General features: G+C 43.5%; 81 protein-coding genes, 3 tRNA genes and 1 riboswitch (2 of these 85 running past the window's edge). Of the genes, 32 read left to right on the top strand and 52 right to left on the bottom strand.

Features of this window, described 5'->3' with window-relative positions; genetic code table 11:
- The 6 genes from P3L47_RS09555 to P3L47_RS09530 all read right to left on the bottom strand — a co-directional run.
- On the bottom strand, positions 1–1,591 hold the 5' portion of the coding sequence (locus tag P3L47_RS09555) for a fimbrial protein (RefSeq protein ID WP_277783462.1). The gene continues 1,562 nt to the left of window position 1, outside the view; only the first 1,591 of its 3,153 coding nucleotides appear in the window; it begins with the start codon at positions 1,589–1,591; its stop codon lies off the left edge, out of view.
- Between the two features lie 36 nt (positions 1,592–1,627).
- Entirely contained in the window at positions 1,628–3,256 is a 1,629-nt protein-coding gene (locus P3L47_RS09550; protein ID WP_277783461.1) for a fimbrillin family protein, read from the bottom strand.
- A gap of 71 nt (positions 3,257–3,327) precedes the next feature.
- A complete protein-coding gene (locus P3L47_RS09545; RefSeq protein WP_122362785.1) occupies positions 3,328–4,449 on the bottom strand; it encodes a hypothetical protein in 1,122 nt (373 codons plus the stop codon).
- Positions 4,450–4,465: 16 nt separating this feature from the next.
- Complete coding sequence (locus P3L47_RS09540) at positions 4,466–5,482, bottom strand: FimB/Mfa2 family fimbrial subunit (protein ID WP_277783460.1); 1,017 nt, start codon at positions 5,480–5,482, stop codon at positions 4,466–4,468.
- A gap of 107 nt (positions 5,483–5,589) precedes the next feature.
- Positions 5,590–7,245 (bottom strand): Mfa1 family fimbria major subunit, encoded by a 1,656-nt coding sequence (locus P3L47_RS09535; RefSeq protein ID WP_277783459.1) that lies wholly within the window; start codon positions 7,243–7,245, stop codon positions 5,590–5,592.
- A gap of 113 nt (positions 7,246–7,358) precedes the next feature.
- Positions 7,359–7,925 carry a DUF3575 domain-containing protein gene (locus P3L47_RS09530; RefSeq protein WP_277783458.1) on the bottom strand — a complete coding sequence of 189 codons (567 nt, stop codon included), beginning with the start codon at positions 7,923–7,925 and terminating at the stop codon, positions 7,359–7,361.
- A gap of 633 nt (positions 7,926–8,558) precedes the next feature.
- Here P3L47_RS09530 and argS point away from each other — a divergent pair.
- Positions 8,559–10,352 (top strand): arginine--tRNA ligase, encoded by a 1,794-nt coding sequence (gene argS / locus P3L47_RS09525; protein WP_122362781.1) that lies wholly within the window; start codon positions 8,559–8,561, stop codon positions 10,350–10,352.
- 75 nt (positions 10,353–10,427) lie between these two features.
- Here the strand turns inward: argS and topA are convergent, their stop codons facing one another.
- Complete coding sequence (gene topA, locus P3L47_RS09520; RefSeq protein WP_122362780.1) at positions 10,428–12,776, bottom strand: type I DNA topoisomerase; 2,349 nt, start codon at positions 12,774–12,776, stop codon at positions 10,428–10,430.
- A 157-nt stretch (positions 12,777–12,933) separates the two neighbouring features.
- Between topA and P3L47_RS09515 the strand changes: the two genes are divergently transcribed.
- On the top strand, positions 12,934–13,197 hold the full coding sequence (locus tag P3L47_RS09515) for a tetratricopeptide repeat protein (RefSeq protein ID WP_277783457.1): 264 nt from the start codon (positions 12,934–12,936) through the stop codon (positions 13,195–13,197).
- A 147-nt stretch (positions 13,198–13,344) separates the two neighbouring features.
- Here P3L47_RS09515 and P3L47_RS09510 read toward each other — a convergent pair whose 3' ends face one another.
- From P3L47_RS09510 to P3L47_RS09470, 9 genes are all read right to left on the bottom strand, one after another.
- A complete protein-coding gene (locus P3L47_RS09510; RefSeq protein WP_277783456.1) occupies positions 13,345–14,385 on the bottom strand; it encodes an alpha-L-fucosidase in 1,041 nt (346 codons plus the stop codon).
- Positions 14,386–14,480: 95 nt separating this feature from the next.
- On the bottom strand, positions 14,481–15,083 hold the full coding sequence (locus P3L47_RS09505) for a porin family protein (protein ID WP_277783455.1): 603 nt from the start codon (positions 15,081–15,083) through the stop codon (positions 14,481–14,483).
- Positions 15,084–15,339: 256 nt separating this feature from the next.
- Entirely contained in the window at positions 15,340–16,152 is an 813-nt protein-coding gene (gene nagB / locus P3L47_RS09500; protein WP_075556006.1) for a glucosamine-6-phosphate deaminase, read from the bottom strand.
- A gap of 128 nt (positions 16,153–16,280) precedes the next feature.
- Positions 16,281–17,477 carry an FprA family A-type flavoprotein gene (locus P3L47_RS09495; RefSeq protein WP_277783454.1) on the bottom strand — a complete coding sequence of 399 codons (1,197 nt, stop codon included), beginning with the start codon at positions 17,475–17,477 and terminating at the stop codon, positions 16,281–16,283.
- 4 nt (positions 17,478–17,481) lie between these two features.
- Positions 17,482–18,330, bottom strand: coding sequence for a prolipoprotein diacylglyceryl transferase (lgt, locus tag P3L47_RS09490; protein WP_122362775.1), 849 nt, complete (start codon positions 18,328–18,330; stop codon positions 17,482–17,484).
- Between the two features lie 10 nt (positions 18,331–18,340).
- On the bottom strand, positions 18,341–19,237 hold the full coding sequence (locus P3L47_RS09485; protein WP_075556003.1) for a diaminopimelate dehydrogenase: 897 nt from the start codon (positions 19,235–19,237) through the stop codon (positions 18,341–18,343).
- A gap of 364 nt (positions 19,238–19,601) precedes the next feature.
- Positions 19,602–23,078 carry a DUF6383 domain-containing protein gene (locus P3L47_RS09480; protein WP_277783453.1) on the bottom strand — a complete coding sequence of 1,159 codons (3,477 nt, stop codon included), beginning with the start codon at positions 23,076–23,078 and terminating at the stop codon, positions 19,602–19,604.
- A 508-nt stretch (positions 23,079–23,586) separates the two neighbouring features.
- Complete coding sequence (locus P3L47_RS09475; protein WP_277783452.1) at positions 23,587–24,510, bottom strand: Rpn family recombination-promoting nuclease/putative transposase; 924 nt, start codon at positions 24,508–24,510, stop codon at positions 23,587–23,589.
- 209 nt (positions 24,511–24,719) lie between these two features.
- The gene (locus P3L47_RS09470) at positions 24,720–25,712 is read right to left on the bottom strand and encodes a sugar phosphate isomerase/epimerase family protein (RefSeq protein WP_122362772.1); all 993 of its coding nucleotides are present in this window, start codon (positions 25,710–25,712) and stop codon (positions 24,720–24,722) included.
- Positions 25,713–25,865: 153 nt separating this feature from the next.
- Here P3L47_RS09470 and P3L47_RS09465 point away from each other — a divergent pair, with 153 nt between their 5' ends.
- From P3L47_RS09465 to P3L47_RS09425, 9 genes are all read left to right on the top strand, one after another.
- Complete coding sequence (locus tag P3L47_RS09465) at positions 25,866–26,828, top strand: FimB/Mfa2 family fimbrial subunit (RefSeq protein ID WP_277783451.1); 963 nt, start codon at positions 25,866–25,868, stop codon at positions 26,826–26,828.
- A gap of 138 nt (positions 26,829–26,966) precedes the next feature.
- Positions 26,967–27,269 (top strand): helix-turn-helix domain-containing protein, encoded by a 303-nt coding sequence (locus P3L47_RS09460; protein WP_277783450.1) that lies wholly within the window; start codon positions 26,967–26,969, stop codon positions 27,267–27,269.
- Positions 27,270–27,277: 8 nt separating this feature from the next.
- Positions 27,278–27,694 (top strand): hypothetical protein, encoded by a 417-nt coding sequence (locus P3L47_RS09455; protein WP_277783449.1) that lies wholly within the window; start codon positions 27,278–27,280, stop codon positions 27,692–27,694.
- Between the two features lie 198 nt (positions 27,695–27,892).
- Positions 27,893–28,474: a DUF3575 domain-containing protein gene (locus tag P3L47_RS09450; RefSeq protein WP_277783448.1), complete on the top strand. Its 582-nt coding sequence runs from the start codon at positions 27,893–27,895 to the stop codon at positions 28,472–28,474.
- Between the two features lie 150 nt (positions 28,475–28,624).
- Entirely contained in the window at positions 28,625–29,848 is a 1,224-nt protein-coding gene (locus P3L47_RS09445) for a hypothetical protein (protein ID WP_277783447.1), read from the top strand.
- A gap of 36 nt (positions 29,849–29,884) precedes the next feature.
- Positions 29,885–30,763 carry a FimB/Mfa2 family fimbrial subunit gene (locus P3L47_RS09440; RefSeq protein ID WP_277783446.1) on the top strand — a complete coding sequence of 293 codons (879 nt, stop codon included), beginning with the start codon at positions 29,885–29,887 and terminating at the stop codon, positions 30,761–30,763.
- 12 nt (positions 30,764–30,775) lie between these two features.
- The gene (locus tag P3L47_RS09435; protein WP_277783445.1) at positions 30,776–32,245 is read left to right on the top strand and encodes a DUF4906 domain-containing protein; all 1,470 of its coding nucleotides are present in this window, start codon (positions 30,776–30,778) and stop codon (positions 32,243–32,245) included.
- Positions 32,246–32,260: 15 nt separating this feature from the next.
- Entirely contained in the window at positions 32,261–34,246 is a 1,986-nt protein-coding gene (fimD, locus tag P3L47_RS09430; protein WP_277783444.1) for a fimbrial tip adhesin FimD, read from the top strand.
- Between the two features lie 15 nt (positions 34,247–34,261).
- Complete coding sequence (locus P3L47_RS09425; RefSeq protein ID WP_277783443.1) at positions 34,262–36,406, top strand: hypothetical protein; 2,145 nt, start codon at positions 34,262–34,264, stop codon at positions 36,404–36,406.
- A 95-nt stretch (positions 36,407–36,501) separates the two neighbouring features.
- Here P3L47_RS09425 and P3L47_RS09420 read toward each other — a convergent pair.
- Both P3L47_RS09420 and recO read right to left on the bottom strand, forming a co-directional pair.
- Positions 36,502–36,573 (bottom strand) — tRNA-Arg (locus P3L47_RS09420).
- 71 nt (positions 36,574–36,644) lie between these two features.
- The gene (gene recO / locus P3L47_RS09415) at positions 36,645–37,370 is read right to left on the bottom strand and encodes a DNA repair protein RecO (RefSeq protein WP_122362765.1); all 726 of its coding nucleotides are present in this window, start codon (positions 37,368–37,370) and stop codon (positions 36,645–36,647) included.
- A gap of 89 nt (positions 37,371–37,459) precedes the next feature.
- Between recO and P3L47_RS09410 the strand changes: the two genes are divergently transcribed.
- The 8 genes from P3L47_RS09410 to P3L47_RS09375 all read left to right on the top strand — a co-directional run bounded on the left by P3L47_RS09410 (position 37,460) and on the right by P3L47_RS09375 (position 43,887).
- Positions 37,460–37,849 (top strand): DUF2721 domain-containing protein, encoded by a 390-nt coding sequence (locus P3L47_RS09410; RefSeq protein ID WP_122362764.1) that lies wholly within the window; start codon positions 37,460–37,462, stop codon positions 37,847–37,849.
- Between the two features lie 132 nt (positions 37,850–37,981).
- Positions 37,982–38,053: transfer RNA gene (locus tag P3L47_RS09405), tRNA-Glu, on the top strand.
- A 42-nt stretch (positions 38,054–38,095) separates the two neighbouring features.
- A complete protein-coding gene (gene rpsT, locus P3L47_RS09400) occupies positions 38,096–38,350 on the top strand; it encodes a 30S ribosomal protein S20 (RefSeq protein WP_122362763.1) in 255 nt (84 codons plus the stop codon).
- A gap of 9 nt (positions 38,351–38,359) precedes the next feature.
- Positions 38,360–38,431 (top strand) — tRNA-Glu (locus P3L47_RS09395).
- Positions 38,432–38,603: 172 nt separating this feature from the next.
- Positions 38,604–40,559, top strand: coding sequence for a DNA topoisomerase (ATP-hydrolyzing) subunit B (gene gyrB / locus P3L47_RS09390; RefSeq protein WP_122362762.1), 1,956 nt, complete (start codon positions 38,604–38,606; stop codon positions 40,557–40,559).
- 101 nt (positions 40,560–40,660) lie between these two features.
- Entirely contained in the window at positions 40,661–42,433 is a 1,773-nt protein-coding gene (locus P3L47_RS09385) for a gamma-glutamyl-gamma-aminobutyrate hydrolase family protein (RefSeq protein WP_277783442.1), read from the top strand.
- A gap of 21 nt (positions 42,434–42,454) precedes the next feature.
- On the top strand, positions 42,455–43,453 hold the full coding sequence (locus P3L47_RS09380) for a M20 family metallopeptidase (protein WP_427910554.1): 999 nt from the start codon (positions 42,455–42,457) through the stop codon (positions 43,451–43,453).
- An 8-nt stretch (positions 43,454–43,461) separates the two neighbouring features.
- Entirely contained in the window at positions 43,462–43,887 is a 426-nt protein-coding gene (locus P3L47_RS09375; RefSeq protein ID WP_122362760.1) for a SufE family protein, read from the top strand.
- Between the two features lie 651 nt (positions 43,888–44,538).
- Here the strand turns inward: P3L47_RS09375 and P3L47_RS09370 are convergent.
- The 21 genes from P3L47_RS09370 to P3L47_RS09270 form a co-directional block, all read right to left on the bottom strand.
- Entirely contained in the window at positions 44,539–46,428 is a 1,890-nt protein-coding gene (locus P3L47_RS09370; RefSeq protein WP_277783441.1) for a RagB/SusD family nutrient uptake outer membrane protein, read from the bottom strand.
- A 19-nt stretch (positions 46,429–46,447) separates the two neighbouring features.
- The gene (locus P3L47_RS09365; RefSeq protein ID WP_277783440.1) at positions 46,448–49,747 is read right to left on the bottom strand and encodes a SusC/RagA family TonB-linked outer membrane protein; all 3,300 of its coding nucleotides are present in this window, start codon (positions 49,745–49,747) and stop codon (positions 46,448–46,450) included.
- 536 nt (positions 49,748–50,283) lie between these two features.
- Positions 50,284–50,883 (bottom strand): ribonuclease HII, encoded by a 600-nt coding sequence (locus tag P3L47_RS09360; RefSeq protein ID WP_277783439.1) that lies wholly within the window; start codon positions 50,881–50,883, stop codon positions 50,284–50,286.
- A 24-nt stretch (positions 50,884–50,907) separates the two neighbouring features.
- Positions 50,908–51,309, bottom strand: a complete 402-nt coding sequence (locus P3L47_RS09355) for a VanZ family protein (RefSeq protein WP_122362756.1) — start codon at positions 51,307–51,309, stop codon at positions 50,908–50,910.
- Positions 51,310–51,319: 10 nt separating this feature from the next.
- Positions 51,320–52,534 (bottom strand): aminotransferase class V-fold PLP-dependent enzyme, encoded by a 1,215-nt coding sequence (locus tag P3L47_RS09350; RefSeq protein ID WP_122362755.1) that lies wholly within the window; start codon positions 52,532–52,534, stop codon positions 51,320–51,322.
- Positions 52,535–52,680: 146 nt separating this feature from the next.
- On the bottom strand, positions 52,681–53,016 hold the full coding sequence (locus P3L47_RS09345) for a DUF5684 domain-containing protein (protein WP_277783438.1): 336 nt from the start codon (positions 53,014–53,016) through the stop codon (positions 52,681–52,683).
- 87 nt (positions 53,017–53,103) lie between these two features.
- The gene (locus P3L47_RS09340; RefSeq protein ID WP_277783437.1) at positions 53,104–53,892 is read right to left on the bottom strand and encodes a glycoside hydrolase family 16 protein; all 789 of its coding nucleotides are present in this window, start codon (positions 53,890–53,892) and stop codon (positions 53,104–53,106) included.
- A gap of 26 nt (positions 53,893–53,918) precedes the next feature.
- Complete coding sequence (locus tag P3L47_RS09335; RefSeq protein ID WP_277783436.1) at positions 53,919–55,520, bottom strand: YfcC family protein; 1,602 nt, start codon at positions 55,518–55,520, stop codon at positions 53,919–53,921.
- A gap of 13 nt (positions 55,521–55,533) precedes the next feature.
- A complete protein-coding gene (locus P3L47_RS09330; protein WP_277783435.1) occupies positions 55,534–56,409 on the bottom strand; it encodes a cyanophycinase in 876 nt (291 codons plus the stop codon).
- A 7-nt stretch (positions 56,410–56,416) separates the two neighbouring features.
- Positions 56,417–56,551 (bottom strand): hypothetical protein, encoded by a 135-nt coding sequence (locus tag P3L47_RS09325; RefSeq protein ID WP_277783434.1) that lies wholly within the window; start codon positions 56,549–56,551, stop codon positions 56,417–56,419.
- A 6-nt stretch (positions 56,552–56,557) separates the two neighbouring features.
- Complete coding sequence (locus P3L47_RS09320) at positions 56,558–57,661, bottom strand: M20/M25/M40 family metallo-hydrolase (RefSeq protein WP_277783433.1); 1,104 nt, start codon at positions 57,659–57,661, stop codon at positions 56,558–56,560.
- Positions 57,654–59,324, bottom strand: a complete 1,671-nt coding sequence (locus P3L47_RS09315) for a choice-of-anchor J domain-containing protein (RefSeq protein WP_277783432.1) — start codon at positions 59,322–59,324, stop codon at positions 57,654–57,656. Before P3L47_RS09315 ends, P3L47_RS09320 begins: the two co-directional genes overlap by 8 nt.
- An 11-nt stretch (positions 59,325–59,335) precedes the next feature.
- Positions 59,336–60,400 carry a choice-of-anchor J domain-containing protein gene (locus P3L47_RS09310; RefSeq protein WP_277783431.1) on the bottom strand — a complete coding sequence of 355 codons (1,065 nt, stop codon included), beginning with the start codon at positions 60,398–60,400 and terminating at the stop codon, positions 59,336–59,338.
- Positions 60,401–60,417: 17 nt separating this feature from the next.
- Positions 60,418–61,851: a RagB/SusD family nutrient uptake outer membrane protein gene (locus tag P3L47_RS09305; RefSeq protein WP_122362748.1), complete on the bottom strand. Its 1,434-nt coding sequence runs from the start codon at positions 61,849–61,851 to the stop codon at positions 60,418–60,420.
- A gap of 20 nt (positions 61,852–61,871) precedes the next feature.
- Positions 61,872–64,943: a SusC/RagA family TonB-linked outer membrane protein gene (locus tag P3L47_RS09300; protein ID WP_277783430.1), complete on the bottom strand. Its 3,072-nt coding sequence runs from the start codon at positions 64,941–64,943 to the stop codon at positions 61,872–61,874.
- A 237-nt stretch (positions 64,944–65,180) separates the two neighbouring features.
- Positions 65,181–67,847, bottom strand: coding sequence for a glycoside hydrolase family 2 protein (locus tag P3L47_RS09295; protein ID WP_277783429.1), 2,667 nt, complete (start codon positions 67,845–67,847; stop codon positions 65,181–65,183).
- 185 nt (positions 67,848–68,032) lie between these two features.
- Complete coding sequence (locus P3L47_RS09290; protein WP_277783428.1) at positions 68,033–70,084, bottom strand: glycoside hydrolase family 20 zincin-like fold domain-containing protein; 2,052 nt, start codon at positions 70,082–70,084, stop codon at positions 68,033–68,035.
- Positions 70,085–70,092: 8 nt separating this feature from the next.
- On the bottom strand, positions 70,093–72,546 hold the full coding sequence (locus P3L47_RS09285) for a glycoside hydrolase family 2 TIM barrel-domain containing protein (RefSeq protein ID WP_277783427.1): 2,454 nt from the start codon (positions 72,544–72,546) through the stop codon (positions 70,093–70,095).
- Positions 72,547–72,667: 121 nt separating this feature from the next.
- Entirely contained in the window at positions 72,668–74,218 is a 1,551-nt protein-coding gene (locus tag P3L47_RS09280) for a RagB/SusD family nutrient uptake outer membrane protein (protein ID WP_277783426.1), read from the bottom strand.
- A gap of 12 nt (positions 74,219–74,230) precedes the next feature.
- Positions 74,231–77,518, bottom strand: a complete 3,288-nt coding sequence (locus tag P3L47_RS09275; protein ID WP_277783425.1) for a TonB-dependent receptor — start codon at positions 77,516–77,518, stop codon at positions 74,231–74,233.
- A gap of 224 nt (positions 77,519–77,742) precedes the next feature.
- The gene (locus P3L47_RS09270; RefSeq protein ID WP_277783424.1) at positions 77,743–78,687 is read right to left on the bottom strand and encodes a FecR family protein; all 945 of its coding nucleotides are present in this window, start codon (positions 78,685–78,687) and stop codon (positions 77,743–77,745) included.
- Positions 78,688–79,109: 422 nt separating this feature from the next.
- Between P3L47_RS09270 and P3L47_RS09265 the strand changes: the two genes are divergently transcribed.
- From P3L47_RS09265 to P3L47_RS09220, 10 genes are all read left to right on the top strand, one after another.
- The gene (locus P3L47_RS09265; protein ID WP_277783423.1) at positions 79,110–79,778 is read left to right on the top strand and encodes a FecR family protein; all 669 of its coding nucleotides are present in this window, start codon (positions 79,110–79,112) and stop codon (positions 79,776–79,778) included.
- A gap of 207 nt (positions 79,779–79,985) precedes the next feature.
- Complete coding sequence (locus P3L47_RS09260) at positions 79,986–83,369, top strand: TonB-dependent receptor (RefSeq protein WP_277783422.1); 3,384 nt, start codon at positions 79,986–79,988, stop codon at positions 83,367–83,369.
- Positions 83,370–83,405: 36 nt separating this feature from the next.
- Positions 83,406–85,034 (top strand): RagB/SusD family nutrient uptake outer membrane protein, encoded by a 1,629-nt coding sequence (locus P3L47_RS09255; protein ID WP_277783421.1) that lies wholly within the window; start codon positions 83,406–83,408, stop codon positions 85,032–85,034.
- An 83-nt stretch (positions 85,035–85,117) separates the two neighbouring features.
- A complete protein-coding gene (locus P3L47_RS09250) occupies positions 85,118–86,482 on the top strand; it encodes an alpha-L-fucosidase (RefSeq protein WP_277783420.1) in 1,365 nt (454 codons plus the stop codon).
- Between the two features lie 222 nt (positions 86,483–86,704).
- Positions 86,705–87,289, top strand: coding sequence for an RNA polymerase sigma factor (locus tag P3L47_RS09245; RefSeq protein ID WP_122362737.1), 585 nt, complete (start codon positions 86,705–86,707; stop codon positions 87,287–87,289).
- Between the two features lie 93 nt (positions 87,290–87,382).
- The gene (locus P3L47_RS09240) at positions 87,383–88,597 is read left to right on the top strand and encodes a FecR family protein (RefSeq protein WP_277783419.1); all 1,215 of its coding nucleotides are present in this window, start codon (positions 87,383–87,385) and stop codon (positions 88,595–88,597) included.
- Between the two features lie 112 nt (positions 88,598–88,709).
- Entirely contained in the window at positions 88,710–92,009 is a 3,300-nt protein-coding gene (locus tag P3L47_RS09235) for a TonB-dependent receptor (protein ID WP_122362735.1), read from the top strand.
- 22 nt (positions 92,010–92,031) lie between these two features.
- Positions 92,032–93,618, top strand: a complete 1,587-nt coding sequence (locus P3L47_RS09230; protein WP_277783418.1) for a RagB/SusD family nutrient uptake outer membrane protein — start codon at positions 92,032–92,034, stop codon at positions 93,616–93,618.
- 153 nt (positions 93,619–93,771) lie between these two features.
- Positions 93,772–97,086, top strand: a complete 3,315-nt coding sequence (locus P3L47_RS09225; protein ID WP_277783417.1) for a DUF5107 domain-containing protein — start codon at positions 93,772–93,774, stop codon at positions 97,084–97,086.
- A 681-nt stretch (positions 97,087–97,767) separates the two neighbouring features.
- Positions 97,768–98,334: an RNA polymerase sigma-70 factor gene (locus tag P3L47_RS09220; RefSeq protein ID WP_122362914.1), complete on the top strand. Its 567-nt coding sequence runs from the start codon at positions 97,768–97,770 to the stop codon at positions 98,332–98,334.
- 3 nt (positions 98,335–98,337) lie between these two features.
- Here the strand turns inward: P3L47_RS09220 and P3L47_RS09215 are convergent, their stop codons facing one another.
- The 9 genes from P3L47_RS09215 to rimP form a co-directional block, all read right to left on the bottom strand.
- The gene (locus P3L47_RS09215) at positions 98,338–98,790 is read right to left on the bottom strand and encodes a GNAT family N-acetyltransferase (protein ID WP_277783416.1); all 453 of its coding nucleotides are present in this window, start codon (positions 98,788–98,790) and stop codon (positions 98,338–98,340) included.
- A gap of 1 nt (position 98,791) precedes the next feature.
- Entirely contained in the window at positions 98,792–99,172 is a 381-nt protein-coding gene (locus tag P3L47_RS09210) for a VOC family protein (RefSeq protein ID WP_277783415.1), read from the bottom strand.
- 95 nt (positions 99,173–99,267) lie between these two features.
- Positions 99,268–100,620 (bottom strand): Fe-S cluster assembly protein SufD, encoded by a 1,353-nt coding sequence (sufD, locus tag P3L47_RS09205; protein WP_277783414.1) that lies wholly within the window; start codon positions 100,618–100,620, stop codon positions 99,268–99,270.
- Positions 100,613–101,368, bottom strand: a complete 756-nt coding sequence (gene sufC / locus P3L47_RS09200) for a Fe-S cluster assembly ATPase SufC (RefSeq protein ID WP_122362729.1) — start codon at positions 101,366–101,368, stop codon at positions 100,613–100,615. The genes sufD and sufC overlap by 8 nt, the downstream gene beginning before the upstream one ends.
- A 24-nt stretch (positions 101,369–101,392) precedes the next feature.
- Positions 101,393–102,838 carry a Fe-S cluster assembly protein SufB gene (gene sufB / locus P3L47_RS09195; protein WP_277783413.1) on the bottom strand — a complete coding sequence of 482 codons (1,446 nt, stop codon included), beginning with the start codon at positions 102,836–102,838 and terminating at the stop codon, positions 101,393–101,395.
- A 96-nt stretch (positions 102,839–102,934) separates the two neighbouring features.
- Positions 102,935–103,426 (bottom strand): CvpA family protein, encoded by a 492-nt coding sequence (locus P3L47_RS09190; RefSeq protein WP_122362727.1) that lies wholly within the window; start codon positions 103,424–103,426, stop codon positions 102,935–102,937.
- Positions 103,427–103,428: 2 nt separating this feature from the next.
- Positions 103,429–106,473, bottom strand: coding sequence for a translation initiation factor IF-2 (gene infB, locus P3L47_RS09185; RefSeq protein WP_277783412.1), 3,045 nt, complete (start codon positions 106,471–106,473; stop codon positions 103,429–103,431).
- A 21-nt stretch (positions 106,474–106,494) separates the two neighbouring features.
- Positions 106,495–107,772 (bottom strand): transcription termination factor NusA, encoded by a 1,278-nt coding sequence (gene nusA, locus P3L47_RS09180; protein ID WP_122362725.1) that lies wholly within the window; start codon positions 107,770–107,772, stop codon positions 106,495–106,497.
- Positions 107,773–107,781: 9 nt separating this feature from the next.
- Positions 107,782–108,249: a ribosome assembly cofactor RimP gene (gene rimP, locus P3L47_RS09175; RefSeq protein WP_199715723.1), complete on the bottom strand. Its 468-nt coding sequence runs from the start codon at positions 108,247–108,249 to the stop codon at positions 107,782–107,784.
- Positions 108,250–108,404: 155 nt separating this feature from the next.
- A riboswitch (TPP riboswitch) is annotated at positions 108,405–108,520 on the top strand.
- Positions 108,521–108,583: 63 nt separating this feature from the next.
- Between rimP and P3L47_RS09170 the strand changes: the two genes are divergently transcribed.
- The 3 genes from P3L47_RS09170 to P3L47_RS09160 are packed head-to-tail and all read left to right on the top strand — an operon-like array spanning position 108,584 to position 112,008.
- On the top strand, positions 108,584–110,782 hold the full coding sequence (locus P3L47_RS09170; RefSeq protein ID WP_277783411.1) for a TonB-dependent receptor: 2,199 nt from the start codon (positions 108,584–108,586) through the stop codon (positions 110,780–110,782).
- Between the two features lie 4 nt (positions 110,783–110,786).
- Positions 110,787–111,386, top strand: a complete 600-nt coding sequence (pnuC, locus tag P3L47_RS09165; RefSeq protein WP_277783410.1) for a nicotinamide riboside transporter PnuC — start codon at positions 110,787–110,789, stop codon at positions 111,384–111,386.
- A complete protein-coding gene (locus P3L47_RS09160; protein ID WP_277783409.1) occupies positions 111,370–112,008 on the top strand; it encodes a thiamine diphosphokinase in 639 nt (212 codons plus the stop codon). The genes pnuC and P3L47_RS09160 overlap by 17 nt, the downstream gene beginning before the upstream one ends.
- 132 nt (positions 112,009–112,140) lie before the next feature.
- Here P3L47_RS09160 and P3L47_RS09155 read toward each other — a convergent pair whose 3' ends face one another.
- From P3L47_RS09155 to P3L47_RS09140, 4 genes are all read right to left on the bottom strand, one after another.
- Positions 112,141–112,485, bottom strand: coding sequence for a hypothetical protein (locus P3L47_RS09155; protein ID WP_122362913.1), 345 nt, complete (start codon positions 112,483–112,485; stop codon positions 112,141–112,143).
- An 81-nt stretch (positions 112,486–112,566) separates the two neighbouring features.
- Positions 112,567–114,063: a DUF3868 domain-containing protein gene (locus P3L47_RS09150; RefSeq protein WP_277783408.1), complete on the bottom strand. Its 1,497-nt coding sequence runs from the start codon at positions 114,061–114,063 to the stop codon at positions 112,567–112,569.
- Between the two features lie 8 nt (positions 114,064–114,071).
- Positions 114,072–114,626, bottom strand: coding sequence for a DUF3575 domain-containing protein (locus P3L47_RS09145; protein WP_122362912.1), 555 nt, complete (start codon positions 114,624–114,626; stop codon positions 114,072–114,074).
- 373 nt (positions 114,627–114,999) lie between these two features.
- Positions 115,000–115,343: the 3' portion of an HU family DNA-binding protein gene (locus tag P3L47_RS09140; RefSeq protein ID WP_277783407.1), read on the bottom strand. 103 nt of this gene lie beyond the right edge of the window; the window shows 344 of its 447 coding nt (coding positions 104–447); the start codon falls outside the window, past its right edge; the stop codon is at positions 115,000–115,002.

Below are 115,343 nucleotides of genomic sequence, written 5' to 3'. Positions count from 1 at the left end.
TCACACCGGCAGAAGTCCACATTGCATAGACTGTCTGCGCAACAAGGTCACCATGCGTATTATCCATCGGGAAGAACAAACCATTTGTCAGCTCATTCCCGTAAGCATCGACAAATTTGATCATCCCCGGCTCCTCGACATATTGTTCTATGGATATTGAATGTGTCAAACGGCCAGCCGTTATCGTAAGAGTTGCGCGACGTGTCTGCCCTACATCGTTCCAGTAATAAGGAAAATTCAGAAAAATTGCGCCATCTGTATTTGCACTTCCGGTTACAGCGGTACCATTCGAGAAGTTCAGCCATCCTCCTGAATCCGTAATAACAGCTTTCCACCCTCCAGGACTATCGGTAAACACATCGATCTTATAAGACACATTTTCGTATTGCCATACTCTTATTGCCGATTCGCTTACTCCAAGCATATATTGGCCGTTGTATACGATATCTGAAATTTTATCACGGTTATAGGCGATTAACCGAACATTCAGATTGGTCATCGTTCGATACGACTCAATGGCTTCTTCCATGGTCAGGTAGCCAATACCGGAAGCTTCCTTTATATTGATAGTATATTTGTAATTTCGTTTTAACGGCATATAGTCAGCAGTTCCTGACTTCAGGAAATCGACCCGATAATAATAAGACGTGTTATCACCTGTCATTTTACCTTTTACAATCAGACAGGTTGCATCCTTACGGCTTACCGCACCATCATTAGGGCTACCATCCGAATTGCTGGCTGCATCTGCAGCAGCAATAGCTTCATAAGTATAAATTTCCCCCAGATAGCTTGCCGCTCCATCGACTGAATAACTATAAGGTGATCCAGTTCTATCACTGTTACCCGGAATCATCGGATCATCCGGTTCCGGATCGCTTAACAATCCTGTTCCAGAATCCCAGGCAGAAGCAATATATCCAACTGTATTATAATTAGCCAGATAAACATTCTCCACTGTAAAATTCGAAGCCTCGTTATTAATATCGATCCGGGCGAGCATACGTACCAGATTGATATTGATTATAGGATCCATCTCGGGATAAATCTTCGAAACTTCTTTTTCTGCGTACATAGGTATCGGTGTATACCCCGAAGAGGTGGAACCATTAGCCGGCCATGCCACCGTCGAAGAGTGCGTCAGCTTCGGCATTATTTCAGCCTTTGTCTTCCCTATATCTGAGTCCTGAATAATCGAAGAAAGCGACTGGTTTGCTACCATCACAACACGAGCCTTTCCGCTGGTACGGGGTAGTTCCGCTGAAAAAGTCACCGTAGAAGGATTTTTACTCAAATCCTGTGTAACATTTGTCGCCACTACCCGCGCCAAAAGAACCTCCGGACTTTGCGCAGCATCGAATACAAGAATATCAACAGTCTTCACTTCGTCTTCCTTGTTGTTTGTCCCCTCCATCGTACGTGTAGATACAGACGGAATACTGACATCAGGAACCGTTAAAGTAAAGCTAACCGCATTTCCGATTGGACGTGGTCCGACACTATACTCATCCGAACAACCCACAAAGCCGATCATCACCAGCAATATAAGTGATAAGATGTTGAATCCGGGTGTTGAATGTATATATTTCATTATTCTGTTTCCTTTCTTAAAAAATATTCTTTACAATTAAAGTGCAGGCACTACAATCGTCAAAGGCGGATTATTGCCGTTTGTATTCTTCAGGGTGAGGGTAGCCGTTTTACCGGTTGGAGCATTGGCTTTGTAATAATAATAAAGTGCATCGCCATTTCCCCCGTTCGCTCCAATAATCGTCTCCGTATTCAGAAGTATATCATCCGGATCAGATACACCAGTCACCTCCCAGGTCCACGCACCAAGATCACCAGCACTCGAATCACCTGCGTATCCCGAAGCAAAAACGAGCTTATAGCGGGGTACTACACCTGAAACCCCGGAATTATCCAGAATTCTTGAAGCTGTCATCCAGTCAGCAAGCCCTTTGTATTGTTTGATTCTCATTTGGTGTATCAAATTACCTGCCTTGATATTGAACAAAGTATTCCGGCTATTTTCTGCGCCGCTATAACTCCCCACATTAATCTCAAGCTTATAAGTATGCACACCTGACGAGACAGTCCCATCAGACCTGTAAACCGTAGCCCAATCGAGTGAAAGATATTGCTCATAATTTCCGGGCGCACTAATACTGCTTAGATACGCACCTGCAGGATAGCCCGTTTCCGGGTCCGTATCCAGTTTATAATTCGTTTCAACATCTACAAATACTTGTGCACCATTACCCGCCAGTTCAATCGATTTATATTCGACATTCAGATAATACTGCTTATCAAAGATCACATTCACCGGATTCGTATCCCACGGTAAAGGTTGAGCTGTTATCTCGAATATCTTATCGGATAGGGTTATATTATAGTTTATATATTCACCCGATTTCCACGTATGTGCACTGGCAGCAACAACTTCCCGGAGATTAAATTCGTTAGTCCCCCAATTGGTTGTTATAACGATTTTGGCAGTCGAAGAGAAACTGTTCGTCGGTAACATGAGAAACGTATCCCCGATCTGAGCTACAGTACCCGTCACCGTATTACCGGAAGTAATCGTAGAAGTAACAGTACCTGTTGTAACATTACTCCAGGAAAATGCCGGTTTAGCAGGAGAAGAAAACGTAGGAATTTCTGTGACAACAAGCTTCCCGCTTTTCCCTATATCCTGAAACTCTATTTTATTTATAGTCACGACATCCGGAGCCGGGGCCACTTTCTTGAATGTAAAAGAGACCTTCGTCAGGGTATGGTAGAAATGTATACTTACCGGGCTTTTCCAGGCCAACGATCCTGATACAGCAGTCAGCACATCCACATGATTGGCTGCATCAGTATTTGCCGTATAATCCAAACTTAACTGCCCGGCTGTAAAACTCGCGGTAGGCGTATAGCTACCATCGCAAGGATACCACGAAAAGAACTTCAGCCGATCCGTTGCTTCATCAGGCCAGTACCGGATCGGTGATAATGAAGCTGTATAATCATCGTTCACTTTCGCTTTGGTATCTTCAAAGTAAATCTGTTCACTCGATGATGCGGGTATTCTCGAAGCATAAATACCAAAATTCAGTCCCAGCAGGTCTGCATCCGAATCAATAGCCGTACCTTTGGTGACACTGGTACCCTCCGTCACGATCGAACGCACGACTATCTGTTCCGTATCCATACCACCGCCTATCATCTTCTCACAAGAAGAGAGGGCAGCCGTAAGAATGACAGCTGTCACTGTATATTTTAGCTTATTTATATAAATCCCAAATTTCATCATCCATTATTTGCGTATGCCCGCCGAAGGGATCACAGCTTTATATCTAAATCGATGTCTTGTCTTGTACCCCAGTCTTCAACGGTGACCTGATATATGTCAATCTCAAAGACTTCCCCTACATAGGCCGTTATTACATATACATTATTTCTCCGGATTTCAGTAAAAGACACAGCTTCTACATCCTCCGAAGTTCTTTTGGTGACTGTTTCTATCGGTCTTTTATCCATACCGACAGACAAAGTCGCTTTTTTAAAGTTAGCCATACTGATAGCCAACCTGTCAGTATAGTTTGAACGGAAGATACGTTCGGCTGTATAGAACGAACAGAGTAACTGTTGGTTCTTTGCACCGGTAGCAGAAGAATACTGCCAGGTTGTATCTTTTGTTGCAGTCCATGTCTGATTGACTAAAACACCATCAGCCACACTGCCCATAACCTTGCCGTAATTCTTCGATGCAGTGGCGTTACCACGCGTACCGTTGGCTTCGTTCCCCATCACAAAATAGCTGTTATAGGAAAGGTTATACAAGGTAACGCTACTGGCCTCCGTGTCAGCAGTTTGTTTAAAGTATCCGATCTCATGCTCAGAATCTTTCCGGACTCCCAGATAGACATCTACCCTCGCTACGGCACGTTCGACCACAATCTTCACTGTTTCTGTATAGCCGTTAGCAACCGCTACATCCCGGATTACTCCAACCATAGGCATACCGGTAGTAGCAACTACCTCCTGACCACTGCTGTTCAGAATCCGGGCAATATCATACGTTACATTCTCCAAGGTAGTCATGTCGTCAATGAGATCGAGTTGTCCCGTCAACTCTGTCGGCTCATTGATGATCACCACCACAACCTTATCATCGTTGGGGGTGACCTCTACCTCATTTACTTTTATATCTGTCGCTGTTTCCGGCGACAGAACTTCCGAATAAATATTTTTATCCAGTTTCACTGTAGCCAACGACGCATCGTCAAATATGATAAACCGAATGGTTTTTATTAACTCCTGCCTGTCTTTATCCGTATCATCAACCAAATTGACCTGAAGAGATGCCCGGGTAGCCAAAGGAGTAATAATCTCTTTTTCACCACACGAGACCAAAGTCACGGCAAGTACAAAGAAAACTATATGTAATAGTCTATATATCATTTCATTTTATTTCACATTATTCAATCTCTATATCATGAAGCCAATATATCCAGTCGGCAACCTGAAGACCGATCGACAGAAATGCATTTCCGCTTCCAGGATCTTTTTCAGTCACGCAGAAAATAAGGTTCCACTCCCCTTCACGGTCCAGATATTCCTGGAAAGGCAGGGCTGTACCGTCATGCCTGTTGATAGGCTTGGTATACAACAATAGAGTCAGTAAATTATAGCTCCATACTTCGTTTAGCGTTTTCGTATCGCGTACAACAATCTTATAATCGAGTCCTTCCCTATTCAATAACCGAAGGGTATTCAGGTGGGCAGATACAAGAATGTCACTAGTCTCTCCTTTATTGAGATAGTAAGGTGAATAAGTTACCGGATGGGTTACATCCAACGGTTCGTTCTCCCATGAATAGGTACCGCTTTCCGGTGTAACAATTTCAAAAGTATACGGAGGAATTTCAGTAGCTGGAGCCGCTCCGTTCAAACTAACCAGCATCATATTAAACCGATTGGTAATGCGCATCAGGTTCACCTGATACACTTTATGGTCGGCGTTTTCCGGGGAATAGTCTATTTCCAGGGCTTCACCTAAGTAAAGATGAGGAAATTCGAAGTTCACCTCGTCCGACCTGCGTTCCAGGGCGAACATAAATTGTTGAAGTGTTGTAACTCCCGGAACCACATCTTGTCCGAGATAATCGGAAACACGAAAATTATCGGACAACCCTCCGATAGTAAGCACCTTGTACTTCCCGTATGCAAGATCGTCTGCCAACGGCATTCTGTTTCCATCGACTAATCCGGCTGCTTCGGTACGTTTGGTGAATAATAGTTTATCATTGCTATCGAACACGAATACGTCTACCGATTTCACCTGTGGACTAAACGAGTCCGCATATTCCATATTATGATCGAATACAAATTTCAACCACAGTTCGCAACGGGGCATATCCTCAAAGATCGAGGTACACGAAGCCGGCATAAGGAATATAATAAGAATGAATAACTGTTTGATATTTCCGAACATATTTTTTGTTTATTCTTTTAGCTATGACAACCCGAAGGTTGACTACTTAAAAAATGGAAAGAACCGAGCAGGCAGTCCCCTACCCGGTTACTTTATTTGAGAGTATATTAAATTTCAAAATCTGTTTCCCAAAAAACCCATGGGCCAACTTGTATTTCGAAATCCAAATAAGCGCTATCCTGGTCGATATCTTCTCCTGGATCAGGATCATCAGGTCCATCACCCGGATACCATGGAGTACCTTTACCTCTGACTTTAGTCAAATTCAAGTTATACCAGTTATTACGTACTACGCCATACTTACCGAAAGCCATATTCGGAAGATCTGTCGTATTATCATGACGGATTTCATAAATATAATAATTAAGTCCATTTTGATACCACCAAAGACAATCCTTCAATTTAGTAAGTTCACCGCCATTTGCGATCTTATCGGTATTGAGGTGAGATGCTTCAAGATCTGCTATAGTTGTAATTTCGTTGTTTTTAGCTTTCACTATCTCCAAGAACTTGTCTGATGCGGCAATAAATAACTTTTCCGAAGGTGTAGCTGCATCCGCCTTTAAAACAGCTGCAGCATAAGCCTGCTTCAATGACGTCAGGTTATAGTTAACACCATCAAAATAGAACCAATGTTCCCCTGCAGTAAACGTATTAGTAGGAGTATATGTACCTTTAATAACCACACGTGTTGCCGCACCGAATTTTTGCATTTCCGCTGCCATTGTATTTTCTATACAATAGTCAATACCCGAATTTCCCTTCCAAAGTCCATCAGCCGGAACAGATTTAGTATCATCTGCTTTGTTCAAAATAATTCCGGTTGTATGATCTGGTGAGGAATAGTTCGGATCTTCAGTGTAAAAATTATTCGCATAAAAATCATCCGTATGAACAGCTGTTATATGACTTTTTACTGCATAAGGGAAATATTTACTATTACGATAGTCAAGCAACCAACCGCCAAAAGAAAATGTAGCCCCTTTATCTACGGGTTCTACAGTAGGATTAGTAGACTTCACGACCATCTTTGCAGCCAAACGTTCAATCTTCAGAACTGCTTTATCTTTACTTGCAGCTTGCTTGGCAGCATCATCGCTGGTAAATTCTTTATCTGGATCGCTAACTGTAGTTACAACCTTCTTCAATTTAGCGCTTACGTCAAGCAATCCATCAGCGGGCCACTCAGAACCGACTTGAGTTTCATCATAAGTACCCACATTAATCATCGTAAAGCTAGTTCCAATACCGCCAGCATCAACATCCCCCATGATTTCTTTAACAAGAATGTCGGGAGTTTGGGTATCTGCATCAAAAGGAACATCAATAACTGCATTGAAAGCATCATATGTCATACCGTCCGACAAACCATTTACCAATCTATCCTCAAATTTAGCTCCAGGATTAGCTACAACAAGTAAATATGTTGTTGCAGGGTTTACTTTAAGCGCTCCACCCGATGTACTACCTGTTATTTTGACAAAAAACTTATCAGCAGTAGAGTGCTTTATCAAAGCCTTTCCACTGTTAAATGTAAGTACATAGAATTCGTCGATCACGCTTTCTTTTGGATCTCCATCGTCTTCATCCGAAGTCCCGGCTGCAGCACGTGACCTTAGATCAGGATATGTCACACTTAACGACATATAAGCCGTTCCCGAAGGATCCGTACCTGGATCAGGCCCTTCGCCTTCAACGTTGTCTGAACAACTTGCCATTGTGGCTATAGCCAGTAATACGGCAAAAATAGATTTGATTCTCATTCTGAATAAATTTAAATTATACTTGTTAGATAAATTCTGATAATAACTATGATAATAAAGAAGTTTAGCATCAACTATATTCGGAATATCTCTTATATTGCGTAATTGAAAAGTCATTTAAAAAAGTAAACAACCGAAAGTGCAAGTTTCGTCACACCGAAATAATCTCTGTCTTTTTGAATTTTGTCGCCACATGTTGTACATGGATATTTATCCTGGTTCAGATGAGCCCAACCGACCCCTACCACCGCTTCCATGCTCCAACGGTTACTCAACAACCATTGATAACCATACGAAAGTCCGGCTCCGTAAAGGGTTCCCTGATAACGGCTCTTTTCCATATTGTCACTCAGGAATTTTATTCCACCTACATTGTAATCTCCGTAGTGTCCGTGAATTCCCAGAAAATGTCCCACGAATTTCTCACAAGTCCAATACCGTAATTCAGGTTGTACCAGCCAATGACGCAGACGCATAGCGTCACTATCATCTCCAAACTTCCAAGGATTATAGTTTGCGGAAACGTCCAACGTCCATTTTTTGCTCAAGCCCAATTCAACTCCCAGATTCATGGAAGTAGTCAAATCATAGAGCAAGTTAGACTTTACAGCCACTTTTTGGCTGAATGCACTTGTCACCGTAAATACCAGGAAAATGAAAAGTAAAAAAACAGTCCTCATACAATTCCTGTTAATGAGCCATTTTTTAAACTTCGTATCTCCATGTCTGACGTATTAAGCCCAGTTGTTACTATTAAAATATAAACCATCCGATTCTCAATTAAATAATTCATAATATTTACTGTCCTTGTAATTTTCATAACCTCTTGTAATCCCAAATGAAGTTATGTTATAATCCTAGTGCTGTCAGGCTCATACTCTACGAAATCAACCGAATCTAAATTTATATCCCATCATTTACAACCAAATCCGAATTTGGCGTAACTTAAAGTTTATAATTTATCCCAAAAACACTCCTTTTATAATATACAAAGATCGCTAAAGTCAAATAAATCATCACGCTATAACCGTTTCTGATATCATGCACACACCACACGGCAAACTACCCATTTCACAACACTATTTCCGCTATTTTGCATTTTTCGCAACTTTTCCTCTGTTTCCACCTTTTATACATACTAACCAAACATAAAAAAGAAATTTGTCTATAAAAACCACAAATGAGCCCCTACAAAAAAGAATATGGTAAAGACCACGCTAACTGTTAATTCAAAATACCTATACGCAGGTTTTTAGAAAATAATCATGTACCTTTGCGTCCAAAATAAAATCAGAATATATAGAAGTAAGAATATGGTTATTGAACAGCAGATCACCGGTGCGATCATTGCCGGAATAAAAGAACTGTACGGTACCGACATCACGGAAGCCCAGATACAGTTACAGAAGACAAAAAAAGAGTTTAAAGGACATCTTACCCTGGTTGTATTCCCCTTCCTTCGTGCATCGAAGAAGTCACCGGAACAGACCGCTCAGGAAATCGGCGAGTATTTGCTGAAAAACGAACCGGCTGTATCTGAGTTCAACGTGATCAAAGGTTTTCTGAACTTGACAGTTGCCGGTCCTTGCTGGATCGACCTGCTGAATACGGTCCATGCACAGCCCTCCTACGGGATCATTCCTGTGACGGAACAGTCTCCTCTGGTGATGATCGAATATTCTTCGCCTAACACGAACAAGCCCCTTCACCTGGGACATGTACGCAACAACCTCCTTGGCTACAGCTTGTCGGAGATCATGAAAGCGAACGGAAACAAAGTCGTTAAAACGAACATCGTAAATGACCGCGGTATCCACATCTGTAAATCCATGCTAGCCTGGCAGAAATGGGGTGACGGCGTTACTCCTGAGTCTTCCGGCAAAAAAGGCGACCACCTGATCGGTGATTTCTACGTATTATTCGATAAACATTATAAACAGGAGCTGAAAGAGCTGGAGACCAAAGGTCTGACCAAAGAAGAAGCAGAAGCTCAATCCACCCTGATGGCAGAAGCCCGCGAGATGCTTCGCAAATGGGAAGCAGGCGACGCTGAAGTCCGCGCTTTATGGGAAAAGATGAACAGCTGGGTATACGCCGGTTTTGATGAAACTTATAAAATGATGGGCGTAGACTTCGACAAGATCTATTACGAATCACAAACCTACCTGGAAGGTAAAGGCAAAGTAATGGAAGGCCTCGAAAAAGGTATCTTCTACCGCCGTGAAGACGGTTCTGTTTGGGCAGACCTGACCAAAGACGGACTGGATGAAAAACTGTTGCTCCGTGCTGACGGTACTTCCGTATATATGACACAGGATATCGGTACAGCCAAACTGCGCTTCGACGACTATCCTATCAACAAAATGATCTATGTAGTAGGAAACGAACAGAACTATCATTTCCAGGTACTGTCTATCCTTCTCGATAAGCTGGGCTTCGAATTTGGAAAAGGGCTGGTACATTTCTCTTACGGAATGGTAGAACTTCCGGAAGGTAAAATGAAGAGCCGCGAAGGCACCGTTGTCGATGCAGACGACCTGATGGAAGAGATGATCGGCACGGCACACGAAATATCACAAGAACTGGGTAAACTGGACGAAATGACTCCTGAAGAGGCTGCCAATATTTCCCGTATCGTAGGACTGGGCTCCCTGAAATATTTCATCCTGAAAGTCGATCCGCGTAAGAATATGACCTTCAATCCGAAAGAATCTATCGACTTCAACGGTAATACCGGCCCGTTTATTCAGTACACATATGCCCGAATCCGTTCCGTTTTGCGAAAGGCTGCCGAGCAGGGAATTGTGCTTCCCGAACAAGTGCCCGCCAATACACTTATCTCGGAGAAAGAGGAAGGTCTGATCCAAATGATCGCAGACTACGCTGTAACGGTGAAAGAAGCAGGCAAGGAATACAGCCCCGCTTACATTGCGAACTACGTCTACGACCTGGTAAAAGAATACAACCAGTTCTATCACGACTTCTCCATCCTGCGCGAAGAGAATGCGGAAATCAAACAGTTCCGCCTCGTATTATCAGCCAACGTAGCCAAGATAGTCAAATCGGGCATGTCATTGCTGGGCATCGAAGTTCCGGAAAGAATGTAATTCCCCTATACATTATAATACAAAAAAACTCCTGCTGAATGATCAACAGGAGTTTTTTTATGAGCTATTCTCTGATTATGCTTTCTTCTTTGTAGTACGCTTTTTAGGAGCAGCGGGCTTCTCTGCCGCTTCAGTTATAATCTTCATACATTCTTCAAAAGTCAACTTTTCCGGATTCGTAACCGTCTTCGGTATCCGGTAATTTGCTTTCTTATAGGTAATATAAGGACCATATCGACCATTCAGAATCTCCAGTTCAGGATCTTCCTCAAACTTCTTCAGGAAGCGCTGTTCGTCTTTCTTACGCTTTTCATCGATCAGCGCAATCGCCTCCTCTGCCGTAATAGACAGCGGATTCATATCTTTCGGGATTGAAACGAACTTTCCGTCATGGCGGATAAACGGTCCGAAGCGACCTACAGCCGCAACCATTTCCTTGCCTTCATATTCACCGATCGTACGGGGCAGATCAAATAACTTCAGGGCTTCTTCAAGCGTGATCGTTTCGATGGACTGTCCTTTCATCAACGTAGCGAACTGAGGTTTAGGAGCCTCCTTGTCATCCGGATGGGCTTGGCCAATCTGTACGACCGGACCGTAGCGGCCTATCTTTACGAATACGGGATTTCCGCTTTTCGGATCAATACCCAACTGACGTTCACCTACCTTATGTTCAGTCTTCAACGCAGCCGTTTCCTCTACGATCGGATGGAACAGCTTATAGAACTTATCGATTGCCGCCGTCCAGACCATTTCTCCTTCAGCAACGGCATCGAACTCTTTTTCCACACTGGCTGTAAAATTATAATCCAATACGTCCGGAAAATAAGTCATCAAAAAGTCATTTACCACCGTTCCTATGTCGGTCGGCATCAACTTATTACGGTCGGCCCCTACAATTTCTTTCTTATCGGCTTCCTTGATCTTGTCCTTTGCCAGTGTAATGACACAGTAAGAACGTTCCACGCCTTCTTTATCTCCTTTCACGACATATTCACGATTCTGAATAGTCTGAATAGTAGGAGCATAGGTAGAAGGACGACCGATTCCCAGTTCTTCCAGACGACGAACGAGGCTGGCTTCCGTATAACGCGGCGGACGCTGCGTAAAACGTTCCGTGGCTACGATATCATTCAGCGACAGTACTTCATGCAGCTGTACCGGCGGTAACAAGCCGTTTTCCTGCTCTTTCTCATTCTCGTCATCGAAGCTCTCGCGGTATACCTGAAGGAAACCGTCGAATGTGATCACTTCACCTACGGCTACGAATTTCTCTTTCTTATTATTGATGCAGACGGAGATCGTCGTACGTTCCAGTTCGGCATCGGCCATCTGCGACGCGATCGTCCGTTTACGGATCAGTTCATATAATTTCTTTTCCTGCGCCGATCCGCTGATCTCCGTATTACTGATATAGGTAGGACGGATGGCTTCGTGCGCTTCCTGTGCACCCTTGCTCTTTGTGTGATACTGGCGGAATTTATAATATTTTTCACCGTATGTCTCCAGGATAGCCTCTTTGGAGGTTCCTAAAGCCAGGTCACTCAAGTTCACTGAGTCGGTACGCATATACGTGATCAACCCCGATTCGTACAGACGCTGTGCGATCATCATGGTCTGCGATACGGAATACCCCAGCTTACGTGCAGCTTCCTGCTGTAAAGTGGAAGTAGTGAAAGGAGGTGCAGGTGATTTCTTTACCGGTTTCTTCGTGATCTCATCGATGCTGAAAGAGGCTGCTTTGCATGATTCCAAAAACTCCATGACCTCTTTCTTATCCTTCAGACGCTTGTTCAGTTCAGCTTTCAGGATCGTTGTTCCGTCGGGAAGCGTAAAATTGGCAATGATGCGGAAAGCGGCTTCCGATACGAACTCATTGATCTCACGCTCACGTTCCACAATCAGACGGACAGCCACAGACTGTACACGCCCGGCAGACAAAGCCGGCTTCACTTTCCGCCACAGGATGGGAGAAAGTTCGAAACCTACGATACGGTCCAATACACGACGTGCCTGCTGTGCATTCACCAAATTGATATTGATATCACGCGGTGTTTCGATAGCATGCAAAATTGCATTCTTGGTAATTTCATGGAAAACAATACGTTTCGTATTTTCCGGCTTCAATCCCAAAACTTCGTACAGATGCCAGGATATAGCTTCTCCTTCGCGGTCCTCATCGGATGCGAGCCATACCTGTTCGGCTGTCTTAGCTTCGGATTTCAATTCGGATACCAGCTTCTTCTTATCGGCCGGAATCACGTACTGCGGAGCATAATCGTGCTCGACATCAATACTAAAATCTTTTGTCTTCAAATCGCGGATGTGCCCGTAACTCGACATAACCTTAAAATCTTTCCCGAGGAACTTTTCGATGGTTTTTGCCTTGGCGGGTGACTCCACTATTACCAGATTCTTTTGCATAATCACTTTTCACTTTTTAGAAATCGAGTGCAAACTTACATAAATAATTAACGTAACCGTACATCAGTAACAAAAAAACAGTTTTTTAAACCGTGATTATTATGTATGTAACCACTTCAGAATTATCTTTGTCCACAAAATATCACATTATTTCGACATGGAAACAATCAGACAACTTATCAACGATAATAAAACAGATGAAGCCTTGCGTTTGTTGGATGAATACATTAAAAAAAACGAGACAGACGATGAAGCGTACTACCTGCGGGGAAATGCATACCGTAAAATCGGAGACATCCGCCAGGCACTGAACAACTACCTGACTGCTATGGAACTAAATCCCGACAGTCCGGCACAAACGGCTTACAATGCCCAAATCAAAATATTAGATTTCTATAATAAAGATATGTACAATCATTAACAATTTTGCCCAAATATAGGAGTTCTTTTCATGAAAGTCGTTACTACATCTACTCAGGACCCTCATTTTACTCTGTTTTACACCCGGATGTGAACGATGCGAAGACCCGGGTGTAAAGGATGCCGAGACCCGGGTCTCAAGAAATTATCAGTGAATCTTTTCCCTCAGCTCTTTCAATACCTGGATATCTTTTGCCCGTATTTTACCGCTTCGATCAGGCGGACAATTCAGGATCAGGATATTATCATTCTTTGTACACTGACAGTACAGTTTTGCCAACTCATCAACCGGTTTATACTTTTTGTCGGTCGTATTATAAAACCAACGTTCGCTGATACAGATGGTAGATTCCCAAGGCATATAATATTCTTTACCGTCGTGAGTAAAAACTTTCGGATCATTATCGGCGGGCAGATACGGATCTCCCAAACGGAAATCACTCGGGAAATAACGGATCGGATAACCTTCTTTCTGATTTTCCGGCAATACAGGATGTGCATCCGGATTTTCCGGCAAACCGATTGTCCAGTTTATACCGATCTGACAATCCGGCTGTCTCGATTTGATCGTCTGGTAAATATCTTTCACCGGCCAACGATAATTTTCTTTCTCCCAGCCACCGTCAAACCAAAACTCCACAATATTCGTATAGGGTTCTACAATATCGATCAACTCATTCAACTGACGAAGCATATATTCATTATAGGCAGCATCTTTGGAGGGATCTTTCACATCTGTATTCACCTTGCGGTCCCATAAAGAATAGTACAGTCCCAGACCGATATCATATTTCTTACAGGATTTCGCTATCGCTTCAATTACATTAGTGGGATTGCCCGAACTCGCTACATCATATTCTGTATATTTACTGTCCCAAAGGCAGAAACCCTCATGATGCTTTGCAGTAAGAATAACGTATTTCATTCCGGCATCTTTTGCCGCTTTAATCCATTGGTCCGTATCGACAGCCGTCGGTCGATAAGAGGAAGCGGGTTTAGAACCGTCTGTCCACTCCTGGTCCTGAAACGTATTCAGTCCGAAATGGATAAACATTCCATACTTACGGGCTATTTGCTTTTGCTGTGCCGGGCTAGGTTGATTGGAAGGGACCGGCAATATCTGTTCCTGCCCACGCACAAAAGGCATAGCCAGGAACAGAAATAAGAATTTAATTAGTATCTTTTTCATGGTAATAGAAATTTATACCACAAAAATATCGTTCTTTCTCTATCGGATATAGTCAGAATTCGTTCTATAGTTTGCAGAATCCGATATTATAACAATCAGAAGCGCCAACCTATATTAAACTGGAGAACGCCGTTACGGCATTTTTCATCGATCTGACCGACACCAGGAAGAGCTGAAAATTTTTCATTATCAATTGCATTTGTCAAACCTATATTATAATTCAAAGAAAACATCAACCCCATAGGTGATTGATATCCAGCACCTAATACGATTGCAAAATCAACAGATTTAAATAAATCACTACCTTCGCTTGTAGATACAGACGTTCCTGACTGAGATACTTTCATTTTTGAAGAGACTTTAAATCCTAACTGTGGTCCAGCAAATAGATTAAAACCTTCATACACATAACCCTTCAATAAAACAGGTATGTTCAAATAATCATTCTTAATCTTCATACTCATACCACTTTCTTTATCTTTTGTCCCTTGCATTGAATAAAAAAGTCCAGGTTCAATAGCAAAATTACTGGTAAGCATCACTTCTCCAGCCACTCCTATATTTAATCCAGGTTTCATACTTCCATCTGTATTTGTCATATTGGCAAAATTCAAACCGATCTTCGGTATAAAATGGAATTCCTGCGCACTCACCTTAAAGGTAACGAAAAGCAACAATAATAAAGCGATCTTTTTCATACAATAAATTTTTAGATATTAAACACATATATTCAAGACAAATAAAAACATCCATTGTCACACTTAAATAATACCGGCCAAATATAAGTATTATATCAATCCTATACAACCTTGATCCATCTATTAAAGCAGAGCAAATGAATACAGTATAAACGCATTCGAATTAAAACTATTGCAGAAAAGATACAAATTAACGCATACAAAAAAAGCCATACCTTTTTGGGGTATAGCTTTTTCTTTTCATTTTATGTTGATATTACTTCAACAAGCTGCAAGGACAAAGATTATCTTTTTCGATATCTTTGAAGTAGTTGTATGTACCGACTTTGATTTCAGCGCAAGCCGCTTCGTCAGCTACGATAATACCTTTCGGGTGCATCTGCAAAGCAGTGATTGTCCACATCTGGTTGATAGAACCTTCAACAGCCTGCTGCAAAGCGCGAGCCTTGTTATGGCCGTTTACCATGATCAATACTTCTTTAGCATCCAGTACAGTACCTACACCAACCGTTACAGAAGTCTTCGGAACCTTGTTTACATCGTTATCGAAGAAACGAGAGTTAGCGATGATCGTGTCGGTAGTCAGAGACTTTACACGAGTACGTGAAGACAAAGAAGAACCCGGTTCGTTGAATGCGATATGACCGTCAGGACCGATACCACCCAGGAACAGGTCTACACCACCTACCGCTTTCATCTTAGCTTCGTAAGCAGCACATTCGGCTTCCAGGTCAGGAGCGTTACCGTTCAGGATATTTACATTCTCCGGCTTGATGTCTACATGGCTGAAGAAGTTGTTCCACATGAACGAATGATAACTTTCCGGATGATCTTTCGGCAATCCTACATATTCATCCATGTTGAAAGTGATGATATTCTGGAAGGAGATAACACCCTGCTTGTTCAATTCGATCAAGTTCTTGTACATACCCAGAGGAGACGATCCGGTAGGCAATCCCAAAACAAAAGGTTTTTCAGCTGTCGGATTAGCTTTCTTAATCTTTGCAGCTACATAATTAGCAGCCCATTTCGAGAGTTGCTCGTAATCTGGTTCAATAATTAGTCTCATAACGTTTGTGTTTTTTCAGTTGACAGTTGACAGTTGACAAGTGACAGATATAGTCACCCTCTTCCGCAAACCGGAACTGATTAGGTTATTAATAGTTTTTTTAGATCTGCTCTTTTAACTGTCAACTGTCACTTGTCAACTGTCAACTCTTTCGCCATCGCTTCACCCAAAGCCCAGCATTCTTCATACTTATCGACTTTCAGGCCCTGTTTTTGTTCAACAGGCGTACCAACGGTTTCCCATTTCATCTTTTCACCGAAAGCTGTCAGGCGTTTTACCGCAGCACCTGCCCAGGTAAATGAACCGAAGTAACCATACAGGCGGTTTTTCACCTCACGCATTTCGATCTTGCTCAGAATAGCTTCCACTTCCGGGAACAAACTGTTCGAATAAGTCGGACTGCCGATGATGATACCTTTATATTTAAATACATCTTTCAATATATAGGATGCAGGACTCTTGCTGACATTATGCAACACAATGTTCTTCACGCCATGTGCCGACAACGATGATGCGATCGCTTCCGCCATCTGTTCCGTATTGCCGTACATACTTCCATAGATAACGACAACACCGTCTTCTCCTTCATACCGGCTCAAACGATCATATATTTCAATCGCCTTCTTTGCATATTTACGCCATACAGGGCCATGAGTCGAACAGATCGTTTCGATACCCAATACAGAAAGTTTCTGTAAAGCACGCTGCACCGGATTTCCATATTTACCGACAATATTGGAATAATAACGGATCATTTCTTCCCAATAATGATCTACATTCATTTCTTCATCGATCACACCGCCATCCAGCGTTCCGTATGTACCGAAAGCATCAGCTGAGAATAACAGTTTATCTGTCGAATCGTAAGTCACCATCACTTCCGGCCAGTGCACCATCGGAGCCATGTAGAAAGAAAGCTGATGACGACCGATATTCAGCGTATCCCCTTCTTTTACTTCGTGAAGCCCGGTCGTAATCCCATGATATCCGTCCAACATACCGAATGTCTGCTTGTTTCCGATGATCTTCACATCCGGATATTGCTGGCGCAGCAGACGAATACTTCCGGCATGATCGGGTTCCATATGGTTCACGACCAGATAGTCGAGCGTACGTCCGTCCAGTGCATCCGCTATTTTTTTCAAAAAGATATCAGAGTAGCAAACATCCACCGTATCCACCAATACAGTCTTTTCGTCTACAATCAAATATGAATTGTAAGAAACACCATACGGAAGCGGCCACATATTTTCGAAGAGGGCCTTCTGACGGTCGTTAACTCCTACATAATAAACCTTATCTGCTATTTCTTTTAACTTATACATTTCTTTAATTTCGTCTTTTTAATTCTTCGTAATTGTTCGGCTTTCTCGTCAGTGCTCTCCAAACGAACCAGCAACCGGCCAAAACAAACGGAATACTGAGCCACTGCCCCATATTCAGCATCATATTATCTTCAAATGCCTCCTGGTTGTTCTTCAAAAATTCGATGAAGATACGCGATCCGAACACAATGATCATGAAGACTCCGAAAATAAGTCCTTCGCGTTTCCAGGCTTGCTTTTTGAAATACATCCACATACATATCCCGAAAGTAGCCAGATAAAACAGCGCCTCATATAGCTGTGTCGGATGGCTGGGTACCGTAAAGATCGGCTCCGCCCCCATTTTCCAGGCATGTAAGTTCTCGATAAAACGGAATCCCCACGGCAAATCGGTCGGGTGTCCGTATATTTCATGATTCATAAGGTTACCCAGGCGGATCATAGCCGCAACCAGTCCCGTCGGAACCACCAGTTTGTCGAATGTCCACAGCATACTTTTATGTGAGACACGTCTGGAATAGAAGTAAATGGCAATCACAATACCTAGCGTACCTCCATGACTTGCCAGTCCTCCTTCCCAAACCTTGAATATCTCTATCGGATTAGCCAGATAATATCCGGGATCATAAAACAGGCAGTGTCCTAAACGGGCGCCGACCACAGTTCCTACCATGGTATAAATAAGCAGGGAGTCGATCCATGCAGGAGGAAGTTTCTCATTTTTCCACATTCGGCTCACGATGGTATAACCAATCCAAAAGCCGATAGCAAAAGCAAGTCCGTACCAGCGTATTTCGCGTGAACCTATGGAAAAGATGGCGGGGTCAGCCGTCCAGGTAATAAAGTCGAGCATATTTTTTGTCTTAAACTAGTCGTCTGATCAAGTCTTCTCTTTCACCGCAGATCATATCGATCACCGGCAGTTCGATCATAGTGTAAGCACCCGGCTGCTGTTTGAAACTTGCACGGGCAACAGCTACCAGGATCTGGGCCGTAAGAGCCGGGTTATTGATCTTCATATCGAATTCAACCAACTGGTTCTGCGTCTTGCCCGATACACCTTTGCGAACCAGGTTCACACCGTGTCCCATATCCAACAGGTTGTCTACACATTCCACCTGCATTACGTGTGTTTCATCATGTGCAAAATAATCGTCAGCTTTGATAGCAGCAGCCACCTGCTTGAAATCGTAACCGTCTTTCACTTCGATATAAACCATACGGCGATGAACGCCTGTACCCATCGGGATCGTCATCGACAAAGCAGCTTTTACACCTTCGATCGCTTTTACGGCAACCGTATGTCCCATACTCATACCCGGGCCGAAGTTTGTATAAGTAATTCCTTTCGGAACCATTGCTTCCAATAAAGCGCGAACAACAGAGTCGCTACCCGGATCCCATCCGGCAGAAATAACGGCAACCGTATTATGTGCTTTGGCTACAGCATCCAACGAACGGCGCAGGTCTACGATACCTCCGTGGATATCAAAGCTATCTACCGTATTGATGCCTAATGAAAGAATTTCTTTTGCGTATGTCTCTACGCTACGGGTAGGAGTTGCAAGAACAGCAACGTCTACTTTATCTAACTTAGTGATACTGTCAGTCACAGTATAAGCTTTCAGTTCGTCCGGTACGTCATTCGGATTACGACGTACAACACCTGCTACTTCAAAATCGGGAGCAGCTTCCAGGGCCTCTAACACATACTTTCCAATGTTGCCATATCCAACGATGGCGGCTCTAATTTTCTTCATACTTTAGTTTTTACTTTTCAACCAACCGCAAAGTTAATTATTTATGGCGAAAATCTCGTGGAAGCATATAAAGAATTTAAACAATAAAAACCACTCTTAATAGTTATTTCTCCACATTACAACGAAAAGCATGAGCGACAAAAATACCCCAAACTAAACGAAACCCTGGAAGAACGAATCCTCCAGGGTTTGTTTTTACCTGCCGTCACCCTTCACAGGGGTCAGAACAGAAGAACTTTATTTCATTACTTTAGTATTAATACTGATCGCTTGTTCGCCCTCGCGGGGTAATTACCATGGGGCGGTTCACGAACCGCCCCTACAATACGCGGTCAATTTAAATTTATTGATTATAAATAGTTACTTATTTTACAATTGCTTTAACAGCGGCTTCACCTTCTACGGCTACTACAACGATACCTGCAGGAGCAGAGATTGTAGCATTGTCAGAAGAAATAACCGTGTTAGCCACTGTCTGACCAAGTACGTTAGTAATTACTACGTTCTTGCCGGCTGCACCCTTCACTGTCACGTTACCGTTGCCTGCTATTACTGATACTTCAGTTGCAGTGATTTCGTCGTTAGCTGTCGGATTGCGGTCTACTCTTTCAGAGATTACAAATTCGTCACCGTTTTCGAAACCTTCAGTTACAACTACTGTACCGTTGATCCATCTCAGGTAACCTTCGTTAGAGATAATCTCTGTATTCTCTGCTCTATCTTCATAGAATTCTTCTGCTTCTTCAGCTGTATCAAAACCACCTTCGAATGCCTTCCACTGAGTCTGGATCTTGAATGTCTTCTTGTCAGCATCAGTGTAACGGAATGCGAACTTAGCTACATTGAAGTCCGGAGTATCCATATCGATCTTGATCGTATCACCGTCTTCTTTTACGATGTTCAGCACATTGTCAGCCAATGTGTGGAAACCTGTTACGAATGCCAACTTAGTTTCAAATTCACCGGCTTCGTTTTCGTTGATATACCAATTGTTGTGGATATTATCGTACAGGTTAGCTGTGTCTACCAGGTTGATCAGGAAGTCGCCATACACTGTATCGATATCACCTTTCTTCTTATCGTGACCCGGAACGCCGCAATCTTCAATATGGTAACCGTAAGAATGTCTTACAGCCAACAGATACTGGTAGCAAGTGTTAGGTTCTTCTTCTGTACCACGATAAACATAAGCTGTGTCAACAAACAGAGCCGGGTTGATGTTCTTGAACTGATTTACGTTGTCGATATTCAGGAAACTCATTGTATCGCCTTCAGCTACAACAGACTTAGCATCGAATTTTTCATACAATACCTGAGATGCATTTTCCTTACGAGCCAAAGTGATTGTATCGCCCCACATGCCTTCACTTACCAGGTGGTATTCAGGAGATTCAGCCTTTTCTACAACCATCAGAGAGTTTTCATCTTCTGCATAAATAGACATCTGACGCAAAGCACCTTTCGTTTCGCTGTTGGCAACTTTTACTTTAACATAACCCAGATAATCCTTATCTTTAGAAGACAAATCAGAACCTTCATTTTGATTTATAATTTCAACGAAGTTGTAAGCATTACCGTCGGCTTTCATCTTCAGAGCGAAGCGAGCTGCATCATTCGGTTTGTCTTTATTATCGTCGGCACAAACATAATAATTAGCATTCTTTGTATTGTCGAATTCTACAAATTCGTGGTTGTCTACCTTCTGGAATGTGTACGGAAGGATAGCCAAACGGCTGTCTGTTGTACCATCGGCTGTTACACCGTCAGCTTTCAGTTTCAGCAAAGAAGTTGTTACGAATACTGTATCGACTACTTCTTTGTCTTTACCATCCACTTTTACAGTTCTTGTTGCAAAACGCAGATTCCACTTATCTCCTTCACCTTCAACAGCGGTTACACCGATTTGGTGGCTGCTTTTATGGTTCTCTTTGAAGTAGGCGTTGTGGTTACCATCGATTGCGTGGTATTGACCCAGCAAGAAATTGTTGTTTCTTACTTCACTTTCGCTATACTGTTTGAAACCGTCAAATTCTGTTACCTTGTCGGCTGCAGCCAGTTTAACGATATCGGAACCAATAATAATTTGAGCAACTTCCGGATCAGATACGGTCATTGTATATGTACCGTCTTCATTGTCGCGGAACTGAACGCCTTCAATCGTTTCGCTTGTTTCACGGTTCTGCAATGTTACAGTCTGGGTTGCAGGATTGTAAGCTATAACACCCCACTGAGCTTCAGGAGCATAAGCGTATACTTCGCTTGCAGGGATATAGTCTGCTACAGATACAATTTCAGTTCTACCAAGTGCTACAGTAACTTCAGCTTCACCACGTTTTGTAGCCAAAACGCCACCGATCTTATAACGTTCATTAGTTGCAGTTACATTTTTCTTGCCTGCGAAAGAGATTCTCCAGAACTTGCCTGCCAAATCCTTCACAGGAACGATATTGTCGGCTTCCAGGGTGATATATGGCAATTTTTCGTCTCCTACCAGACCGCTAGTTGTTGTCAAGCAGATGGTTTCGCCTAAAGATTGGATAAACAAGTCGCCATAAGCTGAGCCACCAGTAGCAACTTTGTAAACAGAAATCTTTGTAATCTTTTTAGCATTTTCACCTACTACATAAGAGAACTCGAAATAAGAGTTATATTTCTTACCAGCTTTATCTGCATCCTTCACTGCGACGAATTTTGCACCTCGCTTATTAGCACCAACATTACCAGTACCCCATGTATCTTCTTCGTCGAGCACGATATAATTGCCTGCTTCATTCATCAAACGGAATCTGGCAGTCTTAGAAGTTCCTTCTAATTTATCACCATTTGCATCTACAGCAGTCAACTTGCCGGCAAATACATCTGTACCATCGATAACGCTAGTATCATCCTTACCTTTCTTGATAGTTACGTTGAAACCATCGTACAGGATTGCATTCAACTCTTCACCTGTTTTAGCGACAGTTACTGATTGGTAAAGGCCAAAGAGGTCTTTAGCATTGTTACCACTAGCAGCTTTCAAAGCAGCAGAATTGAAGCTAACTCCATTCGCAGAAGTAGCCTCTACATCATAGTCAAAAGACTTACCAGCCTTATTTGTAAAGGTATAAGTAGTTTTGTTTGCTGCAGTTCTTACCGATACTTTCCACAGATAATCTTCATAAGCCTCTGCATCTTGTGTTGCAATAGGTACATTTACAAACTGAGGACCTTTTGCTGCATCATACTTAAGAATTGCAGATGCTGTAGTAGCTTTCTCATCACCTGTACCTACAAAGTAGTAATCGCTACCTATTGATTTGATTAGGGAACTTTCATCTAATTTACTAGGAGCGGTGAGAGAAGTAAATGTTAATGCAGGATGTGTAGCTGATGCAACAGCTATTTTGTCCTCTGAATCAATAACAGACAAATAAAAATCTTTTGCTGCATTCTCACTGTAAGTCTTAGCCAATTTGGCCTTCTTTTCTACAGCATCATAATAAAAAGCATAAGCATCCTCTTTCTTATCTTTCAGATCTAAGTACCAAGCAGAGCCTGCACCTAAATATTTACCTTCAGCATTCTTCAAATAGAAAGCGTCATCAACGCCATCAATTGAAGCTGTTTCCAATGTCCATTCATTGCCAAATTCTGTTAATGCAGCTTCATCATCGTGATCGATTGTCATATCTGCAGACAATAAACCTGTTACTTTACCATCTGAAGTACTCACAGAAACACCGATAACGTAAGACTTCCCGACAACCGGACCATCCGTTGGCACAATCAGTTCCGCATTCGCTGTCATCCAAGCCCCGGCCAGCAGAAGACTGGCCACAAGTGTAGAAAACTTTTTGTTCATAATCTTAAAATTAATTGTTTATAAAATAGAGTGAATAAAATCCAACAACTAATTTTACGAAGGGGAAACAACCCCCGCGAATGATTATGAACGGGCATAAAAAAACGCGGGCATGTTGTCTATTATCAAACTAAAGGTATCGGCAAAGACCCATCCAGTAATAATAGAACAACAGCCCGCGCTTATACGATATAATATAATACACCCATATAAAATGGGAAGCACATACATATACGTAGTCCGCGCAAGCATTCTATGTCCATTATTCCACTGGATTAAAAAATTTTGCCGATTTTTTAGTTTGGAATAATCTCCGTAAAACGCTTACAATATGTAATTGAAACCGCATATCGCGAGCCGCTGCTCGCTACGGAATCTGTTGCAAAGGTAAAGAGGTTTTCCGAATCAACAAGGGAAAAGCCTTATATTTTTCCGAAATACGTGCTTTACAAAACGAAATAACACGATTTATGCAACATACTCCCCGGTTTCGGAGATAAAAGAGGAATTACAGTTTGTCGATTTCCTCCACGGACAGACCGGTGCATTGGGCGATTATCTCAATATCGATCCCCTGCTTTTTTAAGTTGATGGCAATAAGGCGTTGTCCTTCCGCCAATCCCTCAGCCTTGCCTTTCTCCAGACCTTTCTCCAAACCTTCCTCCATGCCTTTCTCCATGCCTTTTTGCAGACCTTTTTCCAGTCCCCTCTTCATACCTTTCTCCTCCGCTTCCTCCGCGGCATACTCCAGCGTGGCACGCCAGTCGCGATAATTCTTCAGGTTTTCATCGTAAATGGCTCGCTCGCGTGGAGTCAGTGCGGCCAGGTTCGCCACATTCAGCAAACGCTTGAAGGCTTCATTCTCCTCCTTAAACGGAGACATATCAAATATATTCATATTTTTTAATATATACATTGAACTCTCAAGAGGACTCTTACACTCCTCCTTGCTTAAATTAAACCGGTCGAACGACAGATAAATCTGTTTCAATTTGACCTCACCAAAAGCTTTACCTGTTGCTTCGTTCGCCATAATGACGTCCGTGCGCCAATGCGTAGATTCAGGTAAACTGAAGTTTAACAGGTAGATACCATATACCGGACGTAAATCATACTTCCAGTCATCACCTGTTTCTCCTTGTCGGGAAACGGTACGACAAAGATAATAGAATCCGCGGTTAAAGAAATAACGTTGCGGGCAGTTTTGCATTTCCACAATAAATTTTGCTCCGTCCACATCTTCGCAGAGGAAGTCGAAAATCACCGTGCGTTGTTCTATTACTTCGGGTTGAATTTCTTTATCGATATAGGTCAGGTCTTTCACCTGACGCTCGCCCTCCAAGACGGCATTGATAAAGTCGATGGCTACTTGCTTCACTCCGAAAACGGTTTTGAAGCCCTTGTCTAACATGATGTTCACGTACTTTTCCATATGTCAATGGTTTACTGGTTAATTACCTACTAGCAGGTAACGATACAAATATAGGCAATATCTTATATATTACAAGGTTTGGACTGACTTTTTTATCCTTTTGAGAGGTGTACAAAAGCGTTCTCCAAAAGTGTTTCACCCAGGAGAAACACTTGTTTCTTCGAGGTGAAACAGTTGTTCCATTAGGGTGAAACACTTTTGGGCACCTTTTATCTCTTCTCAAAGAAAGCATCGAACGCATGGCCCGAAGGCTGGAAATCGACTTGCTTAACGAATGCACAGGATTCGCGCGCACCATGTTCACGATCCATTGCACTGTCTTCCCACTCGACCGACAATGGTCCCTGGTAATTGATATCGTTGAGGGCACGGATTATTTCTTCAAAGCAAATCCGACCGCGTCCCATACTGCGGAAGTTCCAGTAGCGACGGGAATCGCCGAACGTAGAATGACCGCCGAACACACCAATTTGCTTCGGGGTATCGCTCCAGTAAACATCTTTCATATGTACGTGGAAGATACGGTCGGAGAACTGATAAATAAAATCGACATAATCAACGCCTTGATAGCCCATGTGACTCGGATCATAGTTGAAGCCGAAGGCTGGGTGATTTCCTAGTGCATCGAGTGCTTTACGGGCAGAATAAGTATCGAAAGCGATCTCCGTCGGATGTACTTCCAAGCCGTAACGGATTCCCAATTTCTGATACTCGTCCATGATCGGGATGAAACGACGAGCAAAATCGGCATAGCCGTCTTCAATCATCTGATCCGTCACAGGTGGGAAGGAGTAAAGCCATTGCCAAATAGGACTACCCGTAAATCCGGCAACAACATCGATACCTAACGCCTTAGCTGCATGAGCTGTCTGTACCATATATTCAGCAGCACGCTGACGAACACCTTCCGGATCACCGTCTCCCCAAATACACTCGGGCAGAACCGCTTTATGCCGCTGGTCGATAGTATCGCAGACAGCCTGGCTGATCAGGTGGATCGATATACAATAAAGCTTCAGATCATATTTGGCCAACAATTCTTTTATGCCGTCATAATAAGCCTGATCCGTACGGCGTACATCCAGATGGTTGGGTAATCCCAGTTCCAATCCGTCATATCCGAACGCTTTCGCTTTTTCACAAACTGTTTCAAGGGGTAAATCTCCCCACTGAAGGGTACATAAAGTTACAGGACGTGCCATTCTTTTTTAATTTTAAGGTTATTACATTGAGTCTGTTTTCCACAAATCTAAAAAAGTTCTGCTCATAACCAGTAAGTTCTCGCCTTAATATTTTTTAAATTCCAAAATAAGTATTTCCTTTGTGTAGATTTTATCATTAATAACTCCTTTGCTATGAAAAAGAAAGAATTATGCGCAGTAGCCTGCCTGTTTTGGCTGGTAGCTTGTAATGATCCGGCTTCGGATCAGATTGAAATTGTAAAGAATTTATTTCCCGTACAATTTAGTGTTCAACTTCAAAAAGAGGTACTCCCGTTCTCTCCTACCCGCAGTATGCCGCCTAACACAGTGCCCGAACCGACGATTCCGGATGAAAATGATCCGGATAAAGACCATTCGGACAAAGAACTGGAAGATTTCTGTTCCACTATCGAATATTTGGTGTACGATAATAACGATTTGACAGAACCGGTAAAACACCATATATATAATGTAGAGATCGAAAGTGATTTCAGCATTGTATACGACACGTTACCTGCGGGTAATTATCAGGTTTGCTTTTTAGCATACCAAGCGGGTAAAACTTCGTTCACTGATAATACATTTTCGTTCGATAAATTATCCGACACCTTCTATAGTACAAAAAGATTCGAGGTGAAAGAAGGAGAAGAAACAAATATGGATGTTGCGCTGGAACGGATTGTCAGCAGGATAGAGTTTCGGGCTATCGATCCGGTACCGGACAATATCAAGCAATTCGACATTTCAGTAAAAGATTACCCGACCCAACTAAATATACTGACAAAAGAAGGACTCCCTTCCTCCAAAGAACAGAACTTCACATATAACTTTGATACAAAGGATAAAGGAGAAACCGGGAAAACCCATTCTTTCTATACATTCGTAGCTCCCGGCGACAAAAAGATATCCGTCACTCTTACCTCAACCGACATAGGCGGACAGGTTATGCGTAGGCGGATAGTAAGCGATATTCTCCCTATCGCTAATAAAGTAATCCGCTATACCGGCATTTTATACACTCCTCCCAAACCTGATGAATCAGAAAACACCTTCAATCTGATCATCGATAATAATGGGGAATGGAGCGAACCGGAAGAAAAAGAACTTCCGAAATAATCTTATATTTAATTGCGCAACCAAAAAGTTGCACAATTATACAACTTTAATTATCTTTGCCTATGTTACGTAAAAAACGACCTACGGAGGATACTTCGAAAGGTTTATTGCGACTCTGTCTCCTAAAGAAAGCTTACTATGCAGACAAACGATCATAAAATCAGAGATTACAGTGCTGTACTTAGTGCCCAATATGGAGCACCGGGAAGTCCTGAACGGGCTAAATTTGATGAAGAAGCATATGCTTTTTATACAAGCCAAATCATACTTGATGCACGAAAAAAAGCGCAAATCACGCAGAAAGAACTTGCTAAGCGTATTGGAGCAAACAAATCCTATATTTCAAAAATCGAAAAAGGAGTTACTATTCCAAGTGTTGCAACATTTTACCGGATAATGAACGCTTTAGGATTGACTATAGAACTTACTCCAACAATATAATGGTTATTATGAAAAAGAAAAGCATACTCAGTCTTATTTTACTACTCACTGTCCTCTGCGGATTCAATAGTTGCCAGGATAAACCGTTCGATCCTATTGACGATGATCCTGAATATCTGCTGTGCAATGCTACAGGGTGGTATGATGAATACATCGATTCCAATGGTTATCCCTGCACACAACACATTACATTCTATTCCAACGGTAACGGCAAAGAAACCATCGTACGCTATTTCAGTGATTTTCCGGGAGACTTTGAAGAACTTCATAACTCTTTCTACTGGGAATGGGATGACGATTACTACGGATCCATTTATATGGAATACCCGAATGGTGATTATCTTTTTTTCGACCAGTTAGTTATAAGCCCATACGAATTATCCGGCTTGCTGGATGGTGAAAAAGTCGTTTTTGAACCCTTTTAACCTTAAATAGTATCATCAAAAGTAAATGTTATGTCAAAATTTCTTATTCTACATACTTTCTAAAACTTATCTGAATCAGAGTTGTTTCATTCATAAAGAGAGCAAGAGTTTCACAGGGTAATAATCAAGACGCAAAACGTCTATTATAGTGGGGAATATACCTCTTGGATGTTTAACAATTTGTGAGTAAAAAGTACGATGAGAAGAGAAATATTGATAATATGCATTATTTATGCATTTGTCAGTGGCATAACAGCACAAGTAAAAGAGAATAGAGACCATTTACCGGCTTATGCAATCAAAACAAATGCATTATATTGGGCGACTACAACTCCTAACCTGGGGTTTGAAATAGGACTATCCGATAAATTTACTCTTGACCTGTCCGGAAATTACAATCCATGGACATTTTCTGACAGTAAGAAACTCAAGCACTGGTTGGTTCAACCTGAGGTTCGCTACTGGACCTGCGAACGATTCAACGGACACTTTTTCGGACTCCATGCACATTATGCCGAATACAACGTTGGCGGCATCAAAATGCTGGGTCTGAAAGATCGTCGCTATCAGGGTAACCTATATGGTGCAGGAGTTTCATACGGGTATCATTGGATACTGAATAAGCGCCTTAGCATAGAGGCAACGATCGGAGTCGGTTATGCTTATCTGGATTACGACAAATATCCCTGTGGCAAATGTGGTAGTAAAATAAAAGACGACCACAGGAATTATTTCGGTCCGACCAAAGCCGGTCTAAGCCTCATCTATATCCTCAAATAAACAAAAGGAAGTATTAAATTTAAGAAACATTTTGTATATATTCTCATATGTACAGCAACTCTTATGCCTTATCAGCGCATAAGACACCACTAATGAAGACAGGGGGGAAAGACTTCCACACAGAGTATTAATCATTAATTTCAGAGAGTTATGAGAATCAGAAATTTATTTACAGCATTATTTGCTGTAGCCACTTTATTTGCATGTAATAATGATGACGAAGCCCCGGTTCCTAATGCGGGCAAAGGTCCTAAATCCATCTCCGTATCATTGGCAGGCATGTCGGGTATCAAGACAAAAGCGGCAGAAGCCGGGAATTTCCTGACCAAAGACACCATAAATGTCGGTAGCGTACTTATCAACCTGACAGATGCCAGCGGCAGTGTCGTTGTATCAAAAACAGTCAATAAAGATGCTGCAGCCGATTCCGACTGGGGCAAACTGACTGCCACAGGAGAAGGGTCCGGTTTAAAATTCATCAATGTGCCTCAAACCGTATCCAAAGTATATGTATATGGTAATCCAGGCAGTGCAGTAACGGATAACCAGATAACGACGACACTTGACCAACAACAAGGATCAGGCGTATTATATTTCGGCGTAGATGAAGACCTGACACCGATCGTCGCCGAACCGGTTGAACCGGACCCGACTTCCGGACAGACTTATACGGCGAATGTGACCATCAAACCGATCCTTGCCCGTATACAAATAAACCGAATTTATTTTACGGATACGAAAGAGTTCACATTCACACGTGTCGTTGGAGGAAAAAAAGAAACAGCAACAGTCACTTGGGAAGACTTTACTGCGGACCTGAAAGGTATTTACCTGAATAAATTCTTCAATACTTATCACGATTCGACAAATGTGGAAGACCTGTACAGCAATGCTTCAGCCGTGAACAATATCCTGGAAGGCAAATGGTTGTTCAATCAGCCTACCGCCAATGATGCCGCATCGTATGCCAGCTACAACAACTATTCAGGAGGAACTTATCAAACGATGAATATGGTTCCACCAGCAGGAAAGAGCTATGCGTTCAACTTCTTCCCGGGATCAGAGATACCGACAATACACCTCGACCTGGCAAATATCAATGTTGTAGGCATGCAGTCCGACAATACGACAGCATTCAACCCGTCGCTGGCCAACAAGGCACGCTTTGCCAACATCGTGAAGTATTTCAAAGAACCGAATGTTGAGATGACGGCTGCCGACTTCAAACCGGGTACGATCTATAACATGGATGTCGAACTGATCCCGATGCTCGATAATGACCTGGAAAATATCCAGTTTAACGTCTTAGTTCACGTAACGATCGCTCCCTGGGCAGAAGAAACGATTACTCCGGGATTCGATCTAGATCAGTAATTTCCAATTTCAACATAATTTCAACATACAGAACAAATGAAACGTATTATATATTTCAGCATCATATTATGGGTTGCCCTGATGACCGGTTGTATAAAAGAAGATCTAGCTAGTTGCGACACGAACCTGGTCTTCAGATACTTCGGAGACGGGACAAAGGAAATATTCCCTGAAAAAATAGAGAAAGTGGATCTGTATGTATATGGCGAAAACGGAGCACTAGTACAATCGATCGGACTGGATCAGAGTGATTTAAGACGCGAACAGGGAACTCCCCTCAATCTTCCGGCAGGCAAATACCGGATCATCTGTTGGGGAAATTCCCGGAACGACACCCGAATCGACCAGGTTTCAACTTTAAAAAACGCTTTGGTTGCAGCCCCTCACTATTTTACAAAAGAATTGATCACCACTAATGACAGCCTGTACATTGGAAGCAGGGACATTGAAATATTTCAGGATAACTCAAGTGAAGATACCGTTTATTTTAGTAGCTCGCATATAAAAATGTACATTGAACTGACTGGACTGGAAGAAGAAGCTCTGGCAGATGGCATATCCCCGATCGATATCGAGATCGGCAACCTGAGCCCGACAGTCGACTTTGCGAAAACATTCTCTTCGGAGAATGTTTCGTACAGGCCGGTTGCCCGTAAAGAGGATAACTCATCCAGTTTTAACACAAAGTTCAATGTTCTGCGATTCAACGACGAAAATGGTATCTATATCAATCTGATTAGAAAAGAGACTAACAAAACAATATACACATTGAAGTTAAAGGATTTCATGCAAGATAACCGGATCACGGTCAACGGGATCAACGAAGTGATGGTAGGAATCCGCTTCCGCTTCAATGGCACCTCGGTCACAGTCAAACCCTGGGACGAAGAGGTGATAATACCGGGCCTCGGATAAGCCCATAAGCATATGAAAATCAAGAATAAATATATAGCGGCAATAAGTCTTTTCATTGTCGTCCTGCTGGTGGCATCCTGTAGTGAAGACCAGGATACGGATCCAACCGCGGCGAAAATGGATGCCCGACTAAACATAACCATCTCCACCCGCGCTACGGCAGACAACCTGACAAAAGGAGGTGACGGTAAATTTTCGAGCCTGGCACTCTACGTATTCAATAAAGCGGATGGTAGTTGCGAATATGCTGAGTTGATTCCGGTCATAACACCACAATATACGGACGAACTGCTCCGGTCTGTCCAGGTTTCCCCGCAAACAAAAATAATTTATGCAATAGGAAATTATAACGATCCGGATAAGATCTTTTTCAATTCGTCAGATGCTAAAGTCACTTTAGAAGACCAGGGAAAGCCTACTTTGCAATATCTGGAGGGGTTGACCATTTCAAATCAGGACGGCTTCAGTGATACCAATATCTTGATGGTCGGCAAACAGGAAACACCGATAGAAGATTTCCTGACGGAGGTAACCGTACCGATGCAACGGTTGGTTTCACGCCTGGACATTTATATGTTCAAAAATACGAAGTATAAGGATAGTGAAGTAGTCGTGAACTCAATCGAGCTGGTGAACCAGGTTACTAATACACGCAGTAAATATCAGAACACGGTCATGGTTTCACCTGTTGAAAAAAGAGATGAAAGACAAGCGTTCAGTACCGCAAATTCACTGATACGCGTTCCTGAAGACCTTTCCGTGATTACCCCGGATAATGCGATGGTCTCTTTTTACAGCTATCAGAATATTGCCGGTCCGTCGGCTCCCGATTCGCAGGTCACACCTTATCTGAGAATCTCGGTAACGATAGACGGACAGCCTTACAAATATAAAGCCTATATAACCGACAACGGGCAGACGGATAGCAAATACAGTCTGAAGCGGAACACGGTATATACAGTTATGGGCATCATCGACCATCCGGATAATATCCTGGAACTTAAAACGATCACACTCCCCTGGACCAAATCCGTATCGGAGATCGGTCATGTGGTAAAGGAGGGAGATTATGAGCTCACAGCTAACAATACCGATGCCACTAACGGCATCGTACAATATCCGTATGTGCAAAACGGCGAACCGCAAAACAAGACATCTTATGTCAGTTACAACTTTCGCCTGACAGGTCCGGCCGGGGCCATCTGGACAGCGACATTAACAAACGGACTTGAATTTACCTTCGGGAAAGTAGGCTCGACCGCGGATAAACTGGCTATTTCAAAAGGTATTGCAGGAGATAATACTTACGAAATAAAGGTCGGAGCAACAAAACCCTGGGGAGGTACCCAGAGGATAGTCCGATTGTATATCACCGTCGGAGGAGAAAAACTGAAGATCAATCCGGTACAGAGCAACGGATCACGGAACTTTCCGGGTGACAATGACACAGATATTCTGATCACACAAACAGAATATAAATAAAAGGAGAAAAGGGTTATGAAACGAAATAAGAATTATATCATACTGTGCTTATCGATGTTTGCTTTGTTACTCTCGTCCTGCAGTCAGGAAGAGATGGAAGGTAAGCCTTACACGGATTCCGGCAAAATAGCGATCCGGCTATCGCTGTCGCATCCCGGCATAACAAGAGCGGGTACGGAAACAGGCGAAGATGACCTGAATGAAAACCTGGTAAAGACACTGGACGTTTTCATCTACGGGGAAGAAGAGAATGCCTGCTCTTTCTATCAACATATCGACTTGGCTTCCGGAACAGCGGTAAGCGGGGAATACCTCGTCACCTTGAGTGCTATGCAGGAGCAGTTCAACCGGAATAAAGCATACGAAACATATGTTGTGGCAAATTATTCACAAAACATTCCGGCCAACGGCTTTACACGTACCGAATTGCAGGCACAGGCCGTTTCATCCCTGGATCCCGATAAAAAACAGGATAGTTTTATGATGGACGGAACTTCCGCTCAGATACTGAATGACGGTGTGATAGTGAACAAGGAAATCAGTGTACCCTTAAAAAGGGCCGCTGCTAAAATACGGGTATCGACAGCTTATACAAATGGTTTTACAGCTTCCTCAGCCGGAACTATCAGCAAGAAACTATATAAGTATGCAACCAACGCTTCCGTAGTGGAAAGTGGTGGACCTGTCGTTCCTGAACTACAGAACATGGCTGGTTTTACAGACATCTCCAATGGAATGGGATCGGACAAAATCATTGTCTATTCCTATCCGAACGACTGGAGCCTTGATCAGCTGAATGAAACCTACCTGATCGTGAATATTCCGGCAACCGGTCCCGATGGAAAAGAGCACACACAGAACTATTATAAAGTACCTGTGAATTTTCGTCTCCCGTCCGACGACACGGCAAACCCGTCCGAAGAACAGGAAGCCGAGCGTAATGCCCTATACAAACTGGAACGTAACCGTCTATATGACATCACAATCCTGGTTGACCAGCCGGGAGCAGAAACCCCGGAATCGGCCAAAGAAATCAAAGCCAACTATACGATCAAAGACTGGACTACCAAAGAAGTTTTAGTTTCAGTAGAAGGATTCAACTTCATATACGTAGAACAGACAACCATATCGTTGCCGAACCGGACCAGTTTTACAACGACATTCCAGTCTTCTACCCCGGATGTTGAAATAACCGACATCACCGTTAACGGAACAAGTATAACAAACGGGACTAACGGAGTGGATATTACCTGTTCACAAGGAGTTAAGTCAGGAAACATTGTTGTAAACAGTACGCTTCCGGAAAACTTTGTGGCTAAAGAGATTGTATTCACGGTAAAGAACGGAGTTAGTCTGACAGAACAAGTCACAGTTACACAATATCCGGCTGTATACCTTAGCTCCGATATCTCAGCAGAGACACCGGGCGGCAGCCAGGGACAGAATAACAAGAAGATGTATGTGATCGGTTCTTTTGTCGCCGACTTCTCATCGTTGCCCGATCCTGATGAATTTAATGAAGATTTCGGCAGCGGCTATACGCATTATGCAGCCAATCCCGCACTGGGACGATCGTATGCCGAATACATTAGAAACAATGCAGTCCTGGGTTATCCCCTGAGAGATGCCGGCAATGAAACCATCGACACCGAAGAGAACAACCGGCGTATCTCTCCCCGCGTGATGCTGGCTTCGCAGTTTGGCGTGACGACATCGGACAGTTATCTGAATTCCAGAAACAAATGTTCGACCTATGTTGAAAGGGATGAAACGACCGGTGAAACTTATTCGGACTGGCGTATGCCGACACTGGCTGAAGTATATCTGATCGATGTACTCCAAAACATCAAGGCCGCCGAAGTAAAAAAAATCCTGGAAGGGAGCTGGTATTGGAGTGCCAGAGCCAGTGCGACCGTACAATTCATGGATCCCCGTGTCGGAGGCGGCAACGGTTTCAACCCGTTACGTTCTTCTGTACGTTGTGTGAGAGATGTCAAATAATAAAAGATGGAAGTTATGAAAAATGTTATCATATATTTAATCGCTTCATTCACTTTATTCGCCTGTCAGGACGAATATGAAGTGGAGAAGCCCGGTATTCCCGGCAAGGCAACCCTGAAGGTTTCCGTGAATATCCCGGAATACAGGATTGCCACACGTGCCGCCTCCTTCGAAAATAATCTTTCGGATGTCTGGTTGCTGACCTTCGACATGAACGGGTTATTTATCGAACGCGTTCATGCAACCGGGCTCGACAGCCAGGAAACAGACGGCGTCGGTAACGGTTCTTTCAAAGCGGAAGTATCCGAAGAAACCAGGATCATCCATGTGGTAGCCAATTACGACAACTGGTCATCATTCGATGATAAAGCGTTCGTCGAAAAAGATGAAAAGGAGCTTATGCCTGCCTTATACGGCAGCAAGATGGTTTTCTGGGGAAGAAGCGAAGTTTCTTCTTTAGATTCCCCTCTGAGCGTAACCCTGTTCCGTAACCAAGCGAAAGTGACGGTTCAGAACGAAACAGATAATTTTACGGTCACCGGCTACGCACTGGCTAATATTGTTGCCACAGGTACTGTTGCTCCTTTCAACCCGGATATGATATCGAATCCGTTCACTATTCAGGATGATATAACAACCCTGCCTTTGGGAACCCCGTCCAGGACAGCCCAAAGCGAAGCCGACTGTAATTTGGAAGATAAATACATGTTCGAAAATCCGAACTATTACGAAGATCAGTCTTTCCTTATTATTAAAGGACATCTGAAAGACGGACCGGAGTTATATTATAAAATACAGTTCCTCGACAACAACAAGAGACCGTATACGATTGTCAGGAATTTCCAGTACAAAGTGATCATCAAGTCCTTCAACGAGAAGGCAAGTGGCAGTACCTCTTTTGAAGATGCCAAACAAGCGGAAGTATCCAACAATATCTACGCCGACATCTTCAAAGATTCGCCGTCCATCTCTGACAGCGATAACAACCGGCTTACCGTCAGCCGCCTGAACTTCCTGTTCACCCAGGGAGGGACATTGAATGTAACTGCCCATTATACAGAAAACGAAGTTCCGAACGACGGAGAGATCAGTGTATCCGTTCAGGAAGACAGAGGAAACATCATCAGCGGCTTGTCATATGACGGGAGCGGGAATATAACGGCACGTATTGCCCGGGTATATGCCGGACAGAATGATGCAACCCTCTCAGTCAAAGCCGGCAAGCTTTCCCGCACGATCACAGTCACTTCGAGTACGCTGTATAGTTTCAGTCCGACAAGTTTCACACCGGAGTTGTATACCAATAAAGATCAGGATATCACCTTGTCTTTCCGGATACCGGATGGAGTACCCAATTACCTGTATCCGCTGAAGTGCGAGATCACAACAGAATATCTGTATCCGACCGATCCGAACAAGAACCTGCAGATCGACTTTGTAAACGGAGTATATAAATATGTGTACTGGGCAGAAGACCCGGGAGTAAAAACACTGAACTTCAGGACAAGCCTGGACAACAGCAACGAGACAGTCACCATCGAGAACGCCTATTTCAAGACGGCAGAGATCAACCTGGTATCGCGTCAGTTTGAAAATGTATCTGTCAACAACGACAACATCGTCGTTTACGGGGAAGGAAATCCGGCAACACTCAAGTTTACTATTCCTCAGTATGCAGATTATCCACCGGAATATCCGCTCACCGTCTTCGTTGCCACGACAAAGTTGACGACATCGCAAGCCGGATGGACAGCCGTAAACGGAGGATACAGTTACACCTACAACGAAGCACCCACCGGAGAACAAAGCGTAGAGTTCACTTCTACAGAGAACGACAGCGGCGAACAAATAACGGTTAGCGCACAGGGATTCAGTAATGCGACGATCAACGTAGATAACCAGTTGAACAGGAATACGGCTACATCAGGAGAGATTCGTGTTATTTCAGGCGGGAGAACATATACCATACCGGGTTATACGATCTCATCGTCCGACAGGAGCATACTCGATTCATTCAGGGCCAATAATGCCAGCAACTACAACATTTCCGTCAAAGCCGGCTGTAAATTATCAGACACAGTTTCGCTGACAACGAGCTCCTATACAGGCACATTCACCGTCAGGGAATTATTGTCCGGACAACGACTGAATCTCCAATAAGAAATGGGAATATTATCAAGGGGTATTTCCGGTTAAGCAGAAGGACCGTATCTGAAGCAAAAGCTTAGGTACAGTCCTTCAATATTTTAACCCGGTAGTCTCGCCGGGAATCGAACCCGGATCTAAAGTTTAGGAAACTTCTATTCTATCCATTGAACTACAAGACCGACTTTTGTATAAGGTGCGGCAAAAGTATAATCTTTTCCTCAAACTGGCAAGTATTCAGGCGGTAATCTGATCAATCAAAAAGACTTTGCATCACCGACAGGGATTTTATTTCAGGAAACTCCGGCAGATGCAGGCGGTAATATTCAACAATACGGTTGATTACTCCTACCCTGTCCTGACGGGAAAATGAATAAAGCGACATATTCTCAAAGCTTATTTTCAGCAACCGGGCAAAAAAGAGGCTCTCTTCACGAGTCAGATAATGCCGGTGCATAGGGACACGGTCCACAAAGACACCGTTCTGCATATCGAAATAGCAACCGGCCGAATAAGAATCGGCATTCGGATAAATACCCAGGTAATGTAGCAGGCGAAGCAGAAAGACCAGATGGAAATTCGCCACCCCTTTGTCGGCATACTCCAGCAAACGGATCGACTCATATAAATAATCGAAAAGCCGCTGATCCGGCTCCGTATCCTTTACGACCCGAAACAATACCTCCGCCAGGAAAAGAGCCAGTACATTCTTCACCGGATTACAGAACACTTCGGTCAGCGGATAACAGAGTTTCGTTTCACGTATCCTGTGCAAGTCACGTTTATTCAGATGTTCCACCTCCATCTCCAGTACGGACAAAGGCATGAACAATGCCTTGGAAACGGTCGACTTCTTTCCCCGGCTGCGTGCAACCAGATAAGAAGCACGTCCGAACGCCTCCGTGTACATATATATAATAGAGTACTTATCGTTGTATGGAATAGCATGCAGGACGATCCCGCGCGTTTTACATAGCATATCTTCACCGCTTTATGACAGACAAAGGTACAAAACAACAAACTATTTACGATATTTGCAGGTTATAATAGTATAAATACATTTGAGTTATGTTAGATCTTACTACCCCGTCGCTTTTATTTTCAGCCATATCACTGATACTATTGGCCTATACCAACCGTTTCCTTTCATACGCCAGCGTAGTCCGCACGTTAAAGGAAAAGCACCAGCAGACACACGATCCGAAGGATATCGCCCAGATCGCGAACCTTCGCAAACGGCTTTATCTGACCCGTTCGATGCAGATACTCGGCATACTCAGTCTGCTGCTATGCGTGATTTCCATGTTCTTCATTTATATTTCATGGCAAATCATCGCCGCCTGGATATTCGGTATCGCTCTGCTGCTCCTGGCGGCTTCCCTATGCGTATGTATCTGGGAAATAAACATTTCCGTCAAGGCTTTAGAAATACATTTACAGGACATAAGTTCTAAATAGAAGTTAAAACAAGAACTAACATTAAATTTTCTCATGAAATGTTTTGGTAGTTCAGAGAGAACATCTATCTTTGCACTCGCAATCGGGAAATCAACAATCCCAGAGCGCTGAAAGTGAGAACTTTGACATGATGGCCCATTCGTCTATCGGCTAGGACGCAAGATTTTCATTCTTGAAAGAGGGGTTCGATTCCCCTATGGGCTACAATAAACAAGATTAAAAAATTCAATAAAGAATAGCTAAGAAATGGCAAATCACAAGTCATCTATCAAGAGAATCAGACAGACGAGCGCAAGACGTCTACGCAACAGATATCATGCAAAAACTGCAAGAAATGCAATGCGTGTACTGCGTGCAACTGAAGACAAGAATGAAGCTCAGGTATTATTACCTAAGGTGTGCTCTATGCTGGATAAGCTTGCTAAGAAAAACGTTATTCACAAGAATAAAGCTGGCAATCTGAAATCCAAGTTGACAAAGCACGTTAACAAACTTGCATAAGGATATTTCGGCCCATTCGTCTATCGGCTAGGACGCAAGATTTTCATTCTTGAAAGAGGGGTTCGATTCCCCTATGGGCTACTTTACAAGCGGTCGGGTTCATACGAATCCGACCGCTTTTTGTTTACCCTCCCACCTGTCGCATTTTTTGCTATTTTCACACCTCTTTTACCTACTAAGTCGATTATTTTCACTACATTTGTTAGCATTTTTAGATATATAGAAATTTAGTGATTTTAAAGGATAGAAACTCATGAGTGAAGAAATGAAGAATACTTCCGGGGAATACTCTGCGGACAGTATTCAGGTACTTGAAGGGTTAGAAGCAGTACGTAAAAGGCCATCCATGTACATTGGTGACACCAGTGAAAAAGGTCTCCATCATCTCGTATACGAAGTTGTCGACAACTCGATAGATGAAGCGTTAGCCGGATTTTGTTCCCAGATCGATGTGGTAATTAACGAAGACAATTCGATCACAGTATCGGACGACGGTCGCGGTATCCCAGTAGATTTTCATGAGAAAGAAGGTAAATCAGCTCTGGAAGTAGTTTTAACCGTTCTACATGCTGGTGGTAAATTCGATAAAGGGACCTACAAAGTATCCGGTGGTCTGCACGGTGTGGGTGTTTCCTGTGTGAACGCGCTATCCACCTATTTAAAAGCAGAGGTACGCCGTGACGGGAAAGTACACATGCAGGAATTCTCTTGCGGTAAACCGTTACATGGCGTGGAAGTGACCGGACAAACAGAAACAACTGGTACAACTATCTCCTTCAAACCGGACGGCAGTATCTTTACAGTTACAGAATACAAATACGATATATTGGCTACTCGTCTGCGCGAACTAGCTTTTCTGAATGCCGGTATTAGCTTAACACTGACAGACAAACGCGTAATCAAAGAAGACGGAACCTTTAAATCGGAACTATTCCGTTCTGAAGAAGGCCTGAAAGAATTTGTTCGCTACGTAGACCGTTCCAAAGAATCCCTGATCCCCGATGTGATCCATATCGTAACGGAGAAACAGGGTATTCCCGTAGAAGTAGCTATGACATACAACACTTCTTTCAACGAAAGCGTGTTCTCGTATGTAAATGATATCAACACAATCGAAGGTGGTACGCACCTGGCTGGTTTCCGCCGTGGTCTGACACGTACACTGAAGAAATATGCAGAAGACTCCAAACTACTGGAAAAGGCAAAAGTAGAGATCCAGGGCGATGACTTCCGTGAAGGTCTGACAGCCGTTATCTCTATTAAGGTTGCTGAGCCACAGTTTGAAGGACAGACCAAGACGAAGCTGGGTAACAGTGAAGTGACAGGTGCTGTAGATCAGGCAATCGGTGAAGCTCTTAGTTATTATCTGGAAGAACATCCGAAAGAAGCGAAGATTATCGTTGAAAAAGTTGTCCTGGCTGCCCAGGCACGTCAGGCTGCCCGTAAAGCACGCGAACTGGTTCAGCGTAAATCGCCGATGACCGGTGGCGGACTTCCCGGCAAGCTGGCAGACTGTTCTTCCAAAGACGCTTCTATCTGTGAGTTATTCCTGGTCGAAGGGGACTCTGCAGGCGGTACGGCTAAACAGGGCCGCGACCGTGTGTTCCAGGCTATCCTGCCGCTCCGCGGTAAGATCCTGAACGTAGAGAAAGCGATGGACCATAAAGTGTTCGAAAGTGAAGAAATCCAAAACATCTTCCGTGCTATGGGTGTTACTATCGGTACAGAGGAAGATCCGAAAGAATTGAACCTGAGCAAGCTCCGTTACCACAAGGTGATCATCATGACCGATGCCGACGTGGACGGAAGCCACATTGCCACTTTGATCCTTACGTTCTTCTTCCGCAGAATGCGCGCCCTGATCGAGAACGGATATGTATACCTGGCTACTCCTCCCCTTTACCTGTGTAAGAAAGGTAAAGTCGAAGAATACTGCTGGACAGAACAACAACGTCAGGCATTCATCGACAAGTTTGGTGGAGGTAATGAAAACCAAATACACACGCAACGATACAAAGGTTTGGGAGAAATGAACGACCACCAGCTGTGGGATACGACCATGAATCCAGAAAACCGTACGTTGAAACAGATCACGATCGACAGCGCAGCAGAAGCTGACCAGATATTCTCCATGTTGATGGGTGAAGACGTAGGTCCGCGCCGCGAATTCATCGAGGAGAATGCTACATACGCAAATATTGACGCTTAAGTTAATTGAAAATTGAGAATTGAAAATTGAAAGTTAAAACTTCTATTCAATCCTCAATTTCAACACATTAATTTTCAATTATCAATTTATAATTTTCAATTATGCTAGTCCGTCGTCCGAGTTTAGAAGCCCTGTTCAGGGAAGTTGACAATTTCAGTCCTAAGAAAGAAAAACTTCAGCCTCCCCGTATAGGAATATCTTCAAACCGGAAAGACGGACTTTCCTGTATAGCGGAGACTTATGTCCAGTCCGTTCTGATGGCTGGAGGTGCACCGGTACTGATCCCGGTTATCACCGACCTGGAAGCCCTTACAGCGATCGTTTCCAGTCTGGATGGGTTACTGATGAGCGGAGGAGGAGATCTCAACCCGCTTTATATCGGGGAAGAGCCGATACCGCAGTTACAGGATGTGGATACCTTCCGCGATGAGTTCGACCTGATCCTGCTCCGATTGGCAACCAACCGTCAGCTACCTGTTATGGGTATCTGTCGCGGACATCAGCTTATCAATGTAACTTTCGGCGGCTCTGTCTACCAGGATATTTATTCGCAACATGCAGGTGGCGTGTTCAAACATAGCCAGGCAATGCCCCGCGAACAAGCTTCACATTCCGTCCGTATCACCGATAGCTCTTCCCGTCTTTTCGAAATATTGAGAAAGGAACCGGATGTACTGGTCAATTCCGTACACCACCAGGCGGTAAAAGAGGTTGCTCCCGAATTCAGGGAAACAGCCGTTGCTCCCGATGGTATCAACGAAGCGATGGAGCATCCCGAGAAAGAGATATTCAGTATCCAATGGCATCCCGAAGCAATGGCATCCAACGGTGACGAACTGATGCTCGAATTATTCAGGCATCATGTAGAAGCAGCACGCCTGTTTAAAGAGGCTAAACGTATCCACAGCCGGAATGTCATACTCGATTCCCATACCGACACCCCGATGATCTTTCCCGACCAGTTCAATATCGGTCAGAAAGAGGGCGGTAAAGTGAATCTTCCGCTTATGGAGGAAGGCATGGTAGATGCAGCCATCATGGTTGCCTATATCCCGCAAGGGAAACGGGACGACGAGTCATTGCAGCAAGCTACGGATTTCGCCATGAACCGCTTGAACGAGATCCATCGCCAAATGGAAATAAATCGCGGCAGAATGAATATCGCACACACTCCACAGGAAGTATGGGTAACAAAAGAGGCCGGGAAAAAAGCGATCATGCTGGGAGTGGAAAACGGATATGCCATCGGTAAAGACATCCGGAATATAGCCCGCTTCAAAGAACTGGGTGTCAGCTATATCACACTCTGTCACAATGGAAGTAACGATATTTGCGACTCCGCCCGCGGAGAAGCCGAATGGGGCGGTCTTAGTCCTTTCGGGAAAGAAGTGGTTGCAGAAATGAACCGACTGGGCATTATGGTGGATGTATCGCACGCTGCAGAAAGTACGTTCTACGACGCACTGGAAGTTAGCGCACTGCCGATCATTGCCTCACATTCTTCAGCGCGTGCTTTATGCAACCATCCGCGTAACCTGACCGACGAACAGCTGAAAGCACTGGCCGCCAAACAGGGAGTCGTACAGGTTTGCCTGTATAAAGGATTTATCAACGAAGATGCCGAAAAAGCATCGCTTACCGATGCCGTCCGCCACATCAATCACATAGTGGATCTGATCGGCATCAATCATGTAGGCATCGGTTCCGACTTCGACGGCGACGGTGAACTGATCGGGTGCCGGGCAAGTAATGAACTGATCAACATCACCGTACGTCTTTTGAAAGACGGATATAGTGAGAACGATATTGCAAAGATATGGGGAGGCAATCTGCTGCGTGTCATGTCACGTGTGCAGTCAGCCTATAACGGATAAACAAGAAACAAAAAAACAGATATGATGCACATTCTGTATATTGCCCTGCTGGCATGTTCATTAGCAGCATGCAGCCAGGCCAAAAACCAACAAAAAGAGAATACAACGGTGAGCCAGGCAGTACCTCAAACAAATACGCCGACATTCGATGCCGACAGTGCCTATACATATGTAGAAAACCAGGTCAAATTCGGTCCGCGTGTACCTAATACCCCGGCCCATAAAGACTGTGGCAATTACCTGGCGTCCGAGCTGAGACGTTTCGGTGCAAAAGTATACGAACAGGAAGCCACCCTTACAGCTTATGACAATACAGGACTGGAAGCAAAAAATATTATCGGTTCTTATAATCCGGACAACGACAAACGCATCCTGCTATTCGCCCACTGGGATTCACGTCCTTATTCCGACCATGATCCCGATCCGGCAAATCATCGCAAAGCGATCGACGGTGCCGACGACGGTGCCAGCGGTGTAGGTGCCTTGCTGGAAATAGCCCGCCAGATCGGACAGAAAGATCCGGGAGTGGGTATCGACATCATCTTCTTCGATGCTGAAGATTACGGAACACCGGAGTTTGTCGATGACTACAAAACCGATACCTGGTGCCTGGGGACCCAGTTTTGGGCAAAGAACCCGCATGTGCCGAACTATCGTGCCGACTTCGGTATCCTGCTGGATATGGTCGGAGCCAAAGATGCCACCTTCTTCAAGGAAGGAACTTCTTTAAAAAAGGCTCCCAATATTGTTGATATGGTTTGGAGAACAGCACGCGACCTCGGTTACGGCAAATTCTTTATCAACGCAACGGGAGGCTACATTACCGACGATCATCAATATGTGATCGAAGGCCGTAACATTCCTTGCATCGACATCATCAACTACGATCCGGACAACGACCACGGCTTCGGCTGGTACTGGCACACACAAAAAGACAATATGGACAATATCGACCGTGAAACCCTCAAAGCCGTAGGGCAAACGGTCCTGGAAGTAATATATAACCGACAAAAGAAATAATACAAACGATGACTATCAACGAACTTCAGGACAATGTTATTGAAGAGTTCTCAGCCTTCGACGACTGGATGGACAAGTATGCGTTGCTGATCGATTTAGGCAACTCACTTCCCCCGCTGGAAGAAAAGTATAAAACAGAAAGTAACCTGATCGAAGGTTGCCAGAGCCGCGTGTGGTTACAGGCGGATTATGAAGACGGTAAGATACTGTTCAAAGGTGAAAGTGATGCCGTGATTGTGAAAGGTATCGTTTCGTTACTGATCAACATCATATCCGGACATACACCGCAGGAGATACTGGATACCGACCTCTATTTCATAGAAAAGATCGGTCTGAAAGAACATCTTTCCCCTACCCGTTCCAACGGGCTGGTAGCTATGGTCAAACAGATGCGTATGTACGCACTGGCTTTCCGGACAAAAGAACAAGGATAATTTATAAAAGCAGCTCAACAAAAGTTTTCAGAAATAAATCCTTCATTCCTTCATCTGCAATATAACTAACTGATTTTATATCATTTACAGATGAAGGATTTTTAGTATAATGAAGGAAGCATCCTTTTTTTCGGATTAATGCTTCATTATCCTACCAGAGATTAATACCTGTTTAAGTTTAATCCTTCAGGCAAAAAGTGAGGCGTAGGCAATAAGCAATAACGAGCTGTCTAATTACTTACTATCCCATAAGTTAGCTATTCTTTCTTGTTTGTCAATTGTCAAACGCTTGTAGCACATTAGTCGAACAAGCGTTTGACAGCTGACAAATAAGCGTTCGATAATTGAAAAACAGAAAAAAAGAAAGGACAATTGACCTAAGAAGTCACTGGCTATGTATCAAAATAGAATAGGCAAACTGATAGCCTGTCGGTGGATATCCAGCCTTTTCATTGTATCAGATGCGATCATTTATGAACTAAAAAATGTGAAATACAACAAAAATTCTTCATTCATATAATATTCCTTCATCCATAAAACAACCACAATCAAGTGATTAATTATATAGATGAAGGAATGAAGGATTTATTTTCGAAAACTTTTTTATGCTGATAGCTCTGTCATTCCGGGGCAAGCCCGCCAAGACAGGTCCTATTCGGTTATCTCAGTCCCATAATACGGTTTAACCTCATCATTAGACTTATAGACATAATAAGTCGTCGGATTTGTATACGGATTATTGTAGTGGTAGATAGCAGGATTGGCATTCAATTCAGCCTGGTTCCAACCAGGAGTCCAGCCTACATATACGCCATCCATATCAATACAATGCTGGTAACGTTCACAGTTCGTTCCTTTATAAGCACGGTGGATACCCACTTCCAGGCGTTTGGCATCAAAATAGTTGATACCCTCACCCCAAAACTCGATACCTTTCTGGAAAACATACTCATCCAGGAAAGCATCTGCAGTAGTTGCCGTACAGGTATAGGTAGAATTACGTGTCTTCACGATATCCTCCAAAATGGCTGCAGCTGCAGGTACACCGGATGTATGAAGTGCTGCTTCGGCTTTCAGGAAATACATTTCTTCGATACGCATGATCGGATAATCAATTGCACCACCAACCGTATGTGTCCGGTAGTCCCCGTTATGCGGACGGAACTTCATATTGACGTACAACCACGGCCATGACAGGAAACCGTTGGAAGAGTTGATACGGGCACGGATCCATGACGCAGAACTGTTATACTTATATTGGTATTTGTCAGGACCGAAACCGGAATAATCGTCATTCCAATCACTTTGAGTCGTACTGGTACTTACGTCGTTTACCGACCATTTATTGTTGATAAACTTGCCGTCTGCATCTTTCTCCACCAAGTACGGCTCTCCTTCTTTCTGATTCTTCGATTCATAGAAGAAGCTAGGATCCAGCCATGATTTCTTACGGAAGTCATTATCCGAAAGACGTTCATACCATTTGCGGTCGAGCGAACGGCCGACACGCCAGCCATACACACTGAATGTCGTCTCTGTTCCAAAGATCATGGCAAAAGAGAACGATTCGTTATTACCTGTGGCAGCTGTCGTATTACCTTCAGAAATAGAAGTCGCCCACATCCATGAGTTTTGCGAATTACGGTTATTGAAACCATTCACAGGGTCTGTCCATTCTGCTTCCGTCAGCGGCGTACAACCGGCTACAGAAATAGCCTTATCTGCAAATTCTCCGGATTTCTGCCAATAAGATGCTTCATCTTTATAAGTTGCAGAAGTATTCACACGTGAAGCCAAATTGGCATAAGCACGGGCATACAATCCATACACAGCAGCCAGGTTAGGTTGGGTCTTATCCGTACGGGTATATCCGTTCAGATAGGTTTCCGCCTGTTGCAGATCACTCAGGATCAGGTCATAAGCAGCATCTACCGTTGCACGCGGGTTATTGGATGCTTCTTCCGATGTGGTCTTTTCGGTTACGATAGGAACACCCAGGTTCGTCAAGTCGTTTTCAGGACTTACATAACTGAAACGGCTGTCGGTAGGCTTCTTGTACTCCATAATCTGAACCAAATCCAGATAATAAAGGGCACGATAGGCATAGCTGATTCCCAGATATCCCTTTTTCGTATCATCCAGATCGTTCACGTCGATCATTCTGATAATATCATTTACATTCTTGATGTAAGAATAATACAGGTAAGAAGGGTACAGTCCGCGATTTGATCCCGTAGCACTTACAGCGCCATTACAATAAGCCCCCATCGTATTATAACCGTTTGCTCCGGAACAAACAAACTGGGTCGTACTATGTTCAAGCATCGCACGCATACTGCCGTAAGAAATCATTTCTATACCGCCGTCCTCATTCTTATATCCGCCCATCGAAGTATAAATAGAGTTGACCATCCCCTCCAAAGCCGACTCCGAAGCCTGTATCTGATCATTCAGCACATATTCTGTCGGCAATGTTTCTTCGATACAGCTACTTAAACCCACAAGAGCCGCTGCAGCCAATAAAATCTTATATTTCTTCATGATGTTTTCTTTTTTATGTTTAGAATGTCAATGAAATACCACCCGAGATAGTACGTATCGGAGAATAAAGTTCCGGATTACTATACCCTTTCAACGTATAGCGAGGATCGAATCCCTGGCGTGCCGAAAAGTAGAACAGGTTTTCACCCGAGAAATAGACACGTATGTTCTGGATATTATATCTCTGAGTCAGACTGGAAGGCAAGGTGTATCCCAGGTTGATGTTCTGAATATTCAAATAGCTTGCATTCGTAATGAAGCGGTCTGAACGCGGATTCTGTGAATACTTTTCTGCAAACTGCAAACGCGGAACAGTTGTGTTGGTATTCTCCGGAGACCAGGCATTCAACATATCCTTATGCCAGGTTGTAGCACTGGTTGTACTGGTATGCATCAATGTCTGATAAGTATAATCGTATGCCTTACCTCCCAACTGATAGTTCAGGTTGATTGAAAAGTCAAAGCCACGATAGGTCAAAGATGTTCCCAAACCACCATAGAAAGAAGGAAGAGCATCGCCAATCAGATAATCGGTTGCCTGGCTCGAATCTTTTGTTGTCTCCTGTCCTGTCACGTTTCCTGCATCATCGAGGATATCTTTATAGAACAAAGACTCTCCTGTTTCAGGATCCAGACCGGCAAACTTAGGCAAGTACCAAGTATACAATGAAAGACCTTCGGCAACGAAATATTTATATTTAGATACGAACGACTTATCCAGGTTGACATAACCGTTATAACCGTCCACCTTGGTTGTCTTGATTTCATCCGGCAAAGTCAACACTTTGTTCTTTACATGGGAGATATTGAAATTAACGTCCCATTTGAAGTCCTTGTTTCGGATCAGAGTACCCTGCAATACCAATTCGAGACCGGCATTGCGCATGTCACCCAGGTTTATGAAATAACTGGTGTAACCGATAGAAGGAGGTGTATTCAAGGAGAACAGCATATCACTGGTTTTCCGATAGAAGTAATCCAGACTACCGCTCAGGCGACCGTCGAAAAGATCGAACTCAGTTCCCACGTTCCAGTTGGTGTTGGTTTCCCACGTGATATCACTGGAGCCTTTCTGACGCCATTGGAAAGCAACCTGGTCATCATTGTTTACCACTTTATAAGAGTCGGCATACAAATAATCGCCGATATTATCGTTACCCTGTGAACCGACAGATGCTTTCAGCTTCAAGGAATTAACCCAGGGAGCATTAAAGAAAGCCTCCTTCGAAATAAGCCAGGCACCGCCGACCGACCAGAAGTTACCCCAGCGGTGGTCTTTCGCAAAACGTGAAGAAGCATCACGACGATAAGACACCGAACCGAAATACTTTGCATCGTAATTATACATGGCACGGAAGAAGTAACCTTCGTTATTATAAGAATTGGAATAAGAATAGGGATTATTATTCAGATTCAGAAGGGTTGCCAATTCCCTTGTATTATCGATACCGAAATTACGTCCGGAAGCGCTCAACGATTCATATTTGTAATTATAATATTCATGACCGATCATAGCACTTACGTCATGTTTGCCAAATTGTTTGGAATAATTCAACAACTGTTGCGTATTATAAGTAAAAGTACGGTAAGAGGCTTTTGACAGATAACCGTTATCGGAAGAACTGGTATAATAATCGACAAAAGGACTGGTAGCATAAGTATAACGACGGTCGTAATCATAGGCATTGGCATTAAATGTGAATGTCAAGTCCTTTGTCAGATTCACATCGGCATAACCGCTGGCAATAAACGAGTTACCGGTTGTTTCGTCCGAGCGATATTTATTGGAGAAAATACAGTTGCCACCGACACCTCCGGCACGACTCAGATCGTAAGCTTGCGCGAAGTCATACATCTTCTCACCCCATTGATCGATCATGATGTTCTTGTTCTCATCACGGAAATAAACAGGATAAATAGGAGCCTGGGTCTTTATCGTGCTCCAAATGGTTCCAGTACCGATCGTTCCTTCGGATGTCTGACTGTAATTATATTTGGAATAGTTGAAGTTCGCTCCGACTTTCAACCATTTCTTTGCCTGGTAATCCAGCTTTGCACGTGCCGTCAAACGTTTCTGTGAAGAACCTTCCTGAATACCATCCTGGTCCAGATAACCGACAGAGGTATAATAATTAATACGGTCGGAAGCACCGGAAACCGACACATTATATTCCTGGCGGAAACCGTTCTGCAAACCGATCTCTTCCCAGTCGTCAGCCTGTAGCCAAAGTTTCTTTCCATTATAATCATAAAGAGTACCCATTGTCGCTCCCGGATTCATGACACCGCCTTGCTGGATAAAATCCTGTCCCTCCGGCACTGAATAAACCATATAACCCGGACCTACACCACTGGAAGAACTGGTCAGATGCTGGTTTGCCAAAGCATGGGCATCATTGGCAGACATACCGCCACCAGCTTCTGTTATATAATAGTTATACAACATCTTATAATATGTTTCGTAGAACTGCTGGGCATTCGTGGTCTTATAATTTTGAAGCCCATTGGAGTTTGCACCCCATTTAGCATCTACGGTCACTTTAGCATCCCCATTCTTACCTTTCTTTGTTGTGATCATGATCACACCGTTGGCACCACGGGCACCGTACAAGGCATTGGATGCAGCATCTTTCAGAACGGTCATCGACTCGATATCGTTCGAGTTGATCAGGTTCAAGTCACCGTCGAAAGGCATTCCGTCAACAACGATCAGCGGTTCAGTATCAGAAGAAATAGAACCGAAACCACGAATAGTGATAGAAGGTGAGCTACCCGGCTGTGCAGATGAATTGCTCAGCTGTACGCCGGCAACACGTCCTGCCAGGGCCTGCGCAGGGTTCGATACCTGTGCTTTCAGAAGATCGTCCGATTTCATTACACCGGCAGAACCGGTAAAGGCTTCTTTTGTACTTTTACCGAAAGCGACTACCACCACTTCGTCCAAAGCCTGATTATCTTCCTGTAATATGATCTGGATATTGTTTTTGTTCCCTGGTTTTATTGTTTGGGTAACAAAGCCTACATAAGAGACTTGCAGTGAACCGCTGCTTTTGATGGACAGCTCAAATTTACCATCCATATCTGTCATAATACCATTGGTCGTGCCTACTTCTACGACACTGGCACCAATCACCGGATCTCCGTTTTCATCTTTAACGACACCCGTTACTTTACGGGAACTCTGATTTACAGAAGCTGCTTCCTCTACCGCTGCTTTCCGGACACCGAGATCTGAAACAGCATTTTCAGCTGCCATGGTCAAATGAAGACAAAACAAAGGAATGGCCACACAGGCAACTTTCTTTGTGTAATTATTCATAACTTAATTATTTAACGATTAGAACTTGAATAAAAAACTATTCACTGATTAGGTTAAAAAAGGATTTCCTTCTCCTATCTCCTCTACTAACTACTATTATTTCTCATACCTGACCTGAATCAAAAAGTTAGACTCTTTTATAGGAATTATTTAGCGTTTATATCCCATCAGAAATTAGCATTTCTTTTCTAAAAGCATACCTGATAGCTTATTAGCTCCCAAAGAAGAGAATCCAACAAGAAAATATTGGACCCGACTCACCTGCATATTTCTTCAAACTAAGTTTTTCAAAATATCAACACTAGTGGCATAATTAACACAGTTCACATAGAACTAATATATTTAGGGGTAGAAAGGGACGCTTTATCTACAAAAAAGATGAAAAATATGTCTCTATTTTATTAATTTTAGCGTTAAAGGATCTTGTTTTTACAAAAAATACTATATTTGCAATCGGTTTATTGATATAGTTCTATGTGAACTACGTCAAAAAAAACGAAGCCTATACCCCAGAGGTGAAAAGGGAAGAAGAAAATCTAAAAATCCAGTGTAAGTTGTTCAGGTAATAAGGTGAATGTTTTCCGGTGGTAAGGAGTAATACCGACTGCACGGATTGCTTCACGGTGGGCTTTGGTTGGGTAGCCTTTATTATCCCTCCAATGGTACTCCGGATATTCCAAAGCCAGTTCATTCATATAATCGTCACGATATGTTTTAGCCAGGATGGAGGCGGCAGCAATACTCAAGTATTTACCATCCCCTTTCACGACTGTCGTATGCTTTATATCCCGATAGGGAGTAAAGCGATTCCCGTCTATCAGCAGATGTTCCGGTTTTACTTTCAGCTGGTCGATAGCACGATGCATGGCCAGGAAAGACGCTTTGAGTATATTTATTTTATCTATTTCTTCAGGTGTCACGATACCGACAGCCCAAGCTATGGCCTCCCGCTCTATTATCGGACGTAAGGCATAGCGTTTCTTTTCACTAAGTTGTTTACTGTCATTCAGATCATCATTCTTGAAATCAGGAGGAAGAATGACTGCAGCTGCAAAAACAGATCCGGCAAGACATCCGCGTCCGGCTTCATCACAACCGGCTTCTATCCGGTTCGCTTCCAAATAAGGCAACAACATAAAGTATCGTATATAAGTTTGTTATCAATCTATTATCTTCTTTCTCATCATCCAGGGGCGCAACACGAAATAAGAAAACAAGGTAGCCAAAGCAACCCCTGTCATGTTCGCCAGAAAATCAAACCAGTCACCACCCCGATAAGAGGTACAATATTCCTGCAACAACTCGATCGCCCCACTCATCACAATCGGACAAAGCACGGCTCCTATCCAGGCATGCCACAGCACATCGTCATATTTCCGGTGATTACGCAGAAACTCAATCCACAGCATACCGGATAATCCTGCATACATGCAGATATGTGCCACCTTGTCTATCCCCGGAATCTTTCCGATCTCCACAGAGGGTGGTTTGAAAAAAGACAAATAAATTACTACCAGAATGATTGTCAGGGATATCGGATATTTCTTCAGATAATACAACATAATCTACTAATTAAAACATTTTCCGAACGCGTTCTATTCCGGCAACAAATGTATCGATCTCTTCTTTCGTATTATAGAAAGAGAAAGAAGCACGCACAGTACCTTCGATACCCAAAGCCTGCATCAACGGTTGTGCACAATGATGGCCGGTCCGGACAGCAATTCCTAAACGGTCGAGTAACATTCCCATATCATAATGATGAATATTTCCCACCAGGAAAGAAAGTACCGCCCCCTTATGATCTGCCTGACCGAAGATACGCATACCTTCTATATTGTTCAGTTTCTCCGTTGCATAACGCAATAACTCGTCTTCATAAGCAGCTATATTCTGCATACCCAGCCGATCGACATAGCGTAACGCTTCTGCCAGTGCCGTGCTGCCTATATAATCAGGTGTACCGGCTTCGAACTTGAACGGTAACTCATTAAATGTAGTCTTCTCGAACGATACTGTCGCGATCATCTCACCACCACCCTGGTAAGGAGGCAACTTATCCAGCCATTCTTCTTTTCCATACAATACGCCTATCCCTGTCGGACCATAAACCTTATGTCCGGAGAAAACATAAAACTCAGCATCCAAATCCTGTACATCGACTGCCAAATGCGGAACTGCCTGTGCCCCGTCGATCAGGACCGGGACATCACGGTTATGTGCTTCCTCAATAATTTCTTTCACCGGATTAATGGTTCCCAACACATTCGACACATGGGTTACAGAAACCAGCTTCGTACGCTCCGAAAACAATCCGCGAAACGCATCCATATCCAGTTCACCCTTTTCATTCATCGGAATGACCTTCAAGGCGATCCCTTTTCGCGCCGCTTGTATCTGCCAAGGTACAATATTGGAATGATGCTCCATCACGGAAACGATCACCTCATCACCTGCTGACATACATTCGTCGGTAAAGCTGGAAGCGATCAGATTGATTGCCTCTGTTGTCCCGCGTGTAAAAATAATCTCGTTGGACGAACGGGCGTTCAGAAAAGACTGGACGGTTTTACGCGCGTCCTCATGCGCTTCAGTAGCCGCCTGACTTAAAAAATGCACGCCCCGATGAATATTGGCATTTACATTATAATAACCGCTCTCTATCTTTTCTACCACCTGGCGGGGCTTCTGTGTTGTTGCACCGTTATCGAAGTAAATAAGCGGCTTATCGTATATTTTATGCTCCAGTATAGGAAAATCTTTCCGGATAGACTGTATATCTAACATAGCAATTGTATCTTTAGTCGTATAACAAACGCCAAAGATACGATGTTTATTTTAACAACGATGATTTATTCATTTATACAGATATAAGAATATAAAAAAAGCCTTTCATCTCAGACGAAAGGCTTTTCTGTTCCCTCAATACTAATTTACTCTACAGTTTCCGCAATCGGAGTTTCTTTGAACGCCAACAACGGGAAGAAAATAAACGGCAACAAAAGCAAACCTACCGCATACGCATTGTCACCTTTTCCATACTTCGCAGCTATATCTCTGTACAGCAAGAAGCAAAGATAGATGTTATAGATAGGAATCAGGAAAAACCAGAATTTCACAGGTTCCCACTTTACAATACGCAACATCACGATGATGTTGTAGAACGGAATAAGACAAGCCCATCCCTTTTGGCCGAAAGTTTCAAAAATCTTCCACATGCTGACGATTGTCAGTATGCTTAAAGCCAATTGAATAATTGATCCGATCATTACAGTTAGATTTAGATATTTAATATTATTTACGACCTAAAGATAAACCTTTTAAACTACAACTTTGTTATATTCGTTCATAAATTTTCACTGTTTCTGGTAGAAACGAACCCAGTCTATCTCCATTTCTACCGGCAGGTCTTCCGGATCGACGGCACCAACCCAACTTCCACCAAGCTGCATATCCAGCAACAGATAGAACTGGCTGTCGTTAAACGGGTATTGTCCTTCCTTATCCGTCTCGATTCGCGGATAAGCAAATGTACGGGTATCATTGATAAAGAATACCAGACTGTCGGGATACATTTCTACCGTATAGGTATTAAAATCATCCGGGTTTATAAGTCCGGTACTACCCTGTTTCGGATTATCTTTGATCCCCAGGTCGAATGTATAATGAGAATGGACTGTCTGATAAGCAATACTGTCATTATTCAACCGCTCCATGATATCTATCTCACCGCCTCCGGGCCATTTGGCACCCTGCGGCAACAACCAGAAGGCCGGCCATGCACCGGTTGCCCCATTCAGTTTGGCATGAATTTCGAGGCGACCGTTATTGAATCCGACTTTGTCTTTCGTATAAACACCGCCGGTCACATAAGGTGCCGTATCAGTCGGCAGGCTATAATTGACCAGCCCGCGCAATACCAGCTTGCCATCGCGCATCGCATAACAAGAGTCAAAATCGGACATATAATTATTCCAATCGGAAGTACCCCGGGGAATCTTACTCCAGGAGGCAGGATCGAAACTACCGGTCTGGTCGAAATTATCTTCCCAAACCAATTTCCATTCAGCAGGCGAGGGTTTACAACTAAGCAGGACCACCATCATCGCCAGGCAGGCTAATAAACCGAAAATGTTTTTTTTCATATGACAGTATTTTAGAATATAGTGTATCAGAATCCGTCCAAAGGTATTAAAACTGTAGGAATTAGCAATAACATTCCAAGTAAAATAAAAAAGATAAGGATACGGAAAAACCACTTTACCCATACCTCATAAGGAATATGTGCTAATCCGAGCGCTCCCATCAGGACACCGGAAGTAGGCGTGATCATATTGGTAAAACCATCCCCGAACTGAAACGCCAGTACGGTCGCCTGCCGGGAAATACCGATCACATCGGAGAAAGGAGCCATGATCGGCATGGTCAACGCAGCCTTTGCCGAACCGGAAGGGATAATGATATTGATCGTCGTCTGGATCAGGTACATCACTCCGAGAGAAGCGATCTTCCCCGCTTCCCCCATCAGGGCTGCCATACCATGCAGAATCGGATCGATGATACGGCCATCCTGCAATATCTGAATGATCCCGCCCGCCAATCCGACTACCAGGGCAGCCGAAAGCATATCTTTGGCACCGGCCAGGAACTGGGAAATGATCCCGTCGGCTCCTTCACTATTAGCAAATCCGGATAAAATTCCCATAGCCAGGAAAATAGCGGATATCTCCGTCAGATACCAGCCATACCCCATTACACCGATTATCAGAAAGACGATCGTATATCCCAGTAAGTTCAGGATAAAAAACTGGTTCGACTTACGCAGTCCCAGCCAGCCGGTCAAAGCAAAAAAAGCAGTAAACACTGGCGCTGCCGGAAAACAAACAGCACTCTCCCCGATTTCAAATGTGGTAGAAGGATAATATATCGAAAAACTTATCAATGATAGTAATAATAACAAGTAGACAATCCAAGCCGAACGGGTTGTCCTTTCCTCCGGAACATCTTCGGAAGCGACTTCGCCTTTCTCCCTCCAGTAAGCATCCGCCTCATACATAGGAGACAGTTTCGGGTTCTTTTTCACCCTGGCTGCATAACGAAGAACGATAATGATCAGAATGGAAGTGAGCACCACCCAGCAAAACAACCGGTAACCAAAACCGGAAAACAGCGGCAAGTCCGACAATCCCTGTGCTATACCGATTGTAAACGGATTCAGGATTGCTCCCGAAAAACCCACATGTGCTGCCACATAGACCATACAAAGTCCCGTAATAGAGTCATATCCCATCGAAATGGCAAGCGGCACAATAATTATGACAAATGCAAGCGTCTCCTCACTCATGCCGAATACGGCTCCGAACAAACTGAACAGGATTATAATCAAGGATATCACCACATTATTCACTCCGACCATGCGAAACAGTCCATATTTCTCCACTTTACGCGAACTTCGTAAAAAAGATAGTATCCCGGTATCGATTGCCCGGCTACTGTTCATAATCTGAAAAGCTCCTCCGATAATCAACAGAAAAGCTATGATACCAGCCTGTTTCTCGAATCCTTCCAGTAACACGCCGAAAACCTGCCAACTCTGCGGAGCGGGATCGACTGCATGAAAGGAGTTATCTACAATAACCGTACGTTCCGTACCGTTGACCACCCGTATTTCCCGGGAGTATTCACCGGCAGGAATAATCCAGGAAAGGGCGGCACATATCAGGATTACAACAGATATAATTGTATAAGTATGCGGAATCTTATTCAGTTTCATTCGTTCTCTCGGATCAAAGTTGATATGTATCGCCGGCTGTCAATATCCGGACATTCAATGAATTTGTTTTCAGATAGCCGGTCGGACTGATTGTCGGCTGCGCTTCCGGTTCAAATACCATCACCTGGCTTTGTCCGGCTACACGGAATGAACCGTCCGGTTTGACAATAATGGCTGTTGCCTCATCAATGCCGACACCTTTCATCCGACGTTCAAGCACCAGGCTGATCAGACGGTTCTGTCGCTTGCGGATAATAAAATGCTGGTCAATGATTGCCGAATCAATAAATCCAAAACCTTCCGCCGTCTGTACATTTCCTTGTTTGATATAAGAAAAGTCACCCTTATATTTATCAGGAACATTCTCTTCCTCACCGGTCAGCATGATTTTACTCATTACAGCCGCACCGGCACTGGTTCCGCCAATCACGCCGCCATTTTTATAGATTTCACGAATCTTTGTAAGGAACTTTGTACCCTGCAGATAATCCGTCAACCGGTTCTGGTCGCCCCCGGAAAAGAATACAGCCGTTACGCCATCCAGCTTCGCCAGACTTTCTTCCGAGTCGATCAGTTTCTTCGGGCTATTGATATACTCCGAAGAGGCACATCCCAAACGGGCGAACTGTTCCTGCTGGTAACTACCCGTATCTTCGATATCACTACTGGCGAAGGGTACAATCAGCACACGTGCCTTACTGCCACCTCCCAATGCCAGATATTGGGTCATCAGAGAATCAGGACGGTCACCACCTCCAATAATAAAGAGATGACCTTCTTTCAGTTCAGGCGTTTCTTCATCATTCTCAGCCTGTTTATCTTCGCTAAAACAACTGGTGGCCACAAAAACCGCCAACAGTAAAAACATTATATATCTGTATTTTTTCATCATAATCTTATTTATACTTGTTTATTCCACTCACCGGAACAGTACTCTTCCGATGGCTGGAATAACGCTCTTCCATCGAGTGGAACAGTACACTTCCAATCATCGGAACAACGTTATTCCAGTCATCGGAAAACCGGTTCATCTTTTTCTATATTTCCGTCAATAATACCAAAGCCATATCCGCAGACATCTGTAAGTCGTCATAAAGGATAAACTCATCTGTCCCATGTGGGTTCTGTGCCCCGACTCCCAGATTGATCGTCGGCAGTCCTTTTGCATTCATATTATTAGCATCGCTACCTCCCATCGACTTTACACCTTCCATTTCCAGAGAAAGATGGCGGCATAATGCTTCCATACGTTTATAAGGCGTATTATCAGGAGAAACACGGTAAGGTTTGAAATCCCAGTGCCAGGCACACTCCACACTCCCGTTCAACCGGGTTGCAGCAGCCTCAAAATCAGCAATAACAGCTTGCATCATCTGCTCACCCTGATCCAGATAATCGGTACGAATCTCACCCTCAAGCTCTACTGTATCAGGTACCACATTAGTTGCTGTCCCACCTCCGATAATACCGATGTTGGCAGTAGTACAGGCATCGATCCTGCCAAAAGGGAAATTTCGCATTCCCTCGGCAGCTATCTGTATGGCATTCACTCCCTTTTCAGGAGCAACACCGGCATGTGATGCACGTCCTTTCACCTTCATTTTGAAAGCGATAGCACCACAGGTTTCCGATACAAATTTACCGGGAGAAAGATGTGAATCGAAAACAAAACCATGTGTCATTTGTGCCGATGGTTGATAAAACATCGAACCGGCCAAAGTCGTTTCTTCGCATACGCTGAAAAGCAGAGTACAAGGTTTTATTGCTTTCTTTTGCTCTACAGCCTGTCTCAATGCCCAAAGAATAGCTGATATTCCTCCCCGGTCATCCACGCCTAAAATCGTCGTACCGTCCGAAGTTATCCGGTCAGCCAATAACTGTGGCTTTACCCCTTTGGTAGAACGGGGAGTATCCATATGTGCCATCAACAGGAAATCACCTCCCCCGTTTACTGGTACAATGATATTCCCGCTGTTTCCTCCGGAAAGGGATGCAGCTCCGTCTTCCTGTGCAGGAAAACCCAAGGAAGCTGTGACCGACCGGATAAAATCGGCCACAGGTTGTTCTTTACCGGAAACAGCATCGATCTGAATCAAATCGAGAAACAGACGTTGCAAATCCGGATGTATTTTGTTATTCATAACTGTTTATTATTACGTTTTTCAGCAACAGAGATTCCATATCCGTACAATCACCATGAACGAACCCGATATAAACCGTTTTGCCGATGTAAGGAGAAAGATCGATTGTCTGATTAACAAAGTTTTTCTGTTTATACTCTTCGGTCAGTTCTGTATACTCCTTTAAAGTCTCCGCATCCCGGCAATTATCGATAGTGATCGGCTGCAAAGATACAACGACTTTATATTTTTCCTTATATGCGTTTTTAGCAGATGCAGCCATCTCGAAAGAGATATCCGCACTGTTTGCATCTTCCGGAATGGATATGGCGGGGGTTACCAGATAGTTTTCCGGTGTCAGAGCGCCTTCTGCCGACAGATAAGAGTCAGAACATACAGTTCCGTAACCTTCATAATACTCCCATCCATGCCCATCTCCATCCTTATCAATCACAGTCCACGAAGCCGGAACCTCCCCTGTCAACGGCTCATTCAGCAAAGTCGTCATAATAACTTCCGGAGTAGAGAATTTCTGTTCTTCCGAATAACTCAGCCCTGCACTGTTTTCGGCAAAGGCACGCACATAATATGTTGCTCCGGGTTGAAGGTCTTTCAATGTGACAGCCAATGTCTGATGAGGGTCTACCGTCTCCACCCTGTTATCTATCGTAGGAGAAGGAGCTGTTCCAAAACAAAAGCCTTTACGTATCACAGACGCCCCGCCGTCTTCCGGTATATCGGCTTTTACATCGACAGAGGTACGCGACAGGTTTTCCAATTCACCCATTACAACCTGGGGAATCGTAACATTCAAAGCAGCACCTTCACCTTCGATCTGTATATCGGTGACATACATACAATACAAACCGGTAGATTTATAATGTACCCAAGCTATATAAACATCCTTATCTTTATAGCTGTCCAGGCTGACACTGCGATATAATAGTGTATGGTAAGCCTCAGCCGGCAGTGATTCCTCGAAAAGAACTGTTCCGTTAGTCTGACAGTTTTCTTCTGTAAACGGAGCTTCAGAAATCACTACTTTATAATGTTCCATATAAAACTCATCGTCCATTACTCCAACCGACCATTTAAGGACCGGTTTACCGGCACTAACCGTTATCTTGGGAGTTACCAGATAGTTCTCCGGCGTCAGGTCCTGTTTACTACGGTACGAATCAGACAAAGCAGCAAAAAAGCGATTGTTATAAGCTTCCCAGTTATAGCCGTCACCATCTTTATCGATGATATTCCAGTACTGCGGTGGAAAGACGTCTCCACGGAAACGTTCGTTAAACGGCAATACCATCGCCAACTGCCCCTGGCAAGTAAAATTACGTAAATCACCCAACACAACTTCATTTCCTCTTTTCGCATAAGAACGGGCAAAATACCGGGTACCCGACCGAAGTCCGGTCAGGCTGACTGTAAACTCAGCAGAAACAGAAGAAGAAGGAACATACTGCACCTCCGCCTCGGGTTGTACAGACCAGCAGATACCGGTTTCCGTAACTCCATCCAGCACACCTTCCACCTTACCTCCCAGCGTGGCCGAAGTCTCTGTAATATCAGTCACTACAGATGTACGCAATTGAAGCGGTAAGGCCTGATCGTCATCGCTGCACCCGGAAAACAATGCAGACAGAATAAAGAGTATACCGGCCCATATAGATAATCTTTTCATATTCTTTCTTTTTAATATCCGTAAACTACAACATTCTTTAGTATCAGCGATTCCATATCCACACAATCGCCATGAACAAAGCCGATATAGATCGTTTTACCCACATATTTCGAAAGATCGATATGTTCTGTCTGGAAGGTTTGTTTACTATAGGCAGAAGTCAATTCCGTATAATCACGTAACACATCCGCATCCCGGCAATTATCAAGTGTAAGAGGTGATTCAGATGCAATGATCTTATATTTTTCCTGATAAGCATTCGTTGCAGAAGCTGCCAGATCGAACATTAGTTCGGGAGCAGTAGCATCGGCCGGAATAACAATAGCCGGAGTGATCAGATAATTTTCCGGACTCAGCGCACTCTCTGTATCATAATCATATGAATCGGAAATAACCAGTCCCCATTTAGCATAATAATACCAGCCCAGTCCGTCACCATCTTTGTCCAGTAAGCTCCAGGTCGACGGGAGTTCTTTGGTCAGCGACTCTTCGAAATAGAATGTTTTTTCAGCAGTCAACTTCAGGTTCAGAATCGAAGTCGGACGATTGGCACGCGCATCCTCTGAATCTTCCAGAATAATATAGGCAGAACCACCTTTCCGCTGAAGAATATTCAAAGGGATATACCCGAACATTTCCCCGGCAGGAATTGTAATCGTTCCAGTCTGATATTTAGCATCATATTCGATATTACTTCCGGTACCAAATTCAAAATCTTTCCCGTAAGTGGTTGTTCCGGTATAAACAATATACTGATCAGAAGTATATCCGTCAGGCAATTCCGTCAGATATTCGGTCGTGCTTTTGATATAAAAAAGCTGGTCCGCCAAACGGAAATTTACACGAACTGCACCGTCAGCCGGTTTAATCAATTGAACACACAACCGATCCTCCCCATTCTTGCCGGCTTCCTTTACAAATATATTAGACAAAACCGACTGCCCGCATTCGGACGGACTAAATTCATAAAAGAGGGGGCCCTGATAGGTACGATCTTCTTTCTCGCAAGAAGAAAAGAGGAATAAGATTACCAGGAAACATATTCCACCCATTAAATTAATATATTTTTTCATCATATTATTCTCCTTGTTAATTAATATCCCGGGTTGTTTTTCAGGTTCTTGTTCGCATCCATCTGCGTCTCGGAAATACGTGCCACTACTCGGAAATCCTCATAAGAGACAGGAGTACGTCCGGCCGGTTTCGAGATTGTTTCACCCCTACGTTTCAGATCGAAGAAACGATGACCTTCCTGGGCCAGTTCCAAACGACGCTGCAACAAAATTTCATTCAATAGTTCTGCTCCGGAAAAGGACACGGCGTCCAGTCCGCGTTTTGTACGAAGTTCGTTCACATCAGCCAAAGCCTCTGTATCCTTTTTTAATTCAGCCTGTGCTTCTGCCCGATTCAATACCACTTCCGACAAACGGATAACAGGCACATTATCCAAACCGAACGCTCCCTGCCAACCGCTGAACTTTTTCGTCCACCAAACTTTTTCCCCATTGATTTTTGCCTTCCGGAAAGCTTTGAAACGGAGATCATTTTTCTGATCGAACAGAGCGATTAACTCTTCAGCAACACACAGGTCGGCATCTCCTACTCCTTTACCAATATCGTATCCTTCACTGTCAAGTTCAGATTCCATCATCCCATTGATCGATTGCAATGAACTTGAACCCCAGTTTTCAGAATTGGTAAAGTACAAATAAAATATCGTTTCTTCTCCTTTGGAGAAAATATCCGTATAGGTACCTCCATATAGATCAAACGGAGCATTAGCTGTTACATAATCGGATGCTTCCACACACTCCTTCCATTTTCCTTCATAAAGATACACACGGGAAAGTATCGCCTGCGTAGCCAGCGAACCCATTCGTTTCGGCATCAAACCGTCGTCGTTTCCTTTCAACAAAGAAAAACCCTCGGTCAGATCTTTTTCTATCTGCCCCCACACTTCAGCCACTGTCGCACGAGCCGGATACACTTCTTCGCCCATCGGACCGCCATCATAGAAAAATGCCTTCAGAATCAACGGCACGCACAAATCGAAATTATCTACCAGATGTCCCGGTTCACGTCCATAGACACGTGCCAGATTAAAATAAGTCAATCCGCGAAGTGCTAATGCTTCCCCCCAGATCGCTTTTGCTTTCGGAGTTTCAGGTAGCTTCTCCGCATACTCGATCACTTCATTCAGTAAAGCAATTATCTCATATGATTCCACCCAAATATCAAGATGGGAACCGATACGGTTATCTGCTTGTCCTTTATAACGGGAGGCAAGCGGAGAAAGACGGGAGTTGTCCGCTAGAACTTCCGGTACAGTCAATATGTCACGACCATAAAATGCTGTTTCCTGCATCAGGTCATAAACTCCATACAACATGGCTTCGCATCCGGCTTCCGTCTGCAATTTATCCTGGGGAAGCAAGGTTTGCGATTTTGTTTCCAACATCTTGTCGCACCCTGTTACAAACAGCAGGCACGAAAGTACCAAGATTGTATATATTCTGTCTTTTTTCATTTTCTGATTATCTGTTTACATTAGAAATCTACCTTCAATCCAACCGTATAGCTACGTGACTGCGGGTAAGTACCCAGATCACCACCGGTAAATTCAGGATCATGTCCGGGATAAGTAGTTGTTGTCCACAAGTTATAGCCGGACACGTACAATTGCAGGTTCGAGATATACAATCCTTTCAGCCATTTGGCCGGGAAGTCATAACTCAGACTAACATTCTTCAGTTTGATATAATCGGTTTTTTCATAACATAAAGTAGAATATTCCGATATCTGGCGCGGATTGCCCGGATAAGCACTCTGGTAAGATGGCTTCGGAACCCAGGTCATATCGCCAGGCTGACTCCAATGTTTATAATACATATCACTCAGCAAATTGGTATCACCTTCATAAGAGGCAAGTACCAGTTTGTCATTCCAAAGACTGACAGCACCACGCTGGAACTGGAAAAATACGGACAACGTAAACCCTTTCCAGGTAAAATCATTATTGAATCCTCCATAGAAAGTAGGATCAGCCGGTTTTGTCCAAATACGATCCTCATCTTTCGGAACATAGGTTATATACCCGTCTTTGTCATAATACATCGGACGCCCGTCGGCTGAGTTCACACCCGCCCACTGATAAGTAGGCAAGGAAGAGATCGACTGCCCCACCTTATAGTCTCCCAATACATCCAAACCATCCTGTAACTCCGTTATCTCATTTTTTGTAAACGATAAGTTCAGTGCAGAACGCCATTCAAAACTTCCAGCCCGTATATTTACAGTATTCAGCATAATATCAACACCTTTATTACGCACGCCCCCCATATTGGACGGGATAACGGTAAAGCCGGTTGTGGCAGGGATCGTACGGTTATAAAGCAGGTCTTTCGTATCATTCAGATAGAAATCGGTTTCCAATGTGATCCTGTCATCCAGAAAACCTGTAGTAATACCGATATTACGGGAATGATTCTTTTCCCATGTCAGATAAGGGTTACCTATATAAGTAGGTATGATTGCAGAAGAGTTATCATATGCGCCTCCACTTGAATACCAACGGCGTGCCGTATAATCCCCTATGTCCGAATTACCGGTAATACCATAGCTTCCACGTAATTTCAGATCGCTCAACCAACTTTTCACTGGTTCCATAAAAGGTTCTTCAATAATCCGCCAAGCAGCCGATACAGACGGAAAAATTCCCCATTTATTATTTTCACCGAAACGGGAAGAGCCATCACGACGGATTGTTCCTGTCAGTATATAACGATCTTTCAACGTATAATTTACACGGGCGAATAAACTGGCCATCTTCCATTCAGAGAAAGTTCCGGATACTTCTTTGGCAACAGCTGTCGTTCCCAACAAATGTAATGAAGGATCGGATACTCCCGTTCCGGTTGCTCCGTGACGCTTATATTGTTCATGACGGTAAGAAAAACCAGCAACTGCCGAAATACGATGTATTTCATTAAATACATTATTATAGGAAGCAACTTGTTCTGTCTGGAAATTAATCAGTTTACCGGTCATTGAGGTAACCGATCCATTTTCCTTTGCACCTTCACGGGTACGGGGATCGATGAAACTATGTTCTTCGATAGTTGTCAGGTCCGCATTATAACTCGATTTAAAAGTCAGTCCCTCCAGTATTTTAAAATCCAGCGAGTTTGCAGTAATCAGCTTGCTTGTCCGTCCGCTATATTCATTCAGGTTCAGCATTTGCAATGAATTATGCTGATAATAACCATAAGGGAGATCACGTACAAACTCACCATTTTTGTCATAAGGCGAGTTAGCCGGGTGTACCAGCACAGCAACACGGCTTGGGTTAGCTGCACGTACGCCACTATACTGATCCTGATCCATCACACTGTAATTGTTATTAGTAGAGATACTCAACCAGGGTAGTAACTCCTGTGTCAGATTCACACGGAAAGCACCGCGCTGAAATCCGGTTTCTTTTACAATTCCATCCGTCTTATTATAAGCAGCAGAAAGAAAATATTTTGTTTTAGCCGTTCCCCCTGTTGCACTGATCTGGGCATCCGAAGTATAAGCCGTACGGTAAATCATATCATACCAGTCTGTCGTCTGAGCCTTCGAAAAACCATCGTCTCCCCAGCCAAAACCCTGATACTGACTCAATCGCCCCAGATATTCGGAACTGTTTTCCCCATAACGATTCTTCATCGCCAGCAAATCCAGTTCTGCCACCTGCGAAGCCGTCAGTAGATCCAGTTTATTGCTGATCTTCTGCATACCGCCTGATAATTTGACCGATATCTTAGTTTTTCCTTCCTTTCCTTTCTTGGTCGTAATCAAAACAACCCCATTGGCGGCCTGCGCTCCGTAGATCGAAGCAGAAGCACCGTCTTTCAGTATATCGATCGATTCGATTTCATCCGGATTCAAAGTCGAAAGAACATCCGTACTTTTTACAATACCGGTCGACTGGTCTCCCGTCACCATCTGAACCCCATCGATAATATATAAAGGAGCTGTACCGCCACTGAACGTACTTCGTCCGCGGATATTTACCGATACAGCACCACCGGGTGTTCCGTTCGCCGTAATAATCTGAACACCGGACACTTTTCCCTGAAGTGCTTTCTGGACACTTTCAACCGAAGTCTTGGTCAGTTCCTCGCTGGTAATATTGGATACGGCACCCGCTATATTTTTCTTTTTCTCCGTTCCGTAGCCAATAACAACAACATCAGACAGCATCGTTACATCTTCGCGCAAAATAATAGTAACCGGCATACCGGCGGTAACCGTAACCTCTTGTGTTGTCATACCTATAAAACTGATTCTCAGTTTTACTTTCTTCACTCCCTCGGGAACAGCCAGATCAAACCTGCCGTTATCATCGGTAATCGTACCCCCTTCTACCTTTTCCGCAACAATTGTTGCACCAATAACAGGCAATCCACTCTCATCCACCACTGTTCCTGAAACCGTTGTTTTCTGCCAGACAGAATAAAAAGCATCCTTTTCAGCAGTTGTTGTCGCAAACGTATTCTGAGATAATACTCCCAATAACAAACAACAACAATAACGATTCAGGGGTGTGCACAATAAATTCCTGACTCCTTTCCTCATAATCCTAAATTTGTGCTAAATTCATAAACATTCACTCAATCTCCCTGAACTAAAGCCACAAAAATAAAGTAAACATTTGATAAATTGCACTATTTTATTAAGAAAATAGGTCCAAATGACAATTATACAAGCAAATAAACCCTACAAAATGTAAGTTCAAATATAAACACACACAAAAAGAGCCTTGATTTTTTATGGAAATTCAAGACTCTTTTACTTAATAATAAATGGACAGAACTACCGTTGTTCTCCAAATTCGGTCTGCTGTCTTTCGACCTCCTTCAGTTTCAGGGCATTCAGTTCTTTCTGAAGACGTTCTACTTCACGTTCGGCTGATGATTTGCTCATTTGTACATCTGTTTTACCGGTTACAGTCAGAGGTATAAGAACGGCTTCCGATTGATTATAGACTAACGGATAAACAGCCGGAGTACTTTCCAGTTCAAGCTCTGCGCTGATCGGCATCTGGGAGCCTTCCATCAAAACACTGGCCATCACTTTGATCTTCCCGGGTTTCAAGGTAGACTGTACCAGTACCGGGGCAGTTCCCCATTTCACCGGAGCCGGATTCGCCATAATATCGGCACTTCCCAAGATACGTCCTTCACCTTCGATATGGAACTTGATGAAATAATTGTTCAAACGCTTAATGTTACCTTGTTTATCGGCAATAGCTGCAACTACTGTTACAAAGTCAGAGCCGTTTGCCTCCAGGTTCGTACCCTCGTTATCTACCCAAAGCAACAGTTTCTCCGGGCGCCGGGCAGGCGTTACTTTATGGGTAGCAACCACTTTTCCATCTATCAGACCTTCTGCCAGTAAATAGACATCCTCCTGTTTCCTGTCTCTCGACAGAGCCTTGTCTACCATAAAATCATACATACCGGGGAAAGTGATTACCGGCGACGGCATTCCTTCCCGTCCCTTATCTTTTTTATAAGTGGATGTTTTACCGTCTTTATTAAAGGTCAGACGTACTTCATCACAGTTGGAATAAACTACGACATCTTTACCTGAAAACGGAGTCATTTCATTGGCAATAAATACCATCGGCCCAGTTTCTGCGATCAGGTCGCTTTTAACAGGCGGGCGTTGAGCCTTGAACATATAGTATGAATACTTAGGCTGACGGAACACATCCATGATACCTCCGTAAAAAGGATCGGGATGATAACCGCGCTGATGATCGAACGAATGCCAGAGGCAACCGCCTACATGCTGACGGGAAGTCTGAAACAACGCATCATAACTGGTATAAGGATAGGAAGGTGAAGCATAATGCTGCGCCTGTATCAACATCGCCTGTTCACCCCAGTTACGGGCAACACGACTAGGGGAGTTATGCGAATTCCAGTCATCCACATTATCTCCCCATTCACGGGTAAAATAGGTTTTTGACGGATCCAATTCTTTTATCGCCCATTCCTTATCTGCATTCTGAGGATGAGCAAAAAGTACCGGAAAGACTTCGTGACCACGTGCCTCACTGTCACTACCGCAATAGCAGGACGGGTAAGGATATTCAGCATGTACGATATCGTTTGTGTTCTTGGCAAAGTCTGCCGGATACCAGGTTTCGTTCAGGATCGGTTCCCATAGCCAGACCGAAGGATGGTTACGGTCACGGCGTACTAGGTGACGGATATCGCTGTACACACGCCGGGCAAATTCGGGAGCATCGTTCCAGAACTGCCAGCCGGGAGTATTGACGATCACGAACAGTCCCAGTTCGTCGCAGGCATCCATAAAGGCGGGATCTTGCGGACAATGAGCGTTACGGATCACTTCCATACCTACATCCTTCAGCTTTTTCGCATCACGCCAGTGGATGCTGTTAGCCACCGCATTACCGACAACGGCAAAATCCTGATGGCGGTTTGCTCCGATCAACGGCTTCTCATACCGTTTACCGTTCAACCAGAAACCGTCTTTCCCTTTAAACTCGATACTACGGATACCGATACGGCGACGATAACCGTCGATCACATTCCCTTGTTCATCACGGATACGTACCAACAGATTATACAATGTAGGTGAAGACGGACTCCACAACAACGGGTTCTTTACTAACAATTTATCAGAACTATTTACAGCTTTACCCGCTCTAATCTTCACCTTATCATTCAGAAAAGCGACCTGTTTGCCATCCGGTTGCTGCAATTCATATTCTACTACACCAGTAAACGCTTTCTTCGTCTCGTTACGTACCTGCAATTTCAACAAAACCTCAGCAGAGTTATCCGACACCTTATCGAAAGCCACAAATAATCCGCCTCCGGCCACCTCATCCGCATAATTCGGATCGGTGATAAAGATATTGTTATGGGCAATCAGCCAGCAGTCGCGGTAAATACCTCCGAAATAGGTATAGTCCAATACATCCTGGGCTTTTCCGGGAGGATAGGACGGATCGTCGCTATTGTCTGTCCATACGGCAATCACATTATCGCCATTCCAGTCGAGTATGTCCGTTACATCCACAACAACAGGAAGATAACCTCCGAAATGCTCGGTCAGTTGTTTACCGTTTACAAACACCTTGCTTTTCCCCATAATTGCTTCGAAATGCAGGAATAGTTTCTTTCCTTTCAAAGCGGCGTCGGGTGTAAAATGCTTGCGATACCACACTTCCCCCTGATAGTTAATGCAGCCACTGGCCTCAGTCGGCAGGTATTCAATGCCATGTGGCAGGGAAACGACCATCCAGTCTTTATCATTAAACTCTTTTGCATCAGCTCCCTGCGCAGCTCCCTTATAGAAACGCCAGGCCGGATTCATGGAGTAAACATCACGTCCGGTATTTTCCAGCTGAAAGAAACCGGCAGTAGAAAATTCCGGTTGATGTCCCGCCCATAAGGGGAGACACAGCAAACAAATAAATAGTATCAATGCTATTTTTTTCATGGTAAATAATTTATATATTATTAATTCAGTTATTTCTTTCCATACGTACTAATAACGAGTGTGCATCCCCCACTAACGTTAGTGATGATGCTCCACTAACGTTGGTGACGATGTCCCACTAACGTTGATGACGACACCCCACTAACGTTAGTGCTTTTTCCTAAACAGGCTCACTATTTCTTATTTTATTGGTTTGCCCATTGAAGCACCTTCTTTATCATCGGGATTTCATACAGATAGAGCCAGTCGCTATTTTCTGTTTTCGATGACAAATGGTTATGGTGATTCATATCGGCAATAAAACCTTCCGGTTGCTGCATAAAGCGGGTTTCCGAATAAACGGCTTCCAGGTTTGAACGCATTTCTTTGAAATTATTACAAATGCCGACAACTTTATCCAAAGCAGCTTTGCGGGCAGCAGCATCTTTCGCCGTGTCATACTCATTCAATGCCAATATCAAACGGGTCGGATAGTTTTGCAGATTATTCGTTTGCTCATACACTTCCAGGGTATAACGGTTACGCAAAGCATTCTTTTCAGCCGTACGAACTCCATCGGCAATAAGCTCATAGCGTTTCGCTTCTTCTTTGGCTTTCGTTATTTTCTCTTTATATGTTTCGCTCCATGTGCCCGGATTTGCTTTATCCGGCAACTCCATCAATGTAAAGGCAGTTGTTCCCCAGGCCGGATTTCTCCGTCCGGAAGTGACTAATGCCCCATCAAAGAAGAAGATCGCTTTTTCCAGTTCGTCGAGAAATTGCATCCGGTTCTCTTCCGGACGGAAACCATATTCACGCTGGGCATGAACCTTCTTGAAAGTTTCTATATCCCGTGCTGTCGGATTCCAGCCGAACTCGCCTTGCGCGATATAACCGCGCCAAACTGTTTCCAGATGTGGAGAACCGTCATCCCAGGCTGTTGCCAGAATCCCTTCCAGATGATTTTCCGCAACAAGCTGACTGAAACCTTTCACATATCCCGCCCGTGTGTTATTGCGTGGCAGGAAAGGAGAATCGCCGGCTGACGCAGCAGTAGCACCCATTACTTTCAGCCCTTTATCGCTATACCATTTCAATAGCTTACGATGTGCCGGAGCGGTCGCATCTTCATATTTCCAACGCATATATACACATTCTTTCGGAAAGAGATCGATCGCTTTATCCAGCTTTTCGGTATTCCATTCCTTTGCCACTTCCTCTTCTGTCTTATCGCTCAAAGCCAGTTCCCACAGGTCTGCATATTTAAGCGGCATGTCATCCCAGAAGATAGGAATACGACCATGATCGACAGCAAACTGGCAAACCTTTTTCAACCATACCATCTGCAACTCGAATGCAGACTTTCCGGTAGCCTTGCAACGGTCATCGATACCGATAGCTGTTATCTCATCCCCGCCCACATGCAGGTATCTCCCGTAAGGCATTGCTTCGAGCGCATCCAGATACAGATCGAACTGCACCTCGTAGGTACGGGGATCGGACGGACAAAACTCCCAGTCGCTTGCCGGATTCTCCCGCAATTCCCAATGATGTTTCAGAATAAATCCGGCATGTCCCAAACCTTGTACCAACGGACTGATCTCTACATTCCGCTCCTTCGCATACCGGCATAAAGCCTGCATCTCCTGTTTGCTGATTGCATTCGGAGCACCGGCTTCAGGGCGATGGGTGAAACGCAACTTATCTTCCAGTTCCCAGATTATTGCATTCACTTTATAACGGGCCAGCTTATCCACCATACGGTAATAGTACTCCATCCGATCCAGATGATGCTTGGTATCCAGATGGACAGCACGATAAGCGATGGCCGGATAATCCGTTATCTTCATCGAAGGTATTTCCTTCTTAAAATCCCGGCTGTCTTCCAGCAACTGTTCCAAGGTCTGTGCACCGTAAAAAAGCCCGGCATTATCTCTCGATGTAACGATTACCCCTTTATCAGATATTTCAAGCACATATCCTTCGGGAGAGTCAGGTACATTTGTCGTCGACAATTGAAACCGGACACCTTTACCGCTACGTTTACTTTGAGGCAATCCATCTACAATCTCACCCAGTACTGGGATCGATGTGCCCTCAGTAGACGATACATACGACAATTCACCAAAGCTCAATCCTTTACCGGAAAGGACTTCTACCGATTGCGGTTGTGGTAATAGCTGGAATGTTTTATCCAGGTTACGGGCAAACAAACTACCTGTAACGAATAATAAACAAGCAAATAGAGTTGTTTTCATATGTATTGTCATTTTATTTCCAACATTATTTTCTTTTCAGTCAACTTCTCTGAACGTACAGTTACGGCCGCTTTCCCTGGTATATCGGCAGCCTGTATCAATAAAACACATTTTCCCCTAAAACTCCTGCAGCGGGGCTGTTTGTATGGGAACATATCAACCGGATCTCCATTATCCACTCCTAACAAGCGAATAGGTCCATCCAAATCGAATGACAGTTCATCTGACGCATACGGACATAAAACACCATTCCGGTCGACTACTGAGAACTCAAGCCTTGCCACCTCAGCAGAACCAGCCTGTAACTCCAATTTGTTTGCAGAGCAGCTGACCGTATAGGCTAACGATGCTGTTTGTTGCATATCTGTTGCCACTATTCTATTCCCGTTCTTCGCCTTTGCCTCAATACGGCCTGATTCATAAGGTATATTCCAAACCAATTGTTCTCCTTTATAAGGTTGAGTGCCCAAAGATACATTATTTAATAACAATTCAACAGAATCACAATTCGTATATACGACAACCGGTACTATTTTCCCTTCTTTTCCCATGTGAGTCCAATGAGGCAGCAAATGTACCATCGGTTTATCAGTCCACAGACTCTGATACAGATAATAAGCATCTTTAGGCATGGCAGCCACATCAATAATACCGAAATTACCACAACGTTGCGGCCACTCAGCTTCTCCCAGATAATCAAAACTACCCCAGCGAAACTCGCCCATCAACCAAGGGAATGCACAGGTCCTTTGCCAGGCTCTGCGAACACTGATACGTACCGATGCATTGTCATACGATGATTGATAATATGGATGAATCTCCTCTTCCGGAAAAAACTCTTCCGCTGCAAGGTCGGGGATTGGGAACACTCGCTTCTCAAACAAATCCCATTTAATCGGATTTTTCTTTTCCCAAGGAGCTGGGAAGTCTCTCCTTCTCCACTGAGTTTTTGTCCTGTAAACACCACGCGTCTGGTAAGTATGGGGCACTTCCGTCGCAACAGCACATACAGACGGATATTTATCCCTAAATTTCTCCAGTTCACCGATTTCCTCCCCATTTCCATTGAAACCGACAATATCAAGCATTCCAAAATTCTTTTTATAGTCTACAGACATTCCGCGAGTAGGATCAGCCCCACCTTGTGTTACCGGACGCACATCTAGCGAATGAAACAAATCCACCAAATTACGCTGTATCTCTTGTGATGCACCATTCACCTCATTTCCAATGCTCCACATAATAACAGACGGATGATTACGATCACGCTTGATAAAGTCTGTCATATCTTTTTCCCACCATTCGTCAAAATAGTTTCCATAATCATCTACAGCTTTCGGGATATTCCAGCCATCCAACCCTTCATTCAAAACCATTAATCCCATTGTATCACACATCGTATAAAACTCCGGAGAAAAAGGATTATGAGAAGTACGAATCGCATTACACCCCATTTCTTTCAGCAACTTCAATCGATAATACAAAATATCTTCCGGCACAGCAGCACCAACAGCTCCTGCCGTATGATGATCACATACTCCTTTTAACTTTGTAACCTCTCCATTCAGCTTAAAGCCAAATTCCGGACTAAATTCCAAAGAGCGAAAACCGACCAATTGTCGAACCTCATCCAATAACTTCCCAGACTTTTCCAACCGGCATATCAACGTATAAACAACCGGATTCTCAGGAGACCAGCGCTTCGGAGATACAACAGTCATCCGCATTTTATCTTGCCCAAAAAGATCTTCTGTTCCAAAACTTTCAGCTACGATTATCCCATTCCTATCCTGTAAGCAGGAAACGATCCGTACTTTCTCCTTTTCCGGATTTACAACGGAAACCTCAACTGAACACAGCGCCTTCTCTGGCAAAAAGGTATCTACTTTAAAATAAACACCCGAATAGGAAATATGTACCGGAGAAGATATGATCAGATGAACATGCCGATATATACCGGAACCTGTATACCAACGCCCGGTGAGAGGTTTAGACTGGTCGACTTTCACCGCAATACAATTATTCCCCTTTCTCAAATAAGGAGTCAGATCATATTCAAAACCGATATAGCCATTCGGCCGTTTACCTAAAGAATGACCATTAATCCAAACTTCACTATTCAGATAAATTCCATCAAACCGGATACGGACTTTTTTAGTAGCCCATGCAGGATCATAAGCAAACGTTTTACGATACCATCCTATTCCTGCCGGCAAAAAACCGCTTTGCCAGTCTGTCCCGTTGGCCGTTTGCTCATACGCCCCCTCTATACTCCAATCGTGAGGCAAATTTAATGTCCGCCAGGCAGAATCATTATAACCGGGAAAGACAGCCTCCTCCCCCACATCATTCAAACTGAATTTCCAACCCAAATCAAAACGAATAACCTCCGCAGCTTCCGCATGAAAAAAACAGCAAAGCAACAAGGAGAGAATCCATTTCCATTGACTTATATATTTCATAGAATCAATTCTTTAAAATACATTCATACATCATATCAATTATCACAGAAAAAGAATGCCGACTATAATATAGTAAATACTTATAGCCGACATTAAAATCATCCATCAAGACCAGTGCAGACTACCAACCCTCATTAGGTGTACATAACGTATTCGTTTCCAATTCCTTCGAAGGTATAGGATAGTAATAATAACGATTCGTATCTCCAACTTTCCCTGTCATTAGCTGCTTATAGCGAACAGAATTACAAGTTTCCATACGCTTTTCCAACAATCCCCAACGACGCAGATCGTAGAAACGTTCGCCTTCTACAAAGAACTCAATAGCACGCTGACGTTCCAAATCATTAAAAACAGCCTCGTATGTCTGTGCTCCACCATAGGGATTCAAGTTTGCCCGTTCACGGATTTGGTTCAAATAAACAATTGCTTTTGATAAATCCTGCGAACCACGCAGATAAGATTCTGCCAATAGTAAAATGACATCTGCATAACGGATAGCACGCTCATTGATACAAGACATAGGAGGTGAGGCCTCAGATTCTGCCGTATTCCAATTTTGGTATTTCAATATCCAATAAGAATTCCACTTGTCTGACCCGAACTTTTCACGGAAAGGCTTCAAATAATACATACAACCTTCATAATCCCAAGCCACAGAAGCGCGTGCCCGATAATCCGAATTACCATCCTTATCTTTTTCAGCCCAAAACATATCCATCATCTGTTGGGTCGGTTGTGCTTCATACCAGCCTCCAGCTTCGGGGGCGGCATATTCTTTCGGACGAGTATTGGTTTGCGTCGAGTTGAGGTTTTCTCCGTCTCCCCAAATATCTGTACCACCAACCGGCTCCATCAACAATTCGAAAATGCTTTCCGAGTTGTTTTCATGTGCTTCATCAAAATTCCATGCAAAATCATCTACCAGGCTATAGGTATAAGGCGACTTGGTCAGTGGTTCCAGCACCTGGATAGCCTTATCAAAACTTTCCGCATACACATACAGCTTACCCAACATTGCATAAGCAGCTCCTCGGGTTGGTTTTCCTATCACATCGTTTACTACCGGCAACAAAGAAGCAGCCGTCATCAAATCCTGTTCGGCCTGTGCCCAAATCTCTGCCTGAGTCGCTTTTTCCAAAGGGAAAGTGGAAGGAGACTGCGAAGCCGTCATACGCAACGGAGCATTCTTAAATTCTTTACCCAACTGAAACAGATAGAAACCTCGAATAAATAAACATTCGCCTTTTACCTTATCCACAAATTCAGATTCAAACTCTCCTCCTTTTTCTTCCAGTTTCTGCATAATGGAATTGGTTCGATACAAAGCATTATAAAACTGATAAAACATTCCTTGAGAAAGAGAATTACCATTTGTATTCGTAAAATAGCAAGCTTGGAATACATCGCTAATATCATTCCTGAATTCTACCTCATCGGCACGTGCGATACGCATCATCACCCCTCGTGTTCCATAATAACCGCCATTCAAAGCATTTTTCAATGGAGTATAACAAGAAGTCAAAGCCAGTTCAAAATCCGCCTTACTCTCCCAAAACGTATCTTCTGTCGCTTTATTTGGATTTATCTGATCCAATTGAGAGTCACAGGATGTACTCAAACCCAAAACGGCTGCAGCACAAAACATAAAATATAAATATATTCGCTTCATACAATTATCTATTTAAAATGTAACATTCAAACCAACCATAAAGGTACGGTTGGATGGATATATAAACTCATCGAAACCACGAGAATAGACATCAGAGGAGTTCACATCCGGCGTATATCCGGAATAGGACGTAATCGTAAAGAGATTTTCCGCATTCACATACACACGTGCTTTCTGCACCAGGCCACGACACCATGCAAGAGGCAATGTATAACCAACCTGCAGGTTTCTCAAACGGAAATAAGAGCCACTTTCCAAATAACGATCAGACTCGGAACGGGCATTCCGGTTCGGATCTGTCCAAATCAAACGAGGGCTGGCTGCATTTTGATTATTTGGAGTCCAATAATCCAAGGTACTTGCCAAATAATTTGTACCTCGTGTGACATCTGTCAGTTCCAGATTCGTCGCGTTATAAATTTTATTACCTGTTACTCCCTGGAATCCAATTGAAAAATCCCAATTTTTATACGTAATATTACCATTGATTGAGTAAGTGAATTTCGGGAATGGACTACCACAATATACCCGGTCGTCATCATTGATTGTTCCATCATTGTTCGTATCCTTGAAGCGAATATCACCCGGTTCTGCACTCGGCTGGATTAAGTTGCCATCCTTTTGATGGGCATTCACTTCGGCTTCACTATTGAAATAGCCATCGGTCGGAATCAACCAAAACCCTCCGATCGGATAGCCTGCCAACGTCTTGCTTGTGTAAGTTCCACCATGTATTGTTCCACCGGTGATAGCCTGTGACTCAGCTCCCATTTCCACCACTTCATTCTTATTATATGTCCCCAGGAAATTTACGCCATAAGAAAAGTCTTTATTCAATGTTTCATTCCAACCGATATTAAACTCAACTCCTTGATTACGGATTTTCCCGGCGTTGCGAATCGGATCATTAGAACCTCCGGTTGATATAGGAATAGGGACATTCAATAGAATATCCTTTGTGTTTTTCACGTACCAGTCAGCCGTCAATGTCAGTCGGTTTCGCAAAGCCATAAAGTCGATTCCGACATTCGTCATGGCTGTTTCTTCCCACTTAATATCCGGATTTGCAAATGTTTTCGGAAAAGCTCCCTGTATCAGACCACCATTACCATTTGGATAGTTAATACCTGTCGACACAACTGACACAAACTGATAATTGGAAATCTCCTGATTACCTAATACGCCATAACCGGCTCTCAATTTCAACTGATCCAGCCAGGACGCATTATTCTTCACAAAACCTTCTTCTGCAATATTCCAACCAGCAGAAACAGAAGGGAAATTGCCATAGCGATGATTCGATCCGAATTTGGAAGAACCGTCACGGCGAATTGTAGCCGTAATCAAATAACGATTCTTATAAGAATAGAAAGCACGGCCTAAAATAGACGTCAACACACTACGAGTAGAATTACCACTTACAGCCAAACCACCGGCCGCAGCATCAATTTCCATAATTCCAACGGGCATTCCCTGACCAGAACCTTGCAAGAAACGATAGCGGGAATCTTGATAAGTATAACCGGCCAACAATGATACCTTATGTTCGCCAAATGTCTGGTCGTAAGAAAGCAGATTTTCAACCAACACATTACGTGTTCTTGTCTGTTGCTCCGTCACCTGTGTCACTTCATTCTTTGCCAAACCATAACTATACAATCCTTCATAATCATTATAACGATAGAACTGGAAGTCCGGAGCAACATTCAGCTTATATTTTAATCCTTTTATCGGCTCCACGGATACATAGGCATTCGCATAGATCTTTACATTATCACTATACCGGTTTTCCAACGCGTCATCAACCATTCCCATAGGGTGTTGCAAATTCACCACATCACCATACAAGCTACCGTAGCCCCCTTCATTGCTTGAATCATATTTTTCCAAAGTCGGAATTGACTGCAAAGTGTGCCCAACCATACCGCCTCGGATAGCTCCATACAACGGATCACTCTGATCGTAAGTCAAAACCACATTCGTTCCGGCTGTAAAAATTCCCTTTTTAAAATCCTGCTTGCTCTGCAATGTATAACGCTGATAGTTTGTACCTTTCATCACACCGTCTTGATTCGTATAACCGACACTATTATAATAGGTGGAGTATTTTCCTCCCCCTTTTACGGAAAGAGCATAGTTCTGCATTAATGCCGGACCAAACATAATATCCTGCCAATCATTGTCTGGTTTGGATGACAAATCAAGAGCCATATCAAGAGGCTCCAACCCTGCGGCCCTTCGGGAAACAGTTGTAACCTCAGCCCATCCAGCAGCATTTAGCAGATTCAAATATTTGGATGGTGCACTGACACCGATATTGGCCGAAAGGTCAATAATAGGTTTGCCCTCCGTATTTGATCCTTCTTTTGTAGTCACGATGATCACACCATTGGCTGCACGAGAACCATAAATAGCTGCTGAAGAAGCGTCTTTCAATACGTCGATACTGGCAATATCGTTCGGATTGATATGGTCTATCCCAGTCATATACATACCATCGACAATATATAAAGGAGCTGAATTGTTCAACGTACCGATACCACGAACCATAATACGTGTACTTCCACCAGGTGTTCCGCCTTGAGAGACAATATCTACACCGGCAATCTTTCCTTGCAGAGCCTGTCCGATCGTCGTATTACTTTGTGTGTTCAGATCGTCCGTATTGACATTGGCCACCGAGCCTGTCAAGTCCGCTTTTTTCTGTGTTCCATAACCGATTACCACAACTTCGTCCAGTGTTTTCGTATCCTCCAATAATATGATACGGATCGATTGTTGATTCCCGACAGTAATTTCTTTCGTCAGATACCCAATATAAGATACATTCAATACAGATTTAGAATCAGCTTCGATGGTAAAACGGCCGTCCAAATCTGTAATTGTCCCGTTAGTCGTACCTTTTACAACAACATTAGCACCAATAACAGGTTCATCATTCACATCAACGACAGTACCTGTTATATGTCTCGTTTGCTGTTGCGTAGGATTAGCATTTTCTGCATTTTTAGTCAGAACGATATGTGTCCCTTCCATTGCGTATCCGATCCCTGTATTTTTGAACAGATTATCCAAAACAGAAGATACAGGTTTATTTTTTACTTTTACAGAAACTTTCCGATTAACATCTACCTGATTATTATAAATAAACAAATAATCTGTCTGACTTTCTATCTCACTTAATACATTGTCCAGTCTAGCATTACTCTTACTAATGCTTACCCGGGCATTCTGAGAATGTGTATTTTCCGCAAAAGAGCAAAAAACACAAACTAATAACAGAAATGTGGTGATCCGCATAATTCTAAAGATTTGTTTAAGTTGCGGGGATTTAGGATAATACCTACCCGACAAAGAGTTTTTTTTCATACCTTTGTTGATGATTTGAAGTTAATACAGTTTTTAATTGAATTGTGTTGATTGAATGCCGGTAATTGCCCCCCAGCGTTTGCCGGCATTTTCGTTTTCATGTATATTCCATAAGCTTCTTTTTTAAGGTTAATAAATATGTTATTATATTCTTCTTACTCTATATAAATTATTTGATTTTCATCATCCCGCTGATAAGTAAACTTTATATCCTTCTGCAGCACCCGCAGTGCATAATCTATGCCGTCTGTCTGACGGAATTTACCGGTGTAAGCGTATTTAAGCACTTCCATATTCCGTACCCGGATCGACAATCCGTAATACTTCTCAAAATCTGCCATAATAGATGTAAACGATTCGTTTTTAAAGCAGATCAAGCCTTCCTTCCATCTGTAAGGATTGAAATCGTCAACAGTAGTCACATGCAATTTACCATCCTGCAAATAGACCTTATTGTTCGGTTTCAACGTTAATTTCAGCTCCGGATCACTCGTGGAAGCTACCCGTACGCTACCTGACATTAACGTTGTTTCAAACTCTCCCGTTTCAGCATAGGCATCCACATCGAATTTAGTTCCCAACACTTCTACGTTATATTGATCCGTTTGTACGATAAAAGGCTTGTTTTTATCTTTCGCCACATCGAAATAGGCCTCTCCGTCCAATATCACCTGACGATTCTTTTTACCGAACTTCACCGGATATGTAAGTGAAGTCCTGGCATTTAACCAGACATTCGTTCCGTCAGTCAAAGTAATATTAATCCGCTGTCCGGCAGGAACACAGATCGTATGCATCGCCATCAATTCTTTTTCCAATGCGTACTGGTGGAACAGGTAACTGCCTCCCAAAGTGACCGCTATGACAGCTGCTATTTTGATAAACTCAGTTCTAAGAGAACTAAGGTCTATTGTGAATCTTTTCTTTCCGGCTTTTATTACTTTCTCATTTCCTAAAAGCAACATCACATCAAATAGTTTTCGCTCTTTCAGAAAAGCCTGACGGTTCTCAGCGGACTCTTCCATCCACTGTCTTACAGCCATTTCCTCATCAAAAGATGCGTTGCCTTCAAAAAAATTATATAATGTATCTTTATCCATTTTCACTGTTTAGAATGTCCCTTCTATATTAATAGCAGTTCACAATTGAATATCCCTAGTAAAATAATAAAAAAAATACAATAAAATCAATTTCTCTTTTTGAATAGGTTATTTCCACTTTGCCAGAGTGATACAAAAAGGATTATTTCTTCAGCATACTGATACGTTAAAAAATATTACCTGGTATACTAATTCAATTTACATGGGGTAGAAATCCGATTTACCCGCTATAGTAATAACAAAATGATATTTTACATTTTGTATGTTTTTTTATTCTCTCGGGAGTATTTTCGATTTCTTCCGAATGAAAATTAAATTTCTTTCGGAAAGAATTTGATCACCTTAGTTCTCTTAGGACTGAGGTGATCAAAATTGCATCGATTATCGCACTAACGCTTGGAGGGAGTTTTATCTACCAGGAAATGCAAACGGAAGAGACACCCGTAGCCTTACAGACAATCTCCGTTCCGGCAGGCCAGCGGATCAATATCACTTTGGCAGACGGAACGAATGTCTGGCTGAATGCGCGTACCACGATCCAGTATCCTGTCAGCTTCAACGCCAAAGAGCGTTTGGTAAAACTGGACGGTGAAGCCTATTTCGACGTAGCAAAAGATAAAGACAAATCATTCATCGTGCAAACGAATAAATATAACGTAGAAGTATTGGGAACTAAATTCGACATCGACTCTTATTCGGAAACCGAGATATTCGAAACAACCTTGATGGAAGGAAGTGTCAAGATTTCATCGCTGACGGATGCTGCGGAGAGCCTGCTACTCACGCCGCACAACAAAGCCTATCTGTATAATGGAAAGTTAAGGGTAAAACCGGTCGACGACTATTCTCCTTATCGTTGGAGAGAAGGATTGATCTGTTTCAAGAACGAAACATTCGCTTCGATCATGAAAGATTTTGAAAAATATTATGGGATAAACATCTATATCACAAACCAACAGGTTCAGAAATATCTGTATACCGGAAAGTTCCGCCAGACAGACGGTGTGGATTATGCACTGAGAGTCTTGCAGAAAGATATAAAGTTTACTTATGAACGGGATGACGAAAATCACATTATTTATATCAAATAAACACTATGTTTCACCTAAAATTAAATGCTTATGGGATAAACCTGTTAACCGTACTGCCGGTAAACGCTGGGGGGCAATAGCCGGCAGGTATCAATTGACACAAACGAATTATTAATTTATTAATTTCAAATCAAAGAAAGTATGAAAAGAAACACTTTGTCGAGGTGCAAATATCGGGCACCGCGACCCTTAAAAATTTTCAGAATTATGAGAATCACGACGTTCCTGCTTTTGGTCTGCATACTTAACAGTTATGCGGATAATACTTTTTCACAAAATGCAAGAGTCAGTATCAACCAAAAAAATGTTCAACTGGAAAAAGTCCTGAACGAGATAGAACATCAGACTGATTATCTGTTCATCTATAACAACCAGGTAAATGTAAACAAAAAGGTATCTTTAAAAGCCAAAAATCAACCAGTTGCAGAAGTTCTGAAAGAGTTGTTAGCTGATTCGGGTATCACATATTCTGTAGAAGGAAACCATATCGTACTTGGTAAACAGAATATGGCTGCTGCTCCGCAACAAAACAGTACTATCAAAGGGAAAGTCATCGATACGAATGGTGATGTCGTTATCGGTGCCAACATCGTTGAAAAAGGAACGACCAATGGTACTACGACAGATGTAGACGGACTCTTCTCGATCAATGCCCGGTCAGGCTCCACACTGGTAATCACGTTTATCGGCTATGTTAAACAGGAGGTAAAGGCGAATCCTAACAGGAGAATGGAAATTATCCTGCAGGAAGATGCAGAGACACTGGAAGAGGTGGTTGTTGTAGGATACGGTACAATGAAAAAAGCCGACTTGACAGGTTCTGTAGCAACTGTCGGTTCGGAAGTCATCGAAGACCGTCCGCTGACCAACCTGGGAGCCGGTCTACAGGGTGCCATTGCCAACCTGAACATCACATCGTCCAACGGTGCACCGGGAACAGGTACATCATTCAATATTCGCGGTACAACCAACTTATCGGGAGGTGGTCCGCTGATCCTGGTCGACGGTATCGAAATGGACCCGAACCTGATTAATCCACAGGATGTAAAAGACGTTACCGTTTTGAAAGATGCCGCATCGGCTTCTATTTACGGAGCACGTGCAGCGTTCGGTGTGATCCTGATCACGACTAAAACAGGTTTCGTTTCACAAAAGCCGGTCGTTTCTTTAAGCGCCAACTACTCTATAAATGTCCCGACCGTTCATGCCAATTATATGAACTCGTTGGAGTATACCCAGTGGATGAACGATGCCAATACGACCAGTAACGGTAGTAACTATTTCGATGACATCACGATGCAGCATGTCAGAAACTATTACAATGATCCGGTCAATAATTCTCCGGTATTCCATCATCCGGACGATTCTCCCAGCAAATACCGTTATGCCGGTAATACAGACTGGTATGAAGCATTGAATAAGAAAAGCTATCCGATGCAGCAGTACAATATCAGCATACAGGGCGGTAGCGAAACTGCTAAATACATGACTTCAGCGGGTATGTTCCAGCAGGATGGCATCTCCAAATGGACGGATGAGGATTATAAACGCTTCAATGTATTGCAGCATGTGAATTACAAGGTGAATAACTGGTTGCAGTTAGGATTGAGAGCGACCCTGTCGATGGTAAAAATGAATACTGGTCCGCAGAATAAATACGGCAATAACTCTTTGGGAGCTACGATCCCGGGCGATAGCCGTCCTCTGATGCCTATTACTCATCCGGACGGACACTTTGCCGGTTATTGCGGCGACGGTTATTTCACTAATCAGGCTGCCTGGTTGTCGCAAGGTGGTAATGCCGAAATGAGAAATAATAATATGTATGCAACGGCCTTTGCAAAACTGAACCCGTTCGAAGGTCTGGAGATCAATGTGGACTATACATATAATTATTACAACTATTCTTTCAAGAATCATGTTCGCGAATACATCGATTATGATGCGGATGGAAATCCGGGGTCTATCTTCCCGCATACTTCGCCGAACCAGGTATCGTATACCAAAAATGAATCACAATATGACGTGTTCAATGCATATGCCACTTATAAAAAGAAAATCAACGCTGTACATGCCTTCGAGGGAATGATCGGTTTCAACCAGGAAAATGCCACTTATAAAGGCGTTGGACTGAGCAGAAACAATCTGATTGCCAATGATATCCCATTCCTGAATCTGGCAACCGGTGACCGTTCGACCAGCGATTATATGAACCAGTGGGCTATACGCGGTGCTTTCTTCCGTCTGTTCTATGCTTACGACGATAAATACCTGGTACAGGTAAACGGACGTTACGACGGTTCTTCCCGTTTCCCGAAAGACGATCGTTTCGCGTTCTTCCCTACATTCTCATTAGGATGGAGACTATCACAGGAGAAATTCTGGAAACCGATCTCCCATATCGTGAATGATTTCAAGATTAGAGGTTCTTACGGTGCGTTAGGAAACCAGGTATTAAGCCAGGGCGGTTACGCTTCTTATTATCCGTATATTTCCACCTATTCTACAGGCGAAGTAGGTTACCTGTTCAACGGAGAGAAACAGATGGGTGTATATGCTCCGGGATTGGTGAGCGACCAGCTGACCTGGGAAACAGTGAAGCAATGGGACTTAGGTTTCAACTTCTCTATGTTTGACAGCAAGCTGACCGGTGAATTTGACTATTATGTTCGTACAACGGAAGATATGTTGACCAAATCAAAAACATTACCTTCTATCCTGGGCGTATCAGAACCTCAAATGAATGCAGCCGACCTGAGAACAAAAGGCTGGGAAGTTGCTTTAACCTGGAAATCGGCATTACAAAACGGCCTTGCCTATAGTGCAACCGTGTCTTTATCGGACTATCAGGCAGAAATCACCAAATATGATAATCCGACAAAAAACTTGTCCGACAGTTATTATGAAGGGAAAAAGTTAGGAGAAATTTGGGGATTCGTCACAGAAGGTTTGTTCCAGTCAAATGAAGAAGCATCAGCATGGGATCAGTCGAAAGTTGTCGGTTATACCCAATATGCAGGTGATATAAAGTTCGCAGACCTGGATGGTGACGATAAAATCACCAAAGGTGAAAACACTGCAAATAACTCGGGAGACATGAAGGTTATCGGTAATGAAACGCCGCGTTATAACTTTGGTATCCGTGGTACGGCTGAATATAAAGGCTTTGATTTCACATTGTTCTTCCAGGGAACCATGAAACGTGATATCATTCCATCTAAGACATTCTACCTGTCACATTATGGTTCTCAATGGTCTGTTCCTCAGAAAATGAATTATGACTATTGGAGAGAAGACAATCCAAATGCATTCTTCCCACGTGCACGTTTCAATGCTGATGCTGTCAATCAGAATCAAACACGCTTCATGCTGAATGGTGCTTACATTCGTTGTAAACAATTAGCTTTAGGTTATACGATTCCCAAGTTTATCACGGAAAAAGCAAAAATATCCAAGCTGAGAGTTTACTTTAATGCAGACAACTTGTTTGAATTCTCCGGAATGCCCGACACTTTCGATCCTGAATTGGCTACAGTAAACGCTTATCCATTTATCAGATCATTCTCATTCGGTGCAAACCTGACATTCTAAGATGGTACATTGTAGAATAAATAAATTAAAAACAGAATGAAAAAAGTATATTATATAGCAAGCTTGTCTTTATTACTTGGATTCTCTGCATGTAATAATGATTTTATGGACTTATATCCGGAAGATAAGATCAACGACGAGACCTATTGGAAAACAGAAAATGACCTGAAAAACTTTGCCAATCAGTTCTATACTACACTGGATAATACCGGTGCTTACGGCAACGACAATGCTTCCGACAACCAGGCACATCAGACAAAAGATGCTTTTATCTGGAGCGATTATACCATTCCTACAGCCGGAGGTGGCTGGGCAAAAAGCGATTGGGCTAATATCCGGAGCTGTAATTATTTTCTGAATCGTTATCATACGGTAGAAGGTATTCAGGAAAATATTAATAGGTATGTCGGTGAGATTTATTTCTTTAAAGCTAAATTTTATTATGAGAAAGTACTTCGTTTCGGCGACGTGCCCTGGTTGACGACAGACCTGACCACTTCTTCAGAAGAATTGTATAATCCGCGAAATGACCGCGGGGTAGTTATCGATTCTATTTGTGCCAGCCTGGATAAAGCCAGTGCATGGTTGCCGGAAACGATGAACGACTCACGCCTTAGCAAATACGCGGCGTTGCTGTTAAAATCCAGAGTTTGTCTGTTTGAAGGAACCTGGAGAAAATACAGAAATCTTGAAAATGCGGATAAATATCTTCGTATGAGTGCGGAAGCTGCTGAAAAAATCATGAACAGCGGTAATTTCGATATCTACTCTACCGGTAATATTGAAGACGATTATCATGCGCTGTTCAACCAACAGGATTATACGAATAATAAAGAAGCCATATTCTTTGCCGCCTATGTGACGGATAAACGTATGAACAATCGTCCCCGTACTGTTCGTGAAGCTGGAACAGGTATGACTAAAGATTTTGTAGAATCATTCTTATGTAACGACGGTAAACCTATTGCATTGAGCAATCTTTATAAAGGAGATGCCAAGTTCATGGATGAGTTTGAAAACCGTGACCCGCGTTTGAAACAATGCGTTTACACTCCCGACCGTCCTATCGCCATATTGGCTGACGGTTCGGAAGAATATGAAAACTCTCCGGTCTTCAATAACCTGACATTCACCGGCTACCGTTTGTACAAGATGTATTCTCCGTTAGCAGAGGATAACGAATATATTAAATGTACGCTGGACGACCTGATCTACCGGTACGGTGAAGTTCTGCTGAACTACGCAGAAGCAAAAGCCGAACTGGGAGAATGCGACCAGGCTGTTTTGGATAAAACGATCAACAAACTGCGTGACCGTGTAGGCATGAAACATCTGACAGTCGATGTTGGCTTCACCGACCCGAACTGGCCGAAATGGGAAGTTGCCATCTCTCCGCTGCTGAATGAAATACGCCGTGAACGTCGTGTGGAACTGGCTTGTGAAGGTCTTCGCTGGAATGATTTATGCAGATGGAAAGCCGGTAAATTACTGGAAAACCAAAAGACTTATTTAGGTCCGCGTGATCCGGCAACAGGTGAATACCGTGTCCTTTATCCAGGTATGACACGTACCTGGTACGATCGTTTGTACTTGTATCCGATACCAACAGACGAGTTTACTTACAATCCGAACTTATTACCTCAAAATCCGGGTTGGGCAAATTAAAATGACCTCATTTGTAGGAGCGAGAAATATTTCGCTCCTACATCTTTTTTTATTATACTTGCATCGTAAAATATAAGTTCATCATGAAAAAAACATTTGCAGGATTACTGGCAGCCCTGTCGGTTCTTATATCCTGTTCTTCAAACGAAACAACAACAATTGTTACCCCGAATGCCCGCCAGCTGGCCTGGGCAGATGCAGAAGTGGGTGTATTGATCCATTTTGACATGCCGGTTTACCAACCGGATTATAACTTCAGGAATTGGGGTACGCACCCGGATGCTTCAGTCTTTAATCCGACAGAATTGAATACCGACCAATGGCTGGAAACCGCGCATAAACTGGGAGCCAAATATGCCGTCCTCGTAGCCAAGCATTGCAGCGGATTCAGCCTGTGGCCTACAGAGGCACATGACTACAGCATCAAACAATCTCCCTGGAAAAACGGTGAAGGTGATATCGTTGCCGACTTTATCGCTTCCTGTAAAAAATATAATATCAAACCGGGCATTTATGCCAGCACAACGGCAAACGGCTATCTATATGTTGATAATCCGGGAGTTGTGCAGGGAGGAGGCCCTGTCAGCCAGGAAGAATACAATAAAATCGTAACCCAGCAATTAACCGAGTTATGGAGTAATTACGGCGAACTGTTTGAAATATGGTTCGATGGGGGTGTATTGTCTAAAGAACAGGGAGGTGCCGATGTATTATCACTTGTACAGAAACTACAACCGAATGCAATTGCTTTTCAAGGTCCGTACGGACACCCTAACCTGGTCAGATGGGTAGGTAATGAAGAAGGTGTCGCACCTTATCCGTGCTGGGCTACAGCCGACTCGACTACGAATGCCGACGGAACTCGTGTGATCAACGGTCTGAACGGCGATCCTTCTGCCCCGTTCTGGTGTCCGGGAGAATCAGACTTCACCCTGCGCTGGAACCGTTCTTTCCAAGGCGGATGGTTCTGGACAGCCGGACAGGACAGCATGATGTTCACGATTCCCGAACTGCTTACCAAATACGAAACCAGTGTAGGCAGGAATACCAATATGCTGTTGGGGCTGGTTATCGATGACAAGGGTCTCATCCCCGAAGCCGATGTCCGCCAGGTGGAAATGCTAGGCAAAGAGATTGTCCGCCAATATGGAACTCCGCTTCAGCAAACATCCGGAACCGGCTCAGAGTATATCCTGTCGTTTGATAAACCGACCAGCATCAACCGCGTCATCCTGCAGGAGGACATTGCCAAAGGAGAACGTATCTTAAAATACTCCCTGAAAGGAAAAAAGAATAACGAATGGATCGATCTTGCTTCCGGATCATGCATCGGACATAAGCACATCGACCGTTTCGAACCTCAAACGTTCGACGCAATCAAATTAGTTGTAGACGAATCAAAAGCTGATCCCCAAATCATGAACTTTTCAGTTTTTGAAACTATCTGAACGACCTATCCGGAAAGTAACGGACATTTCCCGGCTTCATCGAAATGTCTTTTCCAATAGAGGTACGTCTAATTGAAATTAGAGGTAGGTCTAAATTGATTTACACCTACCTCTATTTAAAATAAGGATAGGACGAATTTTAGAAAAGAAGCTGACTTATCCATAAATCAAACGTTTTGATTATATATTATTTGTTTTATATTTGTATATCAAAACAGCAATATGCAGGATAATGAGACTAAAATAAAATGGCGCCAGTTTATCGCAGGGGATAACGACTCGTATAGTTGGTTGTATAATAAATATGTACAAACCTTATATCAGTACAGCTTTCGTTTTACCTCAAACCCTGAACTAATAAAAGATTGCATACAGGAAGTTTTTACTCAACTGTATAAAAACAGAGAGCGTCTCATCGTTCCCGATAATATTAAAGTATATTTGTTTGTTACCATAAAAAACTGTGTATTACGTGCTCTTTATAAAGAATCAATCTACGAAAGAAGTACGATGGAACAAGTTCCGTTCTTACTCGAACCCACAGTGGAGGATGAGTTCATCAATAATGAACAATACAATAATCAACAAAAGAAAGTCAAAGAGATTCTCTCCATACTGACTCCCCGTCAAAAAGAGATCATATACTATCGGTTTATTCAAGAAATGAGTATGGAAGAGATATGTATATTAATGGATATGAATTATCAGTCTGCACAAAACCTGATACAACGATCATTGAAAAAAATCAGACAAAATTATAGCGATACAGGATTATTCCTTTTATTACTTTACCTATCAATGAAATAGTACAACAAAAAACGACTCTTTCAAAAAAAATACTCTTTAGTGAGTATAAAATAGGCAACAACGTCTCCTTATATAAAATCCTTCTTTATATAAATGAGAAAAGATTATACAAAATATAAAGCAGACGAATTACTGAACGACGATTATTTCCTGCAATCGGAATTATATCCGACAGAAAAAGACCGAAAGTTCTGGCATAAACTTCAGCAAGCTGACAACGCTCTTGCCGAAGAGATCGAATCTGCTCGTTTTTTCTTAAAAAGTATAAAAAGGACATCCTGTAATTCAACTCTATCGATCGACGATGAAAAAGAATTATGGAAACGCATACAAACAGCCAATACGTTATACGATAGACACAAAAAGAAGATTCATTTCCTGAAAATAGCGGTTTCTGTAGCAGCCTCCTTGCTGATAATCTCCGCTTATGGATGGCATACTTTATACAATCAGGAACAAGCGATCGATTATGAAGCCATGATAAGTTCCATTCCGCAAACCGACAATCCGTCGGAAAACGTTCAACTGATCCTTTCAAAAGAAAAAAAGATATCTATTGAAGGGAAAGACACCCAATTGGAATATACAAAGGAAGGAAATATCAACGTAAACTCGGAAGAAGTAAACATTGAAAAAGAAGACATAAAAGAAGAAAAAGTTCAATCATTCAATCAATTAATTGTCCCGATAGGAAAACGTTCTTCCATTACATTCACAGATGGAAGTAAAATGTGGGTGAACGCTGGCTCAAAAGTGATTTATCCCGCTCAATTTACTGCCGACAGCCGGGAAATATTTGTAGAGGGAGAAATCTATCTGGACATTGTACACGATGAAAAAAGACCTTTTATCGTAAAAACCAAAAAAATGGAGGTCAGAGACCTGGGAACCCAGTTTTGTGTCTCTGCCTACGATAATGAAACAAGCAGTCATGTTGTATTGGTAAAAGGAAAAGTTGAAATAGAAACAAAAGGAAAAAGGAAAAATACATTAAGTCCTAATCAGTTGTTCCTATATGACAACAAGAGTGATGAAGAATCCGTGTACCACGTAAATACACAAGATTATGTTGCCTGGAAAGACGGATATTATCAGTTCAATCACCAGAAGCTGGATATTGTTCTTGAGAAGCTCTGCAAATACTATGGGATTAAAATCCATTGGGACGAAAAAGTCAGTGAACTCACTTGTAGCGGAAAACTGGATTTGAAGGAAACACCCGAGAAAGTACTCAGTGCACTTCAGAATGCCGCCCCGATCAAAGTCGAGCAAACAGGCGAACAGATTTATATTATTGTCAAACATTAAAACTCACAAAATTATGGGACCTTAGATTTAGAGGGATAAAATTTTAGAAATTTCCCCTCACTAGTAATTTACATGCATTAAACCGTATTATAAACTTAAATCGTTACACAACATGAATGAGAACACCAGGTTTACTCAAAGGAAAATCCAATCCAAAAGACTAATACGTGTCATGAAGTTTTTTTTACTTTTTGCGTTTTTAACAGCAGGATCATGTTTTGCCTCAGAGATATATTCTCAAGAGACATCATTCTCCATGAACTACGAAAACAAAACGGTTAAAGAAGTTATTAATGAAATAGAAAACAACAGCGAGTTTATCTTCTTTTACCTAGACAAGTCAATTGATCTGAACCGTAAAGTATCTATAAATGTAAAAGATCAGAAAATAGATACTATCCTTAATCAATTATTTTTCGGTACGGAAAATAATTACTCCATATCTGACCGTCAGATAATCATTTCCCGAAAAGAGACACCTGTAAACACTGAAACAAAACAGAAAGACACTCGTACAATTTCAGGTACCGTAAGAGATAACATGGGACCGGTTACCGGCGCTAATATCGTTATCAAAGGAACTACAAACGGAACAATCAGTGATCTGGATGGGAAGTTTACATTGGAAAATGTTCCGGCAAACGCTATCCTGCAAATTTCTTATATCGGTTATCTTCCGCAAGAAATTACAGTCGGCAGCCAATCTTCCTATAATATCATGCTGAAGGAAGACAGCCAGTCACTCGACGAAGTTGTAGTCGTAGGTTACGGTACAGTTCGTAAAGCCGATTTAGCAGGTTCCGTAGCCGTTTTGGATAATAAAGCATTTAAAGATCAACCGATCACCCAGGTATCAGATGCTTTGCAGGGTCGGGTATCGGGTGTTCAGGTACAGAACAGCGGTGTGCCGGGAGGAACCGTTAAGATTCGTGTTCGCGGCTCCGGCTCTATTAATCGCAGCAATGATCCGTTGTATGTAATCGACGGTATTGTGCGTGAAAGCGGTCTGACAGGATTGAATCCGGAAGACATTCAGTCTATGCAAATCTTAAAGGATGCGTCTTCAACTGCCATCTACGGTTCCCGTGGTGCAAATGGTGTCGTTCTGATCACGACAAAAACCGGTAAAGCGAATGTCCGTCAGATTATGTTCGATGCACAGATCGGTATAGGTACCGTAGCCAAACGTTACGAAACACTTAGTCCGTATGAGTTTGCTACATTATATAACACATATCGGAAAGATACATTCTCTCCGGAACAGTTGTCTGCATTCCAAAACGGAACAGCCGGTACAGATTGGCTGGACGAAATCTTTCAAAATGGTATCACACAGGATTATAAACTGACTCTTTCAGGAGGTAGCGATAAAATCCAGTACATTGTTTCCGGTAACTATGCCGGTCAGGAAGGTGTCGTAAAGGAAAATACGAATAAACGCTACCAGGCACGTGCCAATATCACTTCGCAGCTGACAGACTGGTTACATCTGACAGCCGACGTGAATGCTTCTCATAATGTGAAGAAAAGTGCAGATTTCAGTGCAGCAAAAGGTAACATTGTCAATATAGCAATGAATTATGCACCGGTACTTGGCATCATGAATGAAGACGGTACCTATATACGTGACCCGTACAGTGCTATTACACAGTTAAATCCGGTTGGCCTGCTTAATGAACAAATAGGAGAGTCGATGAGAGATATCGTCAATGCTCATATCGATTTAAAATTCAACATTCTTCCTGGTCTGACTTTTACTACCAGTAATGGTATCGATTACAACGACGTGAAAAATTACTCTTTCGCAACAACAAAGGTGTCCAGTTCAAGCAGTATGGGAAACAATGATGCGTATCGTATGACTTTACAAACGACAAACAACCTGACTTATAATGGGAAATGGGGTGACCATGCTCTGACTGCCACAGCCGTTTATGAAGCTACACAATCCGAATACCGTTATATGGATATCAGCGGAAATAATCTGATGACCGAAAGTGTAGGATGGTGGAACGCAGAAATGGCTGGTACCCGCAATGCGAAAAATGATTATTCAAAATGGGCGCTGATGTCCGGTGTAGGCCGCGTAATGTATAACTATAAAGACCGCTATATGCTGACCGGAACGATTCGTGCGGACGGTTCATCAAAGTTTTTTAACGACAAATGGGGTTGGTTTCCCTCTATTGCTGCCGCCTGGTCAATGGGTAATGAAGACTTTATGCAACATCAGAATATTATACAAGACCTCAAAATTCGAGCCAGCTACGGTTTAATCGGCAGTCAGGCCATTGACCCGTATGAAACATTGGGACTGATGTCTCAAGCCATGTATGCATTCGGAGGAAATGCCTATTACACAGGTTATTGGATTGGACAAACTGTCGCAACTCCGGATCTGTCGTGGGAAACAACCCACCAATTCGACTTAGGTTTGGACTTTTCTATTTTGAATCGCAGATTGAACGTTTCTTTCGACTATTTTGACAAACGAACAAAAGACGGTCTGTTAAAACGGACAATTCCGAATTATGACGGTGGAGGTTCCTATTGGGTGAATGCGGCAGAGATCAGTAATCGAGGTATTGACTTTTCTATCAATGCAAATATTTTCGAAGGCTCGGATTTCAGTTGGAACACGACCTTCAACGGCACTTATCTAAAGAATGAAGTAAAAGATCTGGCGGGTCTGGACTTTATCCAGGGAGCAAATATTGCTAGCGGAATGTTTTCAACAGACGGCGTTACCCGTATAACAGTAGGGCAACCGATCGGTGCATTCTACGGCTATGAATGGACTGGATTGGATGCTGCAGGTAATGATTCATTTGTCGATCGGAACAAGGATGGTATAATCGACAGTAAAGATCGTACCTTTATCGGTAAAGCCACTCCTGACTTTACTTTAGGCTGGAATAACAGCTTGCATTGGAAAAACTGGGACTTGAACGTGTTCTTTACCGGTTCATTCGGAGCAGAACGTTTCAATATGGTACGTTATACCGGAACATCCATGACTGGCGACTTTGCCTTCATCACATTAAAAGAGTATCTGAATGATAATTTCGATACAAAAGGACAATCGGCCCGCTATCCTTCTGTAAATGTTAAAGGGAATAATTATCAGGCAGCGGCAACCTCTACCAAGTATTTGGAATCAGCCAATTATTTCCGTCTGGATAATATCAGCCTATCGTACAACCTACCGAAAGCTGTATCCAAATTTGCCGATCTTCGTTTTACATTCAGTTGTCAGAATTTATTCACTATAACCAGTTATAAAGGAATGGACCCGGCCGGTATTTCATTTGTGGATACAGGTACAGGTAGTGTAGATGTAAACGACGGTATCGACCTGGGGGCTTATCCGTTGACTCGTTCGTATACATTCGGAGTTCGCATGAATTTCTAATATTAAATAAAGAATAATTATCATGAAAGCGAAATATATATTATATACTTTAGGCATAGCCTTGTTATCAAGCTCATGTAGTGATTTTCTCGACGAAGATCCAAAAGGTAAACTGACACCGGGAACTTTCTTCTCTACACAGGAGGAACTAACAATGGCAACCTATGCATTGTATAAGAATGTCTGTCTGACACAGACCAACACTAACCCTACAATTCCTTCCTGGTTGGGTGACGACGTAACCGCTAATCCCGGCAGTAATAAACAAGCTTATGCAGAAGTAGACGCATTCCGTGGCTCAGATGCCAATAAGGGGGTAGAAGCTGCATGGTCTACCTCTTACGTCGTGATCAAGGCGGCCAATTATATCATCGAAAATGGGGCTAAAACACCTACGACACAAGAAGAAATAAATATTGCATTAGGTCAGGCCAAATATTGGCGTGCAGTACATTATTTCTGGTTGGTTCGCCGTTGGGGAGCCATTCCTCTGATTTTGGACACCGAAGTTAACTACGAACGTCCTTTAGCCAATATTCAAGATGTATATGACCAGATTGTCAAAGATCTACAAGACTGTGTTGCTACACTTCCGACCGACTATTCCAAACCTCCCCAGAAATTCCAGGGAGCCAACATCTTCATTACCAAACAGGCAGCTCAGGCTACACTAGCAGCCGTCTATATGGCTATGGCAGGATGGCCTTTAAAACAGACACAATATTATGCTTCGGCAGCAGAACAGGCAAAAGCAGTTATTGATGGTGTTAATAGCGGAGCGTATGAATATATTCTGGAGCCGGAATATAAATATGTATATGCTCCAAGCCATAATTATACAAATGAAACAGTTGTCGGTATCAATTTCTCAAGTGCAGTAGGAACATGGTCTGAAGATTCACAAATGACAAATAGCCACTTATTCGAATCACTTACCGGGTGGGGTGATGCACTGGGCGAAATAAAATTCTGGAAAGAATTCCCTGCCGGTCCGAGAAAAGATGCAACCTATAACCCGAAAATTCTGGAAGGGAATAAAGAAGGGGGTAAGTTGCTGGATTGGTGGGACGAAAGTATACCCGAACAGCAGCCTATGTTCTGTGCATTTACCATCAGTGAAGACGGTGGAGACTACGATTATACAAAGCCTGCCAATACTTCTTTAATGACCAACGATCATCGCCATCGCCTGATCCGCTATTCGGAAGTATTGTTATGGTATGCCGAAGCACAGGCTCGTGCTGAAGGTACACCGAACGCAATGGCTTACGAATGTATAAACCAGGTACGTGAACGAGCTGGCCTGGAGCCACTACAATCAGGTATGAATGGAGAAACATTTGCCAATGCAGCCTTGAAAGAACATGGTTGGGAAGTTGCCGGCTACTTTGTCGCTTTGGTAACACGCCGCGATGATCAGATGCGTATGGAATTGCTGGAACAAACATTCAATGAACGTAAAGCCAATGCGGCTATCGAAGTTGCTCCGGGTATTATGCGGAAAGAAAAGGTGGAATTACCGGCTTCTCTAACCTGGCAGGGTGAAAAATCTATTTATCTGCCGTATCCGGCATCCGATGCCCAGCTGAATTCGAACCTGACTCGATGAATTGCTCCTTCAAATAAGGTATTAGTCAAAAGTGTGTTTCTAAGGCTTATGCCTTGTTGGGAACTGTCCCGGGAGCAATCCCGGACAGTTCTTTACTCTCTCAAATTCACTCTATTTTTAGTATACTTAATAACAAATCAAAGTTGCGATACCATGAATTCTAAACTTCTATCAGCATTATTGTTATGTGCAACTCCTCTTTTAGGCCAAGAGGTTCACATGAAGTCTGTAACAGAGAAAATTCCGACCTACCAGATCGGTGCCCCGGAAATCGATCCTATCTTCTTTACCGGTCGTGTTTATCAAGGAGCGGAAGGATATATTTATCCTTATCCCCTTTACGATGTCCTGACGGAAAAGCAAGTCGAGCAGGATTACAATGTACTCCGGCTGGACAATCAGTATGTCGACATCGCCATTCTTCCCGAGATCGGCGGCCGTATCTTTGCCGCCTCCGACAAAACCAACGATTATCCTTTCTTTTATACACAAACGGGCGTAAAACCGGCATTGATCGGCATGTTAGGAGCCTGGCTTTCGGGAGGTGTCGAATGGAATATCCCCGACCATCACCGTGCCAGCAGTTACATGCCTATCAACTGGACAATGAAAGAAAATGAAGACGGAAGCAAGACAATCTGGGTGGGAGAGACGGAATTACGTCACCGGCTGAAATGGTCGGTAGGTGTATCGGTATATCCCAACCGTTCCTGGGTGGAAGCAAAAATCAAAGTGATCAACCCGACCCCAATGATCCAGTCGATGTTGTACTGGGCTAATGTATCCGTTCATTGTAATGATCAGTATCAGGTCATCTTCCCGCCTGATGTACAATTCGGAGCCGATCACCATAAAGTCTATTTCACCGACTGGCCAGTCGGAGAAGCCAACCTCGGCAGTGGAGAAAATGCCGATTTATCCTGGTGGAAAAACTTTACGGGAAACTCCCGCTCTATTTTTGCCTGGGGAAGCGAAATGTCTTTCCTTGCCGGATATGACTATGGAAAAGATGCAGGAACAGTACATGTAGCCAACCGCCATGTCGTACCCGGAAAGAAGTTCTTCTTATGGGGAAACAACGCGAACGGCGAAATGTGGAACAAAATATTATCTGATAAAGATGGCCATTACCTGGAACTGATGGTAGGTGGCTACTCAGACAACCAACCGGATTACAGCTGGATCAATCCGGGAGAAATCCGCGAATTCAGCCAAATATGGTACCCGATCAAAGGAATCAAAGGGGTGAAGAATGCAACGGAAGATGCAGCTGTCAACTTTGAACCGGAACAGGGTAATAACTATCGGATCGGTTATTGTGCGACCACCGCATACAAGAACGCACGGGTAATTGTAAAATATAAAGATCAAACATTAATGGACAAACAGATCGACATCGACCCGGATAATTACTTCCTGGATAAAGTATCTGTACCCGATATTTCCGATCCGTCAGCCCTGTACACGGCTCTTTATGATACCGAGGGCAACCTGCTGGTCGATTATCGTCCGATCGTGAAGGAAGAAAAACCATTACCGAAAGTTATCGACGGCACCCGCCCGGTCAAAGAATATAAGACAAACGAAGAGCTTTACCTGGCCGGACTCCGTGTCGACCAGTTCAACAATGCCCGCCTGGATTATATGGACTTCTACAACGAAGCCCTGTTGCGCGACTCGATGGATGCACGCGTCAATATAGAAGTCGGGAAACATTATATCCGGCAGGGGAAATGGGACAAGGCTGAACAACATCTGCTACGCGCCCAGGCCCGTCTGTCGCACGACTACACAACGGTGAAAAACACGGAAGCACTTTATTATCTCGGTTATGTATATCAGATGACCGGCAATATAGGCAAAGCGACCGACGCTTACTGGGCTGCTACCTGGACTCCCGAATACAAACATCGTTCCTTCTATGAACTGGCAGTCCTGGCTGTGAAAGACAAGGATTACAAACGAGCAATGGATATGATCACCCAGTCGCTTTACGTAGGTGGACGCGATCTGCAGGCACTTACCCTGAAGGCCTATATTCTCCGGATGCAGGGGAAGAAAGCCGAAGCGCAGGAAACCATCCGTTATATCCAGCAGATCGACCCGCTGGATTACTGGAGTGCCGCCGAAGCCAGCTTGTCCGCCTCACAAGGTGCTTCTTTCCTGAAAACAGGAACGAATCACAATAGCAAAGGCATTATTGCCGTTCAGGAGCTATTGGAGGTAGTAACCAATTACATGACTATCGGAGCGACCAAAGATGCCTTGGCATTGTTGGATGGTGCCATTGCCATAGGCGAACCTTATGCCTCTTATCCGTTAATGTATTATTACAAAGCCTATAATCTGCAGAAAGAAAACAATCAAGCAGAGGCTACAAGTTGTATGGAAAAGGCTAAACAGCTCTCCCCGCTGAATAATTATCCTTTCCGCCTGGAAGAGATCGGTATGTTTGAAGATTTGTTGAAAACAAGCCCGGACGATCCGTATCTTCAGTATCACTTAGGAAATTTACTTTACTATCTGGGGCAAAAAGAAAGCGGTCTGGATCATTGGAAACTTTCGGCAGACCTCAACCCTTCGTTCGCCATTGCTTGCCGGAATGTCGGATTCGGTTACGGGCGTTTGAACGAGCTGGATAATGCCATAAAATATTATGACCTGGCAATCCAGGCGAACCCGAACGATCCTCTTCTGTTGACAGAATCGGATAAAATCTGTGAACAAGCCAACATTGCAGAAGCACAACGGTTGAAACGCTTGGAAGCACATCTGAAAACAGTCATGAAGCATGATGATGCCGTCATGCGTCTGCTCACATTATACAACGCAGCCGGTCAGTACGACAAAGCGATAAAGATTCTCGACAACCGGCATTTCCATCTGTGGGAAGGCGGCGGACAGGTTCACGACATCTATGTGGATTCGCATATGCTGAAAGGTATGAAACTCCTGAAAGGCAAACGCTATAAAGAAGCTATCCGCGAATTCGACCTGGCCAACCAATATCCGGTCAATCTCGAAGTAGCTCCTTCACCTGGAGGCGGATATGAAGCAAAAGTTTATTACTTGTCCGGAGTAGCCTACGAAGCTATGAATCAGGCAGACAAGGCTCGGGAATGCTTTGAGAAGTCAGCCGATACAGAATTCAGGAATCGTCTGACAGACTTGAATTACTACAAAGTGAAATCTCTCAGGAAGCTGAATAAGAACAAAGAAGCAGACGCAGCCCTGTCGGAGATACAAAAAAGCCTGGAACGTATGCAGAAAAACCTGATGGACTCGTATGCCAAGTTCGGAGAAGCGAATCAGAACGTACAGCAAAGTAATATCCTGTATTATTCGGGGTTGATACATCTGTTAGAAAATAAGCCGGCTGCAGCAAACGCCGAATTCAAGCAGGCCATCGAACTATATCCCGGAAATATATGGGCTAAACTGATGAACGAGGAGGCTTTCCGGTTATAAATAATTCATTGTTTTCACAAATCAACTATCATACTATCATTATTCGATATAATCAATTGTATATCAACAAGGTATAGTATGATAGTTGTTGTTTTTTACTATCACTCAACCATCATAACACTGTCATTTAACTCCATTTTAACACTTTAATCGCATTTTTTTCTCTCTAAAAGTGCCTCCAAGTGACTGTTTTATGGCTTACATCTTGCTGTTGCTGTTTTGCTGTGACTTACTACCTTTTTTGAGAAGACACAGGACCTATCTTCACCGGAATACTGACTTTTTGTTGCCAGAACCCCCATTTTAGCGGTATTTAGACCCGGATCTGAACGATGCCGACACCCGGATCTCGACACTATCGACACCCGGGTGTCAAACGACTAAAGTCACTATCTAATTGATAATAAGACCCATACTTCGTGAAAATAGATAGGCATCTATCTTGTTTTAAGATAGGGAAATGATAGTTGATGATGGTTCAATGATAGTTAAAAAGAGATACTATCATTATATATACAATTAATATACAGCTATTTACATATAACAATGATAGTATGATAGTTGTTATATATATTGTATAGTATTATTTCTACTAATAATATATGTATTTATATCATACTATCAACATATGTGTATTTTATAATATTTTTCATTACATTTACATCGGATATAGAATATGTCATGGAAAATACAACGGATTTAAAAGCATTCAATCAATTATTTACGGATTATCAAGGCCGGTTTATTCGTTTTGCTAATACGTATGTAAGAGATATAGCTGTTGCTGAAGACTTTACGATCGAGGCTTTGATGTATTATTGGGAGAACCGTCATTCGCTGGAAGATAATTCGAATGTTCCCGCTTATATCCTTACCATTATTAAAAACAAATGCCTGAACTATTTGCAGCACCTGCAGGTAAGGGAAGATGTAAATGAACATTTACTGAATCATGCCGAATGGGAACTGAATACCCGGATATCGACTTTGGAGGCCTGTGATCCCGGCGAACTATTTACTGCCGAAGCACAGGAAATAGTCAATAAAACCCTGGCCGGTTTACCGGAACAGACCAGGATCGTATTTATCATGAGTCGTTACGAAAACAAATCTCATAAAGCGATTGCGGAAACGCTGGGAATAACCACTAAAGGTGTCGAGTATCATATTTCCAAAGCCTTGAAAAAGCTACATACCAGCCTGAAAGATTATTATCCGGTTTTCCTGTATCTATTTTATATAAATTAGTTGTTACAGTTCTTTTTCGAGGATTAACCGGTGGCGGCACTGAATGCCATTTTCCCAGATCGGTTCCGGATAATTACGTACGAAATAATCACGGTCCAACTCTTTCAGGTCAAAACCTTCCTGCTGGTACAACATCATGGGACCGGGAGCAGAAGTACCGGTACAGACTTTCAACAGAGTGATCCGGTTCGGTCGCGCCCATTCATCAAAGACAAAGCGAAGCAAACGGCGTGCAATACCTCTCCGCTGGAAAGACTCATCTACGGCAACGTTCAATACTTCTGCCTCGTTTACAGACTGTTTCTGAACGACAATCACTCCTACGGCTTGCCCCTCACACAAAGCGACAAAACAATCAGATGTTTTCAGGTAATTATCTACCAACTCACGGTTCGGATCCGCCAACAGAAGCAAATCATAAGGATAATCTGTCGCTTGTTCAATACGTATCTCCATATCAGGCAATTATTTCTACAATATTTCCGTCAGGATCAGCAATGGATCCCTCATAAAAACCATCTCCCGTCGTTCGTGGTTCACCGAGTACTGTATAACCATTTTCACGAAACAGTTCTATCATACTATCTACCTTTTCCTTTGAACCGACTGAGAAAGCGAAGTGGGCGAGACCTATAAAAAATCCATCCCTCTCTTCTGTAACATCTGTCCGTTGCATAATTTCCAGGGAAGCACCTCCCTCAAAAGTCACAAAATAAGAAGCAAACCCTTTCCTGGGATTCACGTATTTTTCATTGCTTTTCCCATTAAAATACGTTGTATAAAATTCGCGGGAACGTTCTAATTCTTTCGTCCAAATCGCTATATGAGTCAATTGCATATGATAATAAATGATTGGTGAAATACAAAGATAGGCAAAAAAGCCCGGACAGACATAACATCTATCCGGGCCTTTATAAAGATCAGAATAATATCTTATTTACAGATACGGCAGTCGGCACAACGTGCCAGCTCTCCGCGAAAACGTTTTTCAACCAACTTATGCAGACGGTCTTTCAACGCATCCAGACGCACATGATCGATCACATCCGATGTAAAAGCAACACTCAGCATCATACGTGCCTCATTCAATGGAATACCACGGCTACGCATATAGAACAATGCATTTTCGTCCAGCTGTCCGGTTGTCATACCATGTGAACATTTTACATCATCCGCATAGATTTCCAGTTGCGGCTTACTGTACATACGCGCTTCACGGGTAGCACAGAGATTACGGTTTGTCTGGAAAGCTGCCGTTTTCTGAGCATCTTCCTTCACCAGGATACGTCCGCTGAAAGCACCGACAGCATGATCGTTCAGTACATTCTTGAAGAGCTCGTTGCTTGTACAATTAGGGACAGCGTGCGTAATATGGCTGTATGTATCCACCTGCTGTTCACGGTCCATGACAGACATACCGCAAAGCGTCGTTTCTGCATATTCCCCGTTCAGCTCGATATAATAATTGTTACGTGTAAGGCCGTTATTCAAGGTAATGCCATTAACCAGGACATTACTGGAAGCTTCCTGTTTCACATGAACGGAAGCAAAACGGGATGTAGAAATACTACTTTCCTCCAAATCGTAATAATCGAAATAAGCTCCTTCAGCAGCAAATATTTCAACGACCTGAGTGGCCAGGAACTTCACATCGTCTATACTATGATCGCAGATCAGCAATTTAGCTTCCGAACGCGGTTCCATAATAACCAGGATACGGCGGTTAGCCATCGCATCCACATCACTACGGAATATATTGATCAGCTGGATAGGGCGTTCCACAGCTACACCTTCCGGCACATAAAGCACGAAACCATCCTGCGCCAGCATTGTATTCAATGCGATTATACCGTCATGGCTACTTTTAGCAGCTTTTCCGTAATAGCGGGCAGCCACTTCCGGATATTTCTCTGCAAAGTTTTTCAAACCACCGGCGTATACACCCTCAGGCAAATGCGCTTTCGGCATCATCTTGTCGTAAAAAGTATCATTCACGACAAAATACAAAGAAGTACTCAGGTTCGGGACATCACAACGAAATACGTCATAAGGATTGACCGGAATAGCCAGGCGGTTTATATTCACTCCATAATCAGGAGCAAAAGCCTGCGCCACATCTGTATATTTATAATCTTCACTCTTTACCGAAGGAAAACCCAGGCGGTCGAAATCGGCCAAAGCCTCAGCACGCGGAGCATTCATCACCGCAGTACTATGCCGGCACACCAAGTCTTCATATTGGGTAAAAAGATCGATATATTGTTGTTCGGCTCTCATCTCACTCATCCCCCATCTCTTTCTTGATCCAGTCGTAACCTTTTTCTTCCAGTTCGAGGGCCAGTTCCGGACCGGCAGTTTTTACGATACGTCCCTTGTACAAAACATGTACAACATCCGGTTTAATGTAATCCAACAAACGTTGGTAGTGAGTGATTACGATCGCTGCATTTTCCGGCGTACGCAATTGATTCACACCGTTTGCCACGATACGGAGGGCATCGATATCCAGACCACTGTCCGTTTCGTCCAGGATAGCCAGTTTAGGTTCCAGCATAGCCATCTGGAATATTTCATTACGTTTCTTTTCACCACCGGAGAAGCCTTCGTTCACACTACGGCTTGCCAATTTGTTATCCAGTTCGACGATGGCACGCTTCTCGCGCATCAGTTTCAGGAAATCGGTGGCAGAAACCGGAGCCAACCCTTTATATTTACGATGCTCGTTCAGTGCGGCACGCATAAAATTCACCATGCTTACACCCGGAATTTCTACCGGATACTGGAAGCTGAGGAAAATACCTTCACGGCTACGATCTTCCGGTTCCAGTTCCAACAGGTTCTTTCCGTTGAAAATAACTTCACCCTGAGTCACTTCGAAAGCCGGATTACCAACCAATACACTGCTCAGGGTACTTTTACCCGAACCGTTCGGTCCCATGATGGCATGTACCTCACCAGCCTTTACAGAAAGGTCGATTCCTTTCAATATCTCTTTGCCATTTACGTTGGCATGTAAGTTCTTTATATCTAACATAACTTTATGAATTGACAATTTGATTTATCCTACACTTCCTTCCAGAGAAATAGTCAGTAATTTCTGAGCCTCCACGGCAAATTCCATAGGCAGCTTGTTCATTACTTCACGGGCATATCCGTTTACGATCAGACCGACCGCCTCCTCTACTGAAATACCACGTTGCTGGCAATAGAACAATTGTTCTTCACTGATCTTACTTGTCGTAGCTTCATGCTCTACCACAGCCGTTTCATTCTGAATATCAGCATAAGGGAACGTATGTGCACCACAAGTCGAACTCAACAGCAAGCTGTCGCACTGGCTATGGTTGCGGGCACCCTCGGCACGCGGAGAGACTTTCACCAGACCACGGTAGCTATTTTGGCTATGCCCGGCAGAAATACCTTTGGAGACAATCGTACTTTTCGTATTTTTCCCCAAATGAATCATCTTCGTTCCGGTATCCGCCTGCTGGTAATTGTTGGTAACAGCAACCGAATAGAACTCGCCGACTGAATTATCTCCAGCCAGTATACAGCTCGGATATTTCCAGGTTATAGCTGAACCAGTCTCCACCTGAGTCCAGGATATCTTACTTCCTTCTCCTTTGCACAAACCGCGCTTGGTCACAAAGTTATAGATACCGCCTTTACCCTCCTTATCACCCGGATACCAGTTCTGAACAGTCGAATATTTCACTTCGGCACGCTCTTTGGCCACGATCTCAACGATCGCCGCATGTAATTGGTTCTCGTCACGCATCGGTGCCGTACATCCTTCCAGATAGCTGACATACGCCTCATCGTCAGCGACGATCAGCGTACGCTCGAACTGTCCCGTATTGGCAGCATTGATACGAAAATAAGTAGAAAGTTCCATCGGACAGCGTACTCCTTTCGGTATATAAACAAACGAGCCGTCAGAGAAAACTGCCGAATTCAGAGCGGCAAAGAAATTATCCCGGTAACCGACCACACTTCCCAGATACTGCTGTACCAGGTCCGGATGATGTTGTACCGCTTCACTGAATGAACAGAAGATAATCCCTTTCTCTGCCAGCGTTTCTTTAAATGTCGTCTTGACGGAAACACTATCCATGACAGCATCTACCGCCATACCCGCCAACTGAGCACGCTCATGTAAAGGAATACCCAATTTGTCGAATGTCTTCAACAATTCCGGATCCACTTCATCCAGACTTTTCGGGCCCTCTTTCTTTTTCGGAGCAGCGTAATAAATTATATCCTGATAATCAATCGGCGGAATGTTCAGGTGAGGCCATGTAGGCATCTCCAGCGTCAGCCAGTGGCGGAAAGCCTTCAGACGGAACTGCAACAACCAGTCCGGTTCATTCTTCTTGGCAGAAATGATACGGACGGTCTCCTCATCGAGACCACGGTGAATCATTTCCGTATCGATATCGGTAACGAAGCCGTACTTATAATCACCACTCGTTACCTCATTAATTATGTCGTTTGACTCCTGCATATCTAATTAATTGAAAGTTAAGAATTGAGAATTGAAAATTAAAGACATCCACCCCGGTAATTCTCAATTTTCAATTCTCAATTCTCAATTATTATACTATTCCTTCCATGAAAACAAATTTCCGGGGTAAATGGTTGGAACTATTTCTTTAACAGAATTATAGAAGCGTGATTCTATCTTCGATTCGCGGGGTATCAATACCGACCCACGGTCGACCGCCTCCAATATATTCAACAGCAGACTGACGAATATAACCGTCAGGCACAACCCGAATACGCCCCCAGCCAGATGGTTCAGAATACTGAGCGGCGTCACCCCGATCACTCTGTGAACAATCTCTCCTGCCAGCATAACCACACCCAGTATCAGGATAAATCCGGCTATATAACTAAGTATAGTCACTCCCTCTTCCGGAAACCAGCCCGAAGCCAGTATATATCCCCTCAGCCAGGCTGCCGCTTTGGCACAGAAAAATATCGCAGCCATCAGGGCTATAAGCGAAACAACCTGTTTGATGACTCCATCAAACAGGCCCTTCGCAAATCCAATTCCTGCCAGACATACTAATACAATGTCTAACCAGTTCATGTTTATAAAGTTTTCTTTATTTCAGTTTCTTCGTACGATTCAATTACGTCGCCAACCTGGATATCATTGAAGTTCGTAATATTCAAACCGCAATCCAATCCGGCAACCACTTCCTTCACGTCATCCTTGAAACGTTTCAGCGATCCCAGCTCACCGGCATAGATTACAATACCGTCGCGGATCAGGCGGATCTTATTCGTACGCTTGATCTTACCTTCCTTAACCATACAACCGGCAACCGTACCCACTTTCGTGATCTTGAATACCTGCTGTACTTCCACATAAGCGGTAATTTCTTCCTTGATCTCCGGTGAAAGCATACCTTCCATAGCACTCTTCACTTCTTCGATCGCGTCGTAAATGATAGAGTACAGACGGATTTCAACACCATCCTTCTCTGCATTACGGCGAGCCTGTACAGACGGACGCACCTGGAACCCGATGATGATCGCATTCGAAGCAGCAGCCAGTACAACATCCGATTCGGAGATCTGACCGACAGCCTTGTGGATCACATTCACCTGGATCTCTTCCGTAGACAAACGGATCAGAGAGTCGGACAATGCTTCTACAGAACCGTCCACGTCACCCTTCACGATCACATTCAATTCCTGGAAGTTACCCACGGCGATACGGCGACCGATATCATCCAGCGTCAGCATCTTCTGTGTACGGATACCCAACTCACGCTGTAGCTGTTCACGACGTGTTGCTATTTCACGTGCTTCCTGCTCTGTTTCCAAGACATTGAATGTATCGCCAGCCTGAGGAGCTCCGTTCAATCCGAGGATCAATACAGGTTCGGAAGGACCGGCTTTTTCCACGCGCTGGTTACGTTCGTTGAACATAGCCTTGATACGTCCGTAATGTGTACCTGCCAACACGATATCTCCCATCTTCAGCGTACCGTTTTCAACCAATACGGTTGAAACATATCCACGTCCCTTATCCAGAGAAGATTCGATGATAGAACCGACTGCTCGTTTCAGCGGATTAGCTTTCAAATCCAAAAGATCAGCTTCCAGCAATACTTTTTCAAGCAGCTCTTCCACACCCATGCCTTTCTTGGCAGAAATATCCTGGCTCTGGTACTTACCACCCCAGTCTTCCACCAGATAATTCATATTAGCCAACTCTTCCTTGATCTTCTCAGGGTTCGCATGCGGCTTATCTACCTTATTAATTGCAAATACAATCGGAACACCGGCAGCCGAAGCATGATTGATCGCTTCAATAGTCTGCGGCATGACGGCATCGTCAGCTGCTACAATAATAATAGCAATATCCGTTACCTTGGCACCACGGGCACGCATAGCGGTAAATGCCTCATGCCCCGGCGTATCCAGGAAAGTAATGCGGCGTCCGCTTGCCAGTTTCACATTATAAGCACCGATATGCTGAGTGATACCACCCGCTTCACCGGCAATTACGTTTGCTTTACGGATATTATCCAGCAAAGAAGTTTTACCGTGGTCTACGTGTCCCATCACAGTTACGATAGGCGGACGTGCAACCCAGTCTTCTTCATTATCATCTTCTTCATCAGCATTGATGGCTTCAACCACCTCTGCACTGACATATTCTGTCTTGAAACCAAATTCGTCGGCTACGATATTGATCGTTTCCGCATCCAGGCGCTGGTTGATGGAAACCATGATACCGATACTCATACAAGTAGCGATAACCTTTGTCACAGGTACATCCATCATATTGGCAAGGTCGTTTGCCGTAACGAACTCGGTCAGTTTCAATACTTTGCTTTCCTGTTCCTCCAGTTCCATCAATTCATGCTCACGTTTGACGGCGGCATCACGTTTATCACGACGGTACTTGGCACCTTTGTTATTCTTGTTGCCTTTATTGGTCAGGCGAGCAAGCGTTTCCTTGATCTGCTTCTGTACATCCTCCTCGCTTACTTCAGCCTTAACCGGCTTTTTCAAACGCGGTTTGCCACGGTCGTCACGCTGATTAGCCGGACGGCTGTAGTTTGTACCCGGAGTATTGTTCACATCCACACGATCCTTCTTGATACGGTTACGTTTCTTTTTCGCATCCGCACCGGCTTCACCCGGTTTAACAGGAGCACCCGGTTTGGCAACAGCTCCCGGCTTTACCGGTGCACCCGGTTTAGCATTCGGATCTTTCGGTCCCTTATGGAATCCCGGTTGTCCCGGTCTATTATTGTTATTGAACTTTTCGCGTTTGTCGTCGCGTTCTTTTCGTCTCTCTTCCTTTGTTTTCTTCTTAGGACGGGTAGACTGGTTCAAGGCAGTCAGGTCAATTTTACCGGTTACCTTGATATTCGACTCGAACTTCGGAGTATTCAACCGGAACAGGTTATCGTCTTCCGATTCTGCAGAAGGCTGACCATCTGCGGCCGTTTTGTCCACTTCTTCAGAAGAGCTTTTCGTCGCTTCCGGCTTCACTGTAACTTCCGGTTTTTTCTCTTCGATTCTTTCTTTTTCCACAACTATCTCTTTTACTTCTTTTTTCTCCACAGGTTTTTCTACAGGAGCTGTCACCTGTTTTTCCTGTTTAGCAGGGGCTTCTACCTGTTTTTCTTCAGGAGCAGGAGCAGAGACTACAACCGGTTGCGGCTCGGCAACGGGCTGAGTTTTAACTACCGGTTGCGGTTCGACTACAGGCTGAGGTTTTACCTCTGGCTGCGGTTTCGCTACCGGCTCTTCTTTCACTTCAGGAGCCTCCTGAGATTTTTTATGTTGTCCTTCCAGGTCGATACGGCCTTTCGTAACGATTTTAGGCCTGAACTCTTCCGGGATCACTGTTTTAATTTCCGAAGCCTTCTCTTCTTTCACAGAAGCAGCTTCTTTCTCTCTGTGAGGACGTTCTACCCGCGGACGTTCAAAGCCTCCTTCAGGCAGATCCTTTCCAAACTCTTTTACGAGCAAAGCATACTGTTCATCACTGATCCTCGTGTTGGGGTTTGCATTCTCCTCAACAGGATTACCTTTCTTATGCAGAAATTCAACAACCGTGTTGATTCCCACGTTTAATTTTCTTTGTACTTGTATTAATTTTATAGGCATATCTAACTTTGTCGTAATACTTTATTCCTGACTTTCATCCTTACTTTCTTCCTCAAATTCGGCAGATAAGATAGCTAGTACCTCGTCAACTGTCGTATCTTCAAGGTCGGCACGTTCAATAATTTCTTCACGGCTCATTGCCAAAACCCCCTTCGCCGTATAGACACCTATATTCTTCAACGCTTCAATCACCCAGCCATCTATTTCATCTGTAAATTCATCCAGATAAATATCTTCCTCATCAGCACCTTCCACATCACGGAATACATCGATCGTGTATTCTGTTAACATACAGGCCAGCTTAATATTCAAACCGCCTTTACCAATAGCCAATGAAACTTCTTCAGGACGAAGATAAACCTCCGCCTTGTGTTCTTCTTCGTTCACTCGTATAGAAGAAATTTTTGCCGGGCTTAATGCACGCTGAATAAACAGTGATACATTGGATGTATAATTAATGACATCAATGTTCTCGTTTCTCAATTCACGAACAATTCCATGAATACGAGAACCTTTCATACCCACACAAGCACCTACCGGGTCGATACGGTCGTCGTACGACTCGACTGCCACTTTTGCTCTTTCACCCGGGATACGCGCGATAGCCTTGATCGTGATCAGGCCGTCATTAATTTCGGGGACCTCCAGTTCGAACAAACGCTGCAGGAACATTTTATCTGTACGCGACAGAATAATCTTCGGATTATTGTTATAATTATCCACCTTCTGCACAACCGCACGAACAGTTTCACCTTTACGGTAGAAATCAGAAGGGATCTGCTCTGTTTTCGGGAGTAGCAATTCATTCCCCTCGTCATCCAGCAACAGGATCTCTTTTTTCCACACCTGATATACATCAGCTGCTACAATCCCACCTATTTTATCTTTATATTTAGCATACAAACTATCTTTCTGCAATTCAAGTATCTTCGAAGCCAGCGTCTGACGCAGGTTCAGAATGGCACGACGTCCGAAATCAGCGAAATGCACTTCGTCGGTCACCTCTTCACCAACTTCACAGTCGGCATCGATCTTACGGGCCTCGGTCAACGTAAGCTGCAGATTCGGATCTTCCAGTTCGTCATCAGCCACAACCGTACGGTTTCTCCAGATTTCGAAGTCACCTTTTTCAGGGTTGATAATTACGTCATAGTTCTCATCCGTACCGAACATTTTAGCGATTACGTTACGGAAGGAATCTTCCAGCACGCTGATCATCGTATCCTTATCTATATTCTTCAACTCCTTGAACTCCGCAAGTGTGTCAATCATACTGATTGTTTCCTCTTTCTTGGCCATAATCTTTCTTTACTTGAATCTTATTAGGTATTTTGTATATTTTATTTCATCAAATGTATAGGATTGATCTTCCTGGACAGTAACTTTACGTTTGGCTCCGTCGGGTTTTACTTGTTTTTCAACAGTAACTACCACCCCGTTTTCATCTGCCGATTTCAAAACTCCGGCCAGTTTTACACCACTTTTCAGCAGTATTTCTACTTCGTTTCCTATATTCTTCACATATTGACGAAGTACTTTAAAAGGAGAAGTAACTCCGGCCGATCCGACTTCCAATTCAAAGTCTTCCACCTCACGGTCCAGATGTTCTTCCACATACCGGCTCAACTCCGCACAATCATCAATACAAACTCCCTCATCATTATCAATCTCAATAATAATAAGGTTTCCCGGTTTAACCACTACGTCAACCAAATAATTGTCGGAAGAAGCCAATTTTTCTTCAACCAACTGAGTTATTACGCCCTTTTCAATCATAAACATACAGTTAAGAACAAAAGAAGGGGACTACCCGCCCCCTCCTCATCTTCGCTTAATCGCCCGCAAATATACAAATAATCAGTGAGTTTTCAAACATATGTAATCTTTTTTTTCAATTTGTGCAATCTCTGAACTTTCCCTATCTTTGCCACCCGAATACAAAGGGGTGCTTGCAGCGTACCAAACAGGTACGTGCCGCAGGCTGAGATTATACCCATATTACCTGCTACGGATAATGCCGACGAAGGGAATTGTAAAACAATGGTATATTTCTTCACACAACACACCTCTCCTATTCACTTATCAGGTTTTAAACATTAAGGTAAAAAGGATGAAAAGTGTATTATTATTGATTGCCGGTTCACTGGCCACATGGGCGACAGCAGAAAACAAGCCGGATCTCACCGATTCTTTAAAAATCTCACGCGACTTATCACTGGACGAGGTAGTCGTCACAGCCACCCGGGTAGCCAAAGGGACTCCGGTTGCTTACAGCGAACTATCCAAAAACGAACTCAACCGTAAAAACGACGGTCAGGGTATCCCCTATCTTATCTCACAGTCTCCGTCCGTCATCATGACCTCGGATGCAGGGACAGGTATCGGTTATTCCGGCTTCCGTATCCGCGGAACAGATGCCAACCGTATTAACATCACGGTCAACGGAGTACCGGTCAACGACTCCGAATCGCATACCGTCTTTTGGGCGAACATGTCCGACTTCGCCTCTTCCGTCGATAATATACAGATACAGCGAGGTGCCGGAACATCCACCAACGGAGCTGCCGCTTTCGGTGCTACCGTAGCTATGCAGACACAGAAACCTGATCTGAAACCTTACGCCGAATATACGTTTTCGGGAGGTTCGTTCGGGACTGTGAAAAACTCGGTCAAGCTGGGAACCGGATTGCTGCACGACCATTTTGTGTTCGATGCCCGCTACTCCAATGTTCAGAGCGACGGATATATCGACCGGGCGACAGCCAACATGCATTCGTATTTCGGTTCCGCCACCTATTACGGAGACAACACCCTGGTCCGCTTCCAGACATTCGGAAATATAGAAAAAACGTATCAGGCATGGACCGGCGTTCCCTCCTCTCTCCTGAAAATCGACCGTACCTATAACCCCTGTGGGGAATACGAAGAAAACGGTGTCAAAAAGTTTTATGACAACCAGACAGACAACTACTGGCAACAAAACTATCACCTGATGGCAAGCCAACGCCTGGGAGACTTGTGGAATATGAACCTGACCCTCCACTACACACACGGGGAAGGATATTACGAAGATTATAAAGGGAACGCAAAATTCAGCAGTTACAAGCTGCCAGCTTATATAAACGGACAGGGCGACACCATCCGCAAGTCAGACCTCGTCCGTCGTAAATGGCTGGACAACGATTTCTACGGCGTTGTCTACAGTGCCAACTACCGTACCGAACGTCTTCAGATGAGCTTCGGTTCTGCAGTCAACAAATATGTGGGCGATCATTTCGGGCGTGTCATGTGGGTGAAGAACGGCGAAGCACTTCCGCAACCTGACTACGAATATTACCGTAACAGAGGAAACAAACTGGATTATAACTTTTATGTAAAAGGCAACTACCGGTTTCACCCGTATTTGAACGGATACCTCGACTTGCAATACCGCGGTATCCATTATACCATTAAAGGGAGTGACGACAAAGGCGGTGACAACGTCGATGTAGACAAACACTGGAACTTCTTTAATCCGAAAGCGGGTATTAATTTCCAGAAAGACGGCCATAACGCTTTTATCTCTTTTTCCGTTGCCAACCGGGAGCCGAACCGGGACAATTTTACGGAAGCCGCAGCCAATGAACGACCCTCGCATGAGACCCTGTACGATTACGAAGCCGGTTATAGCTTCGGCAACGAACGTTTCCGTGTCGGTGCCAACCTCTATTTTATGGATTACAACAACCAACTGATCCTTAGCGGTAAAATCAGCGAGATAGGTGAAGCACTGACCAGCAATATCAAAGACAGCTACCGTATGGGTATCGAACTGACCGGAGGCGTAAGCATCACCCGCTGGCTGGACTGGAACGGAAATGTGACCCTGAGCCGTAACAAAATTAAAAACTACACCCATTATATGGATGATTACGATAACGGCGGCCAGGCAAGTGAATATATGGGAACGACCGATATCGCCTTTTCTCCCGGCATCATCGCCAATAGCATGTTCGATTTCAGCCTGAAAGGATTCTCTGCCAGCTTCAACTCACAGTTCGTAGGCCGCCAGTACATCGACAACACCTCCACCAAAGACCGTTCGATCGACCCTTACTTCGTGAACAACCTGCGTGTCGGATATGTCTTCAAACCTAAATTCATCAAGGAACTCGGTGTAGATGTAAGTGTCAACAACATCTTCAACGAAAAATACGAAACAAATGCCTGGGTCTACACCTACATAAGCGGAGGTGAAGTCAGCAAGGACGACGGCTACTTTACACAAGCCGGTACGAATATCATGGCAAGAGTAACATTCAAATTCTAAGAAAATGGAGCATCTATTGGAATATTTCGGTGTCATTACAGGAATCCTTTACCTGTTACTGGAGATCAGACAACATAAAGCAATGTGGGTGGTAGGTTTTCTGACCTCACTGGTCTACGTTTTTGTTTTTTTCTTTGCCAAAATATATGCAGATATGGGACTGAATATCTACTATGTTGCCATCAGTATTTATGGTTTCAAAGAATGGACCTATACGAAAAAAAATGTATCAGAAGAAAAAGTCTCCGATGATACAATTTTCTACCGTCATATTACCTGGCCTTTATTCATGGGGATAGCATCGGCTATCCTCATTACATACGCCCTGCTCTATTACGTACTTCACAATTTCACCGACTCGCCTATCCCGATGGGCGATGCTTTCACCACCTCCGTCGGAATCGTTGCCACCTGGATGCTGGCACGCCGTATCATCGAGCACTGGATATTCTGGGTTATCGTCAACTTCGTATCTGTCTATCTTTATTATCTGCGGGGCTTATATCCTACCATGTTTTTGTACATTTGCTACGGTATTTTAGCCATTGTCGGATATTATACCTGGAAAAAGAAAGGAATAAATACAAATGGGAACAATATATGATTGTGTAGTGGTTGCTAACGGAAGTTTTCCGCAAACAGCCGGACCGTTGGAGCTTTTAAAATCTGCACCGGCTATTATTGCCTGTGACGGAGCGGTACAAAATCTGCACGAACGGGGGCTGGAGCCGGCAGCCATTGTCGGTGATCTGGACAGTATTCCACAGGAAATGCTCCGGCTATATGCCGACCGCATCCATACCGTGGAAGATCAGGAGATAAATGACTTGACCAAAGCAGTCCGTTTTGCCCACGCTGCAGGTTACCGGAAACTGTTGATCCTGGGAGCTACCGGACTTCGTGAAGACCATACGCTCGGTAATATCTCCCTACTGACGGACTACGCACCGTTATTCGAACAGGTGGAAATGCTCTCCGACTACGGACACTTCGTCCCCGTACAACAAACAATGACCCTGGCTTGTACCCCCGGCCAGCAAATATCCATCTTCTCGATGTACCCCTGTGGCGAAATAACCACCGAAGGTCTCCGCTGGCCCATCACCCGCCGTCGCCTGACAGCCTGGTGGCAAGGAAGCCTCAACGAAGCCCTGGGAAACGAGTTCACCCTCACCCTCTCACCGGAAGCCCGGGTAATCGTCTATTTCCAAACCCCTTCCCTCTAACTGTCAACCGTCACTTATCAACTGTCAACTAAAAAAAATGCCCCGGAAGGATAACCACTCACTTCCGGGGACTTAATACACCCTCAATTTTACAACTTAGTATACTTAACCAAAGCCTCACGGCTTCACCTTTTATGCTGGTAATTTATTCAGCTGACAAGCTTTCCATTCAGGAAAACCGTCAATCTGATCGTTCAACTGGAACAGTAACTTATCATCAGCCACCGATTTCAACACTGTTTTCGGAGCTAGAGGCAGACGCATGTCATCCACTTCAAAAAAAGCTTTTAACAAAACGACGTCGTATCCGTCACGAACTATTTCCTTCTTTATTACAACCGGTACTTTTAACTGTGCCAGATAATAAGCGGAACGTTCATAGGCGCACCATTTATTTCCTTCCAGATAGAGATGAACCCCGTTCTGGTTGTCGATCTCGTTCACTAGAACGTTCTCAACTTGTGCAGCATGTTCCATATTATTATTTTTATGCTTTTTCATAAATCATTCCAATGCAAAAATAGACTTTATTTATCATGATTCTACGCGGTATATGTATCAATTATGCGCGTCGAAACTATCAAACAGAGCATTATCCTCTCTTTTCAGCTGTAATTCTCTCAAATTGTCTGCTGCTCCTATCACACCGGCATCTTTTGCCTTTTTCAACAACACCTCAGCTCCGTCGAGGTCACCCTCAATCAATTTCAAAACACCACGGGCATGAATCGCTTCTGCCGAATCACCGGCTTTCGCCAGATAATTTTTAGCAGCAGCATAATCGCCTTTTCCTATAGAGATATTAGCAGCATTCAGATTTGCCACCGGATCAGAACTGTACATGCGCACAGCTATTTCAAATACATCATTATAATCCTTGCTTCCCGTTTCATAGCTGTTGGCTACGGCGAACATTTCACTCAGACTCAACTGCTGCGGGCGGGTCTTGATAATCTCACGGCCTTCTTCCACCGTAAACTCACGAACCGTGTAATCGATACGGTATTCCGAACGACGCAGTGACGGGAAAATATTTTTCAATACATAACTGAAAGCAGCTCCCCCTTTCAACGCACGCAGTTTGGCTTCTTTCTGGTCAGGCTGCAGATCACTGTTAATAATATCGAGCACTTCATTGCGTGCCGGCATATCCTGATCGGCTTCAGCCTGTGCTTTGAATCCAGACCAGTCTTCCGGTTCGTTTTCCAACGTAAAGAAACTCATCGGGAAATCGTTCTTTGAACGTATATATTCGCGCAATGCTTTCACACGATTATCCGACAGACGGTCGTTCGATGCATATGAACCTTCCGGAGAAGCGTATCCTTTCAACAGGATCCCTTTCGGAGTGATATTTTTATCCGATGTCACCGAGCGGATCGTACCGTTGATCTTATCCAGTTCAGAAGCATTATTCCGGAAATCTGGCAAAATCTCAGATTTACCCACCTGGAAATCCAGATAAGCCGTACCCACTTCTGCACGATGTTTTTCCGTTTCCGCTACCGGTGTTATATACGCCAGCACAGGTTTAACCTCATAACGGGCATCCGGACGACGACGAATATGATCAGTCACCAATAATTTATTGGCATCTTCCTGTCCGCAGCCGCAAAGATCGGCAGCCAGCGAAATCTTCGCATGTTTCATCCAGTCTTCCCAACCGATAGCAGCCTGGTAAAGGATCACCTCTTCCGGTTGCTGCTTGTTCACTTTCGCCACACTATAATGAGGTATTTCCGCCAGGTTATTCAATTTGATCTCGCGGGTATACACCTTATGGCGGATACGTCCGTTACGCAAGACAGAAAGAAAACCTTCTTTCCGGTCGCCTGCTTCCACCACCGGAGTCAGTTCAAGCGACTTACACGATTTAACAGCACTACTGTTCACTGTAATGACAGCATCCAAATAAAGCGAATCCCCTTTTTGCACCGCATCATTACAAACCACTTTCACGGCATTGGACAGTGCATCTTTCTGTGCCATTGCAGCCGGAGAAACCACCGCCAACGCTGCAGCCAGTATATATATATTTTTCATTTTCTTATTCATCGTCCTGCTTATTTAAAGAAATAGATAAAAGAAAGAGCCGCTTTCGTCACACCGAAATAATCTTTTGACTTATCATACCGTTCTCCGCAAACAGCACAAGGATATTTATCCTGATCGAGATGTGCCCAGCCGATACCGATCACAGCTTCCATACTCCAATGGCTACCCAGCAGCCACTGATATCCGTATGACAAACCTGCACCATACAAGCTTCCCTGATAACGACTATCCTCCATACTCTTACCCAGAATTTTCATTCCTCCCACATTATAATCCGCATAATGGGCATGTACGCCAAAGAAATGGCCGTTAAATTTTTCACACAGCCAATAGCGGGCTTCGGGCTGAATCAGCCAATGTTTAAAACGGGCTTCATCTCCCAGCATCCAACCGTTATAATTACCCGACAGGTCCAACGACCATTTCTGAGCCAACCCCACTTCTACCCCCAGGTTAATGGTAGCAGTCGCATCATAAAGTAAATTTGACTTTACCGCAAACTTCTGTCCATAGACATTCGTCATACCTGCCAAAAGCAAAAAGAGGAAAAGTACTTTTTTCATATACATTATTATTATATTATTCATTCTACCCTGTAAATCTACATAAAAAGAAAGATTTTCAACGTTTACAAAAGTAGTTATTCCGATAATCCCCAACGATAGGCAAGTCTTTCAAGTTAATAGGGTAATCCTACCATATTTCCCGTTTTTGATAGAAATACCAACCCTGGATAGAAACACCGACTTTCCATACTAGTAAAAATAGTCCGAGTTGATCACCGTTTCTAAGATTATCCCATGTGAAAATCCGAGAAAATACAGACTTTCTCGGAATAGAATCCGAAAATGTCGAAACATTCCTGTTATAACTAACCAAAACAGGCACGAACCGATATACGATCCGTGCCTGCTTTATTCATTTATTCGGGGAAGACTATTCGATTACGGGGCGGTCGTCTTCGCCGCTTCCGGAACCGCCTGTTTCATCGGTTTCCGGGATGTCGAACTTCTGGATGCTGACTTTGCGCAGCATCTCTTTGAAATGACTGCCGGGAGTGAAGATAATTTTACGGTGGCGCAATACATCCGCCGTTACATCCTTTTCTTCTTCCTGGCATTTACAGCCGAAGGCAGGACGAAAAGTTCCGAAATCCCCCAATTTCACCGAGAGGTGATTGGTCAGATTCCATTCGAGGGCATCTATCACGCCGTCGATAACCATTTTCACTACACCGCGCGGCACCAGTCCTACCTTGGTTACCTGATCGCACAGAGCGG

The sequence above is a fragment of the Parabacteroides chongii genome (assembly GCF_029581355.1).
Lineage (GTDB): Bacteria > Bacteroidota > Bacteroidia > Bacteroidales > Tannerellaceae > Parabacteroides > Parabacteroides chongii.
The sequence above is the reverse complement of the archived record's forward strand: the minus strand, read 5'-3'. Positions and strand labels throughout refer to the sequence as shown.

What these genes read in the sequence shown, in the direction of transcription:
- P3L47_RS09545 (WP_122362785.1), bottom strand. Translation starts at nt 4,449, where the DNA reads ATGATATATAGACTATTACATATAGTTTTCTTTGTACTTGCCGTGACT.
- P3L47_RS09540 (WP_277783460.1), bottom strand. Translation starts at nt 5,482, where the DNA reads ATGTTCGGAAATATCAAACAGTTATTCATTCTTATTATATTCCTTATG.
- P3L47_RS09535 (WP_277783459.1), bottom strand. Translation starts at nt 7,245, where the DNA reads ATGAGAATCAAATCTATTTTTGCCGTATTACTGGCTATAGCCACAATG.
- P3L47_RS09530 (WP_277783458.1), bottom strand. Translation starts at nt 7,925, where the DNA reads ATGAGGACTGTTTTTTTACTTTTCATTTTCCTGGTATTTACGGTGACA.
- argS (WP_122362781.1), top strand. Translation starts at nt 8,559, where the DNA reads ATGGTTATTGAACAGCAGATCACCGGTGCGATCATTGCCGGAATAAAA.
- topA (WP_122362780.1), bottom strand. Translation starts at nt 12,776, where the DNA reads ATGCAAAAGAATCTGGTAATAGTGGAGTCACCCGCCAAGGCAAAAACC.
- P3L47_RS09515 (WP_277783457.1), top strand. Translation starts at nt 12,934, where the DNA reads ATGGAAACAATCAGACAACTTATCAACGATAATAAAACAGATGAAGCC.
- P3L47_RS09510 (WP_277783456.1), bottom strand. Translation starts at nt 14,385, where the DNA reads ATGAAAAAGATACTAATTAAATTCTTATTTCTGTTCCTGGCTATGCCT.
- P3L47_RS09505 (WP_277783455.1), bottom strand. Translation starts at nt 15,083, where the DNA reads ATGAAAAAGATCGCTTTATTATTGTTGCTTTTCGTTACCTTTAAGGTG.
- nagB (WP_075556006.1), bottom strand. Translation starts at nt 16,152, where the DNA reads ATGAGACTAATTATTGAACCAGATTACGAGCAACTCTCGAAATGGGCT.
- P3L47_RS09495 (WP_277783454.1), bottom strand. Translation starts at nt 17,477, where the DNA reads ATGTATAAGTTAAAAGAAATAGCAGATAAGGTTTATTATGTAGGAGTT.
- lgt (WP_122362775.1), bottom strand. Translation starts at nt 18,330, where the DNA reads ATGCTCGACTTTATTACCTGGACGGCTGACCCCGCCATCTTTTCCATA.
- P3L47_RS09485 (WP_075556003.1), bottom strand. Translation starts at nt 19,237, where the DNA reads ATGAAGAAAATTAGAGCCGCCATCGTTGGATATGGCAACATTGGAAAG.
- P3L47_RS09480 (WP_277783453.1), bottom strand. Translation starts at nt 23,078, where the DNA reads ATGAACAAAAAGTTTTCTACACTTGTGGCCAGTCTTCTGCTGGCCGGG.
- P3L47_RS09475 (WP_277783452.1), bottom strand. Translation starts at nt 24,510, where the DNA reads ATGGAAAAGTACGTGAACATCATGTTAGACAAGGGCTTCAAAACCGTT.
- P3L47_RS09470 (WP_122362772.1), bottom strand. Translation starts at nt 25,712, where the DNA reads ATGGCACGTCCTGTAACTTTATGTACCCTTCAGTGGGGAGATTTACCC.
- P3L47_RS09465 (WP_277783451.1), top strand. Translation starts at nt 25,866, where the DNA reads ATGAAAAAGAAAGAATTATGCGCAGTAGCCTGCCTGTTTTGGCTGGTA.
- P3L47_RS09460 (WP_277783450.1), top strand. Translation starts at nt 26,967, where the DNA reads ATGCAGACAAACGATCATAAAATCAGAGATTACAGTGCTGTACTTAGT.
- P3L47_RS09455 (WP_277783449.1), top strand. Translation starts at nt 27,278, where the DNA reads ATGAAAAAGAAAAGCATACTCAGTCTTATTTTACTACTCACTGTCCTC.
- P3L47_RS09450 (WP_277783448.1), top strand. Translation starts at nt 27,893, where the DNA reads ATGAGAAGAGAAATATTGATAATATGCATTATTTATGCATTTGTCAGT.
- P3L47_RS09445 (WP_277783447.1), top strand. Translation starts at nt 28,625, where the DNA reads ATGAGAATCAGAAATTTATTTACAGCATTATTTGCTGTAGCCACTTTA.
- P3L47_RS09440 (WP_277783446.1), top strand. Translation starts at nt 29,885, where the DNA reads ATGAAACGTATTATATATTTCAGCATCATATTATGGGTTGCCCTGATG.
- P3L47_RS09435 (WP_277783445.1), top strand. Translation starts at nt 30,776, where the DNA reads ATGAAAATCAAGAATAAATATATAGCGGCAATAAGTCTTTTCATTGTC.
- fimD (WP_277783444.1), top strand. Translation starts at nt 32,261, where the DNA reads ATGAAACGAAATAAGAATTATATCATACTGTGCTTATCGATGTTTGCT.
- P3L47_RS09425 (WP_277783443.1), top strand. Translation starts at nt 34,262, where the DNA reads ATGAAAAATGTTATCATATATTTAATCGCTTCATTCACTTTATTCGCC.
- recO (WP_122362765.1), bottom strand. Translation starts at nt 37,370, where the DNA reads ATGCTATGTAAAACGCGCGGGATCGTCCTGCATGCTATTCCATACAAC.
- P3L47_RS09410 (WP_122362764.1), top strand. Translation starts at nt 37,460, where the DNA reads ATGTTAGATCTTACTACCCCGTCGCTTTTATTTTCAGCCATATCACTG.
- rpsT (WP_122362763.1), top strand. Translation starts at nt 38,096, where the DNA reads ATGGCAAATCACAAGTCATCTATCAAGAGAATCAGACAGACGAGCGCA.
- gyrB (WP_122362762.1), top strand. Translation starts at nt 38,604, where the DNA reads ATGAGTGAAGAAATGAAGAATACTTCCGGGGAATACTCTGCGGACAGT.
- P3L47_RS09385 (WP_277783442.1), top strand. Translation starts at nt 40,661, where the DNA reads ATGCTAGTCCGTCGTCCGAGTTTAGAAGCCCTGTTCAGGGAAGTTGAC.
- P3L47_RS09380 (WP_427910554.1), top strand. Translation starts at nt 42,455, where the DNA reads ATGATGCACATTCTGTATATTGCCCTGCTGGCATGTTCATTAGCAGCA.
- P3L47_RS09375 (WP_122362760.1), top strand. Translation starts at nt 43,462, where the DNA reads ATGACTATCAACGAACTTCAGGACAATGTTATTGAAGAGTTCTCAGCC.
- P3L47_RS09370 (WP_277783441.1), bottom strand. Translation starts at nt 46,428, where the DNA reads ATGAAGAAATATAAGATTTTATTGGCTGCAGCGGCTCTTGTGGGTTTA.
- P3L47_RS09365 (WP_277783440.1), bottom strand. Translation starts at nt 49,747, where the DNA reads ATGAATAATTACACAAAGAAAGTTGCCTGTGTGGCCATTCCTTTGTTT.
- P3L47_RS09360 (WP_277783439.1), bottom strand. Translation starts at nt 50,883, where the DNA reads ATGTTGTTGCCTTATTTGGAAGCGAACCGGATAGAAGCCGGTTGTGAT.
- P3L47_RS09355 (WP_122362756.1), bottom strand. Translation starts at nt 51,309, where the DNA reads ATGTTGTATTATCTGAAGAAATATCCGATATCCCTGACAATCATTCTG.
- P3L47_RS09350 (WP_122362755.1), bottom strand. Translation starts at nt 52,534, where the DNA reads ATGTTAGATATACAGTCTATCCGGAAAGATTTTCCTATACTGGAGCAT.
- P3L47_RS09345 (WP_277783438.1), bottom strand. Translation starts at nt 53,016, where the DNA reads ATGATCGGATCAATTATTCAATTGGCTTTAAGCATACTGACAATCGTC.
- P3L47_RS09340 (WP_277783437.1), bottom strand. Translation starts at nt 53,892, where the DNA reads ATGAAAAAAAACATTTTCGGTTTATTAGCCTGCCTGGCGATGATGGTG.
- P3L47_RS09335 (WP_277783436.1), bottom strand. Translation starts at nt 55,520, where the DNA reads ATGAAACTGAATAAGATTCCGCATACTTATACAATTATATCTGTTGTA.
- P3L47_RS09330 (WP_277783435.1), bottom strand. Translation starts at nt 56,409, where the DNA reads ATGAAAAAATACAGATATATAATGTTTTTACTGTTGGCGGTTTTTGTG.
- P3L47_RS09325 (WP_277783434.1), bottom strand. Translation starts at nt 56,551, where the DNA reads ATGAACCGGTTTTCCGATGACTGGAATAACGTTGTTCCGATGATTGGA.
- P3L47_RS09320 (WP_277783433.1), bottom strand. Translation starts at nt 57,661, where the DNA reads ATGAATAACAAAATACATCCGGATTTGCAACGTCTGTTTCTCGATTTG.
- P3L47_RS09315 (WP_277783432.1), bottom strand. Translation starts at nt 59,324, where the DNA reads ATGAAAAGATTATCTATATGGGCCGGTATACTCTTTATTCTGTCTGCA.
- P3L47_RS09310 (WP_277783431.1), bottom strand. Translation starts at nt 60,400, where the DNA reads ATGATGAAAAAATATATTAATTTAATGGGTGGAATATGTTTCCTGGTA.
- P3L47_RS09305 (WP_122362748.1), bottom strand. Translation starts at nt 61,851, where the DNA reads ATGAAAAAAGACAGAATATATACAATCTTGGTACTTTCGTGCCTGCTG.
- P3L47_RS09300 (WP_277783430.1), bottom strand. Translation starts at nt 64,943, where the DNA reads ATGAGGAAAGGAGTCAGGAATTTATTGTGCACACCCCTGAATCGTTAT.
- P3L47_RS09295 (WP_277783429.1), bottom strand. Translation starts at nt 67,847, where the DNA reads ATGAAAAAAATAGCATTGATACTATTTATTTGTTTGCTGTGTCTCCCC.
- P3L47_RS09290 (WP_277783428.1), bottom strand. Translation starts at nt 70,084, where the DNA reads ATGAAAACAACTCTATTTGCTTGTTTATTATTCGTTACAGGTAGTTTG.
- P3L47_RS09285 (WP_277783427.1), bottom strand. Translation starts at nt 72,546, where the DNA reads ATGAAATATATAAGTCAATGGAAATGGATTCTCTCCTTGTTGCTTTGC.
- P3L47_RS09280 (WP_277783426.1), bottom strand. Translation starts at nt 74,218, where the DNA reads ATGAAGCGAATATATTTATATTTTATGTTTTGTGCTGCAGCCGTTTTG.
- P3L47_RS09275 (WP_277783425.1), bottom strand. Translation starts at nt 77,518, where the DNA reads ATGCGGATCACCACATTTCTGTTATTAGTTTGTGTTTTTTGCTCTTTT.
- P3L47_RS09270 (WP_277783424.1), bottom strand. Translation starts at nt 78,687, where the DNA reads ATGGATAAAGATACATTATATAATTTTTTTGAAGGCAACGCATCTTTT.
- P3L47_RS09265 (WP_277783423.1), top strand. Translation starts at nt 79,110, where the DNA reads ATGCAAACGGAAGAGACACCCGTAGCCTTACAGACAATCTCCGTTCCG.
- P3L47_RS09260 (WP_277783422.1), top strand. Translation starts at nt 79,986, where the DNA reads ATGAGAATCACGACGTTCCTGCTTTTGGTCTGCATACTTAACAGTTAT.
- P3L47_RS09255 (WP_277783421.1), top strand. Translation starts at nt 83,406, where the DNA reads ATGAAAAAAGTATATTATATAGCAAGCTTGTCTTTATTACTTGGATTC.
- P3L47_RS09250 (WP_277783420.1), top strand. Translation starts at nt 85,118, where the DNA reads ATGAAAAAAACATTTGCAGGATTACTGGCAGCCCTGTCGGTTCTTATA.
- P3L47_RS09245 (WP_122362737.1), top strand. Translation starts at nt 86,705, where the DNA reads ATGCAGGATAATGAGACTAAAATAAAATGGCGCCAGTTTATCGCAGGG.
- P3L47_RS09240 (WP_277783419.1), top strand. Translation starts at nt 87,383, where the DNA reads ATGAGAAAAGATTATACAAAATATAAAGCAGACGAATTACTGAACGAC.
- P3L47_RS09235 (WP_122362735.1), top strand. Translation starts at nt 88,710, where the DNA reads ATGAATGAGAACACCAGGTTTACTCAAAGGAAAATCCAATCCAAAAGA.
- P3L47_RS09230 (WP_277783418.1), top strand. Translation starts at nt 92,032, where the DNA reads ATGAAAGCGAAATATATATTATATACTTTAGGCATAGCCTTGTTATCA.
- P3L47_RS09225 (WP_277783417.1), top strand. Translation starts at nt 93,772, where the DNA reads ATGAATTCTAAACTTCTATCAGCATTATTGTTATGTGCAACTCCTCTT.
- P3L47_RS09220 (WP_122362914.1), top strand. Translation starts at nt 97,768, where the DNA reads ATGGAAAATACAACGGATTTAAAAGCATTCAATCAATTATTTACGGAT.
- P3L47_RS09215 (WP_277783416.1), bottom strand. Translation starts at nt 98,790, where the DNA reads ATGGAGATACGTATTGAACAAGCGACAGATTATCCTTATGATTTGCTT.
- P3L47_RS09210 (WP_277783415.1), bottom strand. Translation starts at nt 99,172, where the DNA reads ATGCAATTGACTCATATAGCGATTTGGACGAAAGAATTAGAACGTTCC.
- sufD (WP_277783414.1), bottom strand. Translation starts at nt 100,620, where the DNA reads ATGAGTGAGATGAGAGCCGAACAACAATATATCGATCTTTTTACCCAA.
- sufC (WP_122362729.1), bottom strand. Translation starts at nt 101,368, where the DNA reads ATGTTAGATATAAAGAACTTACATGCCAACGTAAATGGCAAAGAGATA.
- sufB (WP_277783413.1), bottom strand. Translation starts at nt 102,838, where the DNA reads ATGCAGGAGTCAAACGACATAATTAATGAGGTAACGAGTGGTGATTAT.
- P3L47_RS09190 (WP_122362727.1), bottom strand. Translation starts at nt 103,426, where the DNA reads ATGAACTGGTTAGACATTGTATTAGTATGTCTGGCAGGAATTGGATTT.
- infB (WP_277783412.1), bottom strand. Translation starts at nt 106,473, where the DNA reads ATGCCTATAAAATTAATACAAGTACAAAGAAAATTAAACGTGGGAATC.
- nusA (WP_122362725.1), bottom strand. Translation starts at nt 107,772, where the DNA reads ATGGCCAAGAAAGAGGAAACAATCAGTATGATTGACACACTTGCGGAG.
- rimP (WP_199715723.1), bottom strand. Translation starts at nt 108,249, where the DNA reads ATGATTGAAAAGGGCGTAATAACTCAGTTGGTTGAAGAAAAATTGGCT.
- P3L47_RS09170 (WP_277783411.1), top strand. Translation starts at nt 108,584, where the DNA reads ATGAAAAGTGTATTATTATTGATTGCCGGTTCACTGGCCACATGGGCG.
- pnuC (WP_277783410.1), top strand. Translation starts at nt 110,787, where the DNA reads ATGGAGCATCTATTGGAATATTTCGGTGTCATTACAGGAATCCTTTAC.
- P3L47_RS09160 (WP_277783409.1), top strand. Translation starts at nt 111,370, where the DNA reads ATGGGAACAATATATGATTGTGTAGTGGTTGCTAACGGAAGTTTTCCG.
- P3L47_RS09155 (WP_122362913.1), bottom strand. Translation starts at nt 112,485, where the DNA reads ATGGAACATGCTGCACAAGTTGAGAACGTTCTAGTGAACGAGATCGAC.
- P3L47_RS09150 (WP_277783408.1), bottom strand. Translation starts at nt 114,063, where the DNA reads ATGAATAAGAAAATGAAAAATATATATATACTGGCTGCAGCGTTGGCG.
- P3L47_RS09145 (WP_122362912.1), bottom strand. Translation starts at nt 114,626, where the DNA reads ATGAAAAAAGTACTTTTCCTCTTTTTGCTTTTGGCAGGTATGACGAAT.